The organism is Terrabacter aeriphilus (assembly GCF_039542985.1).
Classification (GTDB): Bacteria; Actinomycetota; Actinomycetes; order Actinomycetales; family Dermatophilaceae; genus Terrabacter; species Terrabacter aeriphilus.
Genome location: NZ_BAABIW010000014.1, coordinates 166,156 through 277,755 on the forward strand (window position 1 = coordinate 166,156; position 111,600 = coordinate 277,755).

115 protein-coding genes (2 of these 115 cut by a window edge) are annotated in these 111,600 nt (G+C 71.2%); 79 read left to right on the forward strand and 36 right to left on the reverse strand.

Going from position 1 to position 111,600, the window contains the following annotated elements; translation table 11 throughout:
- On the reverse strand, positions 1-941 hold the 5' portion of the coding sequence (locus ABD979_RS09965) for an FAD-binding oxidoreductase (RefSeq protein WP_345507317.1). It extends 451 nt beyond the left edge of the window; only the first 941 of its 1,392 coding nucleotides appear in the window; its start codon is at positions 939-941; the stop codon falls past the left edge of the window.
- A gap of 89 nt (positions 942-1,030) precedes the next feature.
- Between ABD979_RS09965 and ABD979_RS09970 the strand changes: the two genes are divergently transcribed.
- Complete coding sequence (locus ABD979_RS09970; RefSeq protein WP_345507318.1) at positions 1,031-2,080, forward strand: hypothetical protein; 1,050 nt, start codon at positions 1,031-1,033, stop codon at positions 2,078-2,080.
- Between the two features lie 65 nt (positions 2,081-2,145).
- On the opposite strand, the gene ABD979_RS09975 is transcribed toward ABD979_RS09970, so the two are convergent.
- Complete coding sequence (locus ABD979_RS09975) at positions 2,146-2,619, reverse strand: DUF4178 domain-containing protein (protein ID WP_345507319.1); 474 nt, start codon at positions 2,617-2,619, stop codon at positions 2,146-2,148.
- Positions 2,620-2,798: 179 nt separating this feature from the next.
- Between ABD979_RS09975 and ABD979_RS09980 the strand changes: the two genes are divergently transcribed.
- From ABD979_RS09980 to ABD979_RS09990, 3 genes are read left to right on the forward strand one after another with little or no spacing between them, the layout of a single operon-like run.
- Positions 2,799-3,596, forward strand: a complete 798-nt coding sequence (locus tag ABD979_RS09980; RefSeq protein WP_345507320.1) for an ABC transporter ATP-binding protein — start codon at positions 2,799-2,801, stop codon at positions 3,594-3,596.
- Positions 3,593-4,555, forward strand: coding sequence for a nitrilase-related carbon-nitrogen hydrolase (locus tag ABD979_RS09985; RefSeq protein ID WP_345507321.1), 963 nt, complete (start codon positions 3,593-3,595; stop codon positions 4,553-4,555). The genes ABD979_RS09980 and ABD979_RS09985 overlap by 4 nt, the downstream gene beginning before the upstream one ends.
- A gap of 23 nt (positions 4,556-4,578) precedes the next feature.
- Positions 4,579-5,589 carry an agmatine deiminase family protein gene (locus ABD979_RS09990; protein ID WP_345507322.1) on the forward strand — a complete coding sequence of 337 codons (1,011 nt, stop codon included), beginning with the start codon at positions 4,579-4,581 and terminating at the stop codon, positions 5,587-5,589.
- Positions 5,590-5,645: 56 nt separating this feature from the next.
- Here the strand turns inward: ABD979_RS09990 and ABD979_RS09995 are convergent, their stop codons facing one another.
- Positions 5,646-5,960: a DUF4282 domain-containing protein gene (locus ABD979_RS09995; protein WP_345507323.1), complete on the reverse strand. Its 315-nt coding sequence runs from the start codon at positions 5,958-5,960 to the stop codon at positions 5,646-5,648.
- On the opposite strand from ABD979_RS09995, the gene ABD979_RS10000 reads away from it, so the two are divergent.
- The 8 genes from ABD979_RS10000 to tuf all read left to right on the forward strand — a co-directional run bounded on the left by ABD979_RS10000 (position 5,959) and on the right by tuf (position 19,553).
- Positions 5,959-6,141, forward strand: a complete 183-nt coding sequence (locus ABD979_RS10000) for a hypothetical protein (protein ID WP_345507324.1) — start codon at positions 5,959-5,961, stop codon at positions 6,139-6,141. The two genes, ABD979_RS09995 and ABD979_RS10000, sit on opposite strands and share 2 nt — an antisense overlap.
- 504 nt (positions 6,142-6,645) lie before the next feature.
- The gene (gene rpoB / locus ABD979_RS10005) at positions 6,646-10,128 is read left to right on the forward strand and encodes a DNA-directed RNA polymerase subunit beta (RefSeq protein WP_425583954.1); all 3,483 of its coding nucleotides are present in this window, start codon (positions 6,646-6,648) and stop codon (positions 10,126-10,128) included.
- Between the two features lie 122 nt (positions 10,129-10,250).
- Positions 10,251-14,147 carry a DNA-directed RNA polymerase subunit beta' gene (locus ABD979_RS10010; protein WP_345507326.1) on the forward strand — a complete coding sequence of 1,299 codons (3,897 nt, stop codon included), beginning with the start codon at positions 10,251-10,253 and terminating at the stop codon, positions 14,145-14,147.
- Positions 14,148-14,259: 112 nt separating this feature from the next.
- Complete coding sequence (locus ABD979_RS10015) at positions 14,260-14,790, forward strand: hypothetical protein (RefSeq protein ID WP_345507327.1); 531 nt, start codon at positions 14,260-14,262, stop codon at positions 14,788-14,790.
- Positions 14,791-15,162: 372 nt separating this feature from the next.
- A complete protein-coding gene (rpsL, locus tag ABD979_RS10020) occupies positions 15,163-15,537 on the forward strand; it encodes a 30S ribosomal protein S12 (RefSeq protein WP_020143255.1) in 375 nt (124 codons plus the stop codon).
- Positions 15,537-16,007 (forward strand): 30S ribosomal protein S7, encoded by a 471-nt coding sequence (rpsG, locus tag ABD979_RS10025; RefSeq protein ID WP_345507328.1) that lies wholly within the window; start codon positions 15,537-15,539, stop codon positions 16,005-16,007. Before rpsL ends, rpsG begins: the two co-directional genes overlap by 1 nt.
- A 129-nt stretch (positions 16,008-16,136) precedes the next feature.
- Positions 16,137-18,254: an elongation factor G gene (gene fusA, locus ABD979_RS10030; RefSeq protein WP_345507329.1), complete on the forward strand. Its 2,118-nt coding sequence runs from the start codon at positions 16,137-16,139 to the stop codon at positions 18,252-18,254.
- A 102-nt stretch (positions 18,255-18,356) separates the two neighbouring features.
- On the forward strand, positions 18,357-19,553 hold the full coding sequence (tuf, locus tag ABD979_RS10035) for an elongation factor Tu (RefSeq protein ID WP_345507330.1): 1,197 nt from the start codon (positions 18,357-18,359) through the stop codon (positions 19,551-19,553).
- A gap of 131 nt (positions 19,554-19,684) precedes the next feature.
- On the opposite strand, the gene ABD979_RS10040 is transcribed toward tuf, so the two are convergent.
- Entirely contained in the window at positions 19,685-20,458 is a 774-nt protein-coding gene (locus ABD979_RS10040; RefSeq protein ID WP_345507331.1) for a DUF2785 domain-containing protein, read from the reverse strand.
- Between the two features lie 68 nt (positions 20,459-20,526).
- Between ABD979_RS10040 and ABD979_RS10045 the strand changes: the two genes are divergently transcribed.
- The 29 genes from ABD979_RS10045 to ABD979_RS10185 all read left to right on the forward strand — a co-directional run bounded on the left by ABD979_RS10045 (position 20,527) and on the right by ABD979_RS10185 (position 38,309).
- On the forward strand, positions 20,527-21,831 hold the full coding sequence (locus tag ABD979_RS10045; protein WP_345507332.1) for a M18 family aminopeptidase: 1,305 nt from the start codon (positions 20,527-20,529) through the stop codon (positions 21,829-21,831).
- Positions 21,832-21,843: 12 nt separating this feature from the next.
- On the forward strand, positions 21,844-22,242 hold the full coding sequence (locus ABD979_RS10050; protein WP_345507333.1) for a thiol-disulfide oxidoreductase DCC family protein: 399 nt from the start codon (positions 21,844-21,846) through the stop codon (positions 22,240-22,242).
- Positions 22,243-22,585: 343 nt separating this feature from the next.
- Positions 22,586-22,894, forward strand: a complete 309-nt coding sequence (gene rpsJ / locus ABD979_RS10055) for a 30S ribosomal protein S10 (RefSeq protein ID WP_009775966.1) — start codon at positions 22,586-22,588, stop codon at positions 22,892-22,894.
- A gap of 13 nt (positions 22,895-22,907) precedes the next feature.
- Positions 22,908-23,558 carry a 50S ribosomal protein L3 gene (gene rplC / locus ABD979_RS10060; RefSeq protein ID WP_345507334.1) on the forward strand — a complete coding sequence of 217 codons (651 nt, stop codon included), beginning with the start codon at positions 22,908-22,910 and terminating at the stop codon, positions 23,556-23,558.
- A gap of 5 nt (positions 23,559-23,563) precedes the next feature.
- Positions 23,564-24,169 carry a 50S ribosomal protein L4 gene (gene rplD, locus ABD979_RS10065; protein WP_345507335.1) on the forward strand — a complete coding sequence of 202 codons (606 nt, stop codon included), beginning with the start codon at positions 23,564-23,566 and terminating at the stop codon, positions 24,167-24,169.
- Positions 24,166-24,465, forward strand: coding sequence for a 50S ribosomal protein L23 (rplW, locus tag ABD979_RS10070; RefSeq protein ID WP_345507336.1), 300 nt, complete (start codon positions 24,166-24,168; stop codon positions 24,463-24,465). Before rplD ends, rplW begins: the two co-directional genes overlap by 4 nt.
- A 28-nt stretch (positions 24,466-24,493) precedes the next feature.
- The gene (gene rplB, locus ABD979_RS10075; RefSeq protein ID WP_345507337.1) at positions 24,494-25,330 is read left to right on the forward strand and encodes a 50S ribosomal protein L2; all 837 of its coding nucleotides are present in this window, start codon (positions 24,494-24,496) and stop codon (positions 25,328-25,330) included.
- Positions 25,331-25,345: 15 nt separating this feature from the next.
- Positions 25,346-25,627 (forward strand): 30S ribosomal protein S19, encoded by a 282-nt coding sequence (rpsS, locus tag ABD979_RS10080; RefSeq protein WP_020143240.1) that lies wholly within the window; start codon positions 25,346-25,348, stop codon positions 25,625-25,627.
- Between the two features lie 26 nt (positions 25,628-25,653).
- Positions 25,654-26,022: a 50S ribosomal protein L22 gene (gene rplV, locus ABD979_RS10085; RefSeq protein WP_345507338.1), complete on the forward strand. Its 369-nt coding sequence runs from the start codon at positions 25,654-25,656 to the stop codon at positions 26,020-26,022.
- Positions 26,022-26,846, forward strand: coding sequence for a 30S ribosomal protein S3 (gene rpsC / locus ABD979_RS10090; protein ID WP_344254813.1), 825 nt, complete (start codon positions 26,022-26,024; stop codon positions 26,844-26,846). The genes rplV and rpsC overlap by 1 nt, the downstream gene beginning before the upstream one ends.
- A gap of 2 nt (positions 26,847-26,848) precedes the next feature.
- Positions 26,849-27,268: a 50S ribosomal protein L16 gene (gene rplP / locus ABD979_RS10095; protein WP_345507339.1), complete on the forward strand. Its 420-nt coding sequence runs from the start codon at positions 26,849-26,851 to the stop codon at positions 27,266-27,268.
- Complete coding sequence (gene rpmC, locus ABD979_RS10100) at positions 27,268-27,657, forward strand: 50S ribosomal protein L29 (RefSeq protein WP_345507340.1); 390 nt, start codon at positions 27,268-27,270, stop codon at positions 27,655-27,657. The genes rplP and rpmC overlap by 1 nt, the downstream gene beginning before the upstream one ends.
- On the forward strand, positions 27,654-27,944 hold the full coding sequence (gene rpsQ, locus ABD979_RS10105) for a 30S ribosomal protein S17 (protein WP_345507341.1): 291 nt from the start codon (positions 27,654-27,656) through the stop codon (positions 27,942-27,944). The genes rpmC and rpsQ overlap by 4 nt, the downstream gene beginning before the upstream one ends.
- A 140-nt stretch (positions 27,945-28,084) precedes the next feature.
- A complete protein-coding gene (gene rplN, locus ABD979_RS10110) occupies positions 28,085-28,453 on the forward strand; it encodes a 50S ribosomal protein L14 (protein ID WP_070191528.1) in 369 nt (122 codons plus the stop codon).
- A gap of 2 nt (positions 28,454-28,455) precedes the next feature.
- Positions 28,456-28,833: a 50S ribosomal protein L24 gene (rplX, locus tag ABD979_RS10115; protein ID WP_345507342.1), complete on the forward strand. Its 378-nt coding sequence runs from the start codon at positions 28,456-28,458 to the stop codon at positions 28,831-28,833.
- Between the two features lies 1 nt (position 28,834).
- Positions 28,835-29,404: a 50S ribosomal protein L5 gene (gene rplE / locus ABD979_RS10120; protein ID WP_345507343.1), complete on the forward strand. Its 570-nt coding sequence runs from the start codon at positions 28,835-28,837 to the stop codon at positions 29,402-29,404.
- Between the two features lies 1 nt (position 29,405).
- On the forward strand, positions 29,406-29,591 hold the full coding sequence (locus ABD979_RS10125; RefSeq protein WP_020143231.1) for a type Z 30S ribosomal protein S14: 186 nt from the start codon (positions 29,406-29,408) through the stop codon (positions 29,589-29,591).
- Between the two features lie 125 nt (positions 29,592-29,716).
- Positions 29,717-30,115, forward strand: a complete 399-nt coding sequence (gene rpsH / locus ABD979_RS10130) for a 30S ribosomal protein S8 (protein ID WP_345507344.1) — start codon at positions 29,717-29,719, stop codon at positions 30,113-30,115.
- Between the two features lie 12 nt (positions 30,116-30,127).
- Complete coding sequence (gene rplF, locus ABD979_RS10135; protein ID WP_345507345.1) at positions 30,128-30,664, forward strand: 50S ribosomal protein L6; 537 nt, start codon at positions 30,128-30,130, stop codon at positions 30,662-30,664.
- Positions 30,665-30,667: 3 nt separating this feature from the next.
- The gene (gene rplR / locus ABD979_RS10140) at positions 30,668-31,042 is read left to right on the forward strand and encodes a 50S ribosomal protein L18 (RefSeq protein ID WP_345507346.1); all 375 of its coding nucleotides are present in this window, start codon (positions 30,668-30,670) and stop codon (positions 31,040-31,042) included.
- A 43-nt stretch (positions 31,043-31,085) separates the two neighbouring features.
- Entirely contained in the window at positions 31,086-31,742 is a 657-nt protein-coding gene (gene rpsE, locus ABD979_RS10145; RefSeq protein ID WP_345507347.1) for a 30S ribosomal protein S5, read from the forward strand.
- Entirely contained in the window at positions 31,742-31,924 is a 183-nt protein-coding gene (rpmD, locus tag ABD979_RS10150) for a 50S ribosomal protein L30 (RefSeq protein WP_020143226.1), read from the forward strand. Before rpsE ends, rpmD begins: the two co-directional genes overlap by 1 nt.
- A 2-nt stretch (positions 31,925-31,926) precedes the next feature.
- Positions 31,927-32,403: a 50S ribosomal protein L15 gene (gene rplO / locus ABD979_RS10155; RefSeq protein WP_345507348.1), complete on the forward strand. Its 477-nt coding sequence runs from the start codon at positions 31,927-31,929 to the stop codon at positions 32,401-32,403.
- 191 nt (positions 32,404-32,594) lie between these two features.
- A complete protein-coding gene (secY, locus tag ABD979_RS10160; protein ID WP_345507349.1) occupies positions 32,595-33,917 on the forward strand; it encodes a preprotein translocase subunit SecY in 1,323 nt (440 codons plus the stop codon).
- A complete protein-coding gene (locus ABD979_RS10165) occupies positions 33,917-34,486 on the forward strand; it encodes an adenylate kinase (protein ID WP_345507350.1) in 570 nt (189 codons plus the stop codon). The genes secY and ABD979_RS10165 overlap by 1 nt, the downstream gene beginning before the upstream one ends.
- The gene (gene map / locus ABD979_RS10170; protein WP_345507351.1) at positions 34,486-35,340 is read left to right on the forward strand and encodes a type I methionyl aminopeptidase; all 855 of its coding nucleotides are present in this window, start codon (positions 34,486-34,488) and stop codon (positions 35,338-35,340) included. The genes ABD979_RS10165 and map overlap by 1 nt, the downstream gene beginning before the upstream one ends.
- A gap of 55 nt (positions 35,341-35,395) precedes the next feature.
- Positions 35,396-36,835: a serine hydrolase domain-containing protein gene (locus ABD979_RS10175; protein ID WP_345507352.1), complete on the forward strand. Its 1,440-nt coding sequence runs from the start codon at positions 35,396-35,398 to the stop codon at positions 36,833-36,835.
- 95 nt (positions 36,836-36,930) lie between these two features.
- Positions 36,931-37,425: an RNA polymerase sigma factor gene (locus ABD979_RS10180; protein WP_345507353.1), complete on the forward strand. Its 495-nt coding sequence runs from the start codon at positions 36,931-36,933 to the stop codon at positions 37,423-37,425.
- Positions 37,422-38,309, forward strand: coding sequence for a hypothetical protein (locus ABD979_RS10185; RefSeq protein ID WP_345507354.1), 888 nt, complete (start codon positions 37,422-37,424; stop codon positions 38,307-38,309). Before ABD979_RS10180 ends, ABD979_RS10185 begins: the two co-directional genes overlap by 4 nt.
- A gap of 40 nt (positions 38,310-38,349) precedes the next feature.
- Here ABD979_RS10185 and ABD979_RS10190 read toward each other — a convergent pair whose 3' ends face one another.
- Positions 38,350-39,054, reverse strand: a complete 705-nt coding sequence (locus ABD979_RS10190; protein WP_345507355.1) for a hypothetical protein — start codon at positions 39,052-39,054, stop codon at positions 38,350-38,352.
- 142 nt (positions 39,055-39,196) lie between these two features.
- Here ABD979_RS10190 and ABD979_RS10195 point away from each other — a divergent pair, with 142 nt between their 5' ends.
- The 8 genes from ABD979_RS10195 (at position 39,197) to rplQ (ending at position 43,865) form a co-directional block, all read left to right on the forward strand.
- The gene (locus ABD979_RS10195; RefSeq protein WP_345507356.1) at positions 39,197-39,541 is read left to right on the forward strand and encodes an iron chaperone; all 345 of its coding nucleotides are present in this window, start codon (positions 39,197-39,199) and stop codon (positions 39,539-39,541) included.
- Between the two features lie 206 nt (positions 39,542-39,747).
- A complete protein-coding gene (gene infA, locus ABD979_RS10200) occupies positions 39,748-39,969 on the forward strand; it encodes a translation initiation factor IF-1 (RefSeq protein WP_013493543.1) in 222 nt (73 codons plus the stop codon).
- A gap of 152 nt (positions 39,970-40,121) precedes the next feature.
- Positions 40,122-40,235, forward strand: coding sequence for a 50S ribosomal protein L36 (rpmJ, locus tag ABD979_RS10205; protein ID WP_006592630.1), 114 nt, complete (start codon positions 40,122-40,124; stop codon positions 40,233-40,235).
- A gap of 224 nt (positions 40,236-40,459) precedes the next feature.
- A complete protein-coding gene (rpsM, locus tag ABD979_RS10210; RefSeq protein ID WP_045191882.1) occupies positions 40,460-40,834 on the forward strand; it encodes a 30S ribosomal protein S13 in 375 nt (124 codons plus the stop codon).
- A 56-nt stretch (positions 40,835-40,890) separates the two neighbouring features.
- Positions 40,891-41,286, forward strand: a complete 396-nt coding sequence (gene rpsK, locus ABD979_RS10215; protein WP_020143208.1) for a 30S ribosomal protein S11 — start codon at positions 40,891-40,893, stop codon at positions 41,284-41,286.
- Between the two features lie 32 nt (positions 41,287-41,318).
- A complete protein-coding gene (gene rpsD / locus ABD979_RS10220; protein WP_345507357.1) occupies positions 41,319-41,927 on the forward strand; it encodes a 30S ribosomal protein S4 in 609 nt (202 codons plus the stop codon).
- A 157-nt stretch (positions 41,928-42,084) separates the two neighbouring features.
- The gene (locus tag ABD979_RS10225) at positions 42,085-43,116 is read left to right on the forward strand and encodes a DNA-directed RNA polymerase subunit alpha (protein WP_345507358.1); all 1,032 of its coding nucleotides are present in this window, start codon (positions 42,085-42,087) and stop codon (positions 43,114-43,116) included.
- A 74-nt stretch (positions 43,117-43,190) separates the two neighbouring features.
- Entirely contained in the window at positions 43,191-43,865 is a 675-nt protein-coding gene (gene rplQ / locus ABD979_RS10230; RefSeq protein WP_345507359.1) for a 50S ribosomal protein L17, sunset domain variant, read from the forward strand.
- Positions 43,866-43,998: 133 nt separating this feature from the next.
- Here the strand turns inward: rplQ and ABD979_RS10235 are convergent, their stop codons facing one another.
- Entirely contained in the window at positions 43,999-44,559 is a 561-nt protein-coding gene (locus ABD979_RS10235; RefSeq protein ID WP_345507360.1) for an AMIN-like domain-containing (lipo)protein, read from the reverse strand.
- 198 nt (positions 44,560-44,757) lie between these two features.
- On the opposite strand from ABD979_RS10235, the gene truA reads away from it, so the two are divergent.
- From truA to ABD979_RS10265, 6 genes are all read left to right on the forward strand, one after another.
- Entirely contained in the window at positions 44,758-45,591 is an 834-nt protein-coding gene (gene truA, locus ABD979_RS10240) for a tRNA pseudouridine(38-40) synthase TruA (RefSeq protein ID WP_345507608.1), read from the forward strand.
- 31 nt (positions 45,592-45,622) lie between these two features.
- Positions 45,623-46,249: a DcrB/PsbP domain-containing protein gene (locus ABD979_RS10245; protein ID WP_345507361.1), complete on the forward strand. Its 627-nt coding sequence runs from the start codon at positions 45,623-45,625 to the stop codon at positions 46,247-46,249.
- A 70-nt stretch (positions 46,250-46,319) separates the two neighbouring features.
- Entirely contained in the window at positions 46,320-48,002 is a 1,683-nt protein-coding gene (locus tag ABD979_RS10250) for an ABC-F family ATP-binding cassette domain-containing protein (RefSeq protein ID WP_345507362.1), read from the forward strand.
- Between the two features lie 74 nt (positions 48,003-48,076).
- On the forward strand, positions 48,077-49,126 hold the full coding sequence (locus ABD979_RS10255; RefSeq protein WP_345507363.1) for an NAD(P)H-dependent flavin oxidoreductase: 1,050 nt from the start codon (positions 48,077-48,079) through the stop codon (positions 49,124-49,126).
- Between the two features lie 199 nt (positions 49,127-49,325).
- Positions 49,326-51,128 (forward strand): carbohydrate-binding module family 20 domain-containing protein, encoded by a 1,803-nt coding sequence (locus ABD979_RS10260; RefSeq protein ID WP_345507365.1) that lies wholly within the window; start codon positions 49,326-49,328, stop codon positions 51,126-51,128.
- A 112-nt stretch (positions 51,129-51,240) separates the two neighbouring features.
- On the forward strand, positions 51,241-51,771 hold the full coding sequence (locus ABD979_RS10265) for a YbaK/EbsC family protein (RefSeq protein ID WP_345507366.1): 531 nt from the start codon (positions 51,241-51,243) through the stop codon (positions 51,769-51,771).
- A 30-nt stretch (positions 51,772-51,801) separates the two neighbouring features.
- Here the strand turns inward: ABD979_RS10265 and ABD979_RS10270 are convergent, their stop codons facing one another.
- The gene (locus ABD979_RS10270) at positions 51,802-52,083 is read right to left on the reverse strand and encodes a WhiB family transcriptional regulator (RefSeq protein WP_345507367.1); all 282 of its coding nucleotides are present in this window, start codon (positions 52,081-52,083) and stop codon (positions 51,802-51,804) included.
- A gap of 195 nt (positions 52,084-52,278) precedes the next feature.
- Between ABD979_RS10270 and ABD979_RS10275 the strand changes: the two genes are divergently transcribed.
- The 3 genes from ABD979_RS10275 (at position 52,279) to ABD979_RS10285 (ending at position 60,479) form a co-directional block, all read left to right on the forward strand.
- On the forward strand, positions 52,279-53,415 hold the full coding sequence (locus ABD979_RS10275; RefSeq protein ID WP_345507368.1) for a MerR family transcriptional regulator: 1,137 nt from the start codon (positions 52,279-52,281) through the stop codon (positions 53,413-53,415).
- A gap of 195 nt (positions 53,416-53,610) precedes the next feature.
- Positions 53,611-59,406, forward strand: coding sequence for a pullulanase-type alpha-1,6-glucosidase (gene pulA, locus ABD979_RS10280; protein WP_345507369.1), 5,796 nt, complete (start codon positions 53,611-53,613; stop codon positions 59,404-59,406).
- 128 nt (positions 59,407-59,534) lie between these two features.
- Positions 59,535-60,479 carry an aldo/keto reductase gene (locus ABD979_RS10285; protein ID WP_345507609.1) on the forward strand — a complete coding sequence of 315 codons (945 nt, stop codon included), beginning with the start codon at positions 59,535-59,537 and terminating at the stop codon, positions 60,477-60,479.
- Here ABD979_RS10285 and ABD979_RS10290 read toward each other — a convergent pair.
- Both ABD979_RS10290 and ABD979_RS10295 read right to left on the reverse strand, forming a co-directional pair.
- Positions 60,460-61,848, reverse strand: coding sequence for an MFS transporter (locus ABD979_RS10290; RefSeq protein ID WP_345507370.1), 1,389 nt, complete (start codon positions 61,846-61,848; stop codon positions 60,460-60,462). The genes ABD979_RS10285 and ABD979_RS10290 overlap by 20 nt on opposite strands.
- Positions 61,845-62,498 carry an ArsR/SmtB family transcription factor gene (locus ABD979_RS10295; protein WP_345507371.1) on the reverse strand — a complete coding sequence of 218 codons (654 nt, stop codon included), beginning with the start codon at positions 62,496-62,498 and terminating at the stop codon, positions 61,845-61,847. The genes ABD979_RS10290 and ABD979_RS10295 overlap by 4 nt, the downstream gene beginning before the upstream one ends.
- Positions 62,499-62,778: 280 nt before the next feature.
- On the opposite strand from ABD979_RS10295, the gene rplM reads away from it, so the two are divergent.
- From rplM to ABD979_RS10315, 4 genes are all read left to right on the forward strand, one after another.
- Entirely contained in the window at positions 62,779-63,222 is a 444-nt protein-coding gene (gene rplM, locus ABD979_RS10300) for a 50S ribosomal protein L13 (RefSeq protein WP_345507372.1), read from the forward strand.
- Positions 63,223-63,255: 33 nt separating this feature from the next.
- A complete protein-coding gene (rpsI, locus tag ABD979_RS10305) occupies positions 63,256-63,759 on the forward strand; it encodes a 30S ribosomal protein S9 (protein ID WP_034771666.1) in 504 nt (167 codons plus the stop codon).
- A gap of 306 nt (positions 63,760-64,065) precedes the next feature.
- On the forward strand, positions 64,066-65,412 hold the full coding sequence (gene glmM / locus ABD979_RS10310; RefSeq protein WP_345507373.1) for a phosphoglucosamine mutase: 1,347 nt from the start codon (positions 64,066-64,068) through the stop codon (positions 65,410-65,412).
- A gap of 88 nt (positions 65,413-65,500) precedes the next feature.
- Complete coding sequence (locus ABD979_RS10315; RefSeq protein ID WP_345507374.1) at positions 65,501-66,682, forward strand: low temperature requirement protein A; 1,182 nt, start codon at positions 65,501-65,503, stop codon at positions 66,680-66,682.
- A gap of 55 nt (positions 66,683-66,737) precedes the next feature.
- Here ABD979_RS10315 and ABD979_RS10320 read toward each other — a convergent pair whose 3' ends face one another.
- The 7 genes from ABD979_RS10320 to glpX all read right to left on the reverse strand — a co-directional run bounded on the left by ABD979_RS10320 (position 66,738) and on the right by glpX (position 74,691).
- Positions 66,738-67,253, reverse strand: coding sequence for a beta-class carbonic anhydrase (locus ABD979_RS10320; protein WP_345507375.1), 516 nt, complete (start codon positions 67,251-67,253; stop codon positions 66,738-66,740).
- A gap of 15 nt (positions 67,254-67,268) precedes the next feature.
- On the reverse strand, positions 67,269-68,981 hold the full coding sequence (locus ABD979_RS10325; protein ID WP_345507376.1) for a fumarate hydratase: 1,713 nt from the start codon (positions 68,979-68,981) through the stop codon (positions 67,269-67,271).
- Between the two features lie 137 nt (positions 68,982-69,118).
- Positions 69,119-69,982: a carbohydrate ABC transporter permease gene (locus tag ABD979_RS10330; RefSeq protein ID WP_345507377.1), complete on the reverse strand. Its 864-nt coding sequence runs from the start codon at positions 69,980-69,982 to the stop codon at positions 69,119-69,121.
- Positions 69,979-71,133 (reverse strand): carbohydrate ABC transporter permease, encoded by a 1,155-nt coding sequence (locus ABD979_RS10335; RefSeq protein ID WP_345507378.1) that lies wholly within the window; start codon positions 71,131-71,133, stop codon positions 69,979-69,981. Before ABD979_RS10335 ends, ABD979_RS10330 begins: the two co-directional genes overlap by 4 nt.
- Positions 71,130-72,446, reverse strand: a complete 1,317-nt coding sequence (locus tag ABD979_RS10340) for an ABC transporter substrate-binding protein (RefSeq protein WP_345507379.1) — start codon at positions 72,444-72,446, stop codon at positions 71,130-71,132. Before ABD979_RS10340 ends, ABD979_RS10335 begins: the two co-directional genes overlap by 4 nt.
- 304 nt (positions 72,447-72,750) lie before the next feature.
- Positions 72,751-73,689, reverse strand: coding sequence for a carbohydrate kinase family protein (locus ABD979_RS10345; RefSeq protein WP_345507380.1), 939 nt, complete (start codon positions 73,687-73,689; stop codon positions 72,751-72,753).
- Between the two features lie 9 nt (positions 73,690-73,698).
- Entirely contained in the window at positions 73,699-74,691 is a 993-nt protein-coding gene (gene glpX, locus ABD979_RS10350; protein ID WP_345507381.1) for a class II fructose-bisphosphatase, read from the reverse strand.
- Between the two features lie 96 nt (positions 74,692-74,787).
- Here glpX and ABD979_RS10355 point away from each other — a divergent pair, with 96 nt between their 5' ends.
- A complete protein-coding gene (locus tag ABD979_RS10355; RefSeq protein ID WP_345507382.1) occupies positions 74,788-75,576 on the forward strand; it encodes a DUF4245 domain-containing protein in 789 nt (262 codons plus the stop codon).
- Positions 75,577-75,703: 127 nt separating this feature from the next.
- Here ABD979_RS10355 and ABD979_RS10360 read toward each other — a convergent pair whose 3' ends face one another.
- The gene (locus ABD979_RS10360) at positions 75,704-76,003 is read right to left on the reverse strand and encodes an exodeoxyribonuclease VII small subunit (RefSeq protein WP_345507383.1); all 300 of its coding nucleotides are present in this window, start codon (positions 76,001-76,003) and stop codon (positions 75,704-75,706) included.
- A gap of 10 nt (positions 76,004-76,013) precedes the next feature.
- The gene (gene xseA / locus ABD979_RS10365; RefSeq protein WP_345507610.1) at positions 76,014-77,324 is read right to left on the reverse strand and encodes an exodeoxyribonuclease VII large subunit; all 1,311 of its coding nucleotides are present in this window, start codon (positions 77,322-77,324) and stop codon (positions 76,014-76,016) included.
- 78 nt (positions 77,325-77,402) lie between these two features.
- Here xseA and ABD979_RS10370 point away from each other — a divergent pair, with 78 nt between their 5' ends.
- Entirely contained in the window at positions 77,403-78,437 is a 1,035-nt protein-coding gene (locus tag ABD979_RS10370) for a 4-hydroxy-3-methylbut-2-enyl diphosphate reductase (protein WP_345507385.1), read from the forward strand.
- A gap of 52 nt (positions 78,438-78,489) precedes the next feature.
- On the opposite strand, the gene ABD979_RS10375 is transcribed toward ABD979_RS10370, so the two are convergent.
- A complete protein-coding gene (locus ABD979_RS10375) occupies positions 78,490-79,698 on the reverse strand; it encodes a DNA recombination protein RmuC (protein ID WP_345507386.1) in 1,209 nt (402 codons plus the stop codon).
- Between the two features lie 151 nt (positions 79,699-79,849).
- Here ABD979_RS10375 and ABD979_RS10380 point away from each other — a divergent pair, with 151 nt between their 5' ends.
- The 4 genes from ABD979_RS10380 (at position 79,850) to ABD979_RS10395 (ending at position 83,048) form a co-directional block, all read left to right on the forward strand.
- Positions 79,850-80,689 (forward strand): thioesterase family protein, encoded by an 840-nt coding sequence (locus ABD979_RS10380; protein WP_345507387.1) that lies wholly within the window; start codon positions 79,850-79,852, stop codon positions 80,687-80,689.
- Positions 80,690-80,711: 22 nt separating this feature from the next.
- Complete coding sequence (locus tag ABD979_RS10385; RefSeq protein WP_345507388.1) at positions 80,712-81,386, forward strand: histidine phosphatase family protein; 675 nt, start codon at positions 80,712-80,714, stop codon at positions 81,384-81,386.
- Positions 81,320-82,405 (forward strand): redox-regulated ATPase YchF, encoded by a 1,086-nt coding sequence (gene ychF / locus ABD979_RS10390; RefSeq protein WP_345507389.1) that lies wholly within the window; start codon positions 81,320-81,322, stop codon positions 82,403-82,405. Before ABD979_RS10385 ends, ychF begins: the two co-directional genes overlap by 67 nt.
- 133 nt (positions 82,406-82,538) lie before the next feature.
- Complete coding sequence (locus ABD979_RS10395) at positions 82,539-83,048, forward strand: hypothetical protein (protein WP_345507611.1); 510 nt, start codon at positions 82,539-82,541, stop codon at positions 83,046-83,048.
- An 82-nt stretch (positions 83,049-83,130) separates the two neighbouring features.
- Here ABD979_RS10395 and ABD979_RS10400 read toward each other — a convergent pair whose 3' ends face one another.
- The 5 genes from ABD979_RS10400 to ABD979_RS10420 all read right to left on the reverse strand — a co-directional run bounded on the left by ABD979_RS10400 (position 83,131) and on the right by ABD979_RS10420 (position 86,303).
- The gene (locus ABD979_RS10400) at positions 83,131-83,958 is read right to left on the reverse strand and encodes an LLM class F420-dependent oxidoreductase (protein ID WP_345507390.1); all 828 of its coding nucleotides are present in this window, start codon (positions 83,956-83,958) and stop codon (positions 83,131-83,133) included.
- Positions 83,959-84,213: 255 nt separating this feature from the next.
- A complete protein-coding gene (locus tag ABD979_RS10405) occupies positions 84,214-84,537 on the reverse strand; it encodes a nuclear transport factor 2 family protein (RefSeq protein WP_345507391.1) in 324 nt (107 codons plus the stop codon).
- A gap of 62 nt (positions 84,538-84,599) precedes the next feature.
- A complete protein-coding gene (locus ABD979_RS10410; protein WP_345507392.1) occupies positions 84,600-84,770 on the reverse strand; it encodes a BldC family transcriptional regulator in 171 nt (56 codons plus the stop codon).
- Positions 84,771-84,936: 166 nt separating this feature from the next.
- The gene (locus ABD979_RS10415; RefSeq protein WP_345507393.1) at positions 84,937-85,728 is read right to left on the reverse strand and encodes an SRPBCC family protein; all 792 of its coding nucleotides are present in this window, start codon (positions 85,726-85,728) and stop codon (positions 84,937-84,939) included.
- Positions 85,725-86,303, reverse strand: coding sequence for an ArsR/SmtB family transcription factor (locus ABD979_RS10420; protein WP_345507394.1), 579 nt, complete (start codon positions 86,301-86,303; stop codon positions 85,725-85,727). Before ABD979_RS10420 ends, ABD979_RS10415 begins: the two co-directional genes overlap by 4 nt.
- Positions 86,304-86,364: 61 nt before the next feature.
- Here ABD979_RS10420 and ABD979_RS10425 point away from each other — a divergent pair, with 61 nt between their 5' ends.
- Positions 86,365-86,589, forward strand: a complete 225-nt coding sequence (locus tag ABD979_RS10425; protein ID WP_345507395.1) for a hypothetical protein — start codon at positions 86,365-86,367, stop codon at positions 86,587-86,589.
- Positions 86,590-86,653: 64 nt separating this feature from the next.
- On the opposite strand, the gene ABD979_RS10430 is transcribed toward ABD979_RS10425, so the two are convergent.
- The 3 genes from ABD979_RS10430 to ABD979_RS10440 form a co-directional block, all read right to left on the reverse strand.
- Positions 86,654-88,090: a glycoside hydrolase family 3 N-terminal domain-containing protein gene (locus ABD979_RS10430; protein ID WP_345507396.1), complete on the reverse strand. Its 1,437-nt coding sequence runs from the start codon at positions 88,088-88,090 to the stop codon at positions 86,654-86,656.
- A gap of 514 nt (positions 88,091-88,604) precedes the next feature.
- Positions 88,605-89,390, reverse strand: coding sequence for a PDC sensor domain-containing protein (locus ABD979_RS10435; RefSeq protein ID WP_345507397.1), 786 nt, complete (start codon positions 89,388-89,390; stop codon positions 88,605-88,607).
- A complete protein-coding gene (locus ABD979_RS10440) occupies positions 89,387-90,136 on the reverse strand; it encodes a FadR/GntR family transcriptional regulator (RefSeq protein WP_345507398.1) in 750 nt (249 codons plus the stop codon). The genes ABD979_RS10435 and ABD979_RS10440 overlap by 4 nt, the downstream gene beginning before the upstream one ends.
- Positions 90,137-90,236: 100 nt before the next feature.
- Here ABD979_RS10440 and ABD979_RS10445 point away from each other — a divergent pair, with 100 nt between their 5' ends.
- The 4 genes from ABD979_RS10445 to ABD979_RS10460 all read left to right on the forward strand — a co-directional run bounded on the left by ABD979_RS10445 (position 90,237) and on the right by ABD979_RS10460 (position 94,307).
- Positions 90,237-91,319, forward strand: coding sequence for an ABC transporter ATP-binding protein (locus ABD979_RS10445; RefSeq protein WP_345507399.1), 1,083 nt, complete (start codon positions 90,237-90,239; stop codon positions 91,317-91,319).
- A 2-nt stretch (positions 91,320-91,321) separates the two neighbouring features.
- Positions 91,322-92,581, forward strand: a complete 1,260-nt coding sequence (locus tag ABD979_RS10450; protein WP_345507400.1) for an ABC transporter substrate-binding protein — start codon at positions 91,322-91,324, stop codon at positions 92,579-92,581.
- Between the two features lie 84 nt (positions 92,582-92,665).
- Entirely contained in the window at positions 92,666-93,478 is an 813-nt protein-coding gene (locus ABD979_RS10455) for an ABC transporter permease (RefSeq protein ID WP_345507401.1), read from the forward strand.
- 10 nt (positions 93,479-93,488) lie between these two features.
- Complete coding sequence (locus tag ABD979_RS10460; protein ID WP_345507402.1) at positions 93,489-94,307, forward strand: ABC transporter permease; 819 nt, start codon at positions 93,489-93,491, stop codon at positions 94,305-94,307.
- Between the two features lie 147 nt (positions 94,308-94,454).
- Here the strand turns inward: ABD979_RS10460 and ABD979_RS10465 are convergent, their stop codons facing one another.
- Complete coding sequence (locus ABD979_RS10465; RefSeq protein ID WP_345507403.1) at positions 94,455-95,294, reverse strand: class I SAM-dependent methyltransferase; 840 nt, start codon at positions 95,292-95,294, stop codon at positions 94,455-94,457.
- 178 nt (positions 95,295-95,472) lie between these two features.
- Here ABD979_RS10465 and ABD979_RS10470 point away from each other — a divergent pair, with 178 nt between their 5' ends.
- Positions 95,473-96,153, forward strand: coding sequence for a winged helix-turn-helix transcriptional regulator (locus ABD979_RS10470; protein ID WP_345507404.1), 681 nt, complete (start codon positions 95,473-95,475; stop codon positions 96,151-96,153).
- A gap of 92 nt (positions 96,154-96,245) precedes the next feature.
- Here ABD979_RS10470 and ABD979_RS10475 read toward each other — a convergent pair whose 3' ends face one another.
- The 8 genes from ABD979_RS10475 to ABD979_RS10510 all read right to left on the reverse strand — a co-directional run bounded on the left by ABD979_RS10475 (position 96,246) and on the right by ABD979_RS10510 (position 105,794).
- Positions 96,246-97,313 (reverse strand): ABC transporter ATP-binding protein, encoded by a 1,068-nt coding sequence (locus ABD979_RS10475; RefSeq protein ID WP_345507405.1) that lies wholly within the window; start codon positions 97,311-97,313, stop codon positions 96,246-96,248.
- Positions 97,314-97,380: 67 nt separating this feature from the next.
- Positions 97,381-98,511, reverse strand: a complete 1,131-nt coding sequence (locus ABD979_RS10480; protein ID WP_345507406.1) for an ABC transporter ATP-binding protein — start codon at positions 98,509-98,511, stop codon at positions 97,381-97,383.
- Complete coding sequence (locus ABD979_RS10485) at positions 98,508-99,521, reverse strand: ABC transporter permease (protein WP_345507407.1); 1,014 nt, start codon at positions 99,519-99,521, stop codon at positions 98,508-98,510. The genes ABD979_RS10480 and ABD979_RS10485 overlap by 4 nt, the downstream gene beginning before the upstream one ends.
- 133 nt (positions 99,522-99,654) lie before the next feature.
- On the reverse strand, positions 99,655-101,433 hold the full coding sequence (locus tag ABD979_RS10490; RefSeq protein ID WP_345507408.1) for an ABC transporter substrate-binding protein: 1,779 nt from the start codon (positions 101,431-101,433) through the stop codon (positions 99,655-99,657).
- Between the two features lie 44 nt (positions 101,434-101,477).
- A complete protein-coding gene (locus ABD979_RS10495; protein ID WP_345507409.1) occupies positions 101,478-102,470 on the reverse strand; it encodes an ABC transporter permease in 993 nt (330 codons plus the stop codon).
- A 229-nt stretch (positions 102,471-102,699) separates the two neighbouring features.
- A complete protein-coding gene (locus tag ABD979_RS10500) occupies positions 102,700-103,713 on the reverse strand; it encodes a hemolysin family protein (RefSeq protein ID WP_345507410.1) in 1,014 nt (337 codons plus the stop codon).
- On the reverse strand, positions 103,710-105,275 hold the full coding sequence (locus ABD979_RS10505; protein ID WP_345507411.1) for a hemolysin family protein: 1,566 nt from the start codon (positions 105,273-105,275) through the stop codon (positions 103,710-103,712). Before ABD979_RS10505 ends, ABD979_RS10500 begins: the two co-directional genes overlap by 4 nt.
- A gap of 210 nt (positions 105,276-105,485) precedes the next feature.
- Positions 105,486-105,794 carry a 4a-hydroxytetrahydrobiopterin dehydratase gene (locus ABD979_RS10510; RefSeq protein WP_345507412.1) on the reverse strand — a complete coding sequence of 103 codons (309 nt, stop codon included), beginning with the start codon at positions 105,792-105,794 and terminating at the stop codon, positions 105,486-105,488.
- Positions 105,795-105,866: 72 nt separating this feature from the next.
- On the opposite strand from ABD979_RS10510, the gene ABD979_RS10515 reads away from it, so the two are divergent.
- The 5 genes from ABD979_RS10515 to ABD979_RS10535 all read left to right on the forward strand — a co-directional run.
- Complete coding sequence (locus ABD979_RS10515) at positions 105,867-106,307, forward strand: (deoxy)nucleoside triphosphate pyrophosphohydrolase (protein ID WP_345507413.1); 441 nt, start codon at positions 105,867-105,869, stop codon at positions 106,305-106,307.
- A 148-nt stretch (positions 106,308-106,455) separates the two neighbouring features.
- Positions 106,456-107,442, forward strand: a complete 987-nt coding sequence (locus tag ABD979_RS10520; RefSeq protein WP_345507414.1) for an NAD-dependent epimerase/dehydratase family protein — start codon at positions 106,456-106,458, stop codon at positions 107,440-107,442.
- A gap of 67 nt (positions 107,443-107,509) precedes the next feature.
- Positions 107,510-109,408 (forward strand): translational GTPase TypA, encoded by a 1,899-nt coding sequence (gene typA / locus ABD979_RS10525; protein ID WP_345507415.1) that lies wholly within the window; start codon positions 107,510-107,512, stop codon positions 109,406-109,408.
- A 7-nt stretch (positions 109,409-109,415) separates the two neighbouring features.
- Entirely contained in the window at positions 109,416-111,218 is a 1,803-nt protein-coding gene (locus tag ABD979_RS10530) for an ABC transporter substrate-binding protein (protein WP_345507416.1), read from the forward strand.
- A 60-nt stretch (positions 111,219-111,278) separates the two neighbouring features.
- On the forward strand, positions 111,279-111,600 hold the start of the coding sequence (locus ABD979_RS10535) for a PIG-L family deacetylase (RefSeq protein ID WP_345507417.1). The gene runs 638 nt beyond the window's last position; the window shows 322 of its 960 coding nt (coding positions 1-322); the start codon lies at positions 111,279-111,281; the stop codon falls past the right edge of the window.

The following is a 111,600-nucleotide window of genomic DNA, read 5'->3' on the forward strand; positions in this document are numbered from 1 at the left end:
AAGCACTCGCGCGCCCCGCCGGCCTCGCAGAGCGTCTCCATCGCCGCGATCTCCTCGCCGCGCGCGGCCCCGGGCGCGTCCGACTGCGCGAGCAGCATCGCGCCGGCCCCGCGGTCGAGCCCCATGCTGCGGTGGTCCTCGACGGCGTTGATCGAGGCGTGGTCCATCAGCTCCATCATCGAGGCCCGCAGCGTGTTGCCGATCGCGACGACGACCCGCGCCGCGTCCTCGACGGTGTCGAAGGTGGCGACGAGGGTCGCGGGCGGCGCCTGTGCCGGCACGAGCCGCAGCGTCGCGCGCGTGACGACGCCGAGCGTGCCCTCGCTGCCGACGAAGAGCTTCACGAGCGAGAGCCCGGCCGTGTCCTTGACCCGCTGGCCGCCGAGGTGCACGAGGGTGCCGTCGGCGAGCACGACGTCGAGGCCGAGGACGTAGTCGGTCGTCACGCCGTACTTGACGCAGCAGAGCCCCCCGGCGTTGGTGGCGACGTTGCCGCCGATCGAGCAGATCTCGAACGACGACGGGTCGGGCGGGTACCAGAGGCCGTGCTCCGCCGCCGCCCGCCTCACCTCGACGTTGAGCGCACCGGCCTCGACGACGGCGGTGCGCGTGGCCGGGTCGACCTCCACCGCGCGCAGGCGTTCGAGGCTGAGCACGACGCACCCGTCGATCGCGTTCGACCCGCCGGAGAGACCGCTGCCCGCACCGCGCGGCACGACGGGGATGCCGTGCGCGCCCGCCCAGCGCACCGTGGCCTGCACGTCGGCCGCGGTCTGCGCGCGGACGACGGCGAGCGGCGTGCCCGCCCCGGCGTCCGCGGTGTAGTCGAACCGGTAGGCCGCCACGCTGTCGGCCCCGGTCAGCAGGGCACCGGGCGTCACGGTCGCGGCCAGGTCGTCGAGCGCCTGCAGGTCGGGAGCGTCCTTGCCCACTGTCGTCACCGCCCCACCGTAACCACCGCCGGGCCCGGATGCCGTCCGAGGGTGTGGGCGACGAGCCGCGCCGCACCGTGCCGGGTAGGTTTGCCGGCATGGGATGGCTGTCGCGCACCAGCAGCAAGGCGTCGGACGATCAGGTCGGGCCCCAGCCTGCGCCCACCGAGCCCGCGCCGACCGCGCCGACCGCGCCGACCGCGCCGACCGCGCCGACCGCGCCGACGGCGCCGCCGGCCGACGGGCCCGGGTCGGCGGGGGGCCAGGCGGTGGGTCGGTACGGGCCGCTCGTCTGCGTGACGCGCTTCGACGTGGCCGCGCCCGAGCTCGAGTGGCAGCTGCCCCTCAACGGCGAGCTCTACCGCGTCATGCCCGGCTCCGACCGCCCCGACTACTCGCTGCTCGTGCTCGAGCGGCCGCTGCACTTCTACCCGACGCAGGGCTTCGACCTGGCCCGGGTCGAGGCGGCGCAGCAGGTGCAGGACCGCAAGGGCCGCACCATGGTGCGCGTGCACGCGCTGCTGCTGTGCTCGCGCTTCGTCGGCGAGCAGCTGCACCCGGGCATGCGTGACCTCGCGGTCAACCTCGCCTACGTCGTCGACAACTCGCTCGCCCGCGACGCCGAGGTCGACTTCGCCAAGATCGAGTTCGCCGCCACCGGCTTCCTCAGCGAGGGGCACGCCCCGCGTGCCGGCGAGGCGGAGGCCCCGGCGCCGACCGAAGCCGACTCACCCGCCGACGCACCGGCCGACGCACCTGCCGACGCTCCAGGGGCGACGGATGTCCCCGCCGACCCCGCCGCCGCGGACGGTCACGCCGACGCGGAGCCGGCCACCCGGCATACGGCCGCGGAGGTGTTCGAGGCGGTGGCAGCGACGCTGCGCGAGGGCGTCGCGGCGCAGCGCGGTGAGCCCGTGGCGCGGATGACGGCTGCGCTGACGCTCGACGAGGGCCATCGGCTGACGGGGCTCTCCGGCAACGCCGACGGCCAGCCACCGGCGCCGACCCCCGAGACCTTCGAGCGCATCGGCGAGCTGCTCGCCGGCCTCTCGGGGCTGGGTGCGCAGGGGCGCGTGGCCGCCGTCACCCTGCGGGTCGACGGCGACGCCGTGACGCACGAGGTCACCCGCACGCACGAGCCGTCCTGACCGAGCCGTCCTGACCGAGCGGTCCTGACGGAGCCGTCCTGACCGAGCCGTCCTGACGGGACCGTTCAGCCGGGGAGGTCGTGGTAGGCCTGCACGGCCGCCGGGTCGACCCGGGTGCCCGTGCTCAGCTCCCACATGGCGCCGTCCCAGCTCTCGAAGACGAGCACGTCGCTCTCGCCGCACGTGTACTCCACGAAGTCGCAGCTGCCCACCGGTCCGGTGCCGGTGTTGCCCGCCGCGGCGTAGGTCGCCGTGGTCGCCTCGTCGAGCACCCAGTCGCGGCCGTCGAGGGTGAGCCCCTCGAGGTCGGGCTCGGCGACGAGGTCGTGCCGGGTCGTCCATTCGATGACGGTGTCGCGCCCGCGCGGGCGGATCGCCACCCACTCGCGCGTGCCGGCGCGCTCGCCCTCGACGCAGTGCTCGCTCCAGTTCCGCCCCGCGCTCGTGAGGCGCAGCGTGCCGAGCACCCGGCGGGGCCGCCCCGCGACCTCGACCACGGCGCCGGGCGCGACCTGGGAGGCCAGCAGCTGGGCGCGCATGCATCCTCCAGGTCGCTTGCCGTCCGGCCGCCCGGCAGGGCGACCACGTGGGCCCAACCCTAGAGGCGGACCGGGCCCAGCGGCTGAAGACCGTGCGAACTCGCGCGTAACTTCCCTCGCGCGACCTCGTTTCCCCCGTAGCCGAGTCGAGACGGCCAGGAAGACGCAGGTGCAGCCACATGGGTGTGGAGAACGTGGTCACGGGACTGACGAAGACCTTCGGGTCGCAGACGATCTGGCGGGACGTGACGCTCACGCTGCCGGCCGGGGAGATCTCCGTCATGCTCGGCCCGTCGGGCACCGGCAAGTCGGTCTTCCTCAAGACGCTCGTCGGGCTGCTCAAGCCGGATGCCGGCTCGATCGTCATCGACGGCCGTGACCTGACGAGGATGCGCGAGGCGGACCTCTACGAGGTGCGCCAGCTCTTCGGCGTGCTCTTCCAGGACGGGGCGCTCTTCGGCTCGATGACCCTCTACGACAACGTCGCCTTCCCGCTGCGCGAGCACACGAGGAAGCCCGAGGCGCAGATCCGACGCATCGTCACGGAGAAGATGGAGCTCGTCGGCCTCTCCGGCGCCGAGGGCAAGCTGCCCGGCGAGATCTCGGGCGGCATGCGCAAGCGCGCCGGCCTCGCCCGCGCCCTCGTGCTCGACCCCGAGATCCTGCTCATCGACGAGCCGGACTCGGGCCTCGACCCCGTGCGCACGAGCTACATCACCCAGCTCTTCATCGACCTCAACGCGCAGATCGACGCGACGTTCCTCATCGTCACGCACGACATCAACGCGGCCCGCACGGTGCCCGACAACATCGGCGACGACCACCGCCCAGCCCGCGCCGGCCATCGACCAGAACCGCGTCATCGCCACGATGCGCAAGGTCGGGCAGCGGCGGCTCGTCAGCGACCTGACGGCATACTGACCCTCGCCGGTCCGCCTCGGAAGGTGGCTCCGGTGGGTGCATACTGCACGCTGTGAAGCTCATCCAGGCCAATGGTGTCCCCGAGTCCCTCGCCCGCGTCGACCAGCCGGACACCGCGCCCGTCCGCGTCGGCGTCGTCCAGCACGAGTGGACCGACGACCCCGCCGCGCTCGTCGAGACCCTGCGTGACGGCATCCGCACGGCCGCCGAGGCGGGCGCGCGGATCGTCTTCCTGCCCGAGCTGACGCTGTCGCGCTACCCGGCCGACAGGCTGCCCGAGGGCACGCCCGCGGAGCTCGCCGAGGACCTCGAGACGGGGCGCACCGTCTCCTTCGCCCGCGACGCGGCGCGCGACTTCGGCGTGCACGTGCACGCCTCGCTCTACGAGCGGGCCGACGAGGGCGACGGGCTCGGCTTCAACACCGCCGTCGTCGTGGCGCCCGACGGGCAGGTCGTGGCCCGCACCCGCAAGACCCACATCCCCGTGACGGCCGGCTACTACGAGGACCGCTACTTCCGCCCCGGCCCGCCCGCCGACGCCTACCCGGTCGTCACGCTCGACGAGCCGGGCGTGCGCCTCGGGCTGCCGACGTGCTGGGACGAGTGGTTCCCCGAGGTGGCGCGCCTCTACTCCCTCGCCGGCGCCGAGGTGCTCTGCTACCCGACGGCCATCGGCTCCGAGCCCGACCACCCCGACTTCGACACCCAGCCGCTCTGGCAGCAGGTCATCGTCGGCAACGGCATCGCCAACGGCCTGTTCATGGTCGTGCCCAACCGCTTCGGCACCGAGGGCCTGATCACCTTCTACGGCAGCTCGTTCGTCTCCGACCCCTACGGCCGCATCCTCGTGCAGGCGCCGCGCGACGAGGCCGCCGTGCTCGTCGCCGACCTCGACCTCGCGCAGCGCCGTGACTGGCTCGAGCTCTTCCCCTTCCTCGAGACCCGCCGCCCGGACTCGTATGCCGCCCTCACCGCCCCCGTGCGCGACGAGCACCGGCGCCGGGCCGAGCAGTGAGCGACGCCGCCCCGGCGTGGGTCATGCCGTCCGAGACGGCGCCGCACGACTGCACGTGGATGGCCTGGCCGAGCCAGGGCTACACCCTCGGCGACACCCCGGACGAGGTGGCCGCGGCACGCCGCACCTGGGCCGCGGTCGCGAACGCGGTCACCGCGTTCGAGCCGGTGCGCATGGTCGTCGTGCCCGCCGACGTCGAGGTCGCCCGGGCCCACCTGCACCCCGACGTCGAGATCGTCACCGCCGAGCTCGACGACGCGTGGATGCGCGACATCGGCCCGAGCTTCGTGCGCTCGGCCGACGGCACCCGGCTCGGCGCGGTCGACTGGGTCTTCAACGGCTGGGGCGCGCAGGCCTGGGCGTCGTGGGAGCACGACGCCCGCATCGGGGCCCTCGTCGGGGGCCTGGCCGGGGCGGAGGTCATCGGCTCGCCCCTCGTCAACGAGGGCGGCGGCATCCACGTCGACGGCCTCGGCACCGTGCTGCTCACCGAGACCGTCCAGCTCGACCCCGGCCGCAACCCGGGCCTGGCGCGCGCCGACGTGGAGGCCGAGCTGGCCCGCACCATCGGCGCCACGCACTGCGTGTGGCTCCCACGCGGCCTGACCCGCGACTACGACGAGTTCGGCACCCGGGGGCACGTCGACATCGTCGCGACGATCCCCAGCCCGGGCATCGTGCTGCTCCACGAGCAGCAGGACCCCGACCACCCCGACCACGCCGTGTCGCGCGCCCTCCGCGAGCTGCTCGAGGACGCCCGCGACGCCCGCGGGGAGCGGTTCGAGGTCGTCGGCGTGCCGGCGCCGCGCACCGTGGCCGACGCCGAGGGGCTGGTCGACTGGTCCTACATCAACCACCTCGTCGTCAACGACGGCGTCATCGCGTGCACCTACGGCGACGAGCACGACGACCGCGCCCTCGGGGTGCTCGCCGAGGCCTACCCGGGCCGCCGGGTGGTCGGGGTCGACGCGCGCCCGCTCTTCGACCGGGGCGGCGGCATCCACTGCATCACCCAGCAGCAGCCCGCCCTCTGACCCCGTGACCGTCGGGCGGGCACGCTCGTGTGCCCACCCGACGGCGGTGGTGCGGGTCAGGCCTGGGGGAGGCGCTTGTGGATGTCCTCGCTCATGCGCACGACCGAGAGGTAGAACTCGAGGGTCATGCGGATGACGGCGAGGTAGATGACGAGGAAGACCGGGCCGAGGATGAGCGCGGTCAGGCCGGTGCCGGCGCCCTGCGCGAAGCCGACGAAGACGAAGATCAGCCAGCTGACCACGAGCGCGACGGTGGCGAGCAGGTAGACGAAGCGCACGAGGATCGGCGTCACGAAGTTGGTGAAGCTGAAGTCGAAGAGCGCGTTGAAGAAGCCCGCGCCCTCCTTGGTCGGGTCCGGGATGCTCGACATGCCCGAGGGACCGGAGGGCGAGCCGGGGGCCGCGCCCGTCGCACCCGTGGGGGCCGCTGGGGGCGGCGGCGGGGGAGGCGTGCTCGAGCCGCCGGCGGGCGCGGGCGACGAGCTCGGCATCGGCGTCGTCGGGTCACCGCCGGGAGGTCGGTTGAAGGAGGGCTGCTCGGGCGGGTGCTGATCGGACATGGCGTGCCTCTCGCGACGAGGGTCATGGGTTGACCTGCTGCGTTCATGCTAGGGCGGCGGGCCGCCGTGGGATGCCGATCGCGGATGCCGGCCGTCGGCATCCGTGCAGGTCAGGGCCCTGTGGGGCGGTCGCGCCCGGCGTGTCGCGACGCGCCGTCGGCCGCGGCCCTTGACGCGGGGCCGGTTCGGGTCCATATTCGTCGCGTTCGCATGCGAGCCCCCGGTCCGGGGGGTGTGGCAGGTCAGACCACGGACGGCACGCCGGTTTCAACGACCGGCTTCGCCACCGTGGGAGAACTCCGCCCCTTGACCCGGCTGGACACTCCTGCCCTTTGTGGGTAGGCTAGGCCTTTGCGCTGCCCATGCCCTCCCTTCGCGACCTCCGTCGAGTCATCTCCCTGCCTTCCGGCAGGCGGCACGACCTCGGGACCCGCGAGCGGAGCCATGCGGCAACGCGGATCTGAAGATTCGAAAAAGGCCCGTGGAAGGACCCTCCTTGGCTGCCTCGCGTACTGCGACGAACATGTCCACTGCACAGACCCCTTCGGGGCGTCTGTCCTTCGCGAAGATTCGCGAACCACTCGAGGTCCCCGACCTCCTGGCGCTTCAGACGGAGAGCTTCGACTGGCTGCTCGGCAACGAGCGCTGGCAGGCTCGCGTCGCCGCGGCCAAGGCCGAGGGGCGCACCGACGTCCCGGACCGGTCCGGGCTCGAGGAGATCTTCGAGGAGATCTCGCCGATCGAGGACTTCAGCGGCTCGATGTCGCTGTCGTTCCGTGACCACCGCTTCGAGGAGACGCGCAAGACGATCGAGTCGTGCAAGGAGCGCGACCAGACCTACGACGCGCCCCTCTTCGTCACCGCCGAGTTCATGAACGCCCAGACGGGCGAGATCAAGAGCCAGACGGTCTTCATGGGCGACTTCCCGCTCATGACCGAGCGCGGCACCTTCATCATCAACGGCACCGAGCGTGTCGTCGTCAGCCAGCTCGTCCGCAGCCCGGGCGTCTACTTCGAGCGCACGCCCGACAAGACGTCCGACAAGGACATCTACACGGCGAAGATCATCCCGAGCCGTGGCGCCTGGCTCGAGTTCGAGATCGACAAGCGCGACATGGTCGGCGTCCGCGTCGACCGCAAGCGCAAGCAGTCGGTCACGGTGCTCCTCAAGGCCCTCGGCTGGACCGAGGCCCAGATCCTCGAGGAGTTCGGCGAGTTCGAGTCGATGCGCCTCACCCTCGAGAAGGACCACACGCAGGGCCAGGACGACGCGCTGCTCGACATCTACCGCAAGCTGCGCCCGGGCGAGCCGCCGACGAAGGAGGCCGCGCAGACGCTGCTCGACAACCTCTACTTCAACGGCAAGCGCTACGACCTCGCCAAGGTCGGCCGCTACAAGGTGAACAAGAAGCTCGGCCTCGACGCCTCGATCAACGACTCGACCCTGTCGATCGACGACATCGTCAAGACGATCAAGTTCATCGTGACGCTGCACGACGGCCAGGACTCGATGAAGGGCGTCAAGAACGCCGAGGAGATCGACGTCCGCGTCGAGGTCGACGACATCGACCACTTCGGCAACCGTCGCCTCCGCTCGGTCGGCGAGCTCATCCAGAACCAGGTCCGCACCGGCCTGTCCCGCATGGAGCGCGTCGTCCGCGAGCGCATGACCACGCAGGACGTCGAGGCGATCACCCCGCAGACCCTGATCAACATCCGCCCCGTGGTGGCCTCGATCAAGGAGTTCTTCGGCACCTCGCAGCTCTCCCAGTTCATGGACCAGAACAACCCGCTCGCGGGTCTGACGCACAAGCGTCGCCTCTCCGCGCTCGGCCCGGGTGGTATCTCCCGTGACCGTGCCCAGATGGAGGTCCGTGACGTCCACCCGTCGCACTACGGCCGCATGTGCCCGATCGAGACCCCGGAAGGCCCGAACATCGGCCTCATCGGCTCGCTCGCGTCCTACGGTCGGATCAACGCGTTCGGCTTCATCGAGACGCCGTACCGCAAGGTCACCGGCGGCCACGTGACCGACGACGTCGACTACCTGTCCGCCGACGAGGAGGACCGCTACGTCGTCGCCCAGGCGAACGCGCCGCTCGACAAGCAGAACAACTTCACCGAGGACCGCGTGCTCGTGCGCACCAAGGGTGGAGAGGTCGAGCTCGTGCCCGGCGAGGACGTCGACTACATGGACGTCTCGCCGCGCCAGATGGTCTCGGCCGCGACCGCGATGATCCCGTTCCTCGAGCACGACGACGCCAACCGTGCCCTCATGGGCGCGAACATGCAGCGCCAGGCCGTCCCGCTCGTCAAGAGCGAGGCGCCGATCGTCGGCACCGGCATGGAGTTCCGCGCCGCCCTCGACTCGGGCGACGTCGTCCGCGCCGAGAAGGCCGGTGTCGTCCAGGAGGTGTCGGCCGACCTCGTCACCGTCGCCAACGACGACGGCACGTACCAGACGTACCGCATCGCCAAGTTCGCGCGCTCCAACCAGGGCACCAGCTACAACCAGGTCGTCGTCGTCAACGAGGGCGACCGTCTCGAGGCCGGTGGCGTCATCGCCGACGGTCCCGCGACCGACGGTGGCGAGATGGCGCTCGGGCGCAACCTGCTCGTCGCGTTCATGTCGTGGGAGGGCCACAACTACGAGGACGCGATCATCCTCAGCCAGCGCCTGGTCCAGGACGACGTCCTCTCCTCGATCCACATCGAGGAGCACGAGGTCGACGCCCGCGACACGAAGCTCGGCCCGGAGGAGATCACGCGGGACATCCCGAACGTCTCCGAGGAGGTCCTCGCCGACCTCGACGAGCGCGGCATCATCCGCGTCGGCGCCGAGGTCCGCGACGGCGACCTGCTCGTCGGCAAGGTCACGCCCAAGGGTGAGACCGAGCTGACGCCGGAGGAGCGCCTGCTGCGCGCCATCTTCGGTGAGAAGGCCCGCGAGGTCCGCGACACGAGCCTCAAGGTGCCCCACGGCGAGACCGGCACGGTCATCGGCGTCAAGGAGTTCCGGGCCGACATGGGCGACGACCTGCCGCCCGGCGTCAACCAGCTCGTCCGCGTCTACGTCGCGAACAAGCGCAAGATCACCGACGGTGACAAGCTCGCCGGCCGTCACGGCAACAAGGGCGTCATCTCCAAGATCCTGCCGGTCGAGGACATGCCGTTCCTCGAGGACGGTACGCCGGTCGACGTCGTGCTCAACCCGCACGGTGTGCCGCGTCGTATGAACCTCGGCCAGATCCTCGAGCTCCACCTCGGCTGGGCTGCCAGCCGCGGCTGGAAGATCGAGGGGAACCCGGAGTGGGCCAAGGAGATCGCCCCCGACGCGCACGAGGCCCCCGCGGGCTCGCGCGTGGCGACGCCGGTCTTCGACGGTGCCTCCGAGGACGTCGTGACGGGTCTGCTCGACTCGACGCTGAAGACGCGCGACGGTGTGCGCCTCATCGACTCCTCGGGCAAGACGCGCCTCTTCGACGGCCGCTCCGGCGAGCCGTTCCCGGAGCCCGTCGCGGTCGGCTACATGTACATCCTCAAGCTCCACCACCTCGTCGACGACAAGATCCACGCTCGCTCGACGGGTCCCTACTCGATGATCACCCAGCAGCCGCTCGGCGGTAAGGCCCAGTTCGGTGGCCAGCGCTTCGGTGAGATGGAGGTCTGGGCCCTCGAGGCGTACGGCGCCGCCTACACGCTCCAGGAGCTGCTGACGATCAAGTCGGACGACGTTCCCGGCCGCGTGAAGGTCTACGAGGCCATCGTCAAGGGCGAGAACATCCCCGACTCGGGCATCCCGGAGTCGTTCAAGGTCCTCCTCAAGGAGATGCAGTCCCTGTGTCTCAACGTCGAGGTCCTGAGCAGCGACGGCACCACGATCGAGATGAAGGAGTCCGACGAGGAGGTCTTCCGCGCGGCGGAGGAGCTCGGCATCGACCTGAGCCGGCGCGAGCCGTCCAGCGTCGAAGAGGTCTGAGAAGGCCACCCCACGACAAGCGGTGCGTATGCCGCTGGGCCCGCTCGGCGGCATACGCACCCTCGTCAACGAACACCACTCAGACCTATTGACTCAACGAGAGTTACGAGAGAAGGAACCACGTGCTCGACGTCAACTTCTTTGACGAGCTGCGCATCGGCCTCGCCACCGCCGACTCCATCCGCCAGTGGAGCCACGGTGAGGTCAAGAAGCCCGAGACCATCAACTACCGCACCCTGAAGCCGGAGAAGGAGGGCCTGTTCTGCGAGCGCATCTTCGGCCCGACCCGCGACTGGGAGTGCAACTGCGGCAAGTACAAGCGCGTCCGCTTCAAGGGCATCATCTGTGAGCGCTGTGGCGTCGAGGTCACCCGCGCCAAGGTGCGTCGTGAGCGGATGGGCCACATCGAGCTCGCCGCCCCCGTCACCCACATCTGGTACTTCAAGGGCGTGCCGAGCCGCCTCGGCTACCTGCTCGACCTCGCCCCGAAGGACCTCGAGAAGGTCATCTACTTCGCGGCCTACATGATCACGTCCGTCGACGACGACCAGCGCCACGCTGACCTGCCGTCGCTCGAGGCGCAGATCCAGGTCGAGAAGAAGGAGATCCAGAACCGTCGCGACGCCGACGTCGAGTCCCGCGCGCAGCTGCTCGAGCGCAACGTCGCCGAGCTCGAGGCCGAGGGTGCCAAGGCCGACGCCAAGCGCAAGGTCCGCGACCAGGCCGAGCGCGAGATGAACAACATCCGCAAGCGGGCCGACCAGCTGGTCGAGCGCCTCGAGCAGGTCTGGGACCGGTTCAAGAACCTCAAGGTCCAGGACCTCGAGGGCGACGAGATCCTCTACCGCGAGATGCGTGACCGCTTCGGTCTCTACTTCGAGGGCGGCATGGGCGCCGCGGCGATCCAGAAGCGCCTCGAGTCCTTCGACCTCGACGCCGAGGCCGAGCTGCTCCAGGAGATCATCGCCACCGGCAAGGGCATGAAGAAGACCCGCGCCATCAAGCGCCTCAAGGTCGTCAACGCCTTCCAGATGACGACGAACCACCCGTCGGGCATGGTCCTCGACGCGATCCCGGTCATCCCGCCGGACCTGCGCCCGATGGTGCAGCTCGACGGTGGCCGCTTCGCGACCTCGGACCTCAACGACCTCTACCGTCGCGTCATCAACCGCAACAACCGCCTCAAGCGACTGCTCGACCTCGGCGCGCCCGAGATCATCGTCAACAACGAGAAGCGGATGCTGCAGGAGGCCGTCGACAGCCTCTTCGACAACGGCCGTCGTGGCCGCCCCGTGACGGGCCCCGGCAACCGTCCGCTCAAGTCGCTCTCCGACATGCTCAAGGGCAAGCAGGGCCGGTTCCGCCAGAACCTGCTCGGCAAGCGCGTCGACTACTCCGGCCGTTCGGTCATCGTCGTCGGCCCGCAGCTCAAGCTGCACCAGTGCGGTCTGCCCAAGCAGATGGCGCTCGAGCTGTTCAAGCCGTTCGTGATGAAGCGCCTCGTCGACCTCGACCACGCGCAGAACATCAAGTCGGCCAAGCGCATGGTCGAGCGCGCGCGCCCGGTCGTGTGGGACGTCCTCGAAGAGGTCATCACGGAGCACCCGGTGCTGCTCAACCGCGCACCCACGCTGCACCGTCTCGGCATCCAGGCGTTCGAGCCCCAGCTCGTCGAGGGCAAGGCCATCCAGATCCACCCGCTCGTCTGCTCGGCGTTCAACGCCGACTTCGACGGTGACCAGATGGCCGTCCACGTGCCGCTGTCGGCGGAGGCGCAGGCCGAGGCCCGCATCCTCATGCTGTCGAGCAACAACATCCTGAAGCCGGCCGACGGTCGCCCCGTGACCATGCCGACCCAGGACATGATCACCGGCATCTACCACCTCACCGACGCCGTCGACGGCGGCGGTCCGGGTGCAGGTCGCGCGTTCTCGTCCCCGTCGGAGGCCCGCATGGCCTTCGACCGTGGCGAGATCCTGCTCGGTTCGGCGATCAAGCTGCGCCTGACCGACTCGGTGCCCCCGGCCGGCTACGTGCTGCCCGAGGGTGTCGAGGCCGGCGAGGACGGCATCGTCGCGAGCCTCACGCTCGAGACGACGCTCGGCCGCGCGATCTTCAACGACACGCTGCCGCTCGACTACCCGTTCGAGAACGGTGCGGTCGACCGCAAGCGCCTGTCGGCGATCGTCAACGACCTCGCGGAGCGCTACTCCAAGGTCCAGGTCGCCGCGTCGCTCGACGCCCTCAAGGAGGCCGGTTTCCACTGGTCGACCCGCTCGGGCTGCACCGTCTCGATCGCCGACGTCATCACGCCGGACAACAAGTCGGTCATCCTCGAGGGCTACGAGACGAAGGCCGCCAAGGTCCAGACGCAGTACGAGCGTGGCCTCATCACCGACGACGAGCGCCGCCAGGAGCTCGTCGAGATCTGGACGCAGGCCTCCAACCAGGTCGCCAAGGAGATGGAGACCAACTTCCCGCGCACGAACCCCATCTACCGGATGGTGTCCTCGGGTGCTGGTGGAAACTGGTTCCAGATCCGTCAGATCGCCGGCATGCGAGGCCTGATGGCCAACCCGAAGGGCGAGATCATCCCGCGCCCGATCAAGGCGAACTTCCGTGAGGGCCTCACGGTGCTCGAGTTCTTCATCTCGACGCACGGTGCCCGTAAGGGTCTGGCCGACACGGCGCTCCGTACCGCCGACTCGGGCTACCTGACGCGTCGTCTCGTCGACGTGTCGCAGGACGTCATCATCCGTGAGGACGACTGCGGCACCGAGCGTGGCCTCAAACTGCCGATCGCCCAGGTCAACGAGACCACGGGCACGCGTGCGCCGAGCGAGGTCGTCGAGGCCTCGGTCTACGCCCGCACGCTGGCCGAGGACGTCGTCGTCGACGGCGAGACCCTCGCCGTCGCCGGCATCGACCTCGGTGACGTCGTCATCGACGCGCTCTACGCGGCCGGTGTCGACGAGGTGCGGATCCGTTCGGTCCTCACCTGCGACAGCAAGGTCGGCACCTGCGCGGCCTGCTACGGCCGCTCGCTCGCGACGGGCAAGCTCGTCGACATCGGCGAGGCCGTCGGCATCATCGCGGCCCAGTCGATCGGTGAGCCCGGCACGCAGCTGACGATGCGTACCTTCCACACCGGTGGTGCGGCTGCGGCCGACGACATCACCCAGGGTCTGCCGCGTGTCGTCGAGCTGTTCGAGGCCCGCACCCCCAAGGGTGTGGCCCCGATCGCCGAGGCCACCGGCCGCATCGAGATCGAGGACACCGACAAGGCGCGTCGCATCCTGCTCACGCCGGACGACGGCTCCGAGCAGCACGCGTACCCGGTCAGCAAGCGCTCGCGCCTGCTCGTCGGTGACGGCGACCACGTCGAGGTCGGCACCAAGCTGGTCCAGGGCGCGATCGACCCCAAGCAGGTCCTTCGCATCCTCGGCCCGCGCGCTGCGCAGAAGCACCTGGTGGACGAGGTCCAGCGCGTGTACCGCCAGCAGGGTGTATCGATCCACGACAAGCACATCGAGGTCATCGTGCGCCAGATGCTGCGTCGCGTGACGATCATCGAGGCCGGCGACGCCGACCTGCTGCCCGGCGAGCTCGCCGAGCGCGGTCGCTTCGAGGACGAGAACCGTCGCGTCATGGCCGAGGGTGGCCGTCCGGCCGCCGGTCGTCCCGAGCTCATGGGCATCACCAAGGCCTCGCTCGCGACCGAGTCGTGGCTCTCGGCTGCGTCCTTCCAGGAGACGACCCGCGTGCTCACGCAGGCCGCCATGGAGGCCAAGTCGGACCCGCTCCTCGGGCTCAAGGAGAACGTCATCCTCGGAAAGCTCATCCCTGCCGGCACGGGCCTGCCCCGCTACCGGAACGTCAAGGTGGAGCCGACCGAAGAGGCCAAGGCCGCGATGTACTCCCTGCCCAACTACGACGCCTACGACTACGCAGGCTTCGGCACGGGCAGCGGCGAGGCGATCCGCCTCGACGACGAGGCGCTCGGACTCGACCAGTTCTGACCGGCACCGGTCACCCACGGGTGACCTGAGCCGACGGACCGCGGACCGGCCCGGTTCCCCCTCGGGGGAGCCGGGCCGGTTCGTCGTCCCGTCCCGTCGATAGGGTGGTGCCATGACCGAGCCCACCGCCGAGGTGCCCCCCGCGCCCGAACCCGCCGACGGCCCCACGCCGACGATCATCGTGCTCACCGAGGAGGCGCTGCGCCCGGTCGACGTCGACAAGATCGTCGGCCTGCACGAGGACGAGGCCGCCACCTACCGGGTGCTCGTCCCGGCCGACACCGACCGCAACCTGCTCAGCTCCTTCCTCAACCACCTCAGCCTCCTCGAGATGCGTGAGGCCCTCGAGACCCTGCGCCCCGTCGACCGCGCCGAGGCGCGCACCGACGCCGACACCGCCCTCGCGCGCACCCTCGCCGAGTTCGAGCGCCACGAGGTCGTCGTCACGGGTGAGATCACCGCCGACGACCCGATGCCCACGCTCGTGGAGGAGGTGGGCCGGCTCGACGCGCGCGAGGTCGTCGTCGTCACCGAGCCGCACGCGGTCGAGGACACCTTCCACACCGACTGGGCCTCGCGGGCCCGCGAGGCGCTCGGCGTGCCGGTGCTGCACATGTATGCCGGCGACTGGCGCCTCGGCTGAGCGACGGCGTCCCGCGTCGGCCCAGCGACGGCATACCGCATCGGCCCTCGACAGCGTGCGCTATCCGATTTGGTCGGCGTGCCGCGCCCCGGTACGCTTGAACACTGTGTCTGAGACATGCGCTCAGGCATGTGCGACGACGGCCCCGGTGCCCTGTCTGCCCGCTCGCGCGGGACGGCATCACTGCGGTCCACGAGCAGCCCTCCCGCCGGGCACCCCTTCCCTCCGACCGCCCTCCGGGCGCCGGGACGGCAGGGGAGTGCAGGGGGGAGAACCGGATCCGACACACCCGACCTCGGGGGTCAAGGGTCCGAACAGCCAAGGAGCCGACTCCGGTCGGCCGACAACGAGCAACGTTATGGAGTAACCAGGTTGCCTACCATCAACCAGCTGGTCCGCAAGGGCCGCCAGGACAAGGCCAGCAAGGCCAAGACCCCGGCGCTCAAGGGCTCGCCCCAGCGCCGCGGCGTGTGCACCCGCGTGTACACGACCACCCCCAAGAAGCCGAACTCGGCCCTGCGCAAGGTCGCCCGTGTGCGCCTCAGCTCCGGCATCGAGGTCACGGCCTACATCCCGGGCGTCGGCCACAACCTGCAGGAGCACTCGATCGTGCTCGTGCGCGGTGGTCGTGTGAAGGACCTCCCCGGTGTGCGCTACAAGATCGTCCGCGGCACGCTCGACACCCAGGGTGTCAAGAACCGCAAGCAGGCTCGTAGCCGTTACGGCGCGAAGAAGGAGAAGAGCTGATGCCTCGTAAGGGACCCGCTCCGAAGCGTCCGCTCGTCGTCGACCCGGTCTACGCCAGCCCGCTCGTCACGCAGCTCGTCAACAAGATCCTCCTCGACGGCAAGAAGTCGATCGCCGAGACGATCGTCTACGGCGCCCTCGAGGGCGTCCGCGTCAAGACCGGCACCGACCCCGTGCCCACGCTCAAGCGTGCGCTCGACAACGTCAAGCCGGCCATGGAGGTCAAGAGCCGCCGCGTCGGTGGCGCCACCTACCAGGTGCCGATCGAGGTCAAGCCGGGCCGCAGCACGACGCTCGCCCTGCGCTGGCTCGTCGGCTACTCCCGTCAGCGTCGCGAGAAGACGATGACCGAGCGCCTGATGAACGAGATCCTCGACGCGAGCAACGGCCTCGGTGCCGCTGTCAAGCGCCGCGAGGACACCCACAAGATGGCCGAGTCGAACAAGGCCTTCGCGCACTACCGCTGGTGACCAGCGGCCCGGTCGGTGTGCCGGGGCACCCCTCACGGCACACCGACCGGGCACGCGCCCACCCGTCGCACGACGGGCACACGGCGCCCACGATTTTCACTCCACGACGAATGAGACGAGAAACCTGACGTGGCACTCGACGTCCTGACGGACCTCAAGAAGGTCCGCAACATCGGCATCATGGCGCACATCGACGCTGGCAAGACCACGGTGACGGAGCGCATCCTCTTCTACACCGGTGTCAACCACAAGATCGGTGAGACCCACGACGGTGCGTCGACGACCGACTGGATGGAGCAGGAGAAGGAGCGCGGCATCACGATCACGTCTGCCGCCGTGACCTCCTTCTGGGAAGGCACCCAGGTCAACATCATCGACACCCCCGGACACGTGGACTTCACGGTCGAGGTCGAGCGCTCGCTGCGCGTCCTCGACGGTGCCGTCGCGGTGTTCGACGGCAAGGAGGGTGTCGAGCCCCAGTCCGAGACGGTGTGGCGCCAGGCCGACAAGTACGACGTGCCGCGCATCTGCTTCGTCAACAAGATGGACAAGCTCGGCGCCGACTTCTACTTCACCGTGCAGACGATCAAGGACCGCCTCGGCGCGGAGCCGCTCGTCATGCAGCTCCCGATCGGTGCCGAGAACGACTTCCTCGGTGTCATCGACCTCGTCTACATGCGTGCCCTCGTGTGGCCCGGCGACGCCAAGGGCGACGTGACCATGGGTGCGAAGTACGAGATCGCCGAGATCCCTGCCGACCTGCAGGCGAAGGCCGAGGAGTACCGCACGGCCCTCGTCGAGCGCGTGGCCGAGGCCGACGACGAGCTCATGGAGAAGTACCTCGGTGGCGAGGAGCTGACCCCGGAGGAGATCAAGGGCGGCATCCGCAAGCTCACGGTCAACTCCGAGCTCTACCCCGTCTTCTGCGGCTCCGCGTTCAAGAACCGCGGCGTCCAGCCGATGCTCGACGCGGTCGTCGACTACCTCCCGTCGCCGCTCGACGTGCCCCCGATGATCGGCCACAAGCCCGGCGACGAGACCGTCGAGCTGACGCGTGCGCCCAGCAAGGACGAGCCGTTCTCGGCCCTCGCCTTCAAGGTCGCCACGCACCCGTTCTTCGGCACGCTGACCTTCATCCGCGTCTACTCGGGCCACATCAGCTCGGGCACGAGCGTCATCAACTCGACCAAGGGTCGCAAGGAGCGCATCGGGAAGCTCTTCCAGATGCACGCCAACAAGGAGAACCCCGTCGAGGAGGCCATGGCCGGCCACATCTACGCGGCCATCGGCCTCAAGGACACGACGACCGGTGACACCCTGTCGGACCTCAACGAGCAGATCGTGCTCGAGTCGATGACCTTCCCGGACCCCGTGATCCAGGTCGCCATCGAGCCCAAGACGAAGGGCGACCAGGAGAAGCTCGGCACGGCCATCCAGAAGCTCTCGGCCGAGGACCCGACCTTCCAGGTCCACCACGACGAGGACACCGGCCAGACGATCATCGCCGGCATGGGCGAGCTGCACCTCGACATCCTGGTCGACCGCATGAAGCGGGAGTTCAAGGTCGAGGCCAACGTCGGCAAGCCGCAGGTGGCCTACCGCGAGACGATCCGTCGCGCCGTGCTCAAGTACGACTACACGCACAAGAAGCAGACGGGTGGCTCCGGCCAGTTCGCCAAGGTGCAGGTCACCTTCGAGCCGCTGGGCGAGACCGAGGACGGCTCGATGTACGAGTTCGTCAACGGTGTCACCGGTGGCCGCGTGCCGCGTGAGTACATCCCGTCGGTCGACGCCGGCATCCAGGACGCCATGCAGTACGGCGTGCTCGCCGGCTACCCCCTCGTGGGCATCAAGGCGACCCTGAACGACGGCGCCTACCACGACGTCGACTCCTCGGAGATGGCGTTCAAGATCGCCGGCTCGATGGTCCTCAAGGAGGCCGTCCGCAAGGCCGACCCGGTCCTGCTCGAGCCGATGATGGCCGTCGAGGTGCGCACGCCCGAGGACTACATGGGCGAGGTCATCGGCGACATCAACTCCCGCCGTGGCCAGATCCAGGGCATGGAGGACATCAGCGGCGCCAAGGTCGTTAAGGGCCTCGTCCCGCTGTCCGAGATGTTCGGCTACGTCGGCGACCTGCGTTCCAAGACGCAGGGTCGCGCGAGCTTCTCCATGGAGTTCGACTCCTACGCAGAGGTCCCCAAGGCTGTCGCCGAGGAGATCATCAAGAAGACCCGCGGGGAGTGACTGCGGGACATCCCGTAGTCTCTTCCATCGGAAACCACCCCATCGCGCCACGTCCTGCCCTGGTCGTACGGCGTAACACACAAAGTCCTGAGGAGGACCACAGTGGCGAAGGCAAAGTTCGAGCGGACCAAGCCGCACGTCAACATCGGCACCATCGGTCACATTGACCACGGCAAGACGACGCTGACGGCTGCGATTTCCAAGGTTCTGCACGACAAGTACCCCGACCTGAACCCCCAGTTCGCGTTCGAGGACATCGACAAGGCTCCCGAGGAGCGCCAGCGCGGCATCACGATCTCGATCGCGCACATCGAGTACCAGACGGAGGGTCGTCACTACGCCCACGTCGACTGCCCGGGTCACGCTGACTACGTCAAGAACATGATCACCGGTGCGGCCCAGATGGACGGCGCGATCCTCGTGGTCGCCGCCACCGACGGCCCGATGCCGCAGACGAAGGAGCACGTCCTGCTCGCCAAGCAGGTCGGCGTCCCCTACATCGTCGTGGCGCTCAACAAGGCCGACATGGTCGACGACGAGGAGATCCTCGAGCTCGTCGAGATGGAGGTCCGTGAGCTCCTCTCGGGCTACGAGTTCCCCGGCGACGACCTCCCCGTCGTCAAGGTGTCGGCGCTCAAGGCCCTCGAGGGCGACGCGGAGTGGGGCCAGTCGGTCCTCGACCTCATGGACGCCGTGGACACCTACATCCCGGAGCCCGAGCGCGACATCGACAAGCCGTTCCTCATGCCCGTCGAGGACGTCTTCACGATCACCGGTCGTGGCACGGTCGTCACCGGCCGCATCGAGCGCGGTGTCCTCAAGGTCAACGAGGAGATCGAGATCGTCGGCATCCACACCGGCCCGGCCACGAAGACCACGGTCACCGGCGTCGAGATGTTCCGCAAGCTGCTCGACGAGGGTCGCGCCGGTGAGAACGTCGGCCTGCTCCTTCGTGGTGTCAAGCGCGAGGACGTCGAGCGCGGCCAGGTCGTCGTCAAGCCCGGCTCGATCACGCCCCACACCAACTTCGAGGCCCAGGTCTACATCCTGGGCAAGGACGAGGGTGGCCGTCACACGCCGTTCTACGACAACTACCGCCCGCAGTTCTACTTCCGCACCACGGACGTGACCGGCGTCGTGCACCTCCCCGAGGGCACCGAGATGGTCATGCCCGGCGACAACACCGACATGTCGGTCGAGCTCATCCAGCCGATCGCCATGGAGGAGGGCCTGAACTTCGCCATCCGCGAGGGTGGCCGCACGGTCGGCGCCGGCAAGGTCACCAAGATCGTCAAGTGACCTGACGCTGCACCGCAGCACCAGCTCCAACGGCAGGGCCCGTTCCGCTTCGGCGGGGCGGGCCCTTCCGCGTGCCCGGCTGCGGCGCCGCCCGTCGGCGGGGAGCGGCCCGTGGGCGGGGAAGCGGCCCGTCAGCGGGGGAGCGGCGCCCAGAACCAGGGCGTGACCTCCGCCAGCACCGCGGCCACCTCGGTGCGGACGAGGGCGGCGTGCTCGACGGGGACCGGTTCGCCGCTGCGCAGCACCTGCTCGCCGAGCGCGACGTGCAGCGAGCGCAGCGTCCGCATCGTGTTGCTCGCCTCGGCCGGCACCGCCCCGGGTGCCCCGGTGGCGAAGAGGGCCCGCACCGGCCCGAGCCAGCCGGTCGCCGCGTCGGCCCCGAGGCCGGGGCGCGCCAGCACGAGGGCGAGGGCGCACGCGAGGCGGTCGTCCTCCTGGTCGCGCCACACGAACGGCGTCGGGGCGACGAGGCGCTGCGCGAGGGCGTCGAGCAGGGGCTCGGCCTCGCCCACGCCCGCGCTGCCGCACGCGCCGAAGAAGTCGGCCCCGTGGGCGACGGCGTGCAGCCAGCCGAGCTGCGGGTCGTGGCCGCGCAGGTCGGCCTCGCCGACGTACCACCGCGCCACGGCCGGCACCCAGTCGCGGGCCACCTCGGCGGGGTCGACCCCGTTCGCGTCGCCGGCCTCGACGAGCGCGGCCAGCACGAGCGGCGCGAAGGTGCGCACCTCGGTGCGCTCGTCGCCGAGCCGCTCGAGCATCGTGGAGACGAGCCACGGGAGGTCGCCCGGGCCGACCGCGCCCGCGCGCACGAGGCGCGTCAGGGCGGCATACGCGTGCTCGTCGCGCACCGCGGGGTCGGGGGAGGCGAGGTCGTCGACGAGGGCCGCCAGCGTGGTGTCGGGCATCCCACGATCCTGCCACCCCGGTCGTGCCCGGCGGGCACTCGTGCCGGCGCGGCGGATAGGGTCGCGCCATGGCGCACTCCTTCGACACCGACACCGAGGCCCAGGGCCTGATCGACTACGTCGACGCGAGCCCGACCCCGTTCCACGCCTGCGAGCAGGCCGCGTCCCGCCTCCGCGAGGCGGGCTTCACCGAGGTCGTCGAGACGGCGCCGTGGCCGACCGACCCGGGCCGGCGTTACCTCGTGCGCGGCGGCTCGCTCATCGCGTGGGACACGACGGGGGCGCACGGCTCGGGCGCCGGGCCCGCCGCCGGCTTCCGCGTCGTCGGCGCCCACACCGACAGCCCCAACCTGCGGATCAAGCCCCACCCGGACCATGCACGGGCGGGCTGGCAGCTGCTCGGCGTCGAGCCCTACGGCGGCCTCCTCCTCAGCTCGTGGCTCGACCGCGACCTCGGCCTCGCCGGCCGGGTGGCCGTGCGGGGCGCGCAGGGCGTCGAGTCGCGCACCTTCCACGGCCGTGACGCCCTGCTGCGGGTGGCCCAGCTCGCGATCCACCTCGACCGCACCCAGAACGAGGCGCTGAGCCTCAACAAGCAGTCGCACATGGAGCCGCTGTGGGGCGTCGGCGACGAGCCGGGGGACTTCGTCGGCTACCTCGCCGAGCAGGTCGGGGTCGACCTCGGCGACGTGCTGTCGTGGGACGTCATGACCCACCCCGTGCAGCCCTCGACGCGCCTCGGCCGCTCCCGCGAGCTCATCGCCGCGCCGCGCCTCGACAACCTCGCCACCTCGTACGCCGGCGTGCGCGCGCTGCTCGACGCCGTGGCCACCGAGCCCGCCCACGTGCCGGTGCTCGTGCTCTTCGACCACGAGGAGATCGGCAGTACCTCGGAGCGGGGCGCCACCTCGACCCTGCTGCCCTCGGTGCTCGAGCGCATCGTGACGGCCGGGGGAGGCGGCCGCGACGACTACTGGCGCGCACTGGCCGCCACGGTCATCGCCTCGGGGGACATGGGCCACGCCACCCACCCCAACTACGCCGACCGCCACGAGCCGATGCACCAGATCACCGTCAACGGCGGCCCGGTGCTCAAGGTCAACACCAACCTGCGCTACGCCACCGACTCGGTCGGCGCCGCGGCGTTCCGCCTCGCCTGCGAGCAGGCCGGGGTGCCGATGCAGACCTTCGTGACGCGCAGCGACCTGCCGTGCGGTTCGACCGTCGGCCCGGTCACCTCCTCGCTCACCGGCGCGACCACGGTCGACTTCGGCGCCGCGGCCCTGTCGATGCACAGCACGCGTGAGCTGATGGGCGCCGAGGACCCGGCGATGTATGCCGGGGCGCTGAGCGCGTTCCTCGCGCCGGCCTGAGAGGATGGTGGCGTGGAGACGACGCTGCACGTGCCGGTGAGGCCGACGCTGGTCTACGACGCCGACTGCGGGTTCTGCACCCGCAGCGTGCAGCTCGTGCGCCGCGTCGTCGACCGCCGCGAGCGCTTCGAGATCCGCCCCTGGCAGGAGCTCGACCTCGCTGCGGTCGGGCTGACCGAGGAGGCGTGCGACGAGGCCGCGCAGTTCGTCGGGGCCGACGGCCGCGTCAGCTCGGGCCACCGCGCCATCGCCCACGCGGTGCTGCACGGGGCCCTCCCCTGGCGCCCCGTCGGCCTGCTCCTGCTCGCCCCCGGCATCTCGCCGCTCGCGGCGCGGGTCTACCGCTGGGTCGCCACGCACCGCCACCAGCTGCCGGGCGGCACCGCCGCGTGCGCGCGAACCCAGCCCTGACGGCCGCAGCCCCGACGGCGCGCCACGTCCGCGGACCTGCGCGCCCGCCCCGCCTCGATTTGATAGTGCCCCGCACGCTCTGGCACACTGTTCAGGTTGCTTGACGCGCGTCGCTGACCCATGTCGGTGCCGCCGCCCCTCGAGAGCCTCCTGACGGGGACTCGCTCGGACTCCTCTCGGAGGCCCGAGGGAAGCGCAAGTTACCCGGTTCGGCCGGGTCATCACGACGAGAGTGGCACTTCGGTGCGGGACTTTCACCGCGGAGCGGGCGCGACACGCCCGACCGCGGGGGTCGGATGCCAAGGGAACCGGTAGTCAGAAGCGAGAGAGAGACGTTCATCAGATGGCGGGACAGAAGATCCGCATCCGGCTGAAGTCGTACGACCACGAGGTCATCGACAACTCGGCCCGGAAGATCGTTGACACAGTGACGCGCGCCGGCGCGACCGTGGTGGGCCCGGTCCCGCTGCCGACGGAGAAGAACGTCTTCGTCGTCATCCGGTCGCCGCACAAGTACAAGGACAGCCGCGAGCACTTCGAGATGCGCACGCACAAGCGCCTCATCGACATCATCGACCCGACGCCCAAGGCCGTCGACTCGCTGATGCGTCTCGACCTGCCGGCGGACGTCAACATCGAGATCAAGCTCTGAGGCGGTGGTTGAGATGACTGTTGCTCAGAAGAACGTCAAGGGCGTGCTCGGCGAGAAGCTCGGCATGACCCAGGTGTGGGACGCCGACAACAAGCTCGTCCCCGTGACCGTGGTCCAGGCCGGCCCCTGCGTCGTGACGCAGGTTCGTGCCGACGCGACCGACGGCTACTCCGCGGTCCAGATCGCCTTCGGTGCGATCGACCCGCGCAAGGTGAACAAGCCGATGACTGGCCACTTCGAGAAGGCCGGCGTCACGCCGCGCCGTCACCTCGTCGAGCTGCGCACCGCCGACGCCGGCGACTACGAGCTCGGCCAGGAGATCACGGCCGAGTCCTTCGAGGCCGGCCAGCGCGTCGACGCGACGGGCACGACCAAGGGCAAGGGCTTCGCGGGTGTCATGAAGCGCCACGGCTTCGCCGGCGTCTCGTCCTCGCACGGTGCGCACCGCAACCACCGCAAGCCGGGTTCCATCGGCGGCTGCTCGACCCCGGGCCGTGTCTTCAAGGGCATGCGCATGGCTGGTCGCATGGGTGGCGTTCGCCAGACGACCCAGAACCTCCAGATCCACGCCGTTGACGCCGAGAAGGGCCTGCTGCTCATCAAGGGTGCCGTCCCCGGCCCCCGCGGTGGCATCGTCCTGATCCGCACGGCTGCGAAGGGCTGAACGACATGACGAACCTTCCTGCTGACATCTTCGATGTCCAGACCAACGTCCCGCTGATCCACCAGGTCGTGGTGGCCCAGCTCGCCGCTGCTCGTCAGGGCACGCACTCGACCAAGACGCGCGGCGAGGTCCGCGGCGGTGGGCGCAAGCCGTACCGCCAGAAGGGCACCGGCCGGGCGCGTCAGGGCTCGACCCGCGCCCCGCAGTTCGCCGGCGGTGGCGTCGTCCACGGCCCGCAGCCGCGTGACTACAGCCAGCGCACCCCCAAGAAGATGAAGGCCGCCGCCCTGCGCGGTGCCCTCTCCGACCGGGCGCGCTTCGACCGCATCCACGTCGTCGACTCCGTCGTCACGGGCGAGCTGCCCTCGGCGAAGGACGCCGCGGCGCTGCTCGCGGGCCTCACCGAGCGTCCGAACCTGCTCGTCGTGCTGACGCGCGACGACGAGGTCTCGTTCAAGTCGGTCCGCAACCTGCAGAACGTGCACGTCCTGGTCGCCGACCAGCTCAACACGTACGACGTGCTGTGCGCCGACGACATCGTCTTCACCCAGGCCGCCCTCGACGCGTTCGTCGCCGGTCCGGTCAAGGCCGACAAGGAGGCCACCAAGTGAGCATCCACACCAAGGACCCCCGCGACATCCTCATCGCGCCGGTCGTCTCCGAGAAGTCGTACGGCCTGCTCGACGAGGGGAAGTACACCTTCATCGTCGACCCCCGCGCGAACAAGACGGAGATCAAGATCGCCATCGAGGCGATCTTCAACGTCAAGGTCGACAAGGTGCACACCCTGAACCGTCAGGGCAAGACCCGTCGCACCCGTTTCGGCATCGGCAAGCGCAAGGACACCAAGCGTGCGATCGTCTCCCTCCGCGAGGGCACGATCGACATCTTCGGTGCGGGCGCCTGAGACCGACGAAGAATAAGGACACACGAACATGGGTATCCGTAAGTACAAGCCGACCACGCCGGGCCGTCGTGGCTCGTCGGTCGCCGACTTCGTCGAGATCACGCGTTCCACCCCGGAGAAGTCGCTCGTCCGCCCCCTGTCGAAGACGGGTGGCCGCAACAACGCCGGTCGCATCACGACCCGCCACATCGGTGGCGGTCACAAGCGTGCCTACCGCGTCATCGACTTCCGTCGCCACGACAAGGACGGCGTGCCGGCCAAGGTCGCTCACATCGAGTACGACCCGAACCGCACCGCGCGCATCGCGCTCGTCCAGTACAAGGACGGCGAGAAGCGTTACATCCTGGCCCCGAACAAGCTGAAGCAGGGCGACCCGATCGAGAACGGCCCCGCGGCCGACATCAAGCCGGGCAACAGCCTCCCGCTCCGCAACATCCCGGTGGGTACGGTCGTGCACGCGATCGAGCTCAAGCCCGGTGGTGGCGCGAAGATCGCCCGCTCCGCGGGTGCTCGCGTGCAGCTCGTCGCCAAGGACGGCCCCTACGCCCAGCTGCGTATGCCGTCCGGTGAGATCCGCAACGTCGACGCGCGCTGCCGCGCGACCGTCGGCGAGGTCGGCAACGCCGAGCAGAGCAACATCAACTGGGGCAAGGCCGGCCGCATGCGCTGGAAGGGCAAGCGCCCGACCGTCCGTGGTGTGGCCATGAACCCGGTCGACCACCCGCACGGTGGTGGCGAGGGCAAGACGTCCGGTGGACGTCACCCCGTCAGCCCGTGGGGTCAGGCCGAGGGCCGGACCCGCAAGGGACACAAGGAAAGCGACAAGCTCATCGTTCGTCGCCGCCGTACTGGCAAGAAGCGCTGATAAGGAGCCTTTGGAATGCCTCGTAGCCTGAAGAAGGGCCCCTTCATCGACGACCACCTTCAGAAGAAGGTGGACGCCCAGAACGAAGCGGGCACGAAGAACGTCATCAAGACCTGGTCGCGTCGTTCGGTCATCAGCCCGGACATGCTCAGCCACACCTTCGCCGTCCACGACGGCCGCAAGCACGTCCCGGTGTTCGTCACCGAGTCGATGGTCGGCCACAAGCTCGGCGAGTTCGCACCGACCCGCACGTTCAAGGGTCACGTGAAGGACGACAAGAAGGGTCGTCGTCGCTGATGGCCATCGAATCCAAGGAAGAAGTCATGGAAGCCAAGGCTTCGGCGCGGCACGTCCGTGTCAGCCCCCAGAAGGCACGCCGTGTCGTGGACCTGATCCGCGGCAAGGCCGCCACCGACGCCGTCACGGTGCTCACCTTCGCCCCGCAGTCGGCCTCCGACCCGGTCAAGAAGGTGCTCGAGAGCGCCATCGCCAACGCCCGCGTCAAGGCCGACCGTGAGTCGGTCGCCTTCGACGAGCGCAACCTCGTCATCTCGGCCGCGTTCGTGGACGAGGGCCCGACGATGAAGCGTTTCCGTCCGCGGGCCCAGGGCCGCGCCGGTCGCATCAACAAGCGCACGAGCCACATCACCGTGGTCGTCACGCAGCCGGAGAACAAGAAGGGAGCCCGCTGATGGGTCAGAAGGTCAACCCCCATGGCTTCCGTCTCGGCATCACGACGGACCACAAGAGCCGCTGGTTCGCCGACTCGACGAAGTCGGGTCAGCGCTACCGCGACTACGTCAAGGAAGATGTCGCCATCCGTCGCCTGATGGAGAAAGGCATGGAGCGCGCGGGCATCGCCTCGGTCGACATCGAGCGCACCCGTGACCGCGTCCGCGTCGACATCCACACCGCCCGCCCCGGCATCGTCATCGGTCGCCGCGGCGCCGAGGCCGACCGCATCCGCGGCGAGCTCGAGAAACTCACGGGCAAGCAGGTCCAGCTCAACATCCTCGAGGTCAAGAACCCCGAGATCGTCTCGCAGCTGGTCGCCCAGGGCATCGCCGAGCAGCTCTCGGCCCGCGTCGCCTTCCGTCGCGCCATGCGCAAGGGCATGCAGTCCGCCCAGCGCGCCGGCGCCAAGGGCATCCGCGTGCAGGTCTCGGGCCGCCTCAACGGCGCCGAGATGAGCCGCACGGAGTTCTACCGCGAGGGTCGCGTCCCGCTGCACACGCTGCGTGCGCAGATCGACTACGGCTTCTACGAGGCCCGCACGACCTTCGGGCGCATCGGCGTCAAGGTCTGGATCTACAAGGGCGACATGACGGCCAAGGAGCTCGCGGCCCAGCAGGCCGCCGCCCCGCGCCCGTCGCGTGGCCCGCGTCGTGACGGCGGCGACCGCCCGAACCGCGCCCGTCGTGGTGACCGCAACGAGACCGCCGCTGCTCCGGCAGTGAACGAGACCGCTGCTGCCGAGGCCCCCGCCGCGGCCAGCACCGAGAATGAGCAGGCCTGACCATGTTGATTCCCCGTCGAGTCAAGCACCGCAAGCAGCACCACCCGAACCGCCACGGCGCGGCCAAGGGTGGCACGGCGATCGCGTTCGGTGACTTCGGCCTCCAGGCTCTCGAGCCGGCCTACGTCACCAACCGTCAGATCGAGTCCGCGCGTATCGCGATGACCCGCTACATGAAGCGTGGCGGAAAGGTGTGGATCAACATCTACCCGGACCGTCCGCTCACCAAGAAGCCGGCCGAGACCCGCATGGGTTCCGGTAAGGGTTCCCCGGAGTGGTGGATCGCCAACGTCAAGCCCGGTCGCGTCATGTTCGAGATCTCGGGCGTGGCGGAGCCGGTGGCCCGCGAGGCCATGCGTCTGGCGATGCACAAGCTCCCCATGAAGTGCCGCTTCGTTCAGCGTGAGGGTGGTGACATCTGATGGCAGTCGGAACCAAGGACCTGGCTCCCGAGCAGCTGCGTGGTCTGGACGACACGAAGCTCGCCGACGAGCTGAAGAAGGCCAAGGAAGAGCTGTTCAACCTGCGTTTCCAGTCGGCCACCGGCCAGCTGGACAACCACGGCCGGCTCCGCGCCGTCAAGAAGGACATCGCGCGGATCTACACCGAGATGCGCGAGCGCGAGCTCGGCATCGGCTCGGCCCCCGCCGCCCCCCAGGCGCCGGCGAAGGACGAGAAGAAGGCGGAGAAGAAGACCGCCGCCAAGGCCGACAAGGCCGACAAGGTCGAGAAGGCTGACAAGCCCGAGAAGGCTGACAAGGCCGAGAAGAAGGCCAAGAAGGCTGACAAGGCGCAGGAGGCTGACGCATGAGCGAGCAGGAGAAGGTCGTGAGCGACCAGGCGAGCGATCGCAACTACCGCAAGACCCGTCAGGGCTACGTGGTGAGCGACAAGATGGACAAGACCGTCGTCGTCGAGGTCGAGGACCGCGTCAAGCACGCGCTCTACAGCAAGGTCATCCGCCGTACGAGCAAGGTCAAGGCGCACGACGAGGCCAACACGGCCGGTGTCGGCGACCGCGTCCTGATCATGGAGACGCGTCCGCTCTCCGCGACGAAGCGCTGGCGCATCGTCGAGATCCTCGAGAAGGCCAAGTAAGCACCGCCGGGGGACCGTCGTCCCCCGGCCGCCCTCCGGAGGCCCGCGAGCCGCGGGCCTCCGGGAGGGCACAGACCACAGTCCAGTTCGGCAAGGCTTCGCCCCGCGCGAAGAACCAGCACGACGACAGGAGTTAGACAGTGATTCAGCAGGAGTCGCGGCTTCGCGTCGCCGACAACACCGGTGCCAAGGAAATCCTGTGCATCCGTGTTCTCGGTGGCTCGGGCCGTCGGTACGCCGGCATCGGCGACACCATCGTCGCCACCGTCAAGGACGCGATCCCGGGCGGCAACGTGAAGAAGGGTGACGTCGTCAAGGCCGTCATCGTCCGCACCGTCAAGGAGCGCCGCCGCGCCGACGGGTCCTACATCAAGTTCGACGAGAACGCAGCGGTCATCCTCAAGACCGACGGCGACCCGCGCGGGACCCGTATCTTCGGCCCGGTCGGTCGCGAGCTGCGCGAGAAGAAGTTCATGAAGATCATCTCGCTCGCGCCGGAGGTGCTGTGAACATGGCGAAGACCACCAGCAAGATGAAGATCAAGAAGGGTGACCTCGTCCAGGTCATCTCGGGCCGCAGCCAGAAGAACGGCGGCGACCGGGGCAAGCAGGGCAAGGTCATCGCGGTCTACCCCGAGACGCAGCGCGTGCTCGTCGAGGGCATCAACCGCGTCACCAAGCACGTCAAGGCCGGCGCCACCGCTCGTGGCACCCGCACCGGTGGCCTGACCCACACCGAGGCCGCGATCCACGTGAGCAACGTCGCGATCGTCGACCCCGAGTCGAAGAAGCCCACCCGCATCAAGACGCGCGTCGAGACCGTCGAGCGGAACGGGCGCCAGAAGGCCTCCCGCGTCCGGGTCGCCGTCTCGTCGGACAAGGACCTCTGAGATGACCGAGAACACCATCACCGCGGCCAAGCCCCGTCTGCAGCAGCGCTACCAGGACGAGATCAAGGGCGCGATGCTCGAGCAGTTCGGCTACGCGAACGTCATGCAGGTGCCCGGCGTCGTCAAGGTCGTCGTCAACATGGGTGTCGGCGACGCGGCCAAGGACAGCAAGCTCATCGAGGGTGCCGTCCGTGACCTCACCGCCATCACCGGCCAGAAGCCGGTCGTGACGAAGGCCCGCAAGTCGATCGCCCAGTTCAAGCTGCGTGAGGGCATGCCGATCGGCGCGCACACCACGCTGCGTGGCGACCGCATGTGGGAGTTCCTCGATCGCCTCGTCTCGATCGCGCTCCCGCGCATCCGTGACTTCCGCGGCCTGTCGCCGAAGCAGTTCGACGGCAACGGCAACTACACGTTCGGTCTGACCGAGCAGTCGATGTTCCACGAGATCGACCAGGACCGGATCGATCGCGTGCGAGGCATGGACATCACCGTGGTCACCACGGCGACCAACGATGACGAGGGTCGCGCGCTGCTCAAGCAGCTCGGCTTCCCCTTCAAGGAGAACTGACATGGCCAAGACCGCGCTCGTTAACAAGGCGAACCGGAAGCCGAAGTTCAAGGTCCGTGCGTACACCCGCTGCCAGAAGTGCGGTCGCCCGCACTCGGTGTACCGCAAGTTCGGCCTCTGCCGCATCTGCCTTCGCGAGATGGCGCACGCGGGCGAGCTGCCGGGCGTGACCAAGAGCTCCTGGTAACCGGCTCCCGAGCCTCAGCACCACCAGACCACACACACCTCTGACACCGTAGGTCGGCCACGGCGGCACGAGCCGCAGGGCGAATGCCCAGTCGAAACCCCGGTGAGGAAGGGCGGAGAGCCCACATGACCATGACTGACCCGATTGCGGACATGCTGACCCGCGTCCGGAACGCCAACTCGGCGCACCACGACGTCGTCTCCATGCCGTACTCGAAGCTGAAGAAGAACATCGCCGAGATCCTCCAGTCCGAGGGCTACATCGCCTCGTGGAAGATCGAGGAGGCCGAGGTCGGCCAGACGCTGACCATCGACCTCAAGTACGGCCCCAACCGCGAGCGCTCCATCGCCGGCGTGCGTCGCGTGAGCAAGCCCGGACTGCGCGTCTACGCCAAGTCGACGAACCTGCCCAAGGTTCTCGGTGGCCTCGGCGTCGCGATCCTGTCCACCTCGAGCGGACTCCTGACGGACCGTCAGGCACACGAGAAGGGCGTGGGTGGGGAAGTCCTCGCCTACGTCTGGTAAGGAGACACTGACATGTCGCGAATCGGACGACTCCCGGTCTCCATCCCCTCGGGTGTGGACGTCAAGGTCGAAGGCCAGGACGTCTTCGTCAAGGGCCCGAAGGGTGAGCTGTCGCTCACCGTCGTGCAGCCCATCACGGTCGAGCTCGGCGAGGGCAACCTCGAGGTCAAGCGCCCCGACGACGAGCGCGACTCGCGCTCGCGCCACGGCCTGACCCGCTCGCTCATCAACAACATGGTCCTCGGTGTCACCGAGGGCTACGAGAAGAAGCTGGAGATCCACGGCACGGGTTACCGTGTCGCCGCGAAGGGCTCGAACCTCGAGTTCTCGCTCGGATACTCGCACCCCATCGTCATCGAGGCTCCCGCCGGCATCAGCTTCGCCGTCGAGAACCCGACGCGCTTCTCGGTGCAGGGCATCGACAAGCAGCTCGTTGGCGAGGTCGCGGCGAACATCCGCAAGCTGCGCAAGCCCGACCCGTACAAGGGCAAGGGTGTTCGCTACGCGGGCGAGCAGATCCGTCGCAAGGTTGGAAAGGCCGGTAAGTAAGCCATGGCAATGATCATCAAGCGCGGCAAGTCCAAGGCTGCCGCCCGCATCCGTCGCCAGGTGCGCGGTCGCAAGAAGATCGCCGGCACCGCGGCCCGCCCCCGCCTCGTCGTGTCGCGGTCGAGCCGTCACCTGTTCGTCCAGGTCGTCGACGACACGGTCGGCAAGACCGTCGCCTCGGCCTCGACGATGGAGGCCGACCTGCGCGCCTTCGACGGTGACAAGACGGCCAAGGCCAAGAAGGTCGGCGAGCTCGTGGCCGCCCGTGCCAAGGACGCCGGCATCGAGGCCGTCGTGTTCGACCGTGGTGGCAACAAGTACCACGGCCGTGTCGCGGCGATCGCCGAGGGCGCCCGTGAAGGTGGGCTGGCCCTGTGACCCAGCACTTCGTGACCGCAAATGTTGAGATGAGGAACATCTGATGCCCGGACAGCAGCGTCGAGGCACCGGCCCCGCCGGTGGCGGCGAGCGCACCGAGCGCGGAGACCGCCGTGACAACCGCGGCGGCCGCGACAACCGCGACAGCCGTGACGACAAGAACCAGTACGTCGAGCGCGTCGTGACCATCAACCGTGTCTCCAAGGTCGTCAAGGGTGGTCGTCGCTTCAGCTTCACCGCCCTCGTCGTCGTCGGTGACGGTGACGGCACCGTGGGTGTCGGCTACGGCAAGGCCAAGGAAGTTCCCGCGGCCATCGCCAAGGGTGTCGAGGAGGCCAAGAAGAACTTCTTCAAGGTCCCGCGCATCCAGGGCACCATCCCGCACCCCGTCCAGGGTGAGGCGGCGGCCGGTGTCGTCATCCTCCGCCCCGCCGCCCCCGGTACCGGTGTCATCGCCGGTGGCGCGGTGCGTGCGGTGCTCGAGTGCGCCGGCATCCACGACGTGCTCAGCAAGTCGCTGGGCTCCGACAACGCCATCAACGTCGTGCACGCCACGGCCCAGGCGCTGCGCGAGCTCGAGCGCCCCGAGTCGGTCGCTGCCCGTCGTGGCAAGACCCTCGAGGAGGTCGCTCCGGCGGCCATGCTCAAGGCCCGTGCCGCCGGCCTCGCCGACGCCCAGGCTGCGAAGGCTGGTGCGTGATGGCTCGTCTCAAGGTGACCCAGACCCGTTCGGAGATCGGCGGCAAGCAGAACCAGCGTGACACGCTGCGCAGCCTCGGTCTGAAGCGCATTGGCGACGTCGTCGTCAAGGAGGACCGTCCCGAGATCCGCGGGATGGTCAAGACGGTCACGCACCTCGTGTCCGTCGAGGAGGTTGACTGACCATGGCCGAGAACGCCAAGAAGACGGGCGAGTCCGCCCTCAAGGTCCACCACCTGCGTCCGGCCCCCGGAGCCAAGACCGCCAAGACCCGTGTCGGTCGTGGTGAGGGCTCCAAGGGCAAGACCGCCGGTCGTGGCACCAAGGGCACCAAGGCCCGCTACCAGGTCCCGGAGCGTTTCGAGGGCGGCTCGATGCCGATGCACATGCGCCTTCCGAAGCTCCGTGGCTTCAAGAACCCGTTCCGCACGGAGTACCAGGTCGTGAACCTGGACCGCCTGCAGCTGCTCTTCCCGGAGGGTGGTCAGGTCTCCGTCGCCGACCTCGTCGCCAAGGGTGCCGTCCGTGACGGCTTCCCGGTGAAGGTCCTCGGCACGGGCGAGATCACGGTCAAGGTGCAGGTCGAGGCGCACAAGTTCTCGACCTCCGCCAAGGACAAGATCGAGGCCGCCGGCGGCTCGGTCACGGCCCTCGCGGGCTGATCGACCGGTCGACGAGCGCGTCTCGACGACCACCACACCCTGAGTGTGAGCAGCGCCCCGGACGCCGATCCGCGGTCCGACGTGACGTCGGACACCGCGGACGGTGACCGGGGCGCTGTGCTTTTGCGTTAACCTTCCACGGATCGCATGAATGACGCCGCGCCACCCGCGCGGCCCCCCAGGAGGACCCAGTGCTCGCCGCTTTCGCACGCGCGTTCCGTACCCCGGACCTGCGCAAGAAGCTGCTCTTCACGCTCGGCATCATCGTGCTGTTCCGTCTCGGGTCGCACGTGCCGACCCCGGGCATCAACTACACGCTGGTGCAGAACTGCCTGACCGCGGCCAAGGGCCAGTCCGGAGACCAGAGCGGGTTCCTCAACCTCGCGAACCTCTTCAGCGGCGGTGCGCTGCTGCAGCTGTCGGTCTTCGCGCTGGGGATCATGCCGTACATCACGGCGAGCATCATCATCCAGCTGCTGACCGTGGTCATCCCGCGCTTCGAGGCGCTCAAGGAGGAGGGCCAGTCCGGGCAGAGCAAGCTGACGCAGTACACCCGCTACCTGACGATCGGCCTCGCGATCCTCCAGTCGGCGACCCTCGTCACCTTCGCGCGCAACCCCACGAGCCTCTTCGGCACGTCGTGCGACACGATCATGACCGACCAGTCCATGGTCACGATCCTCATCATGGTGCTCACCATGACGGCCGGCACCGGCCTCATCATGTGGTTCGGCGAGCTCATCACCGACAAGGGCGTCGGCAACGGCATGTCGCTCATGATCTTCACCTCGATCGCCGCCGGCTTCCCGGCCTCCCTCTGGGGCATCAAGGAGAACAAGGGCTGGGGCACCTTCCTCGGCATCATCGTGCTCGGCATGTTCGTCATCGCCGCGGTGGTCTTCGTCGAGCAGTCGCAGCGGCGCATCCCCGTGCAGTACGCCAAGCGCATGGTCGGTCGCCGCATGTACGGCGGCACCTCGACCTACATCCCGCTCAAGGTCAACATGGCCGGCGTCATCCCCGTCATCTTCGCGAGCTCGCTGCTCGCCCTGCCGGGCCTCATCGCGCAGTTCAACACCCGACCCGACGGCACGAATGCGGCGTGGGTCCAGTGGGTCCAGGACAACCTCGTCAAGGGTGACCACCCCATCTACATGGCGACCTACGTCGCGCTCATCCTCTTCTTCACCTTCTTCTACGTCTCGATCACGTTCAACCCGACCGAGGTCGCGGAGAACATGAAGAAGTACGGCGGCTTCATCCCCGGTATCCGGGCCGGGCGACCCACGGCCGAGTACCTCAACTACGTGCTGACCCGAATCACCGTCCCGGGAGCCATCTACCTCGCGATCGTCTCGCTCATCCCGCTCGTCGCCCTCGTGCTCGTCGGCGCCAACCAGAACTTCCCGTTCGGTGGCACCTCGATCCTCATCGTCGTCGGCGTGGGGCTCGAGACGGTCAAGCAGATCGAGGCGCAGCTGCAGCAGCGTCACTACGAAGGGTTCCTCCGTTGATGCGACTCATCATCCTCGGCCCGCCCGGGGCCGGTAAGGGCACCCAGGCGGCCCGCATCGCCGACCGCCTCGGCATCCCGGCCATCTCGACCGGCGACATCTTCCGCGCCAACATCAAGGACCAGACCGAGCTGGGCCAGCGCGTGCAGGGCATCCTCGCCTCCGGTGGCTACGTGCCCGACGAGGTCACGAACGAGATCGTCGCCGACCGCCTCACGTGGGACGACGCGACCGACGGCTTCCTGCTCGACGGCTACCCGCGCACGGCCGGTCAGGTCGACGCGCTCGACGCGATGCTCGCGCAGCACGGCCACGCCCTCGACGCCGTCCTCGAGCTCGAGGTCGACGAGGACGCCATCGTCGAGCGCCTGCTGAAGCGCGCCGAGACCGAGGGTCGCGCCGACGACACCGAGGAGGTCATCCGCGAGCGCCAGGCGATCTACCGCAAGGAGACCGCCCCCCTCGCCGAGCACTACGGCCTCGTCGGCCTGCTCGTCAAGGTCGACGGCATGGGCGCGGTCGACGCCGTCACCGACCGCGTCATCGCGGCGCTGCCGCAGCACGGCTGATGTTCGGACGCCGCACCAGGCTCCACGGCCGCACCGACGAGCAGCTCCTCCTCATGCGTGAGGCGGGGCTGCTCGTGGGCCGCACCCTCGAGATGCTCGCGACGCAGGTGCGCCCCGGCGTGACGACGCTCGAGCTCGACCGTCTGGCGGAGGCCTTCATCCGCGACCACGGGGGAGTGCCCAACTTCCAGCTCGTCCCGGGCTACCGGCACACCCTCTGCACGAGCGTCAACGACGAGGTCGTCCACGGCATCCCCGGTCCGCGGGTGCTCGAGGCCGGCGACATCGTCTCGATCGACTGCGGCGCGGAGGTCAAGGGCTGGAACGGCGACGCCGCGTTCACCGCGGTCGTCGGCGGCCGCGAGGCCGGCCGTCCCGAGGACCTCGACCTCATCGACGCCACCGAGGCGAGCCTCTACGCCGGCATCGCCGCGATGGAGGTCGGCGGGCGGCTCTACGCCGTCGGCGACGCCGTCGAGGCGAGCATCGAGGCGGCTGCCACCCGTGACGGGCGCACCTACGGCGTCGTCGACGAGTACGTCGGCCACGGCATCGGCACCGAGATGCACATGGACCCGCAGATCCCCAACTACGCGGTGCGCGAGGCCGGGCCCAAGCTCGTCGACGGCTTCACCGGCGCCATCGAGCCCATGGTCACCCTCGGCGGCATCGACACCACGGTGCAGGCCGACGACTGGACGGTCGTCACGGCCGACGGCTCCCGCGCCGCGCACTGGGAGCACTCGGTCGCCGTGCGCGAGGGCGGGCTCTGGATCCTCACCGCCGTCGACGGCGGCAAGGCTGCCCTCGCGGCGGTCGGGGCGGCATACGCCCCCCTCGACGCCATCGGCTGACACCGCGCCCGCACGTGCGCGCACGCGGGCCGCGCGACCGCGTAACGTCGCGCTCGTGACTCTTCCCCGCAGCACCCCGTCCGCCCAGGGCGTCGACGCCGCCGGCCTGCTCGCGTTCGTCGACGCGATCGAGCGCGCCGGGCTCGACCCGCACAGCCTCATGGTGGTCCGGCACGGCCACGTCGTCGCCGAGGGGTGGTGGCGGCCGTATGCCGCTGACCGCGTCCACCTCGCGTACTCCCTCAGCAAGACGGTGACGGCCACGGCCGTCGGCTTCCTCGTCGACGAGGGTCGGCTCTCGCTCGACGACCGCGTGCTCGAGCACTTCCCCGAGCTCGACCGGGCGCGCGTGGCGCCCGGCTGGGAGGACGTGCGCGTGCGCCACTGCCTGTCGATGACGGTGGGGCACGAGGAGGACGCGTGGGGCCAGGTCTTCGACCGGATGAGCGGCAGCGACTTCGGCAGCGACAGCGACTGGGTGGCGCGGGTCTTCGCGACGACGCCGACGCGCGAGCCCGGCACCGTCTTCGCCTACAACCAGGTCGCTACCTACCTGCTCTCGCTGATCGTGCGCCGGGTCAGCGGCGAGGGCGTCGCCGAGATGCTGCGTCCCCGTCTGCTCGACCCGCTCGGGCTGCCCGACATCCCGTGGCACCGCGACCCGCTCGGCCGTGAGCTCGGCTTCACGGGCTCGCACCTGACGACCGAGGCCATCGCCTCCCTCGCGCAGCTCTACCTCGACGGGGGCCGGTGGCAGGGGCGCCGGCTCCTCCCGGAGGCCTGGGTGGAGGAGGCGACGCGCGCCTTCGGGCCGCTCAACGAGGACCCCGGCGCCGACGAGGACTGGCGTCGCGGCTACGGCTACTCGTTCTGGATGCAGCGCGTCGGCTACCGCGGCGACGGCGCCTACGGGCAGTTCCTCGTCGTGCTGCCCGAGCACGACACCGTCGTCGCGATCACCTCGGAGCAGGAGCGCATGCAGTCGACGCTCGAGGCCATGTGGGAGCACCTCGTGCCCGCGCTCGGGGGAGCGGGGGCCGCTCCCGACGGTGGCGGGGCCGAGCAGGCCCTGGCCGCCCGGCTGGACGCCCTCGAGATCCCGGCGCTGGGCGGCGGCGGCCTCGGGCCCGGCGCCGCAGAGCTCACCCGCTCGGCGGCGTCCGACCTGGCCCGGGACTACACCGCCGTGTCGGTGACGCGCGACGGCGCCGACCACGTGCTCGGCCTGCAGCGCGCGGGGGAGTGGATCCGGCTGCCCGTCGGCTCCGGTGCCTGGCGCGAGGGTGAGCTCGTCGCCGCCGGCGCGACCCTCCCGGTCGTCGCCAGCGGCGGCTGGGTCGACGCGGAGACGTTCCGCGCCGAGGTCATCGTCATCGAGTCGCCGCACCGCTTCCGCGTCGAGGCCCGGCTCGGCGCCGGCGAGGCCGACCTGACGTGGCGCCTGGTGCCGCTCACCGGCCGCGACCCCCTCTGGCTCGCCACCCGCTGGTCCTGACCCCGCCCCAGCTGCGGGGTGCGTCGTGTCCCGGCGGAACCGGACCGGGCCCTCGCAGGTATCACCGGTGACAGCATCCGGACAGGGGGACGACCATGGGACGCGCGCCGGCGTGGGAGCACGATTACTGCACGTACTACGCGGCGCGACGCCGCGCGTTCGTGCGCACCGCCTACGCGATCCTCGGCAGCTGGGCCGCTGCGGAGGACGTCACGCAGTCCACGTTCACCCAGCTCTACGTCCACTGGCCGCGGATCCACGACGAGACGCGTGACGCGTACGCCCGTCGCGCCCTCGTCAACGCGTGCTACACGGCCGGCCGCAAGGCCGCGCGGGAGCCCTCCCTCGCGGAGGTCCCGGACCGGGAGGCGGTCGCGCCCGAGAGCGTCGACCCCGAGCTGATGGCCGCCCTCGGGCAGCTGTCGGCCAAGCACCGGGCCGTCGTCGTCCTGCGCTACCTCGACGACCTCTCCGTCGCCGAGGTCGCGCGGGTGCTCGACCTGCCCGAGGGGACGGTCAAGAGCCAGGCCGCCCGGGCGCTGTCACGACTGGAGACCGTTCTGACGAGCAGCGAAGGAGCACGCGCATGAGCCTGCCGACCCCCCTCGAGGACCAGCTGAGGTCCCGGCTCGACCGGGCCACGCACGAGGTGCCCGGCCTCGGTGACCTGGACGACGCGGTGACCCGCGGCCGCCGCCGGCGCGCCGTGCGGGCCGCCGCCACCGTCACCTCGGCGGTGGCGGGCGTGGCGGTCGTCGCGACGGGCGTCGCCCTCGCCCTCGGCGCCGGGCAGCGCCCGGTGCCGAGAGCCGCCGTGCCCGCCGCCGCGCCGGCGGCGCCGGCAGCTGCGACGTCGGACCACGTGCCGGGGTCCGACGTCGACGAGACGATGGCCGCCGTCGTCGCCGACCACGTCGCGCGTGCCGGCACGGCCACGAGCGTCTACCCGAGCGACTGGACGCGCTCGAACCCCCTCCCCGTCGCCCGGTTCGCGAGCGCGACGGAGTGGCAGGCGCACTACCGCGTCGGCAGCGGGGAGGACCTCACCGTGCTGATGTCGCAGCGACCGACGGATGCCCCGGCCGGGGCCGCGGTGTGCGACGACTCCGGCCGGGTGGTCGACGGGCGCGGTGCCCGCATCAGGCTCGGCGACATCGGGCCCGGTGGTTCGGTGGTCGTCGTCCCCGGCGGCGCCGCCCAGGGCGAGTCGCCGTGCGTGGCCCGGACGCTGCCGGGTGGGGTGCTCGTGCTCGTGCACGGTGGTGCCCGCACGACGGCGACCTTCTGGCGCACCTCGGACGCGACCGTGGTGACGGTCTCGTCGACCCTCACGACCACCGCTGCGGGTGACCGGCAGGTCACCGACGCCGAGCTGGAAGGGGTCGCCACCGACCCGCGGCTCGCGTTCGCCCACACGAGCGACCCGCCGGCGTGGCCCGCGGCCAACGGTCCGGGCTGGCCCGCGGGGCTCTGACGCGCCCCGCTCCGCGGACCGTGCGTCGGGCAGGGGAGGGTCAGCGGCCGAGCGCACCCGGGGTGCCGCCGGCGTGGACGACCATCCGCTCGGCGACGACGCGCGCGTTGGCCTGCAGCACCGGCAGGGGCACCCGCGGCAGGTTCTCCTCCCAGTCGATGAGGGGTGAGCCGCGCAGCTGGAGCATCCGGGCCGGACGGCCGAGGAAGAACAGGTGCAGGTGCGCGCCGCCGTCGCCGTACTTGGCCAGCTGCACGCGGCCGACGCTCGGCACGTGCTCGACGGCGTCGGCCACGGCGACGACGAGCTGGCCCATCTCGGCGGCGAGCTGGGTCGGCAGCGAGGGCAGGTCGTGGTGCTCGACCGGGCCGAGCGAGACCATGACGGGCAGGCCGGTCTCCGCGACGAGCGACAGCCTCCAGCGCTCGTTGCTCCAGACGGTCGTGCCGTCGTCGGGGCGCTGCGGCCCGCGGCACCAGCAGTCGGAGGGGTCCTCCCCGCGGCGCGGCGGCTCCTCGTCCGCGGGCGGCTGCAGCGGCTTGAGCCGCAGGCTCTCGGTCTCGTAGGGGTAGATGTCCCAGCCGGGCATCTCCTCCACGGCGACGGGCAGGCGGCCCTCGTCGTCGGCGGCCGCGCGGATCCGGGCGTAGTACGCCTCGACGTCCTCGGCCTGCGGAGCGACCACCCCGTCCCGGTGGTCCGCGGGGGCGGCGTGTGCGGTGGCGTCCTCGCCGTGCTCGCTCATCGGTTCAGTATGCCGGGTGCACCCCGCCGTGGCCCCTCGACCCGAGCAGCGGACGAGCAGCACCCGAGCAGCGCGCGGGCGTGCGGCCCGGCGCACCCGGCATACGGCTGCGGGGCAGCGGACGACGTGGGAACCTCGACGCGTGGGGACCGTCGAGGACTACCTGAGCGGACTGCCTCCGGAGCAGGCGCAGGCCCTGCGGCGGGTCGTCGAGCTCTCCCACGCCCTCGCGCCCGACGCGGAGGAGGGCACGAGCTACGGGATGCCCGCGCTGCTCGTGGGCGGCCGGCCCCTCGTCGGGATCACGGCCGCGGTGCGGCACCTCTCGCTCTTCCCGTTCAGCTCCGCCGTCGTGGCCGCGGTCGCGCCCGACCTCGAGGGCTACTCGCTGAGCAAGGGCACGATCCGGTTCACGGTCGAGCAGCCGCTGCCCGACGCCGTGGTCGAGCAGGTGGTGCGGCTGCGCCGCGCCGAGCTCGGCGTCTGAACTCCGGCGCGAGGACGGGGGAGTGCCGGGAGGCCCCCTGAGGACTCCGGCACCGATTTCGGGAACGCGGGGATCTGGCGTAGTCTTGTGCGTTGGGTGTCGTGTGCCTCGGCGCCCTGATCACGCGCGCGCCCCGAGCGCGTGCAACCAGGCACGTCCCAAGGCCGGCTCAGTCCGGGTCGGCCAGCAACAGATAGACGGAGGATATGGCCAAGAAGGACGGTGTCATCGAGATCGAGGGCACGATCGTCGAGGCTCTCCCGAACGCGATGTTCCGGGTCGAGCTCTCCAACGGTCACAAGGTGCTCGCCCACATCTCGGGAAAGATGCGACAGCACTACATCCGGATCCTCCCCGAGGACCGTGTCGTGGTGGAGCTCTCGCCCTATGACCTGACCCGCGGTCGGATCGTCTTCCGCTACCGCTGAGCACCAGGTCCGGTCGACCGGTTCGCGTGAGCGGACGGGCCCGGCCGGGACGAGTGCGAAGCAGCAACCCGATTACCCAACCAAGCACCTGTTCGTCCCACGCCCGCCCGGGTGTGGAGCGGGTGGGCGCGCGATCTGAAGACAGCAGGCAGATGAAGGTTCAGCCGAGCGTCAAGAAGATCTGCGACAAGTGCAAGGTGATCCGCCGTAACGGTCGGGTCATGGTGATCTGCGAGAACCTGCGCCACAAGCAGCGCCAGGGCTGAGCAGAGCCACCACCCTCGCCGTCGACAGACTTTCGACAGCACGCGTAAGACAAGCATGAAAGCAGCACCCGGCCCCTGATGACCGACCGTCGTGTCGGCGCAGGACGTCACCCCCGGCACGGAGGCCGGGGACCGGTGGTCCGTCCTTCTGAGTGGCGGACCGAGACCCCGGACTGGTGGCTGCTCCAGACCTCCGCGAAACAGAAAACAGGAGACACCCCAACATGGCTCGTCTTGTTGGCGTCGACCTTCCGCGCGAGAAGCGCGTCGAGGTCGCTCTGACCTACATCTTCGGTGTGGGTCGTACCCGTTCCAAGCAGGCGCTGGTTGCCACCGGCGTCGACCCCAACACCCGCGTCAAGGACCTCGGTGAGACCGAGCTCGTTGCGCTTCGTGACTTCCTCGAGGGCAACTACCGCCTCGAGGGTGACCTTCGCCGTGAGGTGCAGGCCGACATCCGCCGCAAGGTCGAGATCGGCTCCTACGAAGGTCTCCGTCACCGTCGTGGTCTTCCCGTGCGCGGCCAGCGCACCAAGACCAACGCGCGCACCCGCAAGGGCCCGAAGCGCACCGTGGCCGGCAAGAAGAAGGCCAAGTGACGCTGATCGCCTCGCGATCAGGTCTCACCGACATTCAGTTCTGACGTAGGAGAAACATGCCTCCCAAGGCTCGCGTGACGAAGGTTCGTCGCAAGGAGAAGAAGAACGTCGCCCACGGGCACGCTCACATCAAGAGCACGTTCAACAACACGATCATCTCGATCACGGACCCCACGGGCGCCGTGATCGCGTGGGCGTCGGCCGGCCAGGTCGGCTTCAAGGGCTCGCGCAAGTCCACGCCGTTCGCGGCCCAGATGGCGGCCGAGGCCGCTGCCCGCCGTGCCATGGAGCACGGCATGCGCAAGGTCGACGTCTTCGTCAAGGGTCCTGGTTCGGGCCGCGAGACGGCGATCCGCTCGCTCACCGCCACCGGCCTCGAGGTCGGCGCGATCAGCGACGTCACGCCCACGCCGCACAACGGTGTCCGCCCGCCCAAGCGCCGTCGCGTCTGATCCGGCACTGAGCGAGAGAGAGAACTAGGAACATGGCTCGTTACACCGGCCCGATCACCAAGAAGTCCCGCCGCCTGAAGATGGACCTCGTCGGCGGCGACAAGAACTTCGAGCTCCGCCCGTTCCCGCCCGGCCAGCACGGCCGTCGCCGGATCCAGGAGAAGGAGTACCTGACCCAGCTCCAGGAGAAGCAGCGCGCCCGCTTCCAGTACGGCGTCATGGAGAAGCAGTTCGTCCGCTACTACAAGGAAGCGGCGAAGCGCCCCGGCAAGACCGGTGAGAACCTCCTGCAGATCCTCGAGTCGCGCCTCGACAACGTGGTCTACCGCGCGGGCCTGGCCCGCACGCGTCGTCACGCCCGTCAGCTCGTGACGCACGGCCACTTCGAGGTCAACGGCGTGCGCGTCGACGTCCCGAGCTACCGCGTCGAGCAGTACGACATCATCACGGTCCGCAAGCAGTCCGTCGAGAGCTTCCCGATCGAGCTGGCCCGCCAGACGTTCGGCGAGCGTCCCGTGCCGGCCTGGATGCAGGTCGTCGAGGGCTCGCTGCAGATCCTCATCCACCAGCTCCCGGTGCGCGCGCAGATCGACTCGCAGCTCACCGAGCAGCTCATCGTCGAGCTCTACTCGAAGAACTGACCCAGGACGTGCGCCGCGGGGCCCCGGCCCCGCGGCGCACGACCCCTGGTGCTCGGGGCCGCGTTCGCAGACAGAGGCGAGCGTGGCCCGCCCGGATCACGACCGGGCAGTTTCACGAGGCGTCATATGGCGGTCGCCCGTGGGAAGGAAATGAACAGTGCTCATCGCACAGCGTCCCGTGCTCTCCGAAGAGGTCGTCGCGGGCAACCGCAGCCGCTTCACCATCGAGCCGCTCGAGCCCGGCTTCGGCTACACGCTCGGCAACTCCCTCCGTCGCACCCTGCTCTCGAGCATCCCGGGCGCGGCGGTCACCTCCATCCGCATCGACGGCGTGCTCCACGAGTTCACGACCGTTCCGGGCGTGAAGGAGGACGTCACCGAGATGATCCTCAACATCAAGGGCCTCGTCGTCTCCTCGGAGCACGACGAGCCGGTCGTCATGTACCTGCGCAAGCAGGGCCCGGGTGCGGTCACCGCCGCCGACATCACGCCGCCCGCGGGCGTCGAGGTGCACAACCCCGACCTGCAGATCGCGACCCTGAACGACAAGGGCAAGCTCGAGATGGAGCTGACCGTCGAGCGTGGCCGCGGCTACGTCTCGGCGCAGCAGAACAAGTCCGGTGACCAGGAGATCGGCCGCATCCCGGTCGACTCGATCTACAGCCCGGTGCTCACCGTGACCTACAAGGTCGAGGCGACCCGAGTCGAGCAGCGCACCGACTTCGACAAGCTCATCGTCGACGTCGAGACGAAGAACTCGATGACCCCGCGTGACGCCATGGCCTCGGCCGGCAAGACGCTGGTGGAGCTCTTCGGCCTGGCCCGCGAGCTCAACGTCGAGGCCGAGGGCATCGACATGGGCCCGTCGCCGACGGACGCCGCGCTCGCCGCGGACCTCGCCCTGCCGATCGAGGACCTGGACCTCACCGTTCGTTCCTACAACTGCCTCAAGCGCGAGGGCATCCACACCGTGGGTGAGCTCGTGGGCCGCAGCGAGGCCGACCTGCTCGACATCCGCAACTTCGGTGCGAAGTCGATCGACGAGGTCAAGGCCAAGCTCGTCGGCATGGGTCTGGCCCTCAAGGACAGCCCGCCCGGGTTCGACCCCTCGGCCCTCGTCGACGGTTACGGCGAGGACGACTACAGCGACGACGACGACCAGTCGTTCGTCGAGGACGAGCGTCTCTGACCACTTGCTTGTGACCGAGTCGCGCCCGCCGTCACGGCAGCAGCGGCCAGGTCGGACTTCCTAGGAGAAACGAAATGCCCACCCCCACCAAGGGTCCCCGCGTCGGTGGCGGCCCCGCCCACGAGCGGCTGATCCTGGCCAACCTCGCGACGTCGCTCTTCGAGCACGACCGCATCACGACGACCGAGGCCAAGGCCAAGCGCCTGCGCCCGCTCGCCGAGCGGATGATCACGTTCGCGAAGCGTGGCGACCTGCACGCCCGTCGTCGCGTCCTCACGGTCGTGCGCGACAAGGGTGTCGTCCACCGCCTCTTCGCCGAGATCGCCCCTGACATGGCGGCTCGCGAGGGCGGGTACACCCGCATCACGAAGATCGGCGCCCGCAAGGGTGACAACGCCCCCATGGTCGTCATCGAGCTCGTCCGCGAGCCGCTGTCGGCCAAGAAGGCGACCGTCCGTGAGGCCGAGGCCGCCACGAAGCGCGCCGCGAAGCCCGCTGCTGCCGAGCCGGCCGCCGAGCCGGCCGCCGAGGTCGAGACGACCGAGGCCCCCGCCGCCGAGGTGCCCGAGGGCGCCGTCGCCGCGACCGAGGACGGCGCCGCCCCCGAGGGCTACACCGTCAAGGGCAACGCGGACTCGGGTCTCTACCACGAGCCCGACGGCCAGTGGTACGAGCAGACCGTCGCGGAGTTCTGGTTCAAGTCGGCCGAGGACGCCGAGGCCGCCGGCTACAAGAAGGCCGGCGCCTGAGCCTCACCCGCTTGCGCGAGAGAGCAGTCCGTCCCCTCGGGGGCGGGCTGCTCTCTCGTTTCCGCCGGCTCGTGCGGGGCGGGGGCCCGTGGCGCCGCTGCCTCCCGGCCGGGTGCCCCGCCCGGGCGGGTGCCTACCAGCGGTGCGCGACGTCGACGACGAGCCGGCGCCCACCGTCGGCGTCGGCCAGCACGAAGGCGCGCATCGGCAGCCGGGCTCGCACGCCGAGGCCGTAGTCGGTGTAGCCCTCGAAGCTCGCCACGAACTTCAGCTGGCGGAAGGTGCGCCACCCGGGGTAGTTCGTCGTGCTCGGCGCAAGCCGCGACGGCGCGCCGATGGTGACCTGGATCCTCGCCCCGCCGGCGACGGGCACGGGCAGGCCGCTGCCGGGTCCGGTCACCTGGTCGACGTAGCGCACGGAGTAGCCGAGCCGTCCGCTGCCGCGCGCGACGTCGAAGACGACGCGGTCGTAGCAGGCGTGCTGCCCGGAGCGTGCCCCCGTGACGGTGCCGGTCCAGAGCAGGGCCGGGTTCGTGGCCTTGGGCAGCGAGCCCCAGGTGATGCCGCAGTACGGCGCTGCCGCGGTGCGCGCCGCCGACGCGCCGGCGCTCGGGGCGAGCGAGAGTGCGACCGGTGCGGCCAGGGCCGCGACGATGCCGACGGCCGCCAGGCGGCGTCGGGTGGTGGGAAACATGGGCTACCCCCTTCGTGACGTGACGCCGGGCACCGTGCACGGCATCCACTGGTAGGACGTGCCGGGGCGGCGACCGGTTGACGGGGGCGGCTAGGCTCGGGCGCCGTGAGCGACACGAGCCGCCCGATCGGCGACGCCCCGGGCCACGCCCCCAGCGACGCACCGGGCGACGCACCCGCCCCGCCGGACGCCTCCGTGCTGCGGGTGCGGCTCGACCTCGCCTACGACGGCACGGACTTCTCGGGCTGGGCCGTCCAGCCGGGCCTGCGCACCGTGCAGGGCGAGCTGACCGCGGCCCTCGCGACGGTGCTGCGCCAGACCGACCCGGTGCGCCTCACCGTCGCGGGGCGCACCGACGCGGGTGTGCACGCCCGTGGTCAGGTCGTGCACGTCGACGTCGAGCACTCCGCCTGGGCGGCGCTGCCGGGCCGCTCCGACCGTGACCCCGGCGCCTCGCTCGTCAGCCGGCTCGGCGGCATCCTCCCCGCCGACGTCGTCGTGCACCGGGCCGCTCCCGTGGCCGCCGCCTTCGACGCGCGCTTCGCCGCCCTCGAGCGCCGCTACCTCTACCGGATCGCCGACGCGGCAGCCACCCGCGACCCGCTGCGCCGGCACGACACCGTCTGGTGGCGCCGGCCGCTCGACGTCGAGGCGATGGACGCCGCGGCGCGCTCGCTCGTCGGCCTGCGCGACTTCGCGGCCTTCTGCAAGCAGCGCGAGGGGGCCACGACGATCCGAACGCTCCTCGACTTCTCGTGGTCGCGCGGGCCCGACGGCGTGCTCGCCGGCACCGTGCGCGCCGACGCCTTCTGCCACTCGATGGTGCGCTCGCTCGTCGGCGCCGTCGTGCCGGTGGGGGAGGGGCGCCGCGCCCCGGACTGGCCGCGGCTGCTGCAGGACCGGGCCGCGCGGGCGCCCGAGATCCACGTCATGCCCGCCCAAGGGCTCAGCCTCGAGGAGGTCGTCTACCCCGACGACGCCGACGTCGCGGCCCGCTCCCTCGTCACCCGGGCCCGTCGCACCGCCGGCTGACGCACGGATGCCGTGTGGTTGGATCGAGCGCATGACGGCCCTCCCCACGCGCGTCCTGTCGGTCGGTGCCCTGACCTGCGCCCTCGTGCTGACGGGCTGCTCGAAGGGCACGACGGAGACCGCGGCGCCGCCCGCCGCCTCCTCCACGACCGCTTCCGCCGCGCCCTCCACGACGCCCTCCACGACGGGCACGGGGGGCGCCACGGCCGACGGTGACGAGGTCCGCGGTCGTGCCGGCAGCTACACGGTCGTGCCGCCGGAGGGCTGGGCCGAGGCCACGAGCAAGGCCGACGGGGTCGCCGACATCGACCTCGTGCTGCTCTCCTCGAAGAAGGTCGACGGCTTCGCCAACAACCTCGTCGTGCTCAAGACGGCGGGCGACCGGTCGGTGCTCGACGGCGAGCTCGCCAAGGGCAAGGAGCAGATGAGCGCCGCCGGGCGCACCGTGGCGCCGGCCCCGGCCGTCACGGTCGGTGGCGTGGCCGCCGAGGGCTTCACGACCACGTTCGAGCAGCAGGGCGTCAAGGTGACCGCGCGCTCGTTCGGCGTCCAGCGCGACGGCTCGATCTACCTGCTCACCCTCAGCTCGTCGCAGGGCGACGCCGACCACGCGATGGACGAGCTCGAGGAGCTGCTGTCGTCGTGGACGTGGAGCTGACCCCGCGCCCGGGCGGGGCCGGCGTTAACGACGTGACGCGGCGACCCGGCATACGACAGGCTTGACCCTCGTGGGCCACATCGACGTCAACTCCGTCTCCTTCAGCCTGCCTGACGGCAGGCCGCTGCTCGGCGACGTCTCGCTGCGGGTCGGGGAGGGCGCCAAGGTGGCCCTCATCGGCCCCAACGGCACGGGCAAGACGACGCTGACCCGGATCATCGCGGGCGACCTGGCCGCCCACGAGGGCGCCGTGACGCGGACGGGCGGCCTCGGGGTGATGCGCCAGTTCATCGGCAAGGTGCGCGACGACACGACGGTGCGCGACCTGCTCGTCTCCGTCGCGCCCGAGCGCATCCGCACGGCCGCCGAGGAGATCGACCGCACCGAGACGCTGATGATGGAGCGCGACTCCGAGGCCGACCAGATGGCCTACGCGCACGCCCTCGTCGAGTGGGGCGAGGCGCGGGGCTACGAGCAGGAGACCCTCTGGGACCAGTGCACGACGGCCGCCCTCGGCGTGCCCTACGAGCAGGCCCAGTGGCGCACGGTGCGCACCCTCTCGGGCGGGGAGCAGAAGCGGCTCGTGCTCGAGGCGCTGCTCCGCGGCCCCGAGGAGGTGCTCCTGCTCGACGAGCCGGACAACTACCTCGACGTGCCGACGAAGCGCTGGCTCGAGGACGCCCTCGTCGAGTCGCCCAAGACGGTGCTCTTCATCAGCCACGACCGCGAGCTGCTCGACCGGGTCGCCACCCGCATCGCCACGCTCGAGCCGGGCGGCGCGGGCGCCACCCTCTGGGTGCATCCGGGCCGCTTCGCGACCTACGCCGACGCGCGCGCCGACCGCAACGCCCGGCTCGAGGGGCTGCGGCGGCGCTGGGACGAGGAGCACGTCAAGCTCAAGACCCTCGTGCAGACCCTCAAGGTCAAGGCCAAGTACAACGACGGCATGTCGTCGCGCTACCAGGCCGCGCAGACCCGCCTCGCGAAGTTCGAGCAGGCCGGTCCGCCGGAGGAGACGCCGATGACGCAGTCGGTGAAGATGCGCCTCACCGGTGGGCGCACGGCCAAGCGCGCCGTCGTCGCCACGGGTCTCGAGCTGACCGGCCTGATGAAGCCCTTCGACCTCGAGGTCTGGTACGGCGAGCGTGTCGCGGTGCTCGGCAGCAACGGGTCGGGCAAGTCGCACTTCCTGCGCCTGCTCGCCTCGGGCGGCACCGACCCGGAGCGCGAGCACCAGCCGGTCGGCGACGTGCAACCGAACCCCGTCGAGCACTCCGGCGTCGTCCGGCTCGGCTCGCGGGTGCGGCCGGGATGGTTCGCCCAGACGCACGAGCACCCGTCGCTGCTCGGGCGCACGCTCCTCGAGATCCTGCACCGGGGCGACGAGCACCGGGCGGGCAAGCCCCGTGAGGAGGCGGCTCGTGCGCTCGACCGCTACGGGCTCGCGCGCTCGGGCGAGCAGCGCTTCGAGTCGCTCTCGGGCGGCCAGCAGGCGCGCTTCCAGATCCTGCTGCTCGAGCTGTCGGGCGCCACGATGCTGCTGCTCGACGAGCCGACCGACAACCTCGACCTCCAGTCGGCCGAGGCCCTCGAGGAGGGGCTCGACCGGTTCGAGGGCACCGTGCTCGCGGTGACGCACGACCGCTGGTTCGCGCGCGGGTTCGACCGCTTCCTCGTCTTCGGGGCCGACGGCCGCGTCTACGAGTCGGCCGAGCCGGTGTGGGACGAGGGCCGGGTCGTCCGGCCCCGCTGAGACCCACCCCGCCGAGCCCCTCGCCGGGGCACGGGGCCATGACGGGCCGCGCCGACCGGAGTAGCGTCGGCGCCATGCTGCTGCGCTCGATCGAGACCGGTGTCGTCGGCGCCCCGATGGCCGGCGGGCCCACGACGCCGGAGCTCGTGGCGGCGGTCGGTGAGGCCGGTGGCCTCGGCTTCCTCGCGGCCGGCTACCTCACGGCTCCCCAGCTCGCCGCCGCGATCGCCGAGGTGTGGGACGCGTCGTCGCGCCCCTTCGGCGTCAACCTCTTCGTGCCGGCGCAGGCCACGACGTATGCCGCGGGCGCGGGCGGGCTCGCCGGCGCCGACCGTGCCGACGCCGTCGCCGCCTACCGCGACGCCCTGCTCGCCGACGCGGCCGGCGTCGGGGTCGAGCCCGGCGAGGCCCGGCCCGGTGACGACGACGACTGGGAGCGCAAGCTCGACCTCGTCGTGCGCGAGCGCGTGCCCGTCGTGTCGTTCACCTTCGGGCTGCCGAGCACCGCGGTGCTCGGTGAGCTGCGGAGAGCCGGCATCGAGACGGTCGCGACGGTCACCGACGTCGCCGAGGCCCGCGCGGCGCTCGACGCGGGCGTCGACGCGCTGTGCGTGCAGGCCGCGGCAGCCGGCGGTCACCGGGGCACCCTCGACGAGGCGAAGGAGCCCTCGAACCTCGACCTCGTCGACCTCGTGACGCTCGTCCGGGCCGAGACCGACGTGCCCCTCGCGGCTGCGGGCGGGGTCGCGACCGCCGACGACGCCGCCCGGGTGCGCCGAGCCGGGGCCGACGCCGTGCAGGTCGGCACGGCCCTGCTGCTGACGCCCGAGGCCGGCACGGGTCTGGCCTACCGACGCGCCCTCGCCGATCCCGCCCTCGGGCGCACCGTGGTGACGCGGGCCTACTCCGGCCGGCTGGCGCGCGCGCTCGAGAGCGACTTCGTGCGCCGCCACGACGGGCGTGCGCCGGCCGCCTATCCCGAGGTGCACCACCTGACCGTGCCGCTGCGCCGGGCGAGCGCCCGCGCCGACCGGGCCGACCTGCTCGCCCTCTGGGCCGGCACGGGCTGGCGCTCGGCGCGGGCCGTGCCGGCCGCGACCGTCGTCGCCGAGCTCGCGCGCTGACGCGGCGCCCCCGACCGCACGCCGGGCGCGGTGGGCGTGGTGGGCGTGGGCCGGCCCGGCCCGGTGCGCGGTCGCCGTTCGAGTTGCGGCGGGGTCGGAGCGGCTGTTGACTGCCGCAAGTTCTTGCAGCACCACGCAGGAACTTCCACGAGGTGACGGCCGTGCCGTCACACCCACCGTCTCGACGAGGAGATGCCGCATGCGCCCGACCCCCCGGTCCACCCCACCCCGACCCGGTCCACGACCTCGGCGCCGCGGCCGGCCCGAACGTCGCGGACGTCTCGTCGCCGGCGCCCTCGCGGCCGTGGCCGCGCTCGGCTGGTCGGTGGCCGGCCCGTCGTCCGGTCCGGTCGCCGTGGTCGAGCGGGCCTCCGCCACGCCGCCGGGGGGCAAGGACGTCACGGCCACCCTCTTCGAGTGGCGCTACGACGCGGTCGCCCGCGAGTGCACGAACGTGCTGGGCCCCAAGGGCTACGGCTTCGTCGAGGTGTCGCCCGCGGCCGAGCACATCCAGGGCTCCCAGTGGTGGACGTCGTACCAGCCGGTCAGCTACCGGATCGGGGGCCGGCTCGGTGACCAGACCGCCTTCCGGAACATGGTCTCGACCTGCCATGCCGCCGGGGTCAAGGTCGTCGCCGACGTCATCGTCAACCACATGAGCGCGGGCTCCGGCACCGGAACCGCCGGGAGCAGCTACACGAAGTACGCCTACCCCAGCGTCTACTCCGACCGCGACTTCCACACCTGCCGGCAGAACATCAGCAACTACGCCGACCGCACCAACGTCCAGACGTGCGAGCTCGTCGGGCTCGCCGACCTCGACACCGGTAGCGACTACGTGCGCGGCGCGATCGCCGGCTACCTCAACACCCTGCTCGGCCTCGGCGTCGACGGCTTCCGCGTCGACGGCGCCAAGCACGTGCCCGCCGCCGACCTCGCCGCGATCAAGGCGAAGCTGACCAACCCCGGCGTCTTCTGGGTGCACGAGGTCATCTACGGCGCCGGCGAGGCCGTCCAGCCCACCGAGTACACGGGGTCGGGTGACGTCGACGAGTTCCGGGCGGCATACGACCTCAAGCGGGTCTTCACGAGCGAGAAGCTCAGCTACCTCGGCAACTGGGGCGCGTCGTGGGGCTACCTGCCGAGCGGCAACGCCCGCACGTTCGTCGACAACTGGGACACCGAGCGCAACGGCTCGACCCTCAGCTACAAGGCGGGGGCGACCTACACACTCGCCAACGTCTTCATGCTGGCCTGGCCCTACGGCTCGCCGAACGTCTTCTCCGGCTACGAGTGGAGCGACCCCGACGCCGGCCCGCCGCTCGGCGGGGCCGTCAACAGCTGCTACGCCGACGGCTGGAAGTGCCAGCACGCGTGGAGCCAGATCGCCGGCATGGTCGGCTTCCGCAACGCCGTCACCGGCACCGCCGTCACGAACTGGTGGAGCAACGGCAACAACGCCATCGCGTTCGGCCGGGGCGCCAAGGGCTACGTCGTCGTCAACCACGAGACCGGTCCGGTCACCTCGACGTTCCAGACGTCGCTGCCGGCCGGCACGTACTGCGACGTCACCCACGGCACCGTCACCGGGGGCACCTGCTCGGGCGCGACGTACGCCGTCGGCGCGGCGGGCACGTTCACCGCGACGGTCGGCGCGAACGAGACGATCGCCCTGCACGTCGCCGCCACGACGGGTGCCGTGCCGGCGACGGCCTCGGTCGGCTTCGGCGTCACCGCGACGACGAGCACCGGGCAGGACGTCTACGTCGCCGGCGACCACGCGGCGCTCGGGGGGTGGGCGCCGGCGTCCGCGCTCAAGCTGGATCCGGCCGCCTACCCGGTCTGGCGCCGCACCGTCGCGCTCGCCCCGGGAACGGTCGTGCAGTACAAGTACCTCCGCAAGGACGCGGCGGGCACCGTGACGTGGGAGTCCGGCGCCAACCGGAGCGTCACCGTCCCGGCGTCGGGCACGCTGACGCTCAACGACACCTGGCGGCCCTGACGGGCCGACGTCCCCGACGTCCCCGACGTGCCGCCGAGCCCGGATGCCGTCCGGCGGGCTCGGCGGCACGGCTGCGTGACGGGGGAGGGGGCCGGCGGCATACGCTCTCGGCATGCCCAGCGCCGAAGGAAACCTCTCGTGGACGGCCGCGTCGGAGCGGCCCGACCTGCTCGCAGACCCGGTGGCGGCCGCGCTCGCGCAGGTGCCCGGCGCGCGCGTCGCGCCCATCGACGCGACGCTCGCCGACACGGCCGCGTTCTGCGCGGCCTACGACGTCGACCCGGCCGCCTCGGCCAACTGCGTGGTCGTCGAGGCGCGGCGCGGGGACGTCGTGACGCTCGCCGCCGTCATGGTGCTCGCGACCGACCGTGCCGACGTCAACGGCACCGTGCGACGCCACCTCGGCGCCCGGAAGATCTCGTTCGCCGACCAGGCCAAGGCGGAGGGGCTGACGGGGATGCAGCAGGGTGGGATCACCCCGGTGGGCCTGCCGGAGGGCTGGCCGCTGCTCGTCGACGAGGGCGTCGCCGCGGCGGGGCCGGTCGTCATCGGTGCCGGCGTGCGCGGGGCGAAGCTGCTCGTCGACGGCGCGGCGCTGGCCGCGATGCCCGGCGCGACCGTGCTGGGGCTCGCCCAGCGCTGAGCCGCGCCTGCTCGGGACGGTGGCCGGCGATCAGCCCGCGACGTCCCAGAGCATGTGCGCGCGCTCGGTCGGGGTCGTGCCGCCCCAGATGCCGAAGGTCTCGGGCACCCGGAGGGCGTGCTCGAGGCACTGCTGGCGCACGGGGCAGGCGCCGCACACCATGCGGGCGGCCTCGGTCTGCTCCCGGCGCTCGCGCTGGTCGAGCTCCTGGTCGTCGGCGAAGAACTGCTCGACCGCCTTGGTGCGGCAGCGGCCCTGCTCCTGCCACTCGTACGAGGAGTACGTGGGACGCGGAAGGCGGGTGATCGTCATGGCTTCCTCCGAGAGACTGGCGCTGACCGAGCGGCAGCGATCTGATGCAGAACTTACGCAGAACTTCTGCATTGCACAAGTGCTCTGCATAAGTTTAGGATGGGCGAGCCCAGTCGGTGCGGGAGTGGTTCCTCGACGGGAATCCGGGACCGCTCCCCACCGCCAGGGCGCCACTCGTGAACGGACGTCTTCGACATGAACCACCGGCCGGCAGGCACCCCCGACCACCCGCAGCCCCTCCCCGCTCCGACGGGCACCGGCCGCACCGATCGAGTTGATCGGGCCGCCGGCGACCGTCGGGCGCAGGGGGCGGCCGGGGCGGGATCCGGTTCGACCGGTTCGACCGGTTCGGTGCCGGAGCTCGGCTGGCCGGTCGGCGCGGTCTCGGAGCGGCTCGGCATCGCGGCCCCGACCCTGCGCTCGTGGGACCGGCGGCACGGCGTGGGCCCGAGCGTGCGGACCGGGGGCAACCATCGGCGCTACACCGAGCTCGACATCCGGCGTGTGGCGCTGATGGGGCGCCTGACGGGCCAAGGGGTGCCGGCCGCGAGCGCGGCCGACTCCGTGCTCGCCATGGACGCCGCGTCGATCGCCGCGCAGATCGACGCGTTCGAGGCGGGCACCGCGGACGTCGAGGTCGATCAGATGGAGGACGGGGCCGGCGGCGGGCTCGCGGGCGGCGCTGACGGCGCTCCCGACGACCCCGGCGTCGTCGTCGAGGCCATCGTCGCGGCGGCCCGGGCGCTCGACACCCGTACCCTCGCCGAGCTCTACCGGCGCACGATGCGCCGCCGTGAGGTGGGGCAGGCCTGGGTCGAGGTCTTCGCGCCCGCCCTGCGCCGGGTCGGCGACCTGTGGAGCGAGGGGCGCCTCGGTGTGCAGTCCGAGCACCTGACGAGTGAGCTGCTCCAGTCCGAGCTGCGCGCCGTCGTGCGGAGCAACCGGCTGCGCGTCGCGGGCTCGCCGGTCGTGCTCGCGAGCGCCGACGACGAGCAGCACCACCTGCCGCTGCTCGCCCTCGAGGCCGAGCTGGCCCGCAACGGGGTCGCGGGACTCTTCCTCGGGCCGCGGGTGCCGGTCGACGCCCTCCTCTCGGCCCTGCGCGAGACGCAGGCCCGCGCGGTGTTCCTCTGGGCCTCGCTCGCGCGCCCGGCCGACGAGCCGTTGTGGCGCGACCTCGAGGACGTCGACTGGCCGCTGGAGGTCGTCATCGGAGGCCCCGGGTGGCCCGCCGGCATCTCGGTGCCCGAGGGGCCGGTCGTGCTGACGCGCGTCGCGGACTTCACGACGGCCGTGCGCACGCTGACGAGCCCGGGCGGGCTGGCGCGCTGACCGCTGTCGCCCTGCGCCGTCGGCCCACGGCCGCAGCGGCGATGGCTGGGGCGGCCAGATTCCCGCAAGATCCGAAAAATCGATGCAAATAGTTGCAGCGGGGGTCTGGCGCGGTGTCGGAGGGCGCCGCTAGGTTCTGCCGTGGCCGGACGTCCAGACACGGGCGTGAGCGGCTGAGCCCACGAAGGAGTGCGCATGCGCCGTCCCGCCCTGTCCGTCGCCACGATCTCGGCCCTCGTGCTGGCGGGGCTGTCGGTCCCCCTGGCCGCGGCGCCGAGCGCCCGAGCCGAGACGCCCCGCACGGCCACGCTCGTCGGCTCGCTGCAGAGCGAGCTCGGCTGCAGCGACGACTGGCAGCCCGACTGCGCCGCGACCGACCTCGCGCCCGTGCCCGGCACGACGAGCTACGCCGCGCAGTTCCGGGTGCCGGCGGGCAGCTACGAGCTCAAGGTCGCGATCGACCACGCGTGGGACGAGAGCTACGGCGACGGCAGCGGCAACGTGCCCCTCGTGCTGGCCGGGCCGGCCACCCTGCGCGTCACCTACGACGACACGACGCACGCGATCGCCGTGGCCCCCACCGACCTCCCGCGCGGCACGACGAAGGCCGACGCGGCGCTCGCCGGCTCCTCCCTGCGCCGCCTCGCGACGAAGGAGCGGTTCTACTTCGTCATGGCCGACCGCTTCGCGAACGGCAGCACGGCCAACGACCGCGGCGGGCTGACCGGAGGGCCGCTCCAGACCGGCTTCGACCCGGCGAACGAGGGGTTCTACCACGGTGGTGACCTCAAGGGCCTGACCGGCAAGCTCGACTACATCAAGGGCCTCGGCACGACCGCCCTGTGGCTCACGCCGTCGTTCAAGAACCGGGCGGTCCAGGGCAGCGGCTCCGACGCGAGCGCGGGCTACCACGGCTACTGGATCACCGACTTCACGACGATCGACCCGCACCTCGGCACCAACGCCGACATGAAGGCGCTCGTCGCGGCCGCCCACCGCAAGGGCATGAAGGTCTACTTCGACATCATCACCAACCACACCGCCGACGTCATCTCGCACGACGGCGGCACGTCGAGCTACGTCAGCAAGGGCACGACGCCCTATCGCGACGCCGCCGGGCGCGAGTTCGACGACGCCGCCGTCGCGGGCAAGCCGGTCTGCACCGGTGGGGCGACCGCGCCGGACTGCTTCCCGGCCCTGTCCGCCGAGACGTCCTTCCCGTACGCGCCGAAGGTGGCCGCCGGCGACGAGGACGTCAAGGTGCCGGCCTGGCTCAACGACCCGACGCTCTACCACAACCGCGGCGACTCGACGTATGCCGGTGAGTCCGCGACGTACGGCGACTTCTCCGGTCTCGACGACCTCTTCACCGAGCACCCGACGGTCGTCTCCGGCATGGAGGCCATCTACAAGTCCTGGGTGGACTTCGGGGTCGACGGCTTCCGCATCGACACCGTCAAGCACGTCGACATGCCCTTCTGGCAGTCGTTCTCGCCGGCGATCCTCGACCACGCGAAGAAGGTCGGCAACCCCGACTTCTTCATGTTCGGTGAGGTGTACGACGGCAACCCGGCCGTGATGAGCCAGTACACGACGACCGGCACGCTGCCGGCGACCCTCGACTTCGGCTTCCAGGGCGCCGCGCTCGGCTTCGCGCAGAGCAAGGCCACGACCGGCCTGCGCGACCTCTTCGCCGGCGACGACTACTACACCGACACCGACTCCAACGCCTACGAGCTGCCCACCTTCCTCGGCAACCACGACATGGGCCGCGTCGGGGCGATGCTGCTCGCCGGCGGCGCCACCGGGGACGACCTGCTCGCGCGCGACCGGCTCGCCACGTCGCTGATGTTCCTCACCCGCGGCCAGCCCGTCGTCTACTACGGCGACGAGCAGGGCTTCACCGGCCCGACGAGCGACTTCGGCGACAAGCGCGCCCGGCAGGACATGTTCGCGACGAAGACCCCGATCTACCAGGACGACGTGATCGTCGGCAGCGGCCGGCCGGCCGGCTCACGCGACCGCTTCGACACCTCGGCCCCGCTCTACCGCCAGATCGCCGAGCTCTCCCGCCTCCGCGCCGCACACCCGGCGCTCGCGGACGGCGCACAGGTGCACCGCTACGCCTCCGACGCGGCCGGCATCTACGCCATGAGCCGCATCGACAAGGCCGCGCGGCGCGAGTACGTCGTCGTGGCGAACAACGCGACGACCGCCCGCACGGCGACCTTCGCCACCTACACGCCGCGCTCGAGCTTCGCGCCGCTGCTCGGCTCCCGGACCGCGCTGCGCACCGGCGCCGACGGCCGCCTCACGGTGACCGTCCCGCCGCTGTCGGTGGCCGTCTACCGCGCCGGCTCGCCGATGGCGCGGCCCGCCGCCGCACCGACGATCCGCCCGGTCGCACCCGCACCGGGTGGCGTCGTCGGGGGCCGCGCCGAGGTCCGCGCCGCCCTGCCCAACCACACGTTCGCCGAGGTCACCTTCCTCCAGCGCCCGGTCGGCACGACGGCCTGGACGCGTCTCGGCACCGACGACAACGGGCCCTACCGCGTCTTCCACGACGTCTCGGGTCTGGCCAAGGGCACCCTCGTGGAGTACCGCATGGTCGCCAAGGACCTCGCGGGCCACGTCTCCGCGACCTCGACCTACGGCGTCGTCGGCGATCCCGCCCCGACGGGTGGGACGGGTGGTGGTGGCGGTGGCACCGGCCCCGTCGTCCAGCCGGGCAACGTCAGCATCCCCGGCAGCTTCGACTCCGAGCTGGGCTGCCCCGGTGACTGGCAGCCGGACTGCGACCAGGCGCAGCTGACCCGCGGCGCCGACGACGACGTGTGGACGCGCACCGTCACGGTGCCCGCCGGCGACTACGAGTACAAGGCCGCGATCGACAAGAAGTGGGACGAGAACTACGGGGTCGGGGGAGCGCCCAACGGCGGCAACATCCCGTTCACCTCCGACGGCACGCCCACGACCTTCTACTACGACCACCGCACGCACTGGGTGACCAACAGCAGCGACGGGCCGATCGTCAGCGCCCCCGGCAGCTTCCAGAGCGAGCTCGGCTGCCCGGGCGACTGGGCACCCGACTGCCTCCGCTCGTGGCTGCAGGACCCGGACGGCGACGGCACCTACGTCTTCAGCACCGACCGCATCCCGGCCGGGGCCTACGAGTTCAAGGTGGCCGTCGGCCAGACGTGGGACGAGGCCTATCCCGCCGACAACGTGGCCTTCTCGGTGCCGGCCGACGGCGTGCTGACGACCATCACCTACGTCGCCGCGACGCACGCGGTCAGCGTGAAGACCTCGCGGGCGGGCGCGGCGCCCGACCTCACCAAGGCCAAGGCCTACGTCGTCGGACCGAACCTCGTGGCCTGGCCTGCCTCCGCCGTGCCCGAGGGCGCCGACCCGGCGACCCTCGAGTGGCGCCTGCACTGGGCGCGCTCCGGTGGCCTCGGCGTCGACGCGGAGGCCGTGACCGGTGGCGAGGTCGCCACCCTCACCCGTGACCCTGCCGGCCTTCCGGCGGCGGTGGTCAAGGCGCACCCCGAGCTCGCGGGGGCGCTGGCGCTGCGCGTCGACCGCCGCACGGCCGCGCGGATGTCCGAGATCCTGCAGGGTCAGGTGGCCGTCGCCCTCTACGACGTCGACGGGGTGCTCCTCGACGCGACGGGTACGCAGGCAGCGATCGCGCTCGACGCGATGTACGCCTCGTCGGCGTCACGTCGCGCGTACGGCGTCGAGGTGGGCAACGGCCGCACGACGTTCCGGCTGTGGGCCCCGACGGCCCAGCAGGTCACCCTGCTCAGCTGGCCGAAGGGCACCGCCGACCGGCCGCTCGACACGGCCCGTCGCAACCGCCTCACGCGGTCGGCCGACGGCACGTGGAGCGGCGCGCTGCGCGGCATCGAGCAGGGCTCGCGCTACCTCTACGAGGTGAAGGTCTGGGCGCCGACGACCGGCAAGGTCGAGACCAACGCGGTGACCGACCCGAGCTCGGTGGCCCTGACGCTCAACTCGACCCGGTCGGTCGTCGTCGACCTGGCGAGCCGTGACTGGATGCCGACGCTGTGGCGCACGACGCCGTCGCCGCGGCTCGCCCAGGACGTCGACTCGACGATCTACGAGCTGCACGTGCGTGACTACTCGATGTCCGACGCGAAGGTCCCCGCCGCACTCCGTGGCAGCTACCTCGCCTTCGCCGCGAACGGCGACGGCCGGGCGCACCTCAAGGCGCTCGCCAGGGCCGGCCTCAACACGGTGCACCTGCTGCCGAGCTTCGACATCGCCTCGATCGAGGAGGACCCCGCCAAGCAGCAGCGACCGGCGTGCGACCTCGGGTCCTACGCGCCCGACAGCGAGGAGCAGCAGAAGTGCGTCGGGGCCGTCGCCTCCACCGACGCCTTCAACTGGGGCTACGACCCGTTCCACTACAGCGTGCCGGACGGCTCGTACGCCTCGAGCGCCAAGGCGGCCGACGGTGGCGCCCGGGTGGCGGAGTTCCGCACCATGGTCGGGGCGCTGCACCAGGACGGCCTGCGGGTCGTGCTCGACCAGGTCTTCAACCACACGGCGCAGTCGGGGCAGGGGGAGAAGTCGGTGCTCGACAAGGTGGTGCCCGGCTACTACCACCGGCTGAACGCCACCGGCGCCGTCGAGACCTCGACGTGCTGCCAGAACGTCGCGACCGAGCACGCCATGGGCCAGAAGCTCATGGTCGACTCCGTCGTGTCGTGGGCGCGCAACTACCGCGTCGACGGCTTCCGCTTCGACCTCATGGGCCACCACAGCAAGGCCAACATGCTCGCGGTGCGCTCGGCCCTCGACGCGCTCACCCTGCGCAAGGACGGCGTCGACGGCAAGGCGGTCTACCTCTACGGCGAGGGCTGGAACTTCGGCGAGGTCGCCGACAACAAGCTCTTCGTCCAGGCCACGCAGGGCCAGCTCGGCGGCACCGGCATCGGCACCTTCTCGGACCGCCTCCGTGACGCCGTGCGTGGTGGCGGCCCCTTCGACGAGGACCCGCGTCGCCAGGGCTTCGGCTCCGGCGAGGCGACCGACTCGAACGGCGCGGCGATCAACGCCGACGCGACCGCGCGCCTCGCGAGCGACACCGACCTCGTGCAGCTCGGCCTCGCCGGCAACCTCCGGTCGTTCAGCTTCCGGAGCCAGCGCAGCGGCGAGGTCGTCAAGGGGTCGCAGGTCGACTACAACGGCGCGCCGGCGGGCTACGCCGACCAGCCGGACGAGGTCGTCAGCTACGTCGACGCGCACGACAACGAGACCCTCTTCGACTCGCTCACCTACAAGCTGCCGGTGGCGACGTCGATGCAGGACCGGGTGCGGATGAACACCCTCTCGCTCGCGACGACGGCGCTCGCGCAGACGCCCTCGTTCTGGCACGCCGGTGCCGACCTGCTCCGCAGCAAGTCGCTGAACCGCGACTCCTACGACAGCGGCGACTGGTTCAACCGGCTCGACTGGACGGGCGCCGACAACGGCTTCGGTCACGGGCTGCCCCCTCAGGAGCAGAACGCCGCGAAGTGGCCCTTCATGAAGCCGCTGCTCGCCGACCGGGCCCTCAAGCCGTCGGCGGCCGACGTGCGCCGGGCCGACGCGATGGCACAGGACCTGCTGCGCCTGCGCTTCAGCACGAAGCTCTTCCGGCTCGGCACGGCCGCGGCCATCGACGCCAAGGTCACCTTCCCGGTGTCGGGCACGGCCGACGCCCGGCAGGGCGTGATCGTCATGCGCATCGACGACACCGTGGGCGCCGACGCCGACCCGAAGCTGCGCGGCGCCGTCGTGGTGTTCAACGCGACGCCGGATGCCGTGGCGCAGAAGGTGCCCGGTCTGTCGGGCACGGTGCGGCTCAGCCCGGTGCAGGCCGGGGGCTCCGACAGCGTCGTCAAGCAGTCGGCCTACGACGCCGGCAGCAGCACCCTCACGGTGCCTGCGCGTACCGTGGCGGTCTTCGTCCAGCCGAACTGAGTGCTCGCCCCGCGAGCGGGGGAGTCGGAGCCGGGGCGCGCGTGGCGCACCCCGGCTCCGGCCCTGCGGGCACCCCTGGCGCGAGCGGCGATCGCGGTTAGGTTGGAGGGGTGACGACGACTCCTGACATGACCTACCGCCAGCTCGGCGACAGCGGCCTCACCGTCTCGACCGTGGGACTCGGCTGCAACAACTTCGGTCGGCGCCTCGACCAGGACGGCACCAACGCCGTGGTCCGCCAGGCCCTCGACAGCGGCATCACCCTCTTCGACACGGCCGACATCTACGGCGGTCAGGGCGCGAGCGAGGAGATGCTCGGCCTCGCCCTGGGCTCCGAGCGCGAGAACGTCGTCCTCGCGACGAAGTTCGGCATGGACATGCAGGGCGCGAACGGCCCCGACTGGGGCGTGCGCGGGTCGCGGCGCTACATCCGCAAAGCCGTCGAGGCGAGCCTGCGCCGCCTCGGCACCGACTGGATCGACCTCTACCAGCTGCACCGACCCGACCCGCGGACGCCGATCGACGAGACCCTCGCCGCACTGGACGAGCTCGTGCGGGAGGGCAAGGTCCGCTACCTCGGGAGCAGCAACTTCACCGGGTGGCAGGTCGTCGACGCGGACTGGACGGCCCGGGCGGCGGGCACGGCCCGGTTCGTCTCGGCCCAGAACGAGTACTCCCTGCTCGAGCGCGACGTCGAGGACGAGCTCGTGCCGGCCTGCGAGCACGTCGGGGTCGGCCTCCTGCCGTTCTTCCCGCTCGCGTCGGGGCTGCTGACGGGCAAGTACCGACGCGGCGAGGCGGCTCCGGAGGGCACCCGGCTGGCCGGCATGGCCGACCGGCTGGCCGCGGCGGACTGGGACACGATCGAGCGGCTCGAGGCGTATGCCGCCCAGCGCGACCTGCGACCGATCGACGTCGCGATCGGTGGTCTGGCCGCGCAGCCGGCCGTGGCGTCCGTCATCGCCGGGGCGACCCGCCCCGAGCAGGTCGTCGACAACGTCCGCGCCGGGCTCTGGGAGCCGACCGCGGACGACCTCGCCGAGCTCGACGACGTCACGACGCCGGGCGGCTGACGACGCCGGGGGCGTCACGTTCTGCACGACGGGCGGGCTCGTCGCCCGCTGCGTCACGCACGTCTGGCTGGGTGCGCTCGGTGCGCTCGGTGCGCTGGGTGCGCTGCGCGCGCTCGGCGCGTGCGGCGTGCCGGTAGAACCAGGCGCCGAAGACGCTGACGGCGCCCGCGGCCACCATCGCCACCTGCGTCGACGTGCGCTCGGCGAGCAGGCCCAGGAGCGGGGCGGCCACGCCGAACGCGGCGCTCGCGACCATGGAGTTCATCGACAGCACGGTGGCGCGGTTGCGCGCCTCGGCCTGCCGGTGGAGCAGCGCGGCGTGCGCGGGTCCGCCCGAGCCGTGCAGCAGGTAGGTCACGCCGTACGCGGCGACGAGCGCGGCCGGCCCGGCCACGAGGCCCATGACGACGGCTCCGAGCCCGTTGAGCACGCGCGCCGCGATGGCGGTGCGGGCCACCCCGATGCGCCGGCTCGACCAGCCCGAGAGCGCGGCGCCGAGCGCGAAGACCGCCCAGCCGGCGGCCGCGACCGGGCCCATGATGGCGCCGGCCCGCTCCTCGCTGCCGACGAGCTCGGCGAGCCGGATCGGTTGGAAGGTCTCGAAGACGATCATCGCGACCGACCAGAAGATCTCGACCGTGACGATGCCGCGCAGCACCGCGTTGCCGCGCAGCGTCACGAGGCCGTCGCGCACGACGGCCGGGGCCTCGCGGGCCGAGGCGAGGGCCCGGCGCGCTCCCGTCGCGTCGACGTGCTCGGCACGGTGTGGCTCGCGCAGCAGCACGAGGACCGCGAGCAGGTGCAGCACGTTGAGCGCGACGAAGGCGACGACGGGCAGCACGAGGGCCGAGGCCCCCGCGAAGGGGTGCCACCAGATCAGCCCGCCGCTGACGAGCGCGCCGACCGCGATGCCGCCGCCGAGCACCGTGCCCTGGGCGGAGAGCGACTGGTCGACGTCCGCGCCGGGCGTGGTCGCGTGCACGGTGTCGACGAACCACGCCTCGAGCGGGCCGGAGTCGAGCGCCCGGAAGACGCCCGTCAGCACGGCGGAGGCGAAGAAGGCCCAGAACGAGTGCGCCACGAGCAGCAGGGCGCTCGCGAGCACGTTGACCACGGCCGACACGACGAAGACCGGGCGCCGCCCGAAGGCGTCGGCGAACCCGCTCGTCGGCAGCTCCAGCGCGAAGATCGTCAGGCCCGCGGCCGACGAGATCGTCATGGCCTGGGCGACGGTGAGGCCGCGCTCGAGCTGCCAGAGCGTCAGCAGCCCGACGACCAGCCCGACCGGGAACCACCGGGTGAAGCTGAGCACGAGGAAGACGCGCCGCGCCGCGGCGGGGGAGAGCAGGCCGTTCGGGGTGGGGCTCATCGGGGGCTCTCCTTCGCGGGGGTCGTGGGCGGGCGGTCGAGGTCGAGCGGGTAGGCGAACGCGTAGACCGCGATGCGGCGGGCCTGCGGGTTGCCCTGCCCCACGCGGCGGTAGCGCTCGATGAGGTCCCACATCTCCTCCCGCATGGCCTCGAGGGCCTCGGCGGTGACGAGCACGGCGGTGTCGCTCGAGCCGCACGCGTCCTGCCAGGCAGGGGGCCACGTCGTCGACACGTCGAGCCACTTGTCGTACTGCTCGCCGAAGTGCCGGGCGTAGTCGCGGCTCAGCCAGTTCAGGGCGGTCTCGGAGTCCTCGTCGCCCTCGAAGTCGCTCGGGTGCCACGAGTGGTACTCCGAGCTCGCCCGCCAGACCCGACGCTTGCCCTCGCCCTCCTCGGTGTCCTGCACGAGCCCGACCGACTCGAGCTTGCGCAGGTGGTAGCTCGTGGCCCCGGAGTTGGTGCCGAGGGTGTTGGCGAGGTCGGTGGCGGTCGCCGGGCCACCACGGCGCAGGGCGCCGAGCAGGCGGGAGCGCAACGGGTGGGCGAGGACCCGGACGCTCTCCGGGGTGAGCCACACGTTCTCGGCGTCGGTCGAGGGGGCTCCGGCAGTGCCGGGGAGTGGGGAGTCCTGGGGGTCGCGTGCAGCCATAGTGTGCACAATACCTTTGCACACTATGGCTGCACAATAGTTGTGCATGCGGTGGTCGACGGCGTGTCCGTGCAGGTCAGAGGCCGTTTCGAGGGGTCAGCGGCGTGATTTGGGTCCGGGTGCCGGACCCCGTACCATGGATCAGGTTGTGCACCGGGCCGTCAGGCGAACCGGTCACGGGAGCTGCGGGCCACCGGTCGGGCAGCGTCCTGGGACGGCGACGCGGACCGGGCCCGTCACATCAGTGGCTCCACCATTTCAGAAGCGAAGGCAGACTCCATTGCGCACGTACACCCCGAAGCCCGGCGAGGTCACTCGCACGTGGCACGTCATCGACGCGACCGACGTCGTGCTCGGCCGTCTCGCGAGCCAGGCCGCTGTCCTGCTCCGGGGCAAGCACAAGCCGCAGTTCGCGCCGCACGTCGACACCGGTGACTTCGTCATCATCATCAACGCCGACAAGGTCGCGCTCACGGGCGCCAAGCTCGAGCAGAAGAAGGCCTACCGCCACTCCGGCTTCCCGGGTGGCCTGCGGTCCACCTCCTACACCGAGCTGCTCGCCAAGAGCCCCGAGAAGGCTGTCGAGAAGGCCATCCGCGGCATGCTCCCGAAGAACTCGCTGGCCCGCCAGCAGCTCTCCAAGCTCAAGGTCTACCGCGGCACCGAGCACCCGCACTCGGCACAGAAGCCCGTCCCCTTCGAGATCACCCAGGTTGCGCAGTAAGCCTCGGCTGCTGCGGAGAAAGCGACAAGACACGTGACTGACATCGTGAACGAGGACGTCCTCGACACCGACGAGCCCGAGCTGACCGAGTACACCTCGGAGTCGGACGGCACCGTCGCCGGCGAGCCGAAGCGCGCCCGCCAGGTCTCGACCCCCGGCGCCGCCACCGGTCGTCGCAAGCAGGCCATCGCCCGCGTGCGCATCGTCCCCGGCACCGGAGAGTGGAAGATCAACGGCCGCACGCTCGACGCCTACTTCCCCAACAAGGTCCACCAGCAGATCGTCAAGGAGCCGCTGACGCTCCTCGAGCTCGACGGCTCGTACGACGTGCTCGTGCGCGTGCACGGCGGTGGCCCCTCCGGCCAGGCCGGCGCGGTGCGCCTCGGTGTCGCCCGTTCGCTGAACGGCGTCGACGAGGAGCTCAACCGTCCCGCGCTCAAGAAGGCCGGCTTCCTCACCCGTGACCCCCGCGTCCCGGAGCGCAAGAAGGCCGGTCTCAAGAAGGCCCGCAAGGCCCCCCAGTACTCCAAGCGCTGATGCTTCGGCTGGCGCCGAGCACCACCGCCTGGCTCCAGTCGCGCTGAGCAGAGCTGGCGGCGAGCACCACCGCTTGGCTCCAGTCGCGCTGAGGTTCTACGAGGAAGGCCCCCGAGCGGTGCTCGGGGGCCTTCCTCGTGCCCGAGGGCGGATGCCGCCCTCCCCACCGTCGCGGACGGCAGGAGCGCCCCATCCACCCGCTCGAGTTCGACGCGGCGGCGCGACGGGCGCTCCCGCCCGGGGGCGGTATCGTCGACCGAGCACATCTTCCGGCCCTCGGGCCGACCATCGGGAAGGCACATGAGCGTGGCTCGACTCTTCGGCACGGACGGCGTCCGTGGACTCGCGAACCAGGACATCACGGCAGAGCTCGCGCTCGACCTCTCGGTCGCGGCGGCGCACGTGCTCGCCGAGGTGGGCGCGTTCAACGGTCACCGTCCCGTGGCCGTCGTCGGTCGCGACCCCCGTGCGTCCGGTGAGTTCCTCGCCGCCGCCACGATGGCCGGGCTGGCCTCGGCCGGCGTGGACGTGCGTGACGCCGGCGTGCTCCCGACCCCGGCGATCGCCTACCTCGTGGCGGAGCAGGACGCCGACCTCGGCGCCATGCTCTCCGCGTCGCACAACCCGATGCCCGACAACGGCATCAAGTTCTTCGCCCGCGGCGGGCACAAGCTGGCCGACGAGCTGGAGGACCGCATCGAGGGCCGCCTGCGTGACGACTGGCAGCGCCCGACGGGCGCCGGTGTCGGGCGCATCACGCCCTTCCTCGACGGGGCGGACCGCTACGTCGCGCACCTGCTGAGCGTGCTCCCGCACCGCCTCGACGGGCTCCACGTCGTCATCGACGCGGCCCACGGGGCGGCGTCGGACGTCGCGCCGCGGGCCTTCCGCGAGGCGGGCGCCGAGGTGACGCTCATCGGCGGCGAGCCGGACGGCCTCAACATCAACGACGGCTACGGCTCGACCCACACCGGTCGCCTCAAGGAGGCCGTCGTCGCGGCCGGAGCCGACTTCGGCATCGCGCTCGACGGCGACGCCGACCGCTGCCTAGCGGTCGACGCCGCGGGCGGCGAGGTCGACGGCGACCAGATCATGGCGATCCTCGCCCTCGCGATGAAGGAGCAGGGAGTGCTCCGCGGCGACACCCTCGTCGCCACCGTCATGAGCAACCTCGGGATGATCCAGGCCCTCGGGAGCGAGGGCATCAAGGTGCTCCAGACCGCCGTCGGCGACCGCTACGTCCTCGAAGGCATGCGCGAGGGTGGCTACACGCTCGGCGGCGAGCAGTCGGGCCACGTCGTCATGCTCGACCACGGCACGACCGGTGACGGCACGCTGACCGGCCTCATGCTCGCCTCACGCGTCGCGGCCACGGGCCGCACCCTCGCCGACCTCGCGGGCATCATGAGTCACTTCCCCCAGGTGCTCGTCAACGTCAAGGACGTCGACAAGGCGGCCCTCGAGGCGAACTCCGCAGTGGCCGACGCCGTCCGCGCGGCCGAGGGCGAGCTGGGCGCGAACGGCCGCGTGCTGCTGCGCAAGTCCGGCACCGAGCCCGTCGTCCGGGTCATGGTCGAGGCGGCCGACGGCGACCAGGCCCGCGACCTCGCCGACCGTCTCGTCGGTGTCGTCAGGGCCGAGCTCGCCCTCTGACCCGACCGGTCAGCACCCGGCACGCCCCCTCGGGCGGTCGCGGCACGCGTCCCGGCGCGCCAGCGTGCGCTGCTGGCAGACTGGGACCGTGAGCCACGCCAACGTCGTGCCGCTGTCGCGACGCATGCAGCCCCGGGACCCCCACGAGGCGCACCGGGTCGCGACGCCCCTCGAGCTGTTCTTCGACCTCGTCTTCGTCGTCGCCATCGCGAGCGCCGCCGCGCAGTGGCACCACGGGCTGGCGGAGGGTCACCTCGGCGACCTCGTCAACCTCGTCATGGTCTTCTTCGCCATCTGGTGGGCGTGGATGAACTACACGTGGTTCGCGTCGTCCTACGACTGCGACGACGTGCCCTACCGACTGCTCACCTTCACCATCATGGCCGGCTCGCTCATGCTCGCGGCCGGCATCCCCGACCTCTTCCTCTACGGGCAGTCGGGCCTCGTCGTCGGCGGCTACGCCGTGATGCGGGTCGCCATGGTCGTGATGTGGCTGCGCGCGGCCCGCAGCCACCCGGAGGGCAGGCGGACCGCGCTCACGTATGCCGCCGGCATCGCGATCGTGCAGGTGCTGTGGATCGCGCGGCTGCTGCTCACCGGCCACACGGCGCTGCTCGTGTCGTTCTTCTCGCTCGTCGTGCTCGAGCTGCTCGTGCCGCTCGTTGCCGAGCGCAGGGGCATCACGCCCTTCCACCCGCACCACATCGCCGAGCGCTACGCGCTCCTGACCATCATCGTGCTGGGCGAGGTCATCCTCGCCTCGGTGCAGGCCGTCCAGGGGGCGCTCGTCGCCGGCGCGGAGTCCGGGCTGCTCGCGCTCGTCGTCGGTGGGCTGCTCATCGTCTTCTCGATGTGGTGGCTCTACTTCACGCGCGACCACGCGGACCTCTTCGACCGCGGCGTTCGCAACACGTTCGTCGCCGGCTACGGCCACTACCTCGTCTTCGTCTCGGTCGCGGCGACCGGTGCCGGCCTCGCGGCCGCCGTCGACCTCGTGCAGGGCGAGGCGCACGCTTCGACGCGCACGGTGGGCCTCGCGCTCGCCGGCGCCGTCGCGGTCTACGTCTGGTGCCTGACCGCCATGCACGCCATGGCCGGTGCGCCGGCGACGGAGCTGCGGGTCGGGGTGGCGGTCGGCGTCCTCGTGCTCGTGGTGGCGGCGGTCGTCCCGGCCATCGGCGTCACGGTGCTCGCCGTCGGGGTCGTCCTCACGGCCGCCGTGGTCCACCACGTGTGGACGACGCGCGACCCCGCTCCTGCCGCGGGCTGACCGCCCGAGCTCCCCGCGTCCGGCCGGCGCACCCGACGCGGGGGAGGTGCGCGACTCAGTCGACGGGCTGGAGCAGGCCGCTGTCGACGTCGTAGACGAACCCGGCGACCTGGGTGCCCTCGGCGATGAGCGGGTGGCTGCGCACCCGCGCCACGTCGGCCCGGAGCGTGCGGACCTGGTCCTCGATGACCCCGAAGCTCATCCACGAGGCGTCCTTGTTGGCGCTGGCTCCGACCTTCTGGCGCAGCTCGTCCTCGGAGTTCGAGGCGACCGCGCACCGGGTGTGCGGCACGACGAGCACACGCTCGACGTTCAGCAGGTGGGTGCCCAGCACGAGGGCCTCGAGCGCGGCGTCCGTGACGCGGCCGCCGGGGTTGCGGAAGATCTTCGCGTCCCCGGGCTTCAGCCCGAGCATGCGGAGGGGGTCGATGCGGGAGTCCATGCAGGTGACGATGGCGACGCCGGCGTGCGCGACGCCGTCGAAGCCGCTCATGCCGAAGTCCTCGGCCCACTCGCGGTTGGCTGCGAGCAGGTCGTCGAATCCATTGCTGCCAGAAGCGTTCTCACTCATCAAGGTGCCTTTCGGTCAGTCGAGCCCGGGTCGCTTGGAGATCGTGAAGGCCATCGGCTTGCTCACGTCGGCGAAGAAGTCGTTGCCCTTGTCGTCGACGACGATGAACGCGGGGAAGTCCTCGACCTCGATCTTCCACACCGCCTCCATGCCGAGCTCCTCGTACTCGAGCACCTCGACGTGCTTGATGCAGTCCTGCGCGAGCCGGGCGGCCGGGCCGCCGATGGAGCCGAGGTAGAACCCGCCGTGGGTGTCGCACGCGTCGGTGACCTGCTTGCTGCGGTTGCCCTTGGCGAGCATCACCTTCGACCCGCCGGCGGCCTGGAACTGGTCGACGTAGGAGTCCATGCGCCCGGCCGTCGTCGGGCCGAACGAGCCGGACGGCATCCCCTCGGGCGTCTTGGCGGGCCCGGCGTAGTAGACGGGGTGGTCCTTGAGGTACTGCGGCATCTCCTCGCCGGCGTCGAGCCGCTCCTTGATCTTCGCGTGGGCGATGTCGCGGGCGACGACGAGAGGGCCGCTGAGCGACAGGCGCGTCTTGACCGGGTGCTTCGAGAGCTCGGCGAGGATGTCGTCCATCGGCTGGGTCAGGTCGACCTTGACGACGACGTTGCGGCTGATCGAGCTGACGCCGACGGCGTCGTCCTCGTGCTCGCCGAGGTCGACCGCGCCGGCGTCCGGCAGGAAGCGGGCCGGGTCGGTCTCGAGCTGCTCGATGAAGACGCCGTCCGCGGTGATCTTGCCGAGCACCTGCCGGTCGGCCGAGCACGAGACGGCGATCGCCACCGGCAGCGAGGCGCCGTGCCGGGGGAGGCGCACGACGCGCACGTCGTGGCAGAAGTACTTCCCGCCGAACTGGGCGCCGATGCCGAACTGCCGGGTCAGCTCGAGCACCTTCTCCTCGAGCTCGGTGTCGCGGAAGCCGTGCGCCGTCATCGAGCCGGACTTCGGCAGCGAGTCGAGGTACTTCGCCGACGCGTACTTGGCCGTCTTGAGGGCGAACTCGGCGCTCGTGCCGCCGACGACGATGGCGAGGTGGTAGGGCGGGCAGGCCGCCGTGCCGAGCGAGCGCAGCTTCTCGTCGAGGAAGCGCATCATCGCCTCCTCGTTGAGGATCGCCTTCGTCTCCTGGTAGAGGTAGCTCTTGTTCGCCGAGCCGCCGCCCTTGGCCATGAAGAGGAACTTGTACTGCGCCTCGTGGCCCGGGAGCGTGTCGGCGTAGAGCTCGACCTGCGCGGGCAGGTTGGAGCCGGTGTTCTTCTCGTCCCACGTGGTCAGCGGGGCCATCTGCGAGTAGCGCAGGTTGAGGCGGGTGTACGCGTCGTAGACGCCCTCGCTGATGGCCCGCTCGTCGGTGCCCTCGGTCAGCACGTGCTGGCCGCGCTTGCCCATGACGATCGCGGTGCCGGTGTCCTGGCACATCGGCAGCACGCCCCCGGCCGCGATGTTGGCGTTCTTGAGCAGGTCGAGCGCGACGAACTTGTCGTTGTTGCTCGCCTCCTCGTCGTCGAGGATGTTGCGCAGCTGCTGCAGGTGGCCGGGCCGCAGGTAGTGCGCGATGTCGTGCATCGCCGTCTCGGTGAGCAGCCGCAGCGCCTCTGGGTCGACCTCGAGGAAGGTGCGCCCCCCCGGTCCGTCGACGGCGCGCACGCCCTCGGTCGTCAGCAGCCGGTAGGGCGTCTCGTCGGCGCCGATCGGCAGCAGGTCCTCGTAGGCGAAGTCGGCCACGACGTGCTCCTTGCGATCCGTGGCGGGCGCGGGCACCCGCCGCACTGGCGTATGCCGGCAACCACCCGGCATACGAAAGTCCCCTCCCAGCCTAGTGAACGGCGGGGAGGGGACTGACGCGAGGTGCCCCTGTGGGCTCAGCCCTTGACGGCGCCGCTCGTCATGCCACGGACCATGAAGCGCTGCAGCGCGAAGAAGACGATCATCGGGACGACGATCGAGATGAACGCGCCTGCCGTCAGCAGCTCCTGGCCCTGGCCCTGCGTGCCGAGCAGCTGCTGGAGCTTGACGATGACGGTCGTGTTCTCGCTCTTGAGGAAGAGCTTGGCGATGAGCAGGTCGTTCCAGACCCAGAGGAACTGCAGGGTCGCGAAAGCCGCGATGGCCGGGACGGACATCGGGGCGACGAGGCGCCAGAAGGTCTGGAAGTGGCTGCAGCCGTCGATCTTCGCCGACTCGACGACGCTGCGGGGGAGGGTGCTCATGTAGTTGCGCAGCGTGTAGATGCACAGCGGCATGCCGAAGCCGGTGTGCAGCAGCCAGACCGCGATGTACTGCCCGCTGATGCCGAGGCCGCGCGGCCCGAGGATGTTGAGCATCGGCTGGAAGGCCACCTGGATGGGCACCACCATGACGGCGATGATGAGCAGGAAGAAGAACTCCTTGAACGGGAAGTCCATGAAGGTGAAGGCGTAGGCGGCGAAGGCCGCGAACATGATCGGGATGATCGTCGCCGGGATGGCGACGACGATGCTGTTGATGAAGCCCGAGCTGAGGTCGGACCCCGTCCAGGCCCCGCTGTAGTTGCTCGTCGTCCAGTCGGCGCCGAACGGGTTGAACAGGGCGCTCCACCAGCCGGAGCCGGCGGCGTCGTCCCTCGTGCGGAACGAGGTGACGAGCAGGCCGATCGTCGGGATCGTCCAGAGGACCGTCAGGATCGTCATGGTGACGATCGAGAACGGGCTGCGGGGCCGCCCGTCCTTCATCAGCGAGCGGCTCATCGCCCTGCCTCCTCGTCGCGGAAGTGCTTGATCTGGTACCAGATGAGCGGGATCACGGCGATGAGCAGGACGACGACGATGGCGGTCGCCTGGCCGGCCTCGCTCGCCGCGAAGAGCTTGTTGAAGAACAGGTTCGCGATGACGTTGGTGCCATAGGCGCCGTTCGTCGTGACGTAGACGATGTCGAACACCTTGAGCACGGTGATGAAGACCGTGACGAACACCGTGATGATCGTGCCGCGGATCTGCGGGATGATCACCTGCCAGAAGATCTGGAACTCGCCCGCCCCGTCGATGCGCGCGGCCTCGAGGGTGTCCTCGGGCACGCCCTTGATGGCCGAGCTGAGCAGGACCATCGAGAAGCCGACCTGCAGCCAGATGAGGATCACCATGAGCAGGATCGAGTTGAGCTTGACCGTGTCGATGGCGAGCCACGTCTGCGGGTCGCCGCCGAGGCCGACGACGATGGCGTTGAGCAGGCCGGTCTGCGCCTGCCCCGGGTTGTTGTACGCGTAGACGAGGCCCCAGATCGCCGAGGCGCCGACGAACGAGATCGCCATCGGCAGGAAGATCAGGCTCTTGGCGACCTTCTCACCCATGGCCGAGAGCTTGTCGGCGAGCACGGCGACGATGACGCCGAAGCTGACGACGATGGCCGGCACGATGAGCAGCCACAGGACGTTGTTGACGATCGAGGACCAGAACTCGCTGTCCCCGAAGATCGTCCGGTAGTTCTGCAGCCCGACGTAGGCCGTGCTGTCGGCGTTGGCGAACGAGTAGTTGATCGTCTGGAACGTCGGGTAGATGAGCATGAGCGCCACGAGGAGCAGCCCCGGCAGCAGGAACGCGTACGGGATCAGCCCCTCCGACAACCGCCGTGGCAGCCCCTCGACGAACATGTTGAGGAAGTAGAAGAGCAGGGCGGCCCCGCCGACCCCGCCGATGATCGCGAGGACGCCGATGATGAACTTGTTGCCGAACCACTGCGGGTAGTAGCCGAACGCGAGGAAGAGGTTCGCGAGCGCCCACACGACGAGGATCATCCCCACGAGACCGAGGACGATCCGCAGGGGGTTGGCCCGCAGCGGCGCGTCAGGGTCGTCCTGGCTGCGCAGCTGCGAGCGCGACGCGGTGCTGGTGTCGGCGGTCATGACTTCGGCCACGCTGCTTCGATGTTGTCAGCCGTCTGCTGTGAGCTCTGCCCGCCCTCCCACTTGACCATCTCCTTCCAGAACACGTCCGAGCCGATCGACTTGGGCATGAGGTCGGAGCCGTCGAAGCGCAGCACGCTGGCCTTGTTGGCGATGTCGGCGATCTTCTTCGTCGTCTCGTTGGGGTAGTTGTTGACGTCGAACGTCTTGTGCGGCGAGAGCCAGCCGCCGGCCTTGGCCCACGGGCCACCGAACTTGTCGGAGGTCAGGAACTCCATGACCTTCTTGGCGTCGGGGTCGTTGCCGTTGAAGAGGCCGGCGAGGTCGCCGCCGCCGAGGATGGCCTGACCGTCGTAGCCGCCGTCGAACTTCGGGAAGACGTAGATGCCGACCTGGTTGTCGAGGTCCGCCTGCACGTTCTTCGGGTAGAAGGTCGTGGCGAAGTTGCCCTGGCGGTGGAGCATGCACTTCGGCGGCTTGGCGAAGGCCGGCGTCATCGCGTCACCGAAGGCGGTGTTGAGCACGCCCTTCGTTCCGCCGAGCACCATCTTCGGGTCCTTGTTGAACTTGGCGGCCTCGTCGAGGGCCTTGACGACGCGCTCGTCGTTGAAGGGGATGCGGTGCGAGGTCCAGTCGTCGTAGACGCTCGGACCCCACATGCGCAGCATGAGCTCCTCGACCCAGTCGGTGCCGACCCAGCCGGTGGCCTGGTCGGACTCCCAGCCGATGCACCAGGGGGTGATGCCGGTGGCGGCGATCTTGTCGGCGACGTTGGTCTGGAGGTCCTGGATCGACGAGGGCTCCTTCGACCAGCCACCCTGGTCGTAGGCGGCCTTCGGGTACCAGACGATGCTCTTGACCGCGTTGCGCATCGGCGCGCCGTAGACCCGGCCCTTGTAACGGCCCGCGTCGAGGAAGCCCGGGAGCAGCGTGCCCTGGATCTTGTCGTAGTCCAGGAAGGTGTCGATCGGCTCGACCTTCTTCTGCGCTGCCATCTCGAGCAGTCCACCCGGCTGCGGGAAGAGGCCGATGTCCGGCGCGTCACCCGCTCCGACCTTCTGCTTGATGGTCGTCGTGAAGTCCTGGTCGGACGTGTACTGCACGTCGATCCCGCTGCTCTTCTCGAACTCAGCGAGGGAGGCGTTGAAGTTCTTCTCCTCGTCACCGCCGAAGGCGCCGAGGATCGTGACCTTCTTGTCGCCGTCGGCGCTGCCGCCGTCGACCACCGTGCCGGCGCCGCCGGCACCACCGCCACCGGATGCGTTGGGGTTCTGCAGGCACCCGGTCAGCACCAACGCTGCCGCTGCGACCACCCCGCCTGTCTGCAGTGCCCGTCTGGGAATTCCCGTCATGGTCGCTCCTCGTCGTTGAGTTGTGCGCGTCGATCCCACCGATCAACGTGATGACCGTCACGTGAAGTAGACCATTCCTACCGCGTCGTAGGTGGGTGGTCCAGTGTCAGTGACCTCCCCGTGACCTACCCGCTGCGGACAGAACGGGCGAACCGGTGGCGAGGGCGGGGACGTCCGGCGTCGGTGCTGACCGATGGGACGGGTGGGACGGGCGCGACGGGAGTGGCACCGTGGAGGGGTCGGGGCCGGGGGGCCGGGGGGCCGGTCAGGCGAGGTCGGCGCGCCCGGGGGCGTGGGCCCCGGCCCGGCGCACGGTGAGCGCGCCCGTGGCGAGGGCCCGCTCGACGGCGGGGCGCACGTCGTCCAGGTCGGCGCCGCGCAGGCGCTCGCGGGCCTCGGCGCCGCCGAGCAGCCCGGCGTCGAGCAGCCCGGAGACGAGCCCGGCCATGAAGGAGTCGCCGGCGCCCACGGTGTCGACGACGTCGACGACGGGAGCCGGCAGGGCGACCTGCTCGCCGGTGCGGGTGACCCGCACGACGGCGCCCTCGCCGCCCCGGGTGACGACGACGACCGCCGGGCCGAGCTCGCCCCACGCGCGCAGCACGTCGTCGAGCGACTCGCCCGGGCAGAGCCAGTCGACGTCCTCGTCGCTCAGCTTGACGACGTCGGCGAGCCGGATCGACTGCTCGATGAGCGCGCGCGCCTGCGCGGGGTGACCCATCAGCGACGGTCGCGCGTTGGGGTCGTAGGACACCGTCGCGCCGTGCGCGCGCGCCGTCGCGAGGATGCTGCGCACCTGGCTGCCCCCGGGCTCGAGCACGGCGGCGATGCTGCCCGTGTGCACGTGGCCGTATGCCGTCAGGTCGGGGACCGGTGCCACCTGCCACTCGAGGTCGAAGACGTAGGTCGCGGCGCCGGTGTCGTCGAGGGTCGCGTGGGCCACCGAGGTGAACGGCGCCCCCTGCGAGCCGGGGGTGAGGCGCACGCCCCGCTGCCGGCACACGGCCTCGATGCGGGCGCCCCGCTCGTCGGTCGCGATCCACGTCGCGAGGTCGGCGGGGTGGTCGAGGGCCGCGAGGCCGAAGGCGACGTTGGCCGGGCTGCCGCCGACGTGCTCGGCCGTGCCGCCGTCGGCCGTGGTGACGGCGTCGACGAGGGCCTCACCGACGACGAGGGTGCGGACCGGGGTGGGGGCGCTGGTCATCGGAGCGCCTCAGGCGTCGATCATGTCGGTGCTGCCGAACCAGCCGGGACGGTCGAAGCGGTGCTCGCTGTCGATGGTGCGGATCGTGCCGCTGCGCGAGCGCATGACGAGCGAGTTGGTGCGGGCCGACTTGGCGCCGTAGCGCACGCCGCGGAGCAGCTCGCCGTCGGTGATGCCGGTGGCGACGAAGAAGCACTCACCGACGACGAGGTCGTCGGTGGAGAGCACGCGGTCGAGGTCGTGGCCCGCGTCCAGGGCGCGCTGGCGCTCGTCGTCGTCCTTGGGCCAGAGCTTGCCCTGGATCACGCCGCCGGTGCACTTGATGGCGCACGCGGCGATGATGCCCTCGGGCGTGCCGCCGATGCCGAGGAGCAGGTCGACGCCGGTGCCGGGGCGGGCGGCCATGACGGCGCCCGCGACGTCGCCGTCGACGATGTAGCGGATGCGGGCGCCCGTGTCGCGGATCTCCTGCGCGAGACCCTCGTGGCGCGGCCGGTCGAGCATGACGACGGTGACGTCGGCGGGCGTCTCCTTCTTCGCCTTGGCGATGCGGCGGATGTTCTCCGCGACGGGCAGCCGGATGTCGACGACGTCGGCGGCGTCGGGACCGGTCGCGAGCTTGTCCATGTAGAACACGGCGGAGGGGTCGTACATCGCGCCGCGGTTCGCCACGGCCATGACGGCCACGGCGTTGTTCATCCCCTTGGCGGTCAGCGTCGTGCCGTCGATCGGGTCGACGGCGACGTCGACCTCGGGGCCGCTGCCGTCGCCGACCTGCTCGCCGTTGAAGAGCATCGGGGCGTTGTCCTTCTCGCCCTCGCCGATGACGACGACGCCGCGCATGCTGACGGTCGAGATCATCGCGCGCATCGCCTCGACGGCGGCGCCGTCGGCCTTGTTCTTCTCGCCGCGGCCGACCCACCGGCCGCCGGCCATGGCGGCGGCCTCGGTCACACGGACCAGCTCGAGGGCGAGGTTGCGATCGGGCTGGCTGTGCTTCATCAAAGGTCCTCCGTCGGCGCAGAACGAGTCGGCGCCAGCCTATCGGTGGGCGGGGCCCGGTTTGGACGCCGTCCGGTGGTCGGGGACGATGGGGGCATGAGCACCCCGTCGACCCCGTCGACACCCGCGAGCGACCAGCACCCGACCGAGCCGACGGTTCCGGACGGGCCGACGGTGCCGGACGCGGCTGCCGCGCCTGCCGCGCCTGCCGCGCCTGCTGACGCACCTGCCGCGGGCGGGGCGCCGGCGGGTCCACCGAAGAGCCGCTACTCGATGGGCACGCTGCCCAACATGCTCCGCTCGATGCTCGTCATCGGCCTCTTCGTGCTCGCCCTCGTCGCCATCGTGCCGCGGATCACGCACGTCGAGCGACCGGCCGTCGACGCCGCGGCCAAGGCGAGCCAGGTGGCCGCGCAGACCCGCTGGCCGGTGCAGCTGCCGAAGGGTCTCGGCGACGGCTGGGTGCCGACCGTGGCGACCTACGCGCCCGGCACCGAGGGCGTCGCGACCTTCACCACCGTCTGGATGACCCCCAGTGGCGCCGACATCGCCCTCAAGCAGGCCACCAGGGTGACGAACGGCTGGGTGGCCCGCTCCGTCGACGACGGCGAGGCCTCGGGCACCGTGCAGGTCGGCGGGCGCTCGCTCCAGCGCTACGTCTCCTCGAACGGCGGCCAGGTCGGCTACGTCGAGCGCGGCGCCGGCGCGACCGGCCTCACCCTCGTCGCGAGCGGCACGGCGCCGGAGGACGAGCTCAAGGCGTTCGTCGCCGCGCTCGCCCCGGTCGCGGCCGGTCCCGCCGCGTCGACCCCGACCGGCTCACCGACCGACTCACCGACCGACTCACCGACCGACTCGAACGGCACGGCGACGCCGGGGAGCTGACCGGCCGCCGCGCCGGCCACCATCGATGAACCTGCTGATGGTGCTGCGCCGGACGGGGTGCTCACCCCAGCTGGTGCAGGTTCATCCGCCGCACCATCGGCAGCGCCATCCGGATGGCGCCGGCGGCTCAGGCGTCGTCGTCGTCGAAGACGGCGTCGTCGGCGTGCACCTCGCCGGCCGGCCGGGCCGCCTGGGCCGCCGCCTGGGGACGCGTGGCCTGCTCGATCTCGGCCTGCGCGCCGTCGAGCCACGTCGCGCAGTGCGCGGCGAGCGCCTCGCCCCGGCGCCAGAGGTGCATCGAGTCCTCGAGCGGGGCCTGACCCGCCTCGAGCTTGGCGACGATGGCGATGAGCTCCTCGCGGGCGTGCTCGTAGCGGAGCCCGGCGATGTCGGGGAACGATCCGTCGGTCGTCGTCGCGTCAGCCATGGCCGACACCCTATGACGTCGGGGCGTCGGGCCCCGACGCCGGCGACGTCCTCGCGCGCGAGCGACGGGCGGTCGGCGGTGGCGGGTCCTCCGCCCCGGCGGTCACCGGGCGCACGCCGAAGTCGCCGCGGGCCACGCGGACGCGGAGCAGCTCGCCGACACCGACGTCGTCCTGGTCCATGACGATGCGTCCGTCGCGGTGCTGCACGACGGCATACCCCCGCTCGAGCGTCGACTGCGGGGAGAGCGCGACGACCTGGCGTCGCAGGTGCTCGGCCTCGTCGGCCGCCCGGTGCAGGCGGCCCTCGATGCGGGTGGCGGCGCGGGACCGCAGGGCGGTGAGCTCCTGGCGGCGCGCCCGCACGAGGGCGACCGGGTCGGCCATGACGGGTCGGGAGACGAGCGCGCGCAGGCCCGACCGCTCGGCCTCGACCCGGCGCACGAGCGCACGCCGGATGCGGTCGCGGGCCGTCTCGGCGAGGGCGCGCTCGTGCGCGGCGTCCGGCACCACCTTCTTGCCGGCATCGGTCGGGGTCGAGGCGCGCCAGTCGGCGACGAGGTCGAGCAGCGGCTGGTCGACGTCGTGGCCGATGGCGCTGATGACCGGGGTGCGGGCCTGCGCGACGGCGCGGATCATCGCCTCGTTCGAGAAGGGCAGCAGCTCCTCGAGGGCCCCGCCGCCGCGGGCGATGACGATGACGTCGACGCTGGGCATCGCGTCGAGCTCACGCAGCGCCTCGACGACCTCGGTGACGGCGGAGGTGCCCTGCACCGCCACCTCCCGGATCTCGAAGACCACGGCGGGCCAGCGCCGGCGGGCGTTCTCGACGACGTCCTTCTCGGCGGCCGAGCTGCGGCCGGTGATGAGGCCGACCCGGTGCGGCAGGAAGGGGATCGGCCGCTTGCGACCGGCGTCGAAGACCCCCTCCGCGGCGAGGGTGCGCTTGAGGATCTCGACGCGGGCGAGCAGGTCGCCGATGCCCACGGGCCGGATCTGGCGGGCCTCGAGCTGCAGCGTGCCGCGCTTGGTCCAGAAGGTCGGCTTGGCCTGGAGCACGACGCGGGCGCCCTGAGCGAGCGGGATCGGCATCGCGTTGACCGCGTTCATCGGCACCGAGACCGACAGCGACATGTCGACGTCCGGGTCGCGCAGCGTGAGGAAGGCCATGCCGCCGCGCGGGTTGAACTGCACGACCTGGCCCTCGACCCAGAGCTGGCTCATCCGGTCGACGTAGTCGGAGATCTTGAGGCTGAGCACCCGCACCGGCCACGGCATCTCGGCCGTGGTGTCGGCGGCCTTGTCGGGCAGCGGGCTCGTCATGCTCACCCGGGCAACGATAGGGCCGAGCCGGCGCGAGGAGGATGCGGCCCCGCGCGGCGGTCCCCGTACGATGGGGCCATGAGCGAGCCAGTTGACCAGTCGTCCGACAAGAAGGTCCTCCTCGCCGCCCCGCGTGGCTACTGCGCCGGCGTCGACCGTGCCGTCGTCACGGTGGAGAAGGCCCTCGAGCTCTACGGCCCGCCGGTCTACGTGCGCAAGCAGATCGTGCACAACAAGCACGTCGTCACCACGCTCGAGAAGCGTGGCGCGATCTTCGTCGACGAGACCGACGAGGTGCCCGAGGGCGCGACCGTCATCTTCTCGGCGCACGGCGTCGCCCCGGTCGTGCACGAGGAGGCCAAGGCGCGCAGCCTCAAGACGATCGACGCGACCTGCCCGCTCGTGACGAAGGTGCACCGCGAGGCGGTCCGCTTCGCCGACGACGACTTCGACATCCTGCTCATCGGCCACGAGGGCCACGAGGAGGTCGTCGGCACCTCGGGCGAGGCTCCCGAGCACATCACCCTCGTCGACGGCCCCGACGACGTCGAGAACGTGACGGTGCGCGACCCGGAGAAGGTCGTGTGGCTCTCGCAGACCACGCTCTCGGTCGACGAGACGATGGAGACGGTGGCGCGGCTCAAGGAGAAGTTCCCCGCGCTGCAGAGCCCGCCGTCGGACGACATCTGCTACGCCACCCAGAACCGTCAGCTGGCCGTCAAGCAGATGGCCAAGGACACCGACCTCATGATCGTCGTCGGCTCGCGCAACTCGTCGAACTCGGTGCGACTCGTCGAGGTCGCGCTCGAGCACGGCGCCCGGGCGGGCCACCTCGTCGACTACGCCGACGAGATCGAGGAGGCCTGGCTCGAGGGTGTCACGACGGTCGGCGTCACCTCCGGGGCCAGCGTGCCCGAGGTGCTGGTGCGCGACGTGCTCACCTGGCTGGCCGAGCGTGGCTACGGCGAGGTCGAGGCCGTCGTGGCCGCCGAGGAGTCGCTGCTCTTCTCGCTGCCGAACGAGCTGCGCCGTGACCTCAAGGCCCGCAAGGGCGAGACCGCGGGCACCATGCGTCACGACGCCGCCTTCGAGGACGCCGGCTCGCTCCACTGACGAGCCCGGCCCAGGTCGACGGTCGTGGAATGTCGGCGTTCGGGCCTGCTGCTCAGGCGGTGGCCTGGTCGGCTTCGCCCCGGGCCTCTCGACGGCGCGACTCGTGCTCGAGCCAGGCCTCGTCGCGGGCGTCGCGGCCGAGGTCGTCGGTCAGCTCGGCCGCGCTGACTGACCGGGGCGCCGCTTCGAGCGGCTCGAGGCTCGGCGGCCGCTCGGTCGTCAGGTGCAGCTCGTGCATGCGCCGGGCCGTGACGAGCACGCGCGACTCGAGGGTGCCGACGAACTTGTTGTACTGCTCGACCGAGCGGGACAGCGACTGGCCCATCGTCGTGACGTGCCCGCCGAGCGTGGTCAGCCGGGCGTAGAGGTCCTGGCCGATCACGAGCAGCTCGCGGGCGTTCTGCTCGAGCGCGTCCTGCTGCCAGATGGCCCCGATGGTGCGCAGCACGGCGAAGAGCGTGCCGGGGGAGGCGAGCACGACCTTGCGCGAGAGGGCGTGCTCGTAGAGGCCGGGGTCGTCGGCGAGCGCCGTCGCGAGGATCGCCTCGCCCGGCACGAAGCAGATGACGACCTCGGGGGAGCGGGTGAACGCCGTCCAGTAAGCCTTGGCCGCGAGCCCCTCGACGTGTCGGCGCAGCGACGTGGCGTGCGCCGCGAGCAGCTCGGCCCGCTCGACCTCGGAGACCGTCTCGCCGTGCGCCTGGAGGAAGTGGGCCATCGGCGCCTTGGAGTCGACGACGACGTGGCGCCCGCCCGGCAGGTTGACGACGGCGTCGGGACGCACGCCGGCGCCGTGTCGGCTCACCCCGCTCACCTGCTCGTCGAAGTCGCAGCGCGCGAGCAGCCCGGAGAGCTCGAGCACGCGCCGCAGCTGCACCTCGCCCCACGCGCCGCGCACCGTCGAGGCGTTGAGGGCCGTCGCGAGCGTCGCCGTCTCGGAGCGGAGCGACTCGGTGGAGCGGCTCACCTCGGTGAGGCGCTCGCCGAGCTGGCCGAACTGCTGGGACCGGTCGCGCTCGAGCGCGCCGACCTGTCGCTCGACGCGGCCGATGGTGTCGCGCAGCGGAGCGAGCAGGCTCGCCGTCGTGTCGTCGACCTCGCGGGCCGCCTCGAGGTCGAGCACGCGCTCGCGCAACACGTCGCGCTCCGCCTCGGCACCGGCCGAGCGGGCGAGCAGGGCCGAGCGTGCCGAGAGCCACGCGAGCAGGCCGCCCACCACGGCTCCGACGACGAGCCCGACGACCAGCGCTGTGAAGTCCATGGCTGCACGCTCCCAGACACCGCCGACACCGCCCGGCTCCGACACCCCGCCGACCCCAGCCACCCCCGACACCCCCCAGTCCGCCGCGACGTGGCGCACGGCATACGGCCGCGGTGCACGGCGGGGGAGCGACGTCTGTTAGACCTTGCTCGTGAGCGAGTACGACGACGCGATCCGGCTCGAGGCCGGAGACGACCCCTCCCGCCGGAGCGGCACCTTCCACGAGGAGTGGATGATCGGCAACGCCGTCAACGGCGGGCTCGTCATGAGCACCGCGCTGACGGCGCTCGGTCAGCACCTCGCGGCCGACCCGACGGAGACGACGCAGCACGTCGACCCCGTCGTGCTCTCCGCCTACTTCATGACCGCCTCGCAGCCGGGCCCGTTCACGGTGACGACCGAGGTCATGCGCTGCGGACGCAAGCTCTCGACCGGGCAGGTCACCATCCACCAGGCGGGCGACGACGGCGTGCCCGTCGAGCGGATGCGCGCCATCGGCTCGTTCGGCAACCTCACCGACGTCGACGTGCAGCGCCAGGCGAGCCCGCCGGACATGCCGCCGCCGGAGCAGTGCGTGTCGGCCGACCAGGCGCCGCCCGACTTCCTCGCGAACGCGAAGTTCCTCGAGCGTCTCGACCTGCGGCTCGACCCGAGCACGGCCGGCTGGGCGCTCGGGATGCCGTCGATGCGCGGGGTCATGCGCGGCTGGCTGCGGCTGCGCGACGGCCGCGAGCCCGACACGACACTGCTGATGATGGCGCTCGACGCGCTGCCGCCGGTCGCCTTCGACCTCGGGCTCTTCGGCTGGACGCCGACGCTCGAGTTCACCGGGCACATCCGTCGCCGGCCCGGGCCCGGCTGGCTGCAGGTCGTGCTCGGCAGCCAGACGCTCGGCGGCGGGATGATGGAGGAGGACGCCGCGATCTGGGACTCCGCCGGCAACCTCGTGGCCCAGTCGCGCCAGCTGTGCGGCGTGCGCGTGCCGCGCTGACCACCGTGCGGAGGGCCGCGCCGTGACGCTCGAGCTCGTCTACGAGACCCACTCGATCACGGAGGACAACGAGGCGGGCCTCGCCACGGGCTGGTTGCCCGGGCGCCTCTCCGCGCAGGGGCGGGCGCTCGCCGCCGAGCTCGGGCGGCGCCGCCCGTCCTCCGGGTTCGCTGCCCTCCACGCCTCCGACCTCGCCCGCGCGGTCGAGACGGCGACGATCGCGTATGCCGGCAGCGACGTGCCGCTGCACCTCGACGCCCGCCTGCGCGAGTGCGACTACGGCACGCTCAACGGTGCCCCCGTGGCCGAGCTCGCGCGGGTGCGGCGTGACCACCTCGACGAGCCGTTCCCCGGCGGCGGGCAGAGCTACCGCCAGGTCGTCGAGGCGACGGCGGCCTTCCTCGACGACCTGCGGCGGCACCACGACGGCCAGCGGGTGCTCGTCATCGCCCACTCGGCCAACCGGTGGGCCCTGCAGCACCTGCTCGAGGGCGTGCCGCTCGAGCACCTCGTCGACGCGCCGTTCGACTGGCAGCCCCGGCTGGGAGTGGACGATCAGGTGACCCGCGGCGGCCGGCATACGGCCTCGTGGTCGGAAGCGGGGCCGAACGCCACTAAACTCTTGTCCTCGTGGCACTCACCATCGGAATCGTCGGTCTCCCCAACGTCGGAAAGTCGACGCTGTTCAACGCGTTGACGAAGAACAACGTGCTCGCGGCGAACTACCCGTTCGCGACGATCGAGCCCAACGTCGGCGTCGTGCCGCTGCCCGACCCGCGGCTCGCGGCGCTCGCCGAGATCTTCTCCTCGGAGAGGATCCTGCCCGCGACGGTGAGCTTCGTCGACATCGCCGGCATCGTGCGCGGCGCGTCGGAGGGGGAGGGGCTCGGCAACAAGTTCCTCGCGAACATCCGCGAGGCCGACGCGATCTGCCAGGTCGTGCGGGCGTTCGAGGACGGCGACGTCGTGCACGTCGACGGCAAGGTGAGCCCCGCCAGCGACATCGAGACGATCCACACCGAGCTCATCCTCGCCGACCTGCAGACCCTCGAGAAGGCCGTGCCGCGCCTCGAGAAGGAGGCGCGGATCAACAAGGACAAGAAGGCGTCGCTCGAGCTCGCGCAGGCCGCGCAGAAGGTGCTCGAGGAGGGCCACACCCTGTATGCCGCCGGGCCGGGTGCCGGGATCGACCTCGCCGAGGCCAAGCAGCTCGGCCTGCTGACGACCAAGCCCTTCATCTACGTCTTCAACCTCGACGAGGACCAGCTCGCCGACGCCGAGCTGCAGGCCTCGCTGCGCGAGCTCGCCGCGCCGGCCGACGCGGTCTTCCTCAACGCCAAGCTCGAGATGGACCTCATGGAGATGGAGCCCGACGAGGCCCTCGAGCTGCTCCAGAGCTTCGGTGCCGAGGAGTCGGGCATGGACCAGCTCGCCCGCACCGGCTTCCACACCCTCGGCCTGCAGACCTACCTGACGGCCGGGCCCAAGGAGTCGCGCGCCTGGACCATCGGCAAGGGCTGGACCGCCCCGCAGGCCGCGGGCGTGATCCACACCGACTTCCAGCGCGGCTTCATCAAGGCCGAGGTCGTCGGCTTCGACGACCTCGTCGCCGCCGGCTCGATGAACGCGGCCAAGGCCGCCGGCAAGGTGCGCATCGAGGGCAAGGAGTACGTCATGGCCGACGGCGACGTCGTGGAGTTCCGCTTCAACGTGTGAAGCCGCAGGTCAGGGCCTGCTGAGGCGTCATCCGCCTCCACCGTGCCCTCACCGGGACCGAGGAGCCGGGAGCTGCGGGAGCGGGCGCGAAATCCGGTCGAGGCGGACGGAGTGAACGGCTAGCTTGGCCGGCATGCAGGTGAGATTCGAGCGAACGGGGCAGCGCCGCTATGCCGTGGCCGTGCTCCGCAGTCTGCATGGTGACCTCCGCATGGACCCGGCACCCGGCTACTCCGATCTGATTCCCCACGACCTCGTGCACTGGGTGGTCGAGGACGAGTTCGGCCTGCGGGACGGGATCTTCGGCCAGCTCGCTGCAGGCGGCAACGCCGGGACCTTCGTCCCGACCGAGGAGCTGCGCACCAAGGCCTGGGCTCGTCAGGTCGAGCGGCGCAACCGGACCACCGGAACCGACATGGGTCGATCCGAGGCCCTGGCTGCCCAGGTGTATCCGCGCTGGCTGCGGCGCGGCGGCCACGTGCCGGGGAGCCACGACGTGCAGCAAGACCCTCCCGGGACGGACCTCAGCGATCCCGACCTGCATCGAGCTTTCGAGCGCCTCGACTCGCTGTCCCGCACCTGGCGTGCCGTCGGCGTCGGCCGGTCGATGACGGTCGAGTGGCCCTCGCCGGAGCGCGCCTGAGACCGTGTCCAGGCCCGGTCGGACGTGGCCTGCCGGTCACGGGCGGACGCGTCCAGGGGCCGGGCAGATGGTCCTCGGTGGCCTACTCGCCGTGCAGGTCGGCGATCGCGGACTCCCACTGCTCCAGGGCCCGCTCGACCGGACCGCGCGGGTGGGAGGGCAGCCAGTGCACCACCCGCCGAAACCCTGCCTGCTCGTACTGCTCCAACACCCGCGGGTCGGCCGGTGCGCCCATCACCATGAGGTCGATGGGGCGGTCTGCACGCGCCCGCAGGTCTCTCGCCCGCTCGATGACGGACGGGGCGTGGTTCGGAAACCACGCGTCGCCGAAGGCCAGCACCCGCTCGTGCACCGTCGGCCCGGAACCCCCGACGAGCACGGGTGGGTGCGGGCGCTGGGCGGGCTTCGGCCAGGACCAGATGCGGTCGAAGTCGACGTGCTGGCCGTGGTAGGTCGCCTCGTCCTGGGTCCAGATCTGCTTCATGGCCTCGACGCGCTCGCGCAACAGTGCCATCCGCGTCCGCGGGTCGGTGCCGTGGTTCTCCATCTCCTCACGGTTCCAGCCGGCTCCGACGCCGAACTCCAGTCGCCCACCGGAGAGGACGTCGATGCTCGCGACCTGCTTGGCGGTGATGATGGGGTCGCGCTGGGTGACGAGGCAGACGCCGCTGCCGATCCGCAGGCGCGAGGTGGCGACGGCCGCGGCGGTGAGGGTCACGAACAGGTCGTGGGTGTGCCAGTACTTGCGGGGCAGTTCGCGCCCGTCCCCGTACGGCGTCGTGCGGGCCGCCGGGATGTGCGTGTGCTCGGCGAAGAAGAGAGACTCCTGCCCGGCCTCCTCCACGAGGACGGCCAGGGCGCCCGGCTCCATCGCGTCGTGAGTAGCGAAGTGACCAACTCCGAAATCCATGCCCGTCACGGTACGCGGCAGAGGCACGAGTCGACGCCCGGGGCCATGGGCGACGTGTGCGGCTGTCGCGGCGACCTTGGACGAGCACGAGGCGCCGGCACCCGCCCGGTCCGTGCCGCTCAACACCCCACGCCGAGGTGCGGGCGTTCGGCGGTCGCTCCTGTCCCCGGCGGCTGCAACGGACGACACCGCGCCGGCCCTCGAGCCACGCCGGCCGGAAGGAGGCTGACGGCACGGTGCCGGCGCCGAGCTGACTCAGATCAGCAGCTCGGAGATGAGTCCGTCCGCGACGGTGAACCGCTGCGCGAGGTCCACGACCCCGCCCGGGAAGTCGCCCTCGAGGTGGGTGTGGACGACGTGCGTCCCCGAGCCCTCGACGTCCGCCCCGGTGATCTCGGTCGTGTAGGTGAAGCGCGTGGCCACCCCCTCCCGCCACGACCGGATCTCCTCCAGCCCGTGGTAGTCGCGCTGCTCGTCTCGGACGTGGGCGTCGTCGGTGAAGCACGCGAGGACGTCGTCGATCCCGCCGGACGCGGCGGCGGAGTAGTAGCGAGACACGACGTCGGGAATCCCAGTCATGCAGCGAGGCTAGGCGACGCCTCTGACACCGACCCGTCGATGCGCACCACGACGCGGCGCGGCTATCGCAGGCGGTCGCTGATCTCGCTCGCGCGGTAGCGGCGGTGCCCGCCGAGGGTGAAGACGGGGTTGAGCAGGCCGGCCCGCGCCCAGCGCGTCACGGTCGCCGTGTCGACCCGGAACGCCTCCGCCACCTCGGCCGGCGTCATCAGCTGGTCGTTGTCGTTGTCCATGCGGTCCTGCCCCCATCGCATCCGCCGATCGCCTCGGGCACGGTGCCCGGGCGCGACGCCCCAGGGCTATCTACCCACCACCCGGTGTCGCCGTAACGGGTCTGTCGCCCCACGAGTTCGGAAGCGCAGGGCCGACGACGACGCCGGCAGGCCTCGACCCCATCTCTCAGGCCGGGACGGAGATCGACTGCAGCCAGGACCTCCAGGCCGGCTCCTCGCGCCGCGCGTAGTCCGCGGCCTCGGGAGAGAAGAGATAGGCGCGCACGCCCGCCGTGGCCCTGCCGTCGCCCTCGTCCCACACGTAGACGCTGACCATCCCCGGCACCGGGTCGGTGAGCCTGACGAGGGTCTGTCGCTCGCCGACGCGCTCGACGGTGCCGGTGGCGCCGCGCACCTCGACCGTCGCTCCCTCCGCGCCGAGGCCGAGCGCCTGGCGCACGCTCGACCAGAGCGTGTCCGCGTCGCCGGGGTGGGACGCCGAGGCCTCGAAGTGCGTGGCCTCCTGCCCGGGGAAGTGTGCGAGGTAGAGCCGCAGGTTGTCGAAGAACGGCATCCAGCCGGGGGCCATGGTGTCCCAGAACTCCGACTCCCACTCGGCGCCCCGGCCGAAGCCGCTGCTCGTGACGCGCACGACGCAGGTGCCGCCCGACTGCGCCTCGACGACGAACTCCGACGTCAGGGGGCTGAGCGCGTCGGGCTCCTTGCCCATCAGGGCGGCCCAGTCCTCCTCGTAGACGATGCGGCGCGGCGGCTCCCACGCGGTGACGTGGCCGTCGGAGCCCATCTCGGCGCCCATGGAGAAGTGCAGGGCGCCGCCCTCACGCTCCTCCATCTCGGTCGGCGTGAACCAGGCGCTCATGCCCTTGGCGGTGGCGATGGCCTGCCAGACCTGCTCCGGGGTGCCGGGCACCTCGACGCTGAACTCGAGCCGGTAGGGGACGTTCGGGGTGGTGCTCATGGCTGCTCCTCAGGGACTGGGTGGGCGGCGACGAGGAGCCGGTGCGGGCGCCCGTCGTCGTGGTGGTAGCGCGCGGCCAGGTCGAGCACCGCGGCGGTGAGGTCGTCGGCGAAGGCGGCCCGGTCGGCGGCCGAGCGGAAGCCGATCTCGGTGTCGATCGTCAGCGTCGGCACGCGCGCGCCGGACGCGTCGGCCCGCCTCGCCAGGGCGCCGACCTCGCGCACGAGCCGACCGGCCAGCGCGACGAGGTAGCCCGCGGACCGGTGGTCGTCGCTGGCGGACGGGTCTGCCCCGGCCGCGCTGACCGCCGCGGGCGAGACGACGTATGCCGTCGCCGATGCCTGAAGCAGCCGCTCGGTGATGCCGCCGTGCCGTCGCTCCTCCGACAGCTCGACGAGGCCGTGGGCCTCTAGCGTCTTGAGGTGGTAGTTGACCTTCTGGCGCGTGATGCCCACGCGCGCGGCGAGCCCGGCGGCGGAGGCGGGCTCGGCGAGCTCGGCGAGCAGCCGGGCTCGCACCGGGTCCAGCGCGGCGGCTGCTGCCTCGGTGCTCTCGATGACCTCGACGTCCTGCATGCCGCCAGGGTGCTCTTGACAACAAATCTTGTCAAGGGTTCGTGTCGAGCACCGGCCACCGATGACCGAGCCGCGGGCGCCGCGGTCTGCGCTGCTCGGGCTCACGCAGCTCCAGGCGCTCGACGAGGCCGAGCTGCTCGACGCCGAGCAGAAGGTCTTCGTCACGGCGGCGCAGCGCACCGCCGCGAGGCTGCTCGTCGAGCGCAGCATCAAGACCGGGCGCGCCGTCTCGTCCTCGCTGCGCAAGATCGCCGAGGCGGAGCCCGCGGCGACCCGGCTCCACTAGGCGAACCTCCGTCCGGAGGCCGTCCGCTCCGGGGCTCCCGATGGGAGGGCCGCCGCCCCCGGGCTCACAGCTGCGTGTTGAGGTAGCGCTGCAGCTGGGCGACCGTGCGGGCGTTCCAGCCCGACGCGCCGTCGCGGCTGATGCCGAGGTAGCTCTGCAGCGCGGCGACGGTGCGGGCCCCGAAGACGCCGTCGACGGTCGTCGAGAGGCGGTACTGCAGCACGCGCACCGTCTGGCTGTCGAAGGCACCGGCCGTCGGCAGGTCGAGCCACCGGCGCAGCGAGGCGGTCGTCAGCGACCCGAAGTAGCCCGTGACCGGCAGGCGTGGCGCGAGCAGGCCGAGCTCGGCCTTGACGGTCAGCACGCGCAGCACGGCCGTCTTCACCGTCGCCCGGAACGTCGCGTCGGAGGCGGCGCGCGCGGACACGGCGCTCACCATGGCCGGCACGACCGTCGGTGTCACGGTGAGCAGCATGTCGCCGCCGGCCGAGAAGAAGTCGACGGCCCGCGCGGCCGGTGTCCAGTTGTGCACCTGGTAGGCGTTGCCGAGGTCGTCGCTCATGACGATGCCGGTGAAGCGCAGGTCGGTGCGCACCATGCCACCGATCACGGTGGGGGAGAAGACCGCCGGTCGTGCGGCATCGATCTTGCGGTAGTAGGCCGACGAGAGCATGAGCACGCGCGCGCCGGACGCGACGGCCGCCTTGAACGGCGCGACGTCGGCCGACGTCCGCGTCGTCACCGTGTCGGTGACGCCGGCCGTGACGTCGGTGTTGCCGGTCACCCGCCCGAGCCCCGGGAAGTGCTTGGCCGTCATGGCCAGCCCCGAGGCGCGCATCGCCGACAGGAAGGCCGTGCCCTTGTCGGCGACGACCGAGGTGGTGTAGCCGTACTCGCGCTGGTAGCGCCCGATCGGCTGGTTGGACGCCGCGAAACTCTTGGAGACGGTGTCCATGACCGGTGCGAGGTCGACGTTGGTGCCCGAGCGCATGACCTGGCGACCCCACAGCCCGGCGTTCGAGCTCAGGGTCGCGTCGGACCACGTGCCCTGCGTCAGCGCCGTCGGCATCCGTGAGAAGCCGGTGCCCTGCAGCACCTGCACGGAGCCGCCCTCCTGGTCGGCCGCGACGAGCAGCGGCACGTCACCGGTGGCGGCGCTCGTGGCGAGCGTGCCGGCCCGGCTCGTGACGACGCGCACCGGCGCGGCTCCCGTGGTGGCGCGACCCGTGAGCACGACGTTGCCCACGTGGTAGCGCGTGATCATCGACTCCGTCGTCGCGCCGAGCCCGGTCGCGGGCCCGCCGACCATGAAGAGCTGGCCGATGCGTTGCGCCGTCGTCAGGCGGTCGTATGCCGCCTGTGCCGCCTGGGCGGGCGTCTGCACCGCCGTCACGGCCGGGCAGGCCGGGGAGGCGGTGGCGGTCGTCGCCGGTGTCAGCAGCGGGACCGCCGTGAGGGCCGCGAGGCCGGCCGTGAGCGAGAGGGTTCGTCGTGCGCGCATGGGTGCAGGTCCTTGTCCCGGTGGTCCCAGTTGGAAGGCAGCGACGCACCGCCAGTCTAGGCGTCGCAGGCGCACGTCGGTGGGTTGGCCTTTGGTGCGTCGGGAGGAGTGTGGCACCGGTGTCCGGGTGCGGTTCGTCAGGGTTGTCCACCGACTTCGCCATTTGCCGGAAACATCCCGGTCGCCGGGGATATCGTCATCGCGACGGGACGACGTGCTCGCACGGCGTCCTCGCATCGAGGGCATGGAGACTCGGCATCAACCCGCCTCCGGGAAGTCGCGGAGCTGATGTCGGGGCCGCGATGTGCAGGTGCTGCCGTGCCAGGGGGCTGGCCGGCAGCACCATCTCGCGCAGGCGCCTGCGCCGCCGTCCGAGAAACGTCTCCCGTCGGACGTGTAACGCGGCCCGGGGTCGTGGCGATGGAGGGTTCAGAGGCGCCACTCGGACCCCCGAGCGAGTGGCGCCTCTCTCGTGCCCGGGCTCGGTGGAGGCCGACGCGGGTCGGCGCGGACGTCAGCGCGGCGTGAGCACGAGGAACGGCAGCGTGGCGCACCTGCCGGCCGTCCACCGCGGGTGCGTGGCCGCCTCGCCCGCGAGCCACCGCTCCGTCGGCAGGTCGCGGATCAGGTCTCCCGTGACCCAGGCCGGGTCGGACGACGTGACGACCCGGCCGGATGCGTTGACGAGCACGCAGGTGCGCTCGAGGGCCCCCATGACCTCGAGGAGGTGCTCCTCGAACCAGGCGACGAGCACGTCGACGCCCACCACCCCGGCGAAGCGCCCGTTAACGACGAGGGGCGCGGTGAAGGTGAGGGTGTACTGGTCGGTGCAGAGGTAGTCGACGTACGGGCCGGTCACCTGCGGCTCACCCGATGCGAGAACCTTTGCGTACCAAGGCAGCTCGGTGTAGTCGCGGAAGCCGACGGCGCGCGGGTCGGTCTCCGCGGCCAGCTTGGTCACGGTCGTGCCGCCCGCCCGGGTCTCGACCGTCCACCACTCGAGCCAGTAGGGAGCATCGGCGAGCACGCCCGGCGCGAAGACCGCGCCCGCCCCGGCGACGGCCGTGCGCGAGTCGCTCAGCAGGGCGCTGCACCGGTCCTCGATGGCGAGGTCCGCGCGGCGCGGCGCCGGGGCCGCGAGGGTCCGCTCGAGCGTCGAGCGCAACGCACCCAGCTGCTCGAAGACCCAGCTCCCGAAGTCCGACACCCACTGCGCCACGTCCTCCGCGCTCGTCGGCGCGTCGGTCGGGGCAGGGGAGGAGGGGATGCCGGCCGATGCGGCGGTCGCTGCTCTGGTCACGGTGTCCTCCTCGATCGGGTGACGCGGTGCAGGGCCTTGACCGCGTCGAAGAGCTGACGCACATGATCCTCCGCGCGGTCGCGCGCCGTGGCGGGATGGCCGCTCGCGATCGCCTCGACCACGGCGACGTGCGCATGGTCCGCGGGCCGCACGTCGACGTCGGCGAGCCAGAGCACCGGGCCGATCTCGCGCTGCAGCGCCATCTCCTCGCGGGTCAGGCGCGCCGACTGGGCCACGGCCGCGAGCTCGAGGTGGAAGGTGCCCTCGTGGCGCGGGAGCGCGGTCGGGTCCTCGGGGGCGGGGTGTGCCACCGCGAGCCGCCGCAGTCGCCGCACGTCGTCGGGGTCGGCCCGCTCCGCCGCGAGGGCCGCGCAGTGGCCGCTGATCGCGCAGTAGTGGTCGGCGAGGTCGCGCAGCTCGCCGAGCCCGACGTGGGCGAGCCGGGCGAGCAGGGCCGCGCGACCACCGTCGCGGGGCGCCTTGACGAAGGAGCCGCCCCCGCGCCCACGGCGCGTCACGATGAGGTCGTCGTCGCGCAGCGTGCCGAGCGCCTCGCGCACGGTGACGGTGGCCACCCCGAAGCGGTCGGCGAGATCGCTCTCCGGTGGCAGCATGCTCCCGTCCGGCAGGAGCCCGAGCGCGATCGCCTCGCCGAGGCGCCGGCGCACGGCGTCGGCGCGACCTGCGGTGGGCAGCGGTGCGAACACGGCGGCATACGGCCCCAACGGCATCACGCGATCCGCCACGTGGACTCCTCGCACCAGTTCCCGGATTCCTCTTGCGCGTAAACATATGGACCCATACGTTTTGCGTCCAGAGGAAACACCGAAACCCCGAGGAGTCCTCATGACCACGCAGGCGGTGACCGCCACCCCGGCCATCCGGTTGGTCGGGCTGCGCAAGGAGTTCGCCGGCACGCCCCCGGTCGTGGCCGTCGACGACGTCGACCTCGAGGTGCGCGCCGGCGAGTTCTTCTCGATGCTCGGGCCGTCGGGCTCCGGCAAGACGACGGTGCTGCGGATGATCGCCGGCTTCGAGGCGCCGACGAGCGGGCGCATCGAGCTCGCCGGCGCGGACGTGACACGGCGCCAGCCGTACGAGCGCGACGTCAACACCGTCTTCCAGGACTACGCGCTCTTCCCGCACATGAGCGTGGCCGAGAACGTCGAGTACGGCCTCCTCGTCAAGCGCGTGCCCCGTGCCGAGCGCCGGGCGCGGGTGGCCGAGGCCCTCGAGCAGGTACGCCTGGGCGACCACGGTGCCCGACGCCCGGCCCAGCTCTCGGGTGGCCAGCGCCAGCGGGTCGCGCTCGCCCGCGCGCTCGTCAACCGGCCCACCGTGCTGCTCCTCGACGAGCCGCTCGGCGCCCTCGACCTCAAGCTGCGCGAGCAGATGCAGGTCGAGCTGAAGGGCATCCAGCGCGACGTCGGCATCACCTTCCTCTTCGTCACGCACGACCAGGAGGAGGCCCTGACCCTCTCGGACCGGATCGCGGTCTTCAACGCCGGGCGCATCGAGCAGGTGGGCACCGCGCACGAGGTCTACGAGAGCCCGGCGTCGGCGTTCGTCGCCGGCTTCGTCGGCACGTCGAACCTGCTGACCGGCGACGTCGCCCGCGACGTGGTGCGCCGCGACGGCTCCTTCGCCATCCGCCCCGAGAAGCTGGCCGTGGTCGCGGCCGGCACGCCCGCGACCGGTGGGCTCCTCGGCGCCGAGGGCGTGGTCGAGGAGGTCGTCTACAGCGGTCCCGTGACGCGCTACGTCGTCGCCCTCGATGCCGGTGCCCGGCTCACGGCGCTCGAGCAGAACGGGGGTGGGCGCTCGAGCTCTGCGAGCCTGCGGCGCGGTGACCGGGTCGCGCTCCACTGGCACCCCGACCACGTCATCGACGTGCCCGGCGCTCGCGTCACCGAACCGGCAGCCCACTGACCATGACCCCAGTTCCCAACCACAGCAAGGAGATCGGCGTGCGCACGTCAAAGAAGTCCCGGTTCACGACCGTCGGGACCGTCGCGGCCGTTGCCGTGCTCGCCCTGGCGGGATGCGGCAGCTCGACCCCGAGCTCGCCCGGTGGCAGTGGCGCCCCGGGTGGCATGCAGGTGCCCGACCTCAAGGCGCTCGACAAGCTCGGCACCCCCGAGGGCCAGGTCAACGTCCTGGCGTGGCCGGGCTACGTCGAGGACGGCAGCAACGACCCCAAGGTCGACTGGGTCACCGACTTCGAGAAGTCGTCGGGGTGCACCGTCAACGTCAAGACCTTCGGCACCTCGGACGAGGCCGTGCAGCTGATGCGCACGGGCCAGTACGACGTCGTGTCGGCCTCGGGCGACGCGACCCTGCGCCTCATCGCCGCGGGTGACGTCGAGCCGGTCAACACCTCCCTCATCCCCAACTACGCCGACATCTTCGACGCGCTCAAGATGAAGCCGTGGAACTCGGTCAACGGGGTGGCCTACGGCATCCCGCACGGCCGCGGCGCGAACCTGCTGATGTATCGCACCGACCTCGTCAAGCCGGCCCCCGACTCGTGGTCGGCCGTCTTCGACCAGGTCGGCGCGCAGAAGGGCAAGGTGACCGCCTACGACTCGCCGATCTACATCGCCGACGCCGCGCTCTACCTCATGTCGACCAAGCCCGAACTCGGCATCAAGGACCCCTACGCCCTCGACGAGAAGCAGCTGGCGGCCGCCGTCGACCTGCTCAAGGCGCAGAAGGCGAACGTCAACGAGTACTGGTCGGACTACCTCAAGGAGGTGCAGGCCTTCAAGAACGGCTCGACGACGATCGGCACGACGTGGCAGGTCATCGCCAACGTCGCCCAGGGCGAGAAGGCCCCGGTCGAGGCGGTGCTGCCCAAGGAGGGCGCGACCGGCTGGTCCGACACGTGGATGGTGGGGGCGAAGTCGAAGAACAAGACGTGCTCCTACTCGTTCATCGACCACATCGTCTCGCCCAAGGCGAACGCCGCGATCGCCGAGTACTTCGGCGAGGCGCCGGCCAACAAGAAGGCCTGCGCCGAGACGGCGGACCCCAACCACTGCAAGGTCTTCCACGCCGAGGACGAGGCCTACTTCTCCAAGGTGCGCTACTGGAACACGCCCATCAGCGCGTGCCTCGACGGTCGCACCGACGTCAAGTGCACCGACTACGCGACGTGGACCAAGGCCTGGACCGAGATCCGCAACAGCTGAGCCGACCCGGGGCCGGGCGGACCGCCCGGCCCCGGGCACACGGCATAACTGATCGTTGCGCTGCAAGGGAATTCGAGGTCTGACATGAGGAACCGCAGAGGTCTTGCGCTCCTGCTCGCACCACCGATGCTCTGGCTCGTCGTCGCCTACCTCGGCGCGCTCGCCGTCATCTTCGCCACGGCGTTCTGGACGACCGACCCGTTCACCAACCTCGTCGTGCGCACCTTCACGCTCGAGAACTTCCGCGAGCTCGTCACCCCGACCTACCTCGGCATCATCGGTCGCACGCTGCTCATCGCGGTGCTCGTCACGGTCCTCTGCATGCTCGTGGCCGTGCCGTTCGCCTTCTTCATGGCGCGCGTCGCACCCCGACGGCTGCGCGGCCTGCTGCTCGCGGCGGTGCTCGTGCCGCTCTGGGCCAGCTATCTCGTCAAGGCCTATGCCTGGCGCACCATGCTGCAGCCCGGGGGAGTGCTCGAGAGCACCTTCGGTGCGAGCCCCGGCTACGGCCTCGGCGCCGTGGTCCTCACCCTGACCTACCTCTGGCTGCCCTACATGGTGCTGCCGGTCTACGCCGCGTTCGAGCGGCTCCCCGAGAGCCATCTCGAGGCGAGCGCCGACCTCGGCGGCCGGCCGTTCACGACGTTCCGCCGGGTGGTGCTCCCGGCCCTGCTGCCGGCTGTGGCGGCCGGCTCGGTGTTCACCTTCTCGCTCTCGCTCGGCGACTACATCGCGGTGCAGATCGTCGGCGGCAAGCTCCAGGTGCTCGGCACCACCGTGCTGCAGAACATCACCCTCGACCTGCCCTTCGCGGCGGCCCTCGGCACGTCGTCGGTCGTCGTCATGGTCCTCTACCTGCTCGCCGTGCGCCGCACGGGCGCGCTCGACAACCTGTGAGGGGCGCACGATGAGACTCGGACGCGCGGCCCGGCTGGGCCTCACCGCACTCGCCACCGTCGTGCTGGCCTTCGTCTACGTGCCGCTCGTCGTCGTGGCGGTCAACAGCTTCAACAGCGACCGCACCTTCGGCTGGCCGCCGCCCGGCTTCACGACGCAGTGGTGGCGGGCGGCCCTGCAGGCACAGGGACCCCGCGACGCGCTGCTGACCTCGGTGCAGGCCGCGCTGGGCGCCACCGCCATCGCCCTCGTGCTCGGCACGCTGCTCGCCCTGGCCCTCGCGCGCTACGACTTCTTCGGCAAGCACGCGGTCTCGATCCTCGTCGTGCTGCCCATCGCGCTGCCCGGCATCGTCACCGGCATCGCGCTGCAGTCGGTGATCCAGAACGTGCTCGGCCCCGTCTTCGGCATCGGCGCCGGGCTCTTCACGATCATCGTCGGGCACGCGACCTTCTGCATCGTCATCGTCTTCAACAACGTGACGGCCCGGCTGCGCCGTCTCGGCGGCTCGCTGGAGCAGGCCTCGGCCGACCTCGGCGCGCGCCCGCTGACCACCTTCCGCCGCGTCACCTTCCCGCTCCTGCGCTCGAGCCTGCTGGCGGGCGCGCTGCTCGCCTTCGGCCTCAGCTTCGACGAGATCGTCGTGACGACGTTCACGGCCGGGCCCGAGAGCCAGACGCTGCCGATCTGGATCTTCAACAACCTCTTCCGCCCCAACCAGGCCCCGGTCGTCAACGTCGTCGCCGTCGTGCTCGTCGCCCTCTCGATCGTGCCCGTGTGGCTGGCCCAGCGGCTCGGCGGCGCGGACGCCGCCGAGAGCCGCCTCTAGACGCGCCGCGGCCGCGGCCGCGCGCGCCGAGGGCAGCCGCACACCGTCTCCAGCGTGCGGCTGCCCTCACCCCGCCCTCACCCTGCCCCCGACCCGTCCTCGAGCCCCCGTCAGGACGGCCCCGCCCGGTCCGTGGCGGTCACGGCCTCACGCGCCGCTGCGGCGCGCCGTCACGAGCAGGTACTCCCACCCCATCCTCCCGTCGGCGTCCATGTGGTCGCGCGCGAGATCGGCGAGCGCGACGTCGAGCGCAGCGACCTTCTCGGGGTCGTCGGCGATGCCACGGTAGGTGACGATCGTCGGGCCGTACGTCCGCTTGAAGAAGTCGCGGAAGTCCTCCGGCCGCGCGAACCGGACCGGCCACGAACGCTTCTCGGCCCGCAGGTCCTCCACCCGGTCGCCGAGCAGCTCGCGCACGTGGGCCTCGTCGCCCCAGAGCGGCGGCGGCTGCGCCCCGGGAGGCGGCGCGGCGGCATACGGCTTCATGGCCGCGAACATCTGCCCGATGAAGCCCTGCGGCGTCCAGCTGACGAGGCCGATCGTCGCCCCCGGCCGGGCGACGCGGACGAGCTCGTCGGCGGCGACGCGGTGGTGCGGGGCGAACATGACACCCACGCACGAGACGACGACGTCGAAGCTCGCGTCGTCGAAGGGGAGCGCCTCCGCGTCGGCCCGCTCCCAGTCGAGGGCGAGCCCGGCCTCGTCGGCCAGGCGGCGCCCGGCGTCGAGCAGCTCGGGAGCGAGGTCGCTCGCGGTGACGCGGGCTCCGGCCCGCGCGGCGGGCAGCGCGGCGTTGCCGGTGCCGGCGGCGACGTCGAGCACCTGCTGCCCCGCCCGCACCCCGCAGGCGTCGACGAGGACGGCCCCGAGCCCGGGGATGACCTCGCGGGCGACGGCGGCGTAGTCCCCGAGCGCCCACATGGCGGCGTGACGGGCGTTGAGGGCCGCGTCGGCGACGGCATCCGGTGTGTCGGTGTGTGTGGTCATGCGTTCCTCCATCGGTGACGGGCCGGTGCGGCCCCGGCGGCCCCCTGCCGCCCACGACCAGCGTCCGCCGACGGGCGGCCGGCCTCCAGTACAGCGAGTGAACTGACACGGGCCACGTCGGCGGCCCATACTCGTGGGTGGGGCGCGGCGCGGTGCCCGCGGGGCCATGGAGGTGCAGATGGCACGACACGATCCGGGAGCAGGACAGTACTGCCCGATCTCCCGCACCCTCGACGTCGTGGGGGAGCGCTGGTCGCTGCTCATCCTGCGCGACATGATGACGGGCACGACGCGGTTCAACGACCTCGCGCGCGGCCTGCCCGGCCTCTCCCGGACGCTGCTGACCAAGCGGCTGCGCCACCTCGAGCGGGCCGGGGTCGTCGAGCGGACGGTGATGGGCTACGAGCTGACGCCCGCCGGCCGCGCCCTGGAGCCCGTCGTCTTCGGACTCGCGCAGTGGGGCGCCGACTGGGTGTTCGGCGACCCGCAGCCCGACGAGCTCGACGCGCAGCTGCTCGTGTGGTGGATGCACGCCCGCGTCGACACCTCGGTGCTGGGCGGCGACCGGCACGTGCTGCACGTGCGCTTCAGCGACGACCTGCGCCGTTTCTGGATCCTCGTCGAGCACGGCACGCCGTCGGTCTGCATGGCCGACCCCGGGTTCCCCGTCGACCTGACGATCAGCAGCGACGTCGCGAGCCTGTATGCCGTGTGGCTCGGCCGGCTGTCGCTGCCCGTCGCGCTGCGGTCGGGCCGCGTGCAGGTGGAGGGGACGAGCGCCGTGACCCGGCGACTCGGCCAGCTGCTCCGCCTCAGCCCCGTCGCCCCCTTCGTCGCGACAGCCGCCTCCGCGGGCTAGCCCCCGCCCCGCAACACACCGAGAAAGGCACAACCCACCGGGAACGGATCGCGGTGGGTTGTGCGCTTCTCGGTGTGTTGCCGGCGGGGTGGTCAGGCCTCCGCGGCCGGGGTGGCGTCGGTGGTCATCGGGGCGGTCGGCTCGGCGTTCTCGGGGAAGTGGCAGGCGACCTGGTGCAGCGGCGCGAGCTGCACGAGCGGCGGCTCCTGCGTCTTGCAGATCTCCTGGGCCTTCCAGCAGCGGGTGTGGAAGCGGCAGGCGGGCGGCGGGTTGACCGGGCTCGGCACGTCGCCCTCGAGGCGGATCCGCTCGCGCTTCGTGCGCCGCTGCGTGTCGGGGATCGGCACGGCCGACAGGAGCGCCGTCGTGTAGGGGTGCATGGGCCGGGTGTAGAGCTCGTCGCGGTCGGCGATCTCGACGAGCTTGCCGAGGTACATCACGGCCACGCGGTCGGACATGTGCCGCACGACCGAGAGGTCGTGCGCGATGACGACGTAGGTGAGGCCGAGCTCGTCCTGGAGGTCCTCGAGGAGGTTGATGACCTGCGCCTGGATCGAGACGTCGAGGGCCGACACCGGCTCGTCGGCGATGATGAGCTTGGGCTTGAGGGCGAGCGAGCGGGCGATGCCGATGCGCTGGCGCTGCCCGCCCGAGAACTCGTGCGGGTAGCGGTTGTAGTGCTCCGGGCTCAGTCCGACGAGCGCGAGGAGGTCCTGCACCTCGCGCTTGACGCCGTGCTCCGTCTTGATGCCCTGCAGGTGGTACGGCGCCCCGACGATGGTGCCGACGGTGTGGCGCGGGTTGAGCGAGCCGTAGGGGTCCTGGAAGATCATCTGCACGTCACGGCGCAGCGGGCGCAGCCTGCCGGTCGACCAGTGCGTGATGTCCTCGCCCTCGAGCAGGATCGTGCCACCGGTGGGCTCGAGCAGCCGCGTCAGCATCCGGCCCGTCGTCGTCTTGCCGCAGCCGGACTCGCCCACGAGGGAGAGGGTCTCGCCGCGCGCGACGTCGAAGGTCAGCCCGTCGACGGCCTGGACGGCGCCGACCTGGCGCTGGAGCAGCCCGCGCCGGATCGGGAAGTGCTTCGTCAGGTCGGTCACCTGCAGCAGTGACTCGCCCGCCTGCTTCGAGGCGGTCGGCTTGACGTGGGTGGTGGTCACGATGGGGCTCCTGTGCTGAGGTCGCGCGCGGCGCGACCGGACGGGGCGTGGACGATCGGTGCCGGGGTCACAGCGTCGGCCTGATCTCGTTCTCCCAGATGGCCGTTCGCTCCTCGCGGCTCAGGTGGCACGCGGAGTAGTGGCCGGGGTGGGTCTCGGCGAACGGCGGGCGCACCGTCTGGCTCAGGCCGTCGGTGCGGTCGGCGTAGGCGCAGCGCGGGTGGAACGGGCAGCCCTCGGGCACGTTGATGAGGCTCGGCGGCGTGCCCTTGATCGGCCGCAGGCGCTCGGTGCGCACCCGGTCGAGGCGGGGCATCGAGCTGAGCAGGCCCCACGTGTACGGGTGCTGCGGACGCGTGAACACCTCGTCGGCAGTGGCGTACTCGACCGACCGGCCGGCATACATGACCATGATGTCGTCGGAGAGCTCGGCCACGACGCCGAGGTCGTGGGTGATGAGCACGACGGCCGAGTTGAACTCGGTCTGCAGGTCGCGGATGAGGTCGAGGATCTGCGCCTGGACGGTGACGTCGAGGGCCGTCGTCGGCTCGTCGGCGATGAGCAGGTCGGGGTCGCACGAGAGGGCCATGGCGATCATCGCCCGCTGTCGCATGCCGCCGGAGAACTGGTGCGGGTAGTCGTCGACGCGGCTCGAGGGCTGGGGGATGCCGACCCGGCCGAGCATGTCGATCGCGTGCTTCTTCGCGACCGAGGTGCTCACCTTGTTGTGGATCTTGTAGGCCTCGATGATCTGGTGGCCCACGGTGTAGAAGGGGTGCATCGCCGAGAGCGGGTCCTGGAAGATCATCGCCATGCGCTTGCCGCGCAGGGCCCGCACGTCGTCGGGCCGGGCGCCGACGAGCTCGGTGCCGTCGAGGGTGATCGAGCCGGTCATCCGGACGGTGCCGGGCTTGTGCAGCCCCATGATCGACATGCTCGTGACGCTCTTGCCCGAGCCGGACTCGCCGACGATGCCCAGCGTCTTGCCGCGGGCGACGTCGAACGAGAGCCCGTCGACCGACTTGACGACGCCGTCGTCGGTGGGGAAGTGGACGCGGAGGTCGCGCACCGACAGGAACGCGTCGGGGCTCGGGGCGCCGATGCCCCCGATGCCGTCGAGCGTGTTGACGGCCGCCGCGGCGGTCCGGTCGGCGCGGCGGCCGGCCCGGGTGGTCTTCTCGTCGGTGGACTGGCTCATGAGGTACGCACCCTGGGGTCGACGACGGCGTAGAGGAGGTCCACGACGAGGTTGGCGAGAATGACGAAGACGGCGCCGAAGAGCGTGACGCCGAGGACCTTCGGCAGGTCGTTGTTGGTGATGGCCTGCACGGCGTAGAAGCCGATGCCCTGGAGCGAGAACGTCGTCTCCGTCAGCACGGCGCCGCCGAGCAGCAGGCCGAGGTCGAGGCCGAAGATCGTGAGGATCGGCGTGAGGGCCGAGCGCAGCCCGTGCTTGACGACGACGTCGCGCTCGCGCAGGCCCTTGGCGCGCGCGGTGCGGATGTAGTCCTCGTTCATCGTCTCGAGCATGCCCGCGCGGGTGAGGCGCGCGTAGGCGGCGGCGTAGAGGAACGCCAGCGTCACCCACGGCAGCAGCATGCGGTGGACGAGGTCGAGCGGGCTCGTCGCGTCGAGCGGGCTGGCACCGCCGGCATACGTCCACTTGAGGCCGTAGCTGAAGATCGAGAGCGAGAGCAGGCCGGTGAAGAAGATGGGGAGGGAGACGCCGGCGAGGGCGACGCCCATGAAGCTGCGGTCGAGCAGGGTGCCGCGCTTCAGCGCCGAGATGACACCCGTGCCGACGCCGCCGATGAGCCAGAGCACCGCGGCCCCCGCCGCGAGGATCGCCGTGACGGGGAGCCGGTCGAGCAGGTCGGGCAGCACCGGGTTCTGCGTGATGAAGGAGTAGCCGAGGCAGGGCGCCGGGCAGTGGTCGGTGCCCGCGCCGGTGTTGTAGTCGGCGCCGGCCACGATGCCCTTGACGAAGCGGCCGTACTGCACCCAGATCGGGTCGGTGAAGCCGAGGCGCACCGCGGTCTCGTGGATCTGCGCCTGGCCCGCGCTCTTGCCGACGTAGCGCGACGCGAGGTCGTCGGCGGTGGCGCCGCCGATGCGGGGGACGAGGAAGAAGATGGCGAAGACGACCGCGCTCACGATGGCGAGCAGCAGGACGGCGGCGATGAGCCGGCGGATCAGGTACGTCAGCACTGTGGTGGCCGGGCGGGCCGGGGAACGGTGGTGCCGTTCCCCGGGCAGCCTGCGCCTTCACCTACTTTCGGGGGAAGGGGGTCGGACCGGGAGGTCCGGCACCGGGCCCGAGGGCCCGGTGCCGGACCGTCGGTCACGGGTTGGTCTTGCCGGCGGCGGCGTAGTCGTAGTACGAGTAGCCGTCGTTGACGAAGAGGTTCGACACGGTGTCGGGGCGGAACAGCAGGGCCTTGTTCCAGATGCCCGGGATCACCTGGGCGTTCTCCATGACGATCTTGTCGATCTGCCCCCAGATGGCCTCACGCTTGGTCTTGTCGTTCTCCGACAGGGCCTGGTCCATGAGCTTGTCGACCTCGGGCAGCTTGATGCCGAGGTTGGTGTTGCCCGCGGGGCGGATGACGCGGCTGTCGACGATCTGCTGGAGGAAGCCGAAGCCATCGGGCCAGTCGGCGCCCCAGCTCATCACCATGAGGCCGAGCTTGTTCGCCTTGGCGAAGTCGGGCTTGCCGGCGTAGAGCTTGAAGTAGTCACCGGCCGGGTAGGCCTTGAGCGAGAGCTTGATGCCGACCTTGGCGAGGGCCTGCTGCATCGACTCCGCGGCGGCCTTCTCCTTCGGGCGCTCGGGACGGTAGGAGATGTTGGTCTCGAAGCCGTTCGGCTGGCCGCACTTGGCGAGGGCGGCCTTGGCGGCGTCGACGTCACCGGTGGGCTTGCTCTTCGCGTTGTACATGTCCATCTCCTGGAAGCCCGGGACGATGGGGGGCAGCAGGCCGGTCGCGACGTCGGCACCGACGTTGCCGCCGTAGGCACGCTGGTAGCCCGTCTTGTCGTACGCGTAGATGACGGCCTTGCGGCACTCGATGTTGTCGAACGGCGCGACGTCGCTGTTGATCTGCGTGTAGCTCGTGCGTGCGCTCACGACGTTGTCGGTCTTCGCCTTGAGCGTCGGGTCGGCGAGGATCTTGCCCTGCGCCTGGGCCTGGACGCCGGTGCCGGCGAGGTCGATGTCGAGGTCGCCCGCGATGAGGCGGTTGTCGAGGTCGGCCGCGTTGACGCCGATCTCCACGGTGATGGTGTCGGGCAGCGCCTTGCGCCCGGTGTCGGGGTCGCTCGCCGGGTCGTACTGGTCGTTGCGGACGAGCTCGATGCGCTTGCCGGTCTGGTACTGCGAGAACTTGTACGGGCCGCTCGCGACGTACGTCTCCTTGTACTTCGTGCCGGTGTCCTTGGCCTGCGGCACGGGGGCCGTGGCGGGCAGCTGGGCGAAGTAGTCGAAGCCGGCGAAGGGCGTCTTCAGCTTGAAGACGATCGTCTTGTCGTCGGGCGTCTCGATCGACTTGAGGTTGTCGAGGTTCTTGTCCTTGTAGACCGAGTAGCCCTCGGGCACGTCGGCGAGGAAGTCGTTGAAGTACGTCGGGCCGTTCGGGAACGTGTTCTTGTCGAGCTGGCGCGCGACGCCGTACTTGACGTCCTTGCTCGTGATCGGCGTGCCGTCCTGGAACTTGATGCCGTCGCGGAGCGTGTAGGTCCACGTCTTGTTGTCGGCGCTCGGCTTGCCGAGACCGGTGGCGAGGTCACCGACGAGCTGGTTGCCCTCCTTGCCCGGCGCCGCCTTGAAGGCGACGAGGGTGCGCGCGTAGTTGCGCAGGAAGTCCCACGAGAGGCCGTAGTAGGTGTCACCCGTGTCGACCGAGTCCCAGTCGCTCGAGATGCCGAACTTGAGGGTGCCGCCCTTCTTGTCCGAGGGGCGCACGACGGCCTGCAGGGCCGCGTCCGCGGCCGGGGCCGCACCTGCGCCGCCGCCTCCGCCGCCGGTGTTCGACGTGCCCGGGGTCTGGCTGCCGGCACAGGCAGACAGTCCCAGGGCGAGGGCGGCCGCGGTCGCGACCACCATCACGCGTGTGTTCTTCATGAGTGGATGCGCTCCTTCGTGTTGCGGAAAGCGGGCTGCGGTGGTTACCGCGACCGCGGGTCGAGGGCGTCACGCAGGCCGTCCCCGAAGAGGTTGAAGGCCAGCACCGTCACGAAGATGGCGAGGCCGGGCCAGACCATGAACCAGGGGTCGATCTGGTACCACTGGGCGGCATCCGAGAGCATGCCGCCCCACGTCGCGCGGGGCGCCTGGACGCCGACGCCGAGGAACGAGAGACCGGCCTCGAAGAGGATGTTGGTCGGGATGAGCAGGGTCGCGTAGACGAGGATCGGCGCGATGAGGTTCGGCAGCAGCTCCTTGAGCAGGATGTAGGGCGTGCGCGCCCCGAGGCTGCGGGCCGCGTCGACGAACTCCCGCTCGCGCAGCGAGAGCGTCTGGCCGCGGATGATGCGGCCGATGTAGGGCCAGTTGAAGAAGCCGATGATGAAGATGATCACCGCGATGCGGAGCGAGTCGCCCTTGAGCCCGAACGCCTCGTCCGGCACGACGCCGACGAGAGCGATGGCGAAGACGAGGAGGGGGAACGCGAGGAAGATGTCCATCGACCGGCTGATGATCGTGTCGACGAGGCCGCCGAAGTAGCCGGCCACGACGCCGAGGATCGTGCCGATGACGACGGAGAGCAGCGTCGCGAGGAACGCGATGAGGAGCGAGATCTGCGAGCCGTAGATGATGCGGCTGAAGATGTCGCGACCGTTGACCGGCTCGACGCCGAAGAGGAAGTCCCACGACATGCCGCCGAAGGGGGCCGTCGGGATCTGCAGGTTGGCGTCGACGAGCTCCTGGTGGAACTCGTCCGGGGGGTGGCCGAGCAGCCCGACGATGAGGGGCGCGCAGAGCGCCATGAGGATGAGGAAGAGGACGAAGAAGCCGCCCCCGAGCGCGACCTTGTCACGCTTGAGCCGCATCCAGGCGATCTGCCCGAGCGACCGTCCCTCGATCTGCTTCTCGCCCCGCAGGACCGACTCCGGCTCGGCCGAGGTGGATCCTGGCTCGAGCTCGAGAGGAGTGCTCATGGATGCCGTCGCCTCCGGGTCGTGATCGGTGCCGGACGACCGGATCGGTCGTCCAGCTGCTCCGCAGCAGCCGCAACCTATCCCCCCGCGACCGCGCGCCCCATCATTCAGCGGTGCGACACGGCCAGCAACCGACTATGCCGAATCGTGACGCGCTGGATATCTTCCGGCGACCTGCCCCCGTGGACAGGAAGATCGCCCGCGCACCACGATCCGGCCCGGGCTCGGCTCAGGCGTCCGTCTCGTCGTCGAACTGGCCGAGCACGCGCTCGAGGAGGTCCTCCATCGTCACGATGCCGAGTGGCCCGGACGGCCCGTCGACGAGGACGAGCTGGGCGTGCTCGGCGCGCATCCGCGAGATCGCGTCGAGGAGGGACAGCCCGGAGTCGACGTGGAGGGCGGGCGAGGTGACCGTCGTGACCGGTGACCCGGCTTCGGCGCGCACGATGTCGCGCACGTGCGCGACCCCGACGGGCGCGTCGCCCTCGCGCACGACGAGGCGCGAGCGGCCCGTGTCGCGCGAGAGCGCCTCGGCCTCGGCGCAGGTCGCCGTCGTCGCGACGCCGACGACCCGGTCGAGGGGCACGACGACCTCGGTCAGGGGCGTCGTGTCGAGGTCGATGGCGCCGGCGAGCACGCGGTGCTCGGGTTCGGCGAGCATGCCGTGGTCCTTGGAGCTGGCGATGAGCAGCTGCAGCTCCTTGGGCCCGTGCACCTGGCCGAGCTCGTCCTGCGGCGTGACGCCGACGAGCCGGAGGCAGCCGTTCGCCATCGCGTTGAGCACGCTGAGCGCCGGGCGCATGACCCACGCGAAGCCACGGAACGGCAGCGCGAGCAGCACGGCCGAGCGCTCGGGGTGGGCGATCGCCCACGACTTCGGGGCCATCTCGCCGACCACCATGTGGAGGAAGACGACGATGCCGACGGCGAGCACGACCGAGACGACGTATGCCGCCGCGTCGGGCACGCGCACGAAGGTGAAGACCGGGGTCAGCAGCTCGGCCACGGCCGGCTTCGCGAGCGAGCCGAGACCCAGCGTGCAGAGCGTGATGCCGAGCTGGGCGCCGGCGAGCATGAGCGAGAGCTCGCGGCTGCCGCGCACGGCCGCCCGGGCCGCGACGCTGCCGCGCTCGGCGAGGTCCTCCAGCCGGTGGCGCTTGCTCGCGACGAGGGCGAACTCCGCCGCGACGAAGAAGGCGTTGAGCACGAGCAGCAGGAGCGAGACGAGCAGGGCGGTGGTCATCGGGTCGCCTCCGTCCGGTCGGTGGGCGCGGACGCGCCGTCGGCGCCCCCGGTGACGTCGTCGGAGGAGTCGGAGCCGTCGGAGCCGTCGCCGTCGGGGGAGTCGCCGTCGAGCGACTCGAGGTCGCTCATCAGGTCGAGCACCTCGACGCGCACCGACGACGGCACGTGCCGCTCGACGGCCTCGACGCGCAGCAGCACCGAGACCGGGTGGTGGCGCGGCTCGTGCTCGTGCCGGTCCTGCTCGTGCCGGTCCTGCCGTGACGACTCGTCGTCCGCGTCGTCGTCCTCGACGTCGCCGTCGGGCGCGTCGGTCGTCACCTCGCGCCGGGCCTCGAGGCGCACCTCGTCACCGACGACCGCGGTGCGGCCGAGGGCCTCGAGGATGAGGCCGCTCACGGTGGAGTACTCGTCGCTGCTCGTAAGGCGCAGGTCGGTGGCGGTGTCGAGCTCGTCGAGGCGCAGGTGACCGGGCACGGTCCACGTGTCGGGCGTCGTCTCGACGACGCCGGGCTCGGGCTTGTCGTCCTCGTCGAGGATCTCGCCGACGACCTCCTCGGCGATGTCCTCGAAGGTGACGATGCCGGCGAAGCCGCCGTGCTCGTCGACGACGACGGCCAGCTGGCGGTGGTCGGCGCGGATCTGGTCGAGCACGCGCGGCAGGGGAGCGCTCGTCGGCACGACCGTGGGGTCGGACACGACCGACCCGACGGTGGTCGAGGCCCGGCGGTCGGCAGGCACCGCGAGCACCTCGGCGATGCCCGCGACCCCGACGATGTCGTCGCCGTCGCGGCCCGTGACCGGGAAACGGGACCAGCCCGTGTCGAGCAGCGCCACGAGGTCGGAGACCGGTGCGTCGGCCGCGACGGTCGTCACCCGGACGCGGGGTGTCATGACGTCGCCGGCGTCGAGCTCGCGGAAGCGCAGGCCGCCCTCGAGCACGTCGGAGAGGTCGTCGTCGAGCAGGCCGCCGGCGTGCGACTCGTCGATGATGCGGGTGAGGTCCTCCGCGGTCGCGCCCTGCTCGAGCTCCTCGACCGGCTCGATGCCGACCTTGCGCAGCAGGGTCGTCGAGGCGCGGTCGAAGAGCCGCACGACGGGGCCGGCGAGGCGCAGGTAGACCAGCGTCGAGCGGCTGAGCGCCCGGGCCAGCGGCACGGTGCGCGCGATGGCGTAGTTCTTGGGCGCGAGCTCGCCGAAGACCATCTGGACGACGGTCGAGAAGACGAGCACAGCGGTGACCGACAGGCTGAGGCGGGCGGCATACGACATCGACGGGTCGAGCAGCTCGGCGATGCCGGCGCCGACGAGCGGCTCGGACACGTAGCCGACGAGCAACGCCGTCACGGTGATGCCGAACTGGGCGGCCGACAGGGTGAAGGAGAGCTGCGAGGTGACGCGCAGCGCGCGCTGGGCGGGAGCGTCGCCCTGGTCGGCGAGCTGCTTGAGGGCGTTGCGGTCCACGGCGACGTAGGCGAACTCCTGGGCCACGAAGTAGCCCGTCGCCGCCGTCAGGGCGAGGATCAGCAGGATGCCCAGGCCGATGCCGAGGGCGGTGCTCATGCGGTCACCACCCGGGCGAGCGGGTGGAGGGTGAGGGCTGGCCGGACGGGGTCCGGCCCCGGACTATGACCCTCCCGGGACTCGGCGCGCGAGCCTGAGCGTGAGTGCGATCGCATGAGGCAAGCCTAAGTGATCTGAGCGGCCGCTGCGTCACGCGACCGGGGAGGACGCCCGGAGGGCCCCCGGGCGCGCCCGGACGCCCGGTGTGGCTCAGGACGCCGCGACGGCGCCGCGGCGCGCGGCCTCCTGGCTGATCTGGTGGGCGAGCTCGACGTCGAGCTGCGTCAGACCTCCCTCGGAGTGGGTCGAGAGCGCGAAGTGCACGGTGCGCCACCGGATGTCGATGTCGGGGTGGTGGTCCATCGTCTCCGCCGCCGCTGCCACCTCCTGCACGAGCGCGATGCCCGTGAGGAAGTCCGGCGCCTCCCAGGAGGCCCGGATCGTGTCGCCGTCGCGGGTCCAGGCGGGCAGGTCGCCCAGCTGCCGCTCGATCTCCTCGTCGTCCAGTCGTCGTGTCATGACCCCATTCAACGCTCGTCGGACGCCCGTCGGCACCGTTCCGGGGTGGGGCTGTGGCACCATCGGGGCGCCATGAGCAGTCCAGAGAGCCTCCCAGCAGCGGTCCGCCTCGTCGTCGGGGCGGCCCTCGTCGACGACCTCGACGCGCCGACCCGGCTGCTCTCGGCGCGGCGCACCGAGCCCTCGGCGCTCGCCGGTGGGTGGGAGCTGCCGGGCGGCAAGGTCGACGAGGGCGAGACGCCCGAGGCCGCCCTGCACCGCGAGCTCCTCGAGGAGCTCGGCGTGCGCGTGCGCCTCGGCGACCCGGTGCCGGGCCCCCGACCCGCGGGCACGTGGCCGCTCGGCGACCGCTTCGAGATGCTCGTGTGGCTCGCGCAGGTCGTCGACGGCACACCCGAGCCGCTCGAGGACCACGACGAGCTGCGCTGGCTGCACCGCGACGACCTGCGCGCCGTCCCGTGGCTGCCGGCCGACCTGCCCATCGTCGAGCAGCTCGAGGCCCTGCTCACCTGACGGCGCCAGCCGGCCCCGGGCCGCCGCTGCGCCTCACGGTGGGGAGGCGTCGGGGACAGGTCGGGACACGTGGGGTTACGGTGCTCGCGGGTCGCGGTCGCGGCCCGGTCCGGCCCGCGAGGGCCTTCTCCACGGGAGCGAACCCACCATGTCTGCACCCTCCGTGCTCTTCCTCGGCGGCACCGGCACCATCAGCTCGGCCTGCACGCAGCGGGCCCTCGAGGAGGGCTTCGAGGTCGCCGTGCTCGGGCGGACGGCCGGCACGACGCGGCCGGTGCCCGACGGCTGCGAGCTGCTGACGGCCGACCTCGACGACGCCGACTCCTTCCGGGCGGCCGTCACGGGTCGTGACTTCGACGTCGTCGCCGACTTCCGGGCGTTCGGCCCCGACGACGTCTCCGCCCGGCTCGACGTGCTGCGGGGGCAGATGGGGCAGTACGTCTTCATCAGCTCGGCCTCGGCCTACCAGACCCCGCCGGTCCGCGTGCCCGTCGTCGAGTCGACGCCCCTGCACAACCCCTTCTGGTCCTACTCGCGCGGCAAGATCGCCGCCGAGGACCTCCTGGTGCGCCTGCACCGCGAGGAAGGCCTGGGCATGACGATCGTGCGGCCCTCGCACACCTACGACCACACCTCGGTCCCCTTCGACGGCGGGTGGACCGTCGTGGACCGGATGCGCCGCGGCGCCGAGGTCGTCGTGCACGGCGACGGGACCTCGCTGTGGACCCTGACGCACGCGACGGACTTCGCGCGGGCCTTCGTCGGTCTCCTCGCCCAGCCTGCCGCCATGGGTGCGAGCGTCCACATCACCTCGGACGAGTGGCTCAGCTGGAACCAGGTCTACGAGGTCGTCGCCGCGGCGGCCGGCGTCGAGCCCCGGCTCGTCCACGTCCCGTCCGACGCCGTGGCCCGGGTGGACGCGGACTGGGGCGCCGCCCTGCTCGGCGACAAGGCCCACTCGATGGTCTTCGACAACAGCCTCGTCAAGGCGCTCGTGCCCGGCTGGACGGCGACGGTGCCTTTCGCCCGGGGCGCCCGCGAGATCCTCGACTGGTTCGACGCGGACCCGTCGCGCCAGCAGGTCGACCACCGGATGGATGCCCTCATGGACCAGCTCGTGGCCGCCCACCGCTGACGCACCCCTGGCGGGGCCCGACCCCGGGTGGACAAAGGCACCTCAAAACCCTGCGAGAATGGTGCTCATGCCTTTGAAGACCCGCGCGGACATCCGCAACGTCGCCATCGTCGCCCACGTCGACCACGGCAAGACCACCCTCGTCGACAAGATGCTCTGGCAGTCCGGTGCGTTCGGCGAGCACCAGCACGTCGACGAGCGTGCGATGGACTCCGGCGACCTGGAGCGCGAGAAGGGCATCACGATCCTCGCGAAGAACACCGCGGTGCACTACACCGGCAAGGCCGCCCAGGACCGTGGCCTCACCGAGGGCGTCACCATCAACATCATCGACACCCCCGGCCACGCCGACTTCGGCGGTGAGGTCGAGCGCGGCCTGTCGATGGTCGACGGCGTCGTGCTCCTCGTCGACGCGTCCGAGGGCCCGCTGCCGCAGACCCGCTTCGTGCTGCGCAAGGCGCTCGCCGCCAAGATGCCGGTCATCCTCTGCATCAACAAGGTCGACCGCCCCGACTCGCGCATCGCCGAGGTCGTCGACGAGGCCTACGAGCTCTTCATGGACCTCGACGCCACCGAGGAGCAGATCGACTTCCCGATCGTCTACGCGTCCGCCAAGGCCGGCCGCGCGTCGGTCGAGCGCCCCGACAACGGCGGCCTTCCCGAGGGCGAGGACCTCGAGGCCCTCTTCGAGACGATCCTGTCGACGATCCCCGCGCCGACCTACGACGACGAGGCTCCGCTGCAGGCCCACGTCACCAACCTCGACGCCTCCAACTTCCTCGGCCGCCTCGCCCTGCTCCGTGTCTTCAACGGCACGATCAAGAAGGGCCAGCAGGTCATGTGGTGCCGCCACGACGGCTCGCAGCAGCGTGTGAAGATCACCGAGCTGCTGATGACCGAGGCCCTCGAGCGCAAGCCCGCCGAGGAGGCCCGTCCCGGCGACATCATCGCCGTCGCCGGCATCCCCGACATCACCATCGGCGAGACCCTGGCCGACCCCGAGAACCCGATCCCGCTGCCGCTCATCACGGTCGACGAGCCGGCCATCTCGATGACGATCGGCACGAACACGAGCCCGATGGTCGGCCAGGTGCGCGGCTCGAAGGTCACGGCCCGCATGGTCAAGGACCGCCTCGACAAGGAGCTCATCGGCAACGTGTCGCTGCGCATCCTCAACACCGAGCGCCCCGACGCGTGGGAGGTGCAGGGTCGTGGTGAGCTCGCCCTCGCCATCCTCGTCGAGCAGATGCGCCGCGAGGGCTACGAGCTGACGGTCGGCAAGCCGCAGGTCGTCACGCGCGAGGTCGACGGCAAGGTGCACGAGCCGGTCGAGCGCCTCACGATCGACACCCCCGAGGAGTTCCTCGGCGCCATCACGCAGATCATGGCCGCCCGCAAGGGCCGCATGGAGCAGATGACGAACCACGGCACCGGCTGGATCCGCATGGAGTTCCTCGTGCCGAGCCGTGGCCTCATCGGCTTCCGCACCGAGTTCCTCACCGAGACGCGCGGCACGGGCATCGCCCACCACGTCTTCGAGGACTACGAGCCGTGGTTCGGCGCGATCACGACCCGCACGAGCGGCTCGCTCGTCTCCGACCGCAAGGGCGTCGTCACCTCCTACGCCATGGTCAACCTCCAGGAGCGCGGCACGCTCTTCGTCGACCCGACGACCGAGGTCTACGAGGGCATGATCGTCGGCGAGAACTCGCGCGCCGACGACATGGACGTCAACATCACCAAGGAGAAGAAGCTCACGAACGTGCGCGCCTCCTCCTCGGACAACTTCGAGAAGATCGTGCCGCCGCGCAAGCTCAGCCTCGAGCAGAGCCTCGAGTTCTGCCGCGAGGACGAGTGCGTCGAGGTGACGCCCGAGTCGGTGCGCATCCGCAAGGTCGTCCTCGACGCGGGCGAGCGGGCCCGCACGGCCTCCCGCGCGCGCTCGGCCGCGAAGGCCGAAGGCTGACCGAGGCGTGCACCGAGCGCTGCGCACCCGCCTGCGGGGGCTCCGCAGGTCGGTGATGGCCGGGATCGGCGCCGCCGTGCTCGCGGGCGGCGCCGCGGCCTGCACGTCCTCCGGCACCGACGCGCCGGCCGGCCCCGACGCCCTCGGCGCGGGCCGGGCCGGCGCGTCGACCGCTCCACCCGCCGGCGCGCCCGGGGTGGGCGGCACCCTCCAGGTGCTCGTCGCGGGCCCGGTCGCCACGTGGGACCCGCAGCTGATGTACGTCGGCCCCGAGGCGTTCTTCGCCCAGCGCACCTTCGCGCGGGGGCTCACGGCATACGGCACCGGGGCCCACCAGCGCGACCTGCTGGGCGACCTCGCCACCGACACGGGGACGTCGCGCGACGGGGGCCGCACCTGGCGCTTCACGCTGCGCGCCGGCCCGACGTGGCAGGACGGCTCGCCCGTCACGTGCGCCGACGTGCGGCACGGCGTGGCGCGCACCTTCGACCGGCGCACCCACGTCGGCGGCACGAACTACGCGAGCTTCCTGCTCGACGTGCCCACCCGCGTGACGCCGGAGGGGCTCGAGAAGCCGGTGTACGCCGGGCCGTCCGACACCGCCCACGAGGGGGACCTCGAGCGCGCCGTCGCCTGCGACGGGCGCACCATCACCTTCCACCTGCGCGAGCCCGAGCCCGACTTCGCCCAGATCGTGGCGCTGCCGGAGTTCGCGCCGCGCAAGGCCTCGAGCGACACCCCCTCCGACGCGGCGTCGTATGCCGTCATGTCGAGCGGGCCCTACCGCCTCGCGGCGCCGTGGGACCCCGAACGCGGCGGAACCTTCGTGCGCAACGAGCGCTGGGACCCGCGCAGCGACCCGATCCGGCACGCCTACCCGGACGCGATCCGGGTGACCTCCGGCCTCGAGGAGCAGGGCGTCATCCAGCGCCTGCTCAACCAGCAGGACGACGACACGTATGCCGTCTCGTGGGTGCAGGCGAGCCCGACCCTGCGCAACCAGGCCGGCACCGACCTGCAGGCCCGGCTCACCTTCCCCTACACCGGCAACGTCGACTACCTCGCGCTCAACCAGCGCAGCCCGGTGCTGTCGAAGCCGGCGGTGCGCCAGGCGCTCGCGCTGTCGACGAACCGCGCGACCTACCTCGCGGCGACCGGTGGCGACGGCGCCGGCACGGCGACGTGGTCGGTGCTCTCTCCCGCCGTCGACCCGCGCGCCGTCACGCCGCCCAGCGGCGCCGACGTCGAGGGCGACCCGGAGGGGGCACGTGCCGTGCTCCGTCGGGCCGGCGTGACGCTCCCGGTGCCGTTGCGCGTCGTCTACGCGCGCTCGGTGCTCACCGACAAGGCGTATGCCGCCCTCGCCGCCGGGTGGGAGCGCGCCGGCTTCGCGGTCACGCTGACCGGCGTGCCGCCGGAGGAGTACTACGAGACCATCGAGAAGCCCGGTGCGGTCGACGACTACGACGTGTTCCGCGGCGCGTGGACCCCCGACTGGCCGTCGGCCGGGGGCGTGCTGCCGGCCCTCTTCGACGCCCGCATCAACCTCGACTCCTCGGGTCCTGGCCAGGACGTCGGCTACTTCGGCAACCGCGCCGTCGAGACGCTCGTCGACCGCGCGGACGCCACCACCGACCCCGCGCAGCGGGCGACGGTCTGGCGCCAGGCCGACCGGACGATCCGCGAGCAGGGCGGCTACATCGCGCTGTCGGCGACCAAGGCCCTGCACCTGCACGGCGCCGGGGTGCGCGGCTACGAGGACCACGCGGTCGGTGGCATCGTCGACCTCGCCACCGTGGCCGTGCGCTGAGGCGCCCGCCCCCTGACCGCCGCGCGCACCCCCACCCGCAGCCCGATCGAGAGGATCCCCGTGGCCCGACTGCTCTTCGTGCACGCCCACCCCGACGACGAGACCCTGACGTGCGGCGTGACGATGGCCCACCACGTCGCGCGGGGCGACGAGGTGCACGTGCTCACCTGCACGCTCGGCGAGGAGGGCGAGGTCATCCCGCCCGGCCTCGCGCACCTCGAGGGCGACCCGCACGACCGGCTGGGGCCGCACCGCCACGGTGAGCTGCTGCTGGCGACGGAGCGCCTCGGCGCCGTGTCGCACGTGCTCGGCACGGACCCGGCCTCCGGGCGCCTGTCGCGCTACCGCGACTCCGGCATGGTCGGCTCGCCGGCCGCGGCGC

Coding starts and splice junctions, on each gene's coding strand:
- ABD979_RS09970 (WP_345507318.1), top strand. CDS start 1,031: ATGGGATGGCTGTCGCGCACCAGCAGCAAGGCGTCGGACGATCAGGTC.
- ABD979_RS09975 (WP_345507319.1), bottom strand. CDS start 2,619: ATGCGCGCCCAGCTGCTGGCCTCCCAGGTCGCGCCCGGCGCCGTGGTC.
- ABD979_RS09980 (WP_345507320.1), top strand. CDS start 2,799: ATGGGTGTGGAGAACGTGGTCACGGGACTGACGAAGACCTTCGGGTCG.
- ABD979_RS09990 (WP_345507322.1), top strand. CDS start 4,579: ATGCCGTCCGAGACGGCGCCGCACGACTGCACGTGGATGGCCTGGCCG.
- ABD979_RS10000 (WP_345507324.1), top strand. CDS start 5,959: ATGCCCGAGGGACCGGAGGGCGAGCCGGGGGCCGCGCCCGTCGCACCC.
- ABD979_RS09995 (WP_345507323.1), bottom strand. CDS start 5,960: ATGTCGAGCATCCCGGACCCGACCAAGGAGGGCGCGGGCTTCTTCAAC.
- ABD979_RS10015 (WP_345507327.1), top strand. CDS start 14,260: ATGACCGAGCCCACCGCCGAGGTGCCCCCCGCGCCCGAACCCGCCGAC.
- rpsG (WP_345507328.1), top strand. CDS start 15,537: ATGCCTCGTAAGGGACCCGCTCCGAAGCGTCCGCTCGTCGTCGACCCG.
- ABD979_RS10040 (WP_345507331.1), bottom strand. CDS start 20,458: ATGCCCGACACCACGCTGGCGGCCCTCGTCGACGACCTCGCCTCCCCC.
- ABD979_RS10045 (WP_345507332.1), top strand. CDS start 20,527: ATGGCGCACTCCTTCGACACCGACACCGAGGCCCAGGGCCTGATCGAC.
- rpsJ (WP_009775966.1), top strand. CDS start 22,586: ATGGCGGGACAGAAGATCCGCATCCGGCTGAAGTCGTACGACCACGAG.
- rplC (WP_345507334.1), top strand. CDS start 22,908: ATGACTGTTGCTCAGAAGAACGTCAAGGGCGTGCTCGGCGAGAAGCTC.
- rplD (WP_345507335.1), top strand. CDS start 23,564: ATGACGAACCTTCCTGCTGACATCTTCGATGTCCAGACCAACGTCCCG.
- rplB (WP_345507337.1), top strand. CDS start 24,494: ATGGGTATCCGTAAGTACAAGCCGACCACGCCGGGCCGTCGTGGCTCG.
- rpsS (WP_020143240.1), top strand. CDS start 25,346: ATGCCTCGTAGCCTGAAGAAGGGCCCCTTCATCGACGACCACCTTCAG.
- rplV (WP_345507338.1), top strand. CDS start 25,654: ATGGAAGCCAAGGCTTCGGCGCGGCACGTCCGTGTCAGCCCCCAGAAG.
- rpsC (WP_344254813.1), top strand. CDS start 26,022: ATGGGTCAGAAGGTCAACCCCCATGGCTTCCGTCTCGGCATCACGACG.
- rplP (WP_345507339.1), top strand. CDS start 26,849: ATGTTGATTCCCCGTCGAGTCAAGCACCGCAAGCAGCACCACCCGAAC.
- rpmC (WP_345507340.1), top strand. CDS start 27,268: ATGGCAGTCGGAACCAAGGACCTGGCTCCCGAGCAGCTGCGTGGTCTG.
- rpsQ (WP_345507341.1), top strand. CDS start 27,654: ATGAGCGAGCAGGAGAAGGTCGTGAGCGACCAGGCGAGCGATCGCAAC.
- rplX (WP_345507342.1), top strand. CDS start 28,456: ATGGCGAAGACCACCAGCAAGATGAAGATCAAGAAGGGTGACCTCGTC.
- rplE (WP_345507343.1), top strand. CDS start 28,835: ATGACCGAGAACACCATCACCGCGGCCAAGCCCCGTCTGCAGCAGCGC.
- ABD979_RS10125 (WP_020143231.1), top strand. CDS start 29,406: ATGGCCAAGACCGCGCTCGTTAACAAGGCGAACCGGAAGCCGAAGTTC.
- rpsH (WP_345507344.1), top strand. CDS start 29,717: ATGACCATGACTGACCCGATTGCGGACATGCTGACCCGCGTCCGGAAC.
- rplF (WP_345507345.1), top strand. CDS start 30,128: ATGTCGCGAATCGGACGACTCCCGGTCTCCATCCCCTCGGGTGTGGAC.
- rplR (WP_345507346.1), top strand. CDS start 30,668: ATGGCAATGATCATCAAGCGCGGCAAGTCCAAGGCTGCCGCCCGCATC.
- rpsE (WP_345507347.1), top strand. CDS start 31,086: ATGCCCGGACAGCAGCGTCGAGGCACCGGCCCCGCCGGTGGCGGCGAG.
- rpmD (WP_020143226.1), top strand. CDS start 31,742: ATGGCTCGTCTCAAGGTGACCCAGACCCGTTCGGAGATCGGCGGCAAG.
- rplO (WP_345507348.1), top strand. CDS start 31,927: ATGGCCGAGAACGCCAAGAAGACGGGCGAGTCCGCCCTCAAGGTCCAC.
- ABD979_RS10165 (WP_345507350.1), top strand. CDS start 33,917: ATGCGACTCATCATCCTCGGCCCGCCCGGGGCCGGTAAGGGCACCCAG.
- map (WP_345507351.1), top strand. CDS start 34,486: ATGTTCGGACGCCGCACCAGGCTCCACGGCCGCACCGACGAGCAGCTC.
- ABD979_RS10180 (WP_345507353.1), top strand. CDS start 36,931: ATGGGACGCGCGCCGGCGTGGGAGCACGATTACTGCACGTACTACGCG.
- ABD979_RS10185 (WP_345507354.1), top strand. CDS start 37,422: ATGAGCCTGCCGACCCCCCTCGAGGACCAGCTGAGGTCCCGGCTCGAC.
- ABD979_RS10190 (WP_345507355.1), bottom strand. CDS start 39,054: ATGAGCGAGCACGGCGAGGACGCCACCGCACACGCCGCCCCCGCGGAC.
- infA (WP_013493543.1), top strand. CDS start 39,748: ATGGCCAAGAAGGACGGTGTCATCGAGATCGAGGGCACGATCGTCGAG.
- rpmJ (WP_006592630.1), top strand. CDS start 40,122: ATGAAGGTTCAGCCGAGCGTCAAGAAGATCTGCGACAAGTGCAAGGTG.
- rpsM (WP_045191882.1), top strand. CDS start 40,460: ATGGCTCGTCTTGTTGGCGTCGACCTTCCGCGCGAGAAGCGCGTCGAG.
- rpsK (WP_020143208.1), top strand. CDS start 40,891: ATGCCTCCCAAGGCTCGCGTGACGAAGGTTCGTCGCAAGGAGAAGAAG.
- rpsD (WP_345507357.1), top strand. CDS start 41,319: ATGGCTCGTTACACCGGCCCGATCACCAAGAAGTCCCGCCGCCTGAAG.
- rplQ (WP_345507359.1), top strand. CDS start 43,191: ATGCCCACCCCCACCAAGGGTCCCCGCGTCGGTGGCGGCCCCGCCCAC.
- ABD979_RS10235 (WP_345507360.1), bottom strand. CDS start 44,559: ATGTTTCCCACCACCCGACGCCGCCTGGCGGCCGTCGGCATCGTCGCG.
- ABD979_RS10245 (WP_345507361.1), top strand. CDS start 45,623: ATGACGGCCCTCCCCACGCGCGTCCTGTCGGTCGGTGCCCTGACCTGC.
- ABD979_RS10255 (WP_345507363.1), top strand. CDS start 48,077: ATGCTGCTGCGCTCGATCGAGACCGGTGTCGTCGGCGCCCCGATGGCC.
- ABD979_RS10260 (WP_345507365.1), top strand. CDS start 49,326: ATGCGCCCGACCCCCCGGTCCACCCCACCCCGACCCGGTCCACGACCT.
- ABD979_RS10265 (WP_345507366.1), top strand. CDS start 51,241: ATGCCCAGCGCCGAAGGAAACCTCTCGTGGACGGCCGCGTCGGAGCGG.
- ABD979_RS10270 (WP_345507367.1), bottom strand. CDS start 52,083: ATGACGATCACCCGCCTTCCGCGTCCCACGTACTCCTCGTACGAGTGG.
- ABD979_RS10275 (WP_345507368.1), top strand. CDS start 52,279: ATGAACCACCGGCCGGCAGGCACCCCCGACCACCCGCAGCCCCTCCCC.
- pulA (WP_345507369.1), top strand. CDS start 53,611: ATGCGCCGTCCCGCCCTGTCCGTCGCCACGATCTCGGCCCTCGTGCTG.
- ABD979_RS10285 (WP_345507609.1), top strand. CDS start 59,535: ATGACCTACCGCCAGCTCGGCGACAGCGGCCTCACCGTCTCGACCGTG.
- ABD979_RS10290 (WP_345507370.1), bottom strand. CDS start 61,848: ATGAGCCCCACCCCGAACGGCCTGCTCTCCCCCGCCGCGGCGCGGCGC.
- ABD979_RS10295 (WP_345507371.1), bottom strand. CDS start 62,498: ATGGCTGCACGCGACCCCCAGGACTCCCCACTCCCCGGCACTGCCGGA.
- ABD979_RS10320 (WP_345507375.1), bottom strand. CDS start 67,253: ATGAGTGAGAACGCTTCTGGCAGCAATGGATTCGACGACCTGCTCGCA.
- ABD979_RS10330 (WP_345507377.1), bottom strand. CDS start 69,982: ATGAGCCGCTCGCTGATGAAGGACGGGCGGCCCCGCAGCCCGTTCTCG.
- ABD979_RS10335 (WP_345507378.1), bottom strand. CDS start 71,133: ATGACCGCCGACACCAGCACCGCGTCGCGCTCGCAGCTGCGCAGCCAG.
- ABD979_RS10345 (WP_345507380.1), bottom strand. CDS start 73,689: ATGACCAGCGCCCCCACCCCGGTCCGCACCCTCGTCGTCGGTGAGGCC.
- glpX (WP_345507381.1), bottom strand. CDS start 74,691: ATGAAGCACAGCCAGCCCGATCGCAACCTCGCCCTCGAGCTGGTCCGT.
- ABD979_RS10355 (WP_345507382.1), top strand. CDS start 74,788: ATGAGCACCCCGTCGACCCCGTCGACACCCGCGAGCGACCAGCACCCG.
- ABD979_RS10360 (WP_345507383.1), bottom strand. CDS start 76,003: ATGGCTGACGCGACGACGACCGACGGATCGTTCCCCGACATCGCCGGG.
- xseA (WP_345507610.1), bottom strand. CDS start 77,324: ATGACGAGCCCGCTGCCCGACAAGGCCGCCGACACCACGGCCGAGATG.
- ABD979_RS10370 (WP_345507385.1), top strand. CDS start 77,403: ATGAGCGAGCCAGTTGACCAGTCGTCCGACAAGAAGGTCCTCCTCGCC.
- ABD979_RS10375 (WP_345507386.1), bottom strand. CDS start 79,698: ATGGACTTCACAGCGCTGGTCGTCGGGCTCGTCGTCGGAGCCGTGGTG.
- ABD979_RS10395 (WP_345507611.1), top strand. CDS start 82,539: ATGCAGGTGAGATTCGAGCGAACGGGGCAGCGCCGCTATGCCGTGGCC.
- ABD979_RS10400 (WP_345507390.1), bottom strand. CDS start 83,958: ATGGATTTCGGAGTTGGTCACTTCGCTACTCACGACGCGATGGAGCCG.
- ABD979_RS10405 (WP_345507391.1), bottom strand. CDS start 84,537: ATGACTGGGATTCCCGACGTCGTGTCTCGCTACTACTCCGCCGCCGCG.
- ABD979_RS10410 (WP_345507392.1), bottom strand. CDS start 84,770: ATGGACAACGACAACGACCAGCTGATGACGCCGGCCGAGGTGGCGGAG.
- ABD979_RS10415 (WP_345507393.1), bottom strand. CDS start 85,728: ATGAGCACCACCCCGAACGTCCCCTACCGGCTCGAGTTCAGCGTCGAG.
- ABD979_RS10420 (WP_345507394.1), bottom strand. CDS start 86,303: ATGCAGGACGTCGAGGTCATCGAGAGCACCGAGGCAGCAGCCGCCGCG.
- ABD979_RS10425 (WP_345507395.1), top strand. CDS start 86,365: ATGACCGAGCCGCGGGCGCCGCGGTCTGCGCTGCTCGGGCTCACGCAG.
- ABD979_RS10430 (WP_345507396.1), bottom strand. CDS start 88,090: ATGCGCGCACGACGAACCCTCTCGCTCACGGCCGGCCTCGCGGCCCTC.
- ABD979_RS10445 (WP_345507399.1), top strand. CDS start 90,237: ATGACCACGCAGGCGGTGACCGCCACCCCGGCCATCCGGTTGGTCGGG.
- ABD979_RS10450 (WP_345507400.1), top strand. CDS start 91,322: ATGACCCCAGTTCCCAACCACAGCAAGGAGATCGGCGTGCGCACGTCA.
- ABD979_RS10455 (WP_345507401.1), top strand. CDS start 92,666: ATGAGGAACCGCAGAGGTCTTGCGCTCCTGCTCGCACCACCGATGCTC.
- ABD979_RS10460 (WP_345507402.1), top strand. CDS start 93,489: ATGAGACTCGGACGCGCGGCCCGGCTGGGCCTCACCGCACTCGCCACC.
- ABD979_RS10465 (WP_345507403.1), bottom strand. CDS start 95,294: ATGACCACACACACCGACACACCGGATGCCGTCGCCGACGCGGCCCTC.
- ABD979_RS10470 (WP_345507404.1), top strand. CDS start 95,473: ATGGCACGACACGATCCGGGAGCAGGACAGTACTGCCCGATCTCCCGC.
- ABD979_RS10480 (WP_345507406.1), bottom strand. CDS start 98,511: ATGAGCCAGTCCACCGACGAGAAGACCACCCGGGCCGGCCGCCGCGCC.
- ABD979_RS10490 (WP_345507408.1), bottom strand. CDS start 101,433: ATGAAGAACACACGCGTGATGGTGGTCGCGACCGCGGCCGCCCTCGCC.
- ABD979_RS10495 (WP_345507409.1), bottom strand. CDS start 102,470: ATGAGCACTCCTCTCGAGCTCGAGCCAGGATCCACCTCGGCCGAGCCG.
- ABD979_RS10500 (WP_345507410.1), bottom strand. CDS start 103,713: ATGACCACCGCCCTGCTCGTCTCGCTCCTGCTGCTCGTGCTCAACGCC.
- ABD979_RS10505 (WP_345507411.1), bottom strand. CDS start 105,275: ATGAGCACCGCCCTCGGCATCGGCCTGGGCATCCTGCTGATCCTCGCC.
- ABD979_RS10510 (WP_345507412.1), bottom strand. CDS start 105,794: ATGACACGACGACTGGACGACGAGGAGATCGAGCGGCAGCTGGGCGAC.
- ABD979_RS10515 (WP_345507413.1), top strand. CDS start 105,867: ATGAGCAGTCCAGAGAGCCTCCCAGCAGCGGTCCGCCTCGTCGTCGGG.
- ABD979_RS10520 (WP_345507414.1), top strand. CDS start 106,456: ATGTCTGCACCCTCCGTGCTCTTCCTCGGCGGCACCGGCACCATCAGC.
- typA (WP_345507415.1), top strand. CDS start 107,510: ATGCCTTTGAAGACCCGCGCGGACATCCGCAACGTCGCCATCGTCGCC.